Annotated in this window: 105 protein-coding genes and 3 pseudogenes; 70 read left to right on the forward strand and 38 right to left on the reverse strand. The window is 72.5% G+C overall.

Annotated features, from left to right (window positions below; all coding sequences use genetic code 11):
• Positions 1 to 281, forward strand: a pseudogene (locus HN013_RS32415) (hypothetical protein); the annotation flags it as partial.
• Positions 282 to 285: 4 nt separating this feature from the next.
• Here the strand turns inward: HN013_RS32415 and HN013_RS19550 are convergent.
• Positions 286 to 630: a ferredoxin gene (locus tag HN013_RS19550; protein WP_171167963.1), complete on the reverse strand. Its 345-nt coding sequence runs from the start codon at positions 628 to 630 to the stop codon at positions 286 to 288.
• Positions 631 to 871: 241 nt separating this feature from the next.
• Between HN013_RS19550 and arc the strand changes: the two genes are divergently transcribed.
• The 5 genes from arc (at position 872) to prcA (ending at position 6,611) form a co-directional block, all read left to right on the forward strand.
• Entirely contained in the window at positions 872 to 2,638 is a 1,767-nt protein-coding gene (arc, locus tag HN013_RS19555) for a proteasome ATPase (RefSeq protein WP_171167965.1), read from the forward strand.
• Between the two features lie 306 nt (positions 2,639 to 2,944).
• Complete coding sequence (dop, locus tag HN013_RS19560) at positions 2,945 to 4,456, forward strand: depupylase/deamidase Dop (RefSeq protein WP_171167967.1); 1,512 nt, start codon at positions 2,945 to 2,947, stop codon at positions 4,454 to 4,456.
• A gap of 165 nt (positions 4,457 to 4,621) precedes the next feature.
• Complete coding sequence (locus HN013_RS19565) at positions 4,622 to 4,840, forward strand: ubiquitin-like protein Pup (protein WP_171167968.1); 219 nt, start codon at positions 4,622 to 4,624, stop codon at positions 4,838 to 4,840.
• 106 nt (positions 4,841 to 4,946) lie between these two features.
• On the forward strand, positions 4,947 to 5,792 hold the full coding sequence (prcB, locus tag HN013_RS19570) for a proteasome subunit beta (protein ID WP_171167970.1): 846 nt from the start codon (positions 4,947 to 4,949) through the stop codon (positions 5,790 to 5,792).
• A gap of 63 nt (positions 5,793 to 5,855) precedes the next feature.
• Positions 5,856 to 6,611, forward strand: a complete 756-nt coding sequence (gene prcA / locus HN013_RS19575) for a proteasome subunit alpha (RefSeq protein WP_171167972.1) — start codon at positions 5,856 to 5,858, stop codon at positions 6,609 to 6,611.
• Between the two features lie 257 nt (positions 6,612 to 6,868).
• On the opposite strand, the gene HN013_RS19580 is transcribed toward prcA, so the two are convergent.
• The gene (locus tag HN013_RS19580; protein WP_398980351.1) at positions 6,869 to 7,852 is read right to left on the reverse strand and encodes a LacI family DNA-binding transcriptional regulator; all 984 of its coding nucleotides are present in this window, start codon (positions 7,850 to 7,852) and stop codon (positions 6,869 to 6,871) included.
• A 293-nt stretch (positions 7,853 to 8,145) separates the two neighbouring features.
• Between HN013_RS19580 and HN013_RS19585 the strand changes: the two genes are divergently transcribed.
• From HN013_RS19585 to HN013_RS19655, 15 genes are all read left to right on the forward strand, one after another.
• Positions 8,146 to 9,408 carry an MFS transporter gene (locus tag HN013_RS19585; protein ID WP_171167976.1) on the forward strand — a complete coding sequence of 421 codons (1,263 nt, stop codon included), beginning with the start codon at positions 8,146 to 8,148 and terminating at the stop codon, positions 9,406 to 9,408.
• A 9-nt stretch (positions 9,409 to 9,417) separates the two neighbouring features.
• Positions 9,418 to 10,779 (forward strand): Pup--protein ligase, encoded by a 1,362-nt coding sequence (gene pafA, locus HN013_RS19590; RefSeq protein ID WP_171167978.1) that lies wholly within the window; start codon positions 9,418 to 9,420, stop codon positions 10,777 to 10,779.
• A gap of 150 nt (positions 10,780 to 10,929) precedes the next feature.
• The gene (locus HN013_RS19595) at positions 10,930 to 12,009 is read left to right on the forward strand and encodes an FKBP-type peptidyl-prolyl cis-trans isomerase (protein WP_171167980.1); all 1,080 of its coding nucleotides are present in this window, start codon (positions 10,930 to 10,932) and stop codon (positions 12,007 to 12,009) included.
• 58 nt (positions 12,010 to 12,067) lie between these two features.
• Positions 12,068 to 12,442: an FKBP-type peptidyl-prolyl cis-trans isomerase gene (locus tag HN013_RS19600; protein ID WP_171167982.1), complete on the forward strand. Its 375-nt coding sequence runs from the start codon at positions 12,068 to 12,070 to the stop codon at positions 12,440 to 12,442.
• Positions 12,443 to 12,564: 122 nt separating this feature from the next.
• Positions 12,565 to 13,593, forward strand: coding sequence for a YafY family protein (locus HN013_RS19605; RefSeq protein WP_171167984.1), 1,029 nt, complete (start codon positions 12,565 to 12,567; stop codon positions 13,591 to 13,593).
• A 43-nt stretch (positions 13,594 to 13,636) separates the two neighbouring features.
• Entirely contained in the window at positions 13,637 to 14,599 is a 963-nt protein-coding gene (locus HN013_RS19610) for a YafY family protein (protein WP_171167986.1), read from the forward strand.
• Between the two features lie 38 nt (positions 14,600 to 14,637).
• Entirely contained in the window at positions 14,638 to 14,865 is a 228-nt protein-coding gene (locus tag HN013_RS19615) for a hypothetical protein (protein ID WP_171168134.1), read from the forward strand.
• Positions 14,866 to 14,913: 48 nt separating this feature from the next.
• Positions 14,914 to 15,129, forward strand: a complete 216-nt coding sequence (locus HN013_RS19620) for a hypothetical protein (RefSeq protein ID WP_171167988.1) — start codon at positions 14,914 to 14,916, stop codon at positions 15,127 to 15,129.
• 302 nt (positions 15,130 to 15,431) lie between these two features.
• A complete protein-coding gene (gene tatA, locus HN013_RS19625) occupies positions 15,432 to 15,722 on the forward strand; it encodes a Sec-independent protein translocase subunit TatA (protein ID WP_171168136.1) in 291 nt (96 codons plus the stop codon).
• Positions 15,723 to 15,790: 68 nt separating this feature from the next.
• Positions 15,791 to 16,756 carry a twin-arginine translocase subunit TatC gene (gene tatC / locus HN013_RS19630; protein ID WP_171167990.1) on the forward strand — a complete coding sequence of 322 codons (966 nt, stop codon included), beginning with the start codon at positions 15,791 to 15,793 and terminating at the stop codon, positions 16,754 to 16,756.
• Positions 16,757 to 16,852: 96 nt separating this feature from the next.
• Positions 16,853 to 17,755: a diacylglycerol kinase gene (locus HN013_RS19635; RefSeq protein ID WP_171167992.1), complete on the forward strand. Its 903-nt coding sequence runs from the start codon at positions 16,853 to 16,855 to the stop codon at positions 17,753 to 17,755.
• Positions 17,756 to 17,987: 232 nt separating this feature from the next.
• A complete protein-coding gene (locus tag HN013_RS19640; protein WP_171167994.1) occupies positions 17,988 to 20,807 on the forward strand; it encodes an RNA helicase in 2,820 nt (939 codons plus the stop codon).
• A gap of 172 nt (positions 20,808 to 20,979) precedes the next feature.
• Entirely contained in the window at positions 20,980 to 21,630 is a 651-nt protein-coding gene (locus tag HN013_RS19645; RefSeq protein ID WP_312018650.1) for a PadR family transcriptional regulator, read from the forward strand.
• Positions 21,631 to 21,801: 171 nt separating this feature from the next.
• A complete protein-coding gene (locus HN013_RS19650; RefSeq protein WP_171167995.1) occupies positions 21,802 to 22,806 on the forward strand; it encodes an ATP-binding cassette domain-containing protein in 1,005 nt (334 codons plus the stop codon).
• Positions 22,803 to 23,579: an ABC transporter permease gene (locus HN013_RS19655; RefSeq protein ID WP_171167997.1), complete on the forward strand. Its 777-nt coding sequence runs from the start codon at positions 22,803 to 22,805 to the stop codon at positions 23,577 to 23,579. The genes HN013_RS19650 and HN013_RS19655 overlap by 4 nt, the downstream gene beginning before the upstream one ends.
• A 78-nt stretch (positions 23,580 to 23,657) precedes the next feature.
• Here the strand turns inward: HN013_RS19655 and HN013_RS19660 are convergent, their stop codons facing one another.
• The 3 genes from HN013_RS19660 to HN013_RS19670 all read right to left on the reverse strand — a co-directional run bounded on the left by HN013_RS19660 (position 23,658) and on the right by HN013_RS19670 (position 26,568).
• Positions 23,658 to 24,689, reverse strand: coding sequence for a hypothetical protein (locus tag HN013_RS19660; RefSeq protein ID WP_171167999.1), 1,032 nt, complete (start codon positions 24,687 to 24,689; stop codon positions 23,658 to 23,660).
• A 39-nt stretch (positions 24,690 to 24,728) separates the two neighbouring features.
• Positions 24,729 to 25,586 carry a siderophore-interacting protein gene (locus tag HN013_RS19665; RefSeq protein WP_171168001.1) on the reverse strand — a complete coding sequence of 286 codons (858 nt, stop codon included), beginning with the start codon at positions 25,584 to 25,586 and terminating at the stop codon, positions 24,729 to 24,731.
• A gap of 76 nt (positions 25,587 to 25,662) precedes the next feature.
• Positions 25,663 to 26,568, reverse strand: coding sequence for a 5'-3' exonuclease (locus HN013_RS19670; protein ID WP_171168140.1), 906 nt, complete (start codon positions 26,566 to 26,568; stop codon positions 25,663 to 25,665).
• Positions 26,569 to 26,800: 232 nt separating this feature from the next.
• Here HN013_RS19670 and HN013_RS19675 point away from each other — a divergent pair, with 232 nt between their 5' ends.
• The 3 genes from HN013_RS19675 to HN013_RS19685 all read left to right on the forward strand — a co-directional run bounded on the left by HN013_RS19675 (position 26,801) and on the right by HN013_RS19685 (position 30,458).
• Positions 26,801 to 27,835, forward strand: a complete 1,035-nt coding sequence (locus tag HN013_RS19675) for a glycine betaine/L-proline ABC transporter ATP-binding protein (RefSeq protein ID WP_171168003.1) — start codon at positions 26,801 to 26,803, stop codon at positions 27,833 to 27,835.
• The gene (locus HN013_RS19680) at positions 27,828 to 29,633 is read left to right on the forward strand and encodes an ABC transporter permease/substrate binding protein (RefSeq protein WP_171168006.1); all 1,806 of its coding nucleotides are present in this window, start codon (positions 27,828 to 27,830) and stop codon (positions 29,631 to 29,633) included. Before HN013_RS19675 ends, HN013_RS19680 begins: the two co-directional genes overlap by 8 nt.
• An 84-nt stretch (positions 29,634 to 29,717) precedes the next feature.
• Positions 29,718 to 30,458 carry a helical backbone metal receptor gene (locus HN013_RS19685; RefSeq protein WP_171168008.1) on the forward strand — a complete coding sequence of 247 codons (741 nt, stop codon included), beginning with the start codon at positions 29,718 to 29,720 and terminating at the stop codon, positions 30,456 to 30,458.
• On the opposite strand, the gene HN013_RS19690 is transcribed toward HN013_RS19685, so the two are convergent.
• Entirely contained in the window at positions 30,385 to 31,542 is a 1,158-nt protein-coding gene (locus HN013_RS19690; RefSeq protein WP_171168010.1) for a TDT family transporter, read from the reverse strand. The two genes, HN013_RS19685 and HN013_RS19690, sit on opposite strands and share 74 nt — an antisense overlap.
• Positions 31,543 to 31,612: 70 nt before the next feature.
• On the opposite strand from HN013_RS19690, the gene HN013_RS19695 reads away from it, so the two are divergent.
• A complete protein-coding gene (locus HN013_RS19695) occupies positions 31,613 to 32,524 on the forward strand; it encodes a LysR family transcriptional regulator (RefSeq protein ID WP_171168011.1) in 912 nt (303 codons plus the stop codon).
• A gap of 99 nt (positions 32,525 to 32,623) precedes the next feature.
• Here HN013_RS19695 and HN013_RS19700 read toward each other — a convergent pair whose 3' ends face one another.
• Positions 32,624 to 33,361 (reverse strand): gamma-glutamyl-gamma-aminobutyrate hydrolase family protein, encoded by a 738-nt coding sequence (locus HN013_RS19700; protein WP_249375163.1) that lies wholly within the window; start codon positions 33,359 to 33,361, stop codon positions 32,624 to 32,626.
• Positions 33,362 to 33,530: 169 nt separating this feature from the next.
• Positions 33,531 to 34,262 carry a FadR/GntR family transcriptional regulator gene (locus tag HN013_RS19705; RefSeq protein WP_171168013.1) on the reverse strand — a complete coding sequence of 244 codons (732 nt, stop codon included), beginning with the start codon at positions 34,260 to 34,262 and terminating at the stop codon, positions 33,531 to 33,533.
• Between the two features lie 87 nt (positions 34,263 to 34,349).
• Here HN013_RS19705 and HN013_RS19710 point away from each other — a divergent pair, with 87 nt between their 5' ends.
• The 4 genes from HN013_RS19710 (at position 34,350) to HN013_RS19725 (ending at position 39,519) form a co-directional block, all read left to right on the forward strand.
• Positions 34,350 to 35,717 carry a glutamine synthetase family protein gene (locus HN013_RS19710; protein WP_171168015.1) on the forward strand — a complete coding sequence of 456 codons (1,368 nt, stop codon included), beginning with the start codon at positions 34,350 to 34,352 and terminating at the stop codon, positions 35,715 to 35,717.
• 11 nt (positions 35,718 to 35,728) lie between these two features.
• Positions 35,729 to 37,084, forward strand: a complete 1,356-nt coding sequence (locus HN013_RS19715) for an aldehyde dehydrogenase (RefSeq protein WP_171168016.1) — start codon at positions 35,729 to 35,731, stop codon at positions 37,082 to 37,084.
• 262 nt (positions 37,085 to 37,346) lie between these two features.
• Positions 37,347 to 38,132, forward strand: coding sequence for a 3-oxoacyl-ACP reductase (locus HN013_RS19720; protein ID WP_171168019.1), 786 nt, complete (start codon positions 37,347 to 37,349; stop codon positions 38,130 to 38,132).
• A 109-nt stretch (positions 38,133 to 38,241) separates the two neighbouring features.
• Positions 38,242 to 39,519 (forward strand): haloacid dehalogenase-like hydrolase, encoded by a 1,278-nt coding sequence (locus HN013_RS19725; protein WP_171168020.1) that lies wholly within the window; start codon positions 38,242 to 38,244, stop codon positions 39,517 to 39,519.
• A gap of 69 nt (positions 39,520 to 39,588) precedes the next feature.
• On the opposite strand, the gene HN013_RS19730 is transcribed toward HN013_RS19725, so the two are convergent.
• Both HN013_RS19730 and HN013_RS19735 read right to left on the reverse strand, forming a co-directional pair.
• Positions 39,589 to 40,104, reverse strand: coding sequence for an RICIN domain-containing protein (locus tag HN013_RS19730; protein ID WP_171168022.1), 516 nt, complete (start codon positions 40,102 to 40,104; stop codon positions 39,589 to 39,591).
• A gap of 310 nt (positions 40,105 to 40,414) precedes the next feature.
• A complete protein-coding gene (locus HN013_RS19735) occupies positions 40,415 to 41,632 on the reverse strand; it encodes an amino acid deaminase/aldolase (RefSeq protein WP_171168024.1) in 1,218 nt (405 codons plus the stop codon).
• Between the two features lie 234 nt (positions 41,633 to 41,866).
• On the opposite strand from HN013_RS19735, the gene HN013_RS19740 reads away from it, so the two are divergent.
• The 4 genes and pseudogenes from HN013_RS19740 to HN013_RS19755 form a co-directional block, all read left to right on the forward strand.
• On the forward strand, positions 41,867 to 42,715 hold the full coding sequence (locus HN013_RS19740) for a hypothetical protein (RefSeq protein ID WP_312018651.1): 849 nt from the start codon (positions 41,867 to 41,869) through the stop codon (positions 42,713 to 42,715).
• Positions 42,712 to 43,899, forward strand: coding sequence for a type VII secretion-associated serine protease mycosin (mycP, locus tag HN013_RS19745; protein ID WP_171168025.1), 1,188 nt, complete (start codon positions 42,712 to 42,714; stop codon positions 43,897 to 43,899). Before HN013_RS19740 ends, mycP begins: the two co-directional genes overlap by 4 nt.
• 71 nt (positions 43,900 to 43,970) lie before the next feature.
• The gene (locus HN013_RS19750) at positions 43,971 to 44,714 is read left to right on the forward strand and encodes an SseB family protein (RefSeq protein ID WP_171168027.1); all 744 of its coding nucleotides are present in this window, start codon (positions 43,971 to 43,973) and stop codon (positions 44,712 to 44,714) included.
• A gap of 120 nt (positions 44,715 to 44,834) precedes the next feature.
• Positions 44,835 to 45,506: pseudogene (locus HN013_RS19755) on the forward strand (MIP family channel protein); the annotation flags it as partial.
• 259 nt (positions 45,507 to 45,765) lie between these two features.
• Here HN013_RS19755 and HN013_RS19760 read toward each other — a convergent pair.
• Entirely contained in the window at positions 45,766 to 46,140 is a 375-nt protein-coding gene (locus HN013_RS19760) for a DUF1844 domain-containing protein (protein ID WP_171168029.1), read from the reverse strand.
• A 353-nt stretch (positions 46,141 to 46,493) separates the two neighbouring features.
• Between HN013_RS19760 and infC the strand changes: the two genes are divergently transcribed.
• The 10 genes from infC to HN013_RS19810 all read left to right on the forward strand — a co-directional run bounded on the left by infC (position 46,494) and on the right by HN013_RS19810 (position 57,281).
• Positions 46,494 to 47,132: a translation initiation factor IF-3 gene (infC, locus tag HN013_RS19765; RefSeq protein ID WP_078588007.1), complete on the forward strand. Its 639-nt coding sequence runs from the start codon at positions 46,494 to 46,496 to the stop codon at positions 47,130 to 47,132.
• A 133-nt stretch (positions 47,133 to 47,265) separates the two neighbouring features.
• Positions 47,266 to 47,460: a 50S ribosomal protein L35 gene (gene rpmI, locus HN013_RS19770; protein ID WP_004944288.1), complete on the forward strand. Its 195-nt coding sequence runs from the start codon at positions 47,266 to 47,268 to the stop codon at positions 47,458 to 47,460.
• Positions 47,461 to 47,564: 104 nt separating this feature from the next.
• The gene (gene rplT, locus HN013_RS19775; protein WP_004944290.1) at positions 47,565 to 47,951 is read left to right on the forward strand and encodes a 50S ribosomal protein L20; all 387 of its coding nucleotides are present in this window, start codon (positions 47,565 to 47,567) and stop codon (positions 47,949 to 47,951) included.
• 140 nt (positions 47,952 to 48,091) lie between these two features.
• Entirely contained in the window at positions 48,092 to 48,925 is an 834-nt protein-coding gene (locus HN013_RS19780; RefSeq protein WP_171168031.1) for an RNA methyltransferase, read from the forward strand.
• Positions 48,926 to 48,982: 57 nt separating this feature from the next.
• Entirely contained in the window at positions 48,983 to 50,086 is a 1,104-nt protein-coding gene (locus HN013_RS19785; protein ID WP_171168033.1) for an ATP-binding protein, read from the forward strand.
• 164 nt (positions 50,087 to 50,250) lie between these two features.
• Positions 50,251 to 51,369 (forward strand): phenylalanine--tRNA ligase subunit alpha, encoded by a 1,119-nt coding sequence (pheS, locus tag HN013_RS19790; protein WP_171168035.1) that lies wholly within the window; start codon positions 50,251 to 50,253, stop codon positions 51,367 to 51,369.
• The gene (gene pheT, locus HN013_RS19795; protein WP_171168037.1) at positions 51,369 to 53,876 is read left to right on the forward strand and encodes a phenylalanine--tRNA ligase subunit beta; all 2,508 of its coding nucleotides are present in this window, start codon (positions 51,369 to 51,371) and stop codon (positions 53,874 to 53,876) included. Before pheS ends, pheT begins: the two co-directional genes overlap by 1 nt.
• A 185-nt stretch (positions 53,877 to 54,061) precedes the next feature.
• A complete protein-coding gene (locus HN013_RS19800) occupies positions 54,062 to 55,261 on the forward strand; it encodes a PP2C family protein-serine/threonine phosphatase (protein WP_171168039.1) in 1,200 nt (399 codons plus the stop codon).
• 93 nt (positions 55,262 to 55,354) lie between these two features.
• Positions 55,355 to 56,692, forward strand: a complete 1,338-nt coding sequence (locus HN013_RS19805; RefSeq protein ID WP_171168042.1) for a lipopolysaccharide assembly protein LapB — start codon at positions 55,355 to 55,357, stop codon at positions 56,690 to 56,692.
• Positions 56,693 to 56,750: 58 nt separating this feature from the next.
• A complete protein-coding gene (locus tag HN013_RS19810; protein WP_171168044.1) occupies positions 56,751 to 57,281 on the forward strand; it encodes an NUDIX hydrolase in 531 nt (176 codons plus the stop codon).
• A gap of 30 nt (positions 57,282 to 57,311) precedes the next feature.
• On the opposite strand, the gene HN013_RS19815 is transcribed toward HN013_RS19810, so the two are convergent.
• A complete protein-coding gene (locus tag HN013_RS19815) occupies positions 57,312 to 57,563 on the reverse strand; it encodes a hypothetical protein (protein ID WP_212764579.1) in 252 nt (83 codons plus the stop codon).
• A gap of 159 nt (positions 57,564 to 57,722) precedes the next feature.
• Positions 57,723 to 58,178: an Lrp/AsnC family transcriptional regulator gene (locus tag HN013_RS19820; RefSeq protein WP_171168047.1), complete on the reverse strand. Its 456-nt coding sequence runs from the start codon at positions 58,176 to 58,178 to the stop codon at positions 57,723 to 57,725.
• A gap of 130 nt (positions 58,179 to 58,308) precedes the next feature.
• Here HN013_RS19820 and HN013_RS19825 point away from each other — a divergent pair, with 130 nt between their 5' ends.
• Positions 58,309 to 58,926, forward strand: coding sequence for a LysE family translocator (locus tag HN013_RS19825; RefSeq protein WP_171168050.1), 618 nt, complete (start codon positions 58,309 to 58,311; stop codon positions 58,924 to 58,926).
• Between the two features lie 71 nt (positions 58,927 to 58,997).
• On the opposite strand, the gene HN013_RS19830 is transcribed toward HN013_RS19825, so the two are convergent.
• Positions 58,998 to 59,858 carry a 3-hydroxybutyryl-CoA dehydrogenase gene (locus HN013_RS19830; protein WP_171168051.1) on the reverse strand — a complete coding sequence of 287 codons (861 nt, stop codon included), beginning with the start codon at positions 59,856 to 59,858 and terminating at the stop codon, positions 58,998 to 59,000.
• 164 nt (positions 59,859 to 60,022) lie between these two features.
• Here HN013_RS19830 and HN013_RS19835 point away from each other — a divergent pair, with 164 nt between their 5' ends.
• On the forward strand, positions 60,023 to 61,243 hold the full coding sequence (locus HN013_RS19835; RefSeq protein ID WP_171168145.1) for a family 10 glycosylhydrolase: 1,221 nt from the start codon (positions 60,023 to 60,025) through the stop codon (positions 61,241 to 61,243).
• 8 nt (positions 61,244 to 61,251) lie between these two features.
• Here HN013_RS19835 and HN013_RS19840 read toward each other — a convergent pair whose 3' ends face one another.
• A complete protein-coding gene (locus tag HN013_RS19840) occupies positions 61,252 to 61,452 on the reverse strand; it encodes a DUF1918 domain-containing protein (protein WP_171168053.1) in 201 nt (66 codons plus the stop codon).
• A gap of 343 nt (positions 61,453 to 61,795) precedes the next feature.
• Positions 61,796 to 62,782 carry an aldo/keto reductase gene (locus HN013_RS19845; RefSeq protein ID WP_171168055.1) on the reverse strand — a complete coding sequence of 329 codons (987 nt, stop codon included), beginning with the start codon at positions 62,780 to 62,782 and terminating at the stop codon, positions 61,796 to 61,798.
• A 106-nt stretch (positions 62,783 to 62,888) separates the two neighbouring features.
• Between HN013_RS19845 and HN013_RS33105 the strand changes: the two genes are divergently transcribed.
• Positions 62,889 to 63,389 carry an Lrp/AsnC family transcriptional regulator gene (locus HN013_RS33105; RefSeq protein WP_312018652.1) on the forward strand — a complete coding sequence of 167 codons (501 nt, stop codon included), beginning with the start codon at positions 62,889 to 62,891 and terminating at the stop codon, positions 63,387 to 63,389.
• Between the two features lie 57 nt (positions 63,390 to 63,446).
• On the opposite strand, the gene HN013_RS33110 is transcribed toward HN013_RS33105, so the two are convergent.
• Positions 63,447 to 64,334, reverse strand: coding sequence for a DMT family transporter (locus HN013_RS33110; RefSeq protein ID WP_171168057.1), 888 nt, complete (start codon positions 64,332 to 64,334; stop codon positions 63,447 to 63,449).
• On the opposite strand from HN013_RS33110, the gene HN013_RS19860 reads away from it, so the two are divergent.
• Both HN013_RS19860 and HN013_RS19865 read left to right on the forward strand, forming a co-directional pair.
• The gene (locus HN013_RS19860) at positions 64,333 to 65,769 is read left to right on the forward strand and encodes a PLP-dependent aminotransferase family protein (RefSeq protein WP_171168059.1); all 1,437 of its coding nucleotides are present in this window, start codon (positions 64,333 to 64,335) and stop codon (positions 65,767 to 65,769) included. The genes HN013_RS33110 and HN013_RS19860 overlap by 2 nt on opposite strands.
• A gap of 582 nt (positions 65,770 to 66,351) precedes the next feature.
• Positions 66,352 to 66,507, forward strand: a complete 156-nt coding sequence (locus tag HN013_RS19865; RefSeq protein ID WP_171168061.1) for a hypothetical protein — start codon at positions 66,352 to 66,354, stop codon at positions 66,505 to 66,507.
• A gap of 467 nt (positions 66,508 to 66,974) precedes the next feature.
• On the opposite strand, the gene HN013_RS34175 is transcribed toward HN013_RS19865, so the two are convergent.
• Both HN013_RS34175 and HN013_RS19875 read right to left on the reverse strand, forming a co-directional pair.
• A complete protein-coding gene (locus HN013_RS34175; RefSeq protein ID WP_171168063.1) occupies positions 66,975 to 67,460 on the reverse strand; it encodes a GntR family transcriptional regulator in 486 nt (161 codons plus the stop codon).
• Positions 67,461 to 67,748: 288 nt separating this feature from the next.
• Positions 67,749 to 68,390, reverse strand: coding sequence for a TetR/AcrR family transcriptional regulator (locus HN013_RS19875; RefSeq protein WP_171168065.1), 642 nt, complete (start codon positions 68,388 to 68,390; stop codon positions 67,749 to 67,751).
• A 50-nt stretch (positions 68,391 to 68,440) separates the two neighbouring features.
• Here HN013_RS19875 and HN013_RS19880 point away from each other — a divergent pair, with 50 nt between their 5' ends.
• The 3 genes from HN013_RS19880 to HN013_RS19890 all read left to right on the forward strand — a co-directional run bounded on the left by HN013_RS19880 (position 68,441) and on the right by HN013_RS19890 (position 71,971).
• A complete protein-coding gene (locus HN013_RS19880; protein ID WP_171168067.1) occupies positions 68,441 to 70,000 on the forward strand; it encodes an FAD-dependent monooxygenase in 1,560 nt (519 codons plus the stop codon).
• A gap of 32 nt (positions 70,001 to 70,032) precedes the next feature.
• On the forward strand, positions 70,033 to 70,614 hold the full coding sequence (locus tag HN013_RS19885; protein ID WP_171168069.1) for a TetR/AcrR family transcriptional regulator: 582 nt from the start codon (positions 70,033 to 70,035) through the stop codon (positions 70,612 to 70,614).
• Between the two features lie 112 nt (positions 70,615 to 70,726).
• Complete coding sequence (locus HN013_RS19890; RefSeq protein WP_212764568.1) at positions 70,727 to 71,971, forward strand: MFS transporter; 1,245 nt, start codon at positions 70,727 to 70,729, stop codon at positions 71,969 to 71,971.
• Here HN013_RS19890 and HN013_RS19895 read toward each other — a convergent pair.
• Positions 71,956 to 73,044, reverse strand: a complete 1,089-nt coding sequence (locus tag HN013_RS19895; RefSeq protein WP_171168072.1) for a TetR/AcrR family transcriptional regulator — start codon at positions 73,042 to 73,044, stop codon at positions 71,956 to 71,958. The genes HN013_RS19890 and HN013_RS19895 overlap by 16 nt on opposite strands.
• A gap of 142 nt (positions 73,045 to 73,186) precedes the next feature.
• Here HN013_RS19895 and HN013_RS19900 point away from each other — a divergent pair, with 142 nt between their 5' ends.
• From HN013_RS19900 to HN013_RS19910, 3 genes are read left to right on the forward strand one after another with little or no spacing between them, the layout of a single operon-like run.
• Positions 73,187 to 73,813: a transcriptional regulator gene (locus HN013_RS19900; protein WP_171168074.1), complete on the forward strand. Its 627-nt coding sequence runs from the start codon at positions 73,187 to 73,189 to the stop codon at positions 73,811 to 73,813.
• Complete coding sequence (locus HN013_RS19905) at positions 73,810 to 75,408, forward strand: pyruvate, phosphate dikinase (protein ID WP_171168076.1); 1,599 nt, start codon at positions 73,810 to 73,812, stop codon at positions 75,406 to 75,408. The genes HN013_RS19900 and HN013_RS19905 overlap by 4 nt, the downstream gene beginning before the upstream one ends.
• A gap of 42 nt (positions 75,409 to 75,450) precedes the next feature.
• Positions 75,451 to 76,038 carry a histidine phosphatase family protein gene (locus tag HN013_RS19910; protein WP_171168078.1) on the forward strand — a complete coding sequence of 196 codons (588 nt, stop codon included), beginning with the start codon at positions 75,451 to 75,453 and terminating at the stop codon, positions 76,036 to 76,038.
• Positions 76,039 to 76,295: 257 nt separating this feature from the next.
• Here the strand turns inward: HN013_RS19910 and HN013_RS19915 are convergent, their stop codons facing one another.
• A complete protein-coding gene (locus HN013_RS19915; RefSeq protein ID WP_171168080.1) occupies positions 76,296 to 76,820 on the reverse strand; it encodes a hypothetical protein in 525 nt (174 codons plus the stop codon).
• 546 nt (positions 76,821 to 77,366) lie between these two features.
• Here HN013_RS19915 and HN013_RS19920 point away from each other — a divergent pair.
• Positions 77,367 to 77,645, forward strand: a complete 279-nt coding sequence (locus tag HN013_RS19920) for a hypothetical protein (protein ID WP_171168082.1) — start codon at positions 77,367 to 77,369, stop codon at positions 77,643 to 77,645.
• 192 nt (positions 77,646 to 77,837) lie between these two features.
• Here the strand turns inward: HN013_RS19920 and HN013_RS33965 are convergent, their stop codons facing one another.
• Positions 77,838 to 79,361, reverse strand: a complete 1,524-nt coding sequence (locus HN013_RS33965; RefSeq protein ID WP_312018653.1) for a restriction endonuclease — start codon at positions 79,359 to 79,361, stop codon at positions 77,838 to 77,840.
• Between the two features lie 122 nt (positions 79,362 to 79,483).
• Positions 79,484 to 80,176, reverse strand: a complete 693-nt coding sequence (locus HN013_RS19930; RefSeq protein WP_171168084.1) for a TetR/AcrR family transcriptional regulator — start codon at positions 80,174 to 80,176, stop codon at positions 79,484 to 79,486.
• Positions 80,177 to 80,229: 53 nt separating this feature from the next.
• On the opposite strand from HN013_RS19930, the gene HN013_RS19935 reads away from it, so the two are divergent.
• On the forward strand, positions 80,230 to 81,348 hold the full coding sequence (locus tag HN013_RS19935; protein ID WP_171168086.1) for an NAD(P)/FAD-dependent oxidoreductase: 1,119 nt from the start codon (positions 80,230 to 80,232) through the stop codon (positions 81,346 to 81,348).
• A gap of 173 nt (positions 81,349 to 81,521) precedes the next feature.
• On the opposite strand, the gene HN013_RS19940 is transcribed toward HN013_RS19935, so the two are convergent.
• Complete coding sequence (locus HN013_RS19940; protein ID WP_171168088.1) at positions 81,522 to 81,764, reverse strand: hypothetical protein; 243 nt, start codon at positions 81,762 to 81,764, stop codon at positions 81,522 to 81,524.
• A gap of 157 nt (positions 81,765 to 81,921) precedes the next feature.
• Between HN013_RS19940 and HN013_RS19945 the strand changes: the two genes are divergently transcribed.
• The 3 genes from HN013_RS19945 to HN013_RS19955 all read left to right on the forward strand — a co-directional run bounded on the left by HN013_RS19945 (position 81,922) and on the right by HN013_RS19955 (position 84,859).
• Positions 81,922 to 83,262: a sensor histidine kinase gene (locus HN013_RS19945; protein ID WP_171168090.1), complete on the forward strand. Its 1,341-nt coding sequence runs from the start codon at positions 81,922 to 81,924 to the stop codon at positions 83,260 to 83,262.
• Between the two features lie 108 nt (positions 83,263 to 83,370).
• Entirely contained in the window at positions 83,371 to 83,967 is a 597-nt protein-coding gene (locus tag HN013_RS19950; RefSeq protein WP_249375170.1) for a response regulator transcription factor, read from the forward strand.
• Position 83,968: 1 nt separating this feature from the next.
• Complete coding sequence (locus tag HN013_RS19955) at positions 83,969 to 84,859, forward strand: ATP-grasp domain-containing protein (RefSeq protein WP_312018654.1); 891 nt, start codon at positions 83,969 to 83,971, stop codon at positions 84,857 to 84,859.
• Here HN013_RS19955 and HN013_RS19960 read toward each other — a convergent pair.
• Positions 84,838 to 85,908: an alkene reductase gene (locus tag HN013_RS19960; RefSeq protein WP_171168094.1), complete on the reverse strand. Its 1,071-nt coding sequence runs from the start codon at positions 85,906 to 85,908 to the stop codon at positions 84,838 to 84,840. The genes HN013_RS19955 and HN013_RS19960 overlap by 22 nt on opposite strands.
• Positions 85,909 to 86,152: 244 nt before the next feature.
• Between HN013_RS19960 and HN013_RS19965 the strand changes: the two genes are divergently transcribed.
• Positions 86,153 to 86,686: a MarR family winged helix-turn-helix transcriptional regulator gene (locus HN013_RS19965; protein WP_171168096.1), complete on the forward strand. Its 534-nt coding sequence runs from the start codon at positions 86,153 to 86,155 to the stop codon at positions 86,684 to 86,686.
• Positions 86,687 to 86,794: 108 nt separating this feature from the next.
• Here HN013_RS19965 and HN013_RS19970 read toward each other — a convergent pair whose 3' ends face one another.
• The 3 genes from HN013_RS19970 to HN013_RS19980 all read right to left on the reverse strand — a co-directional run bounded on the left by HN013_RS19970 (position 86,795) and on the right by HN013_RS19980 (position 89,266).
• Positions 86,795 to 87,370 carry a hypothetical protein gene (locus HN013_RS19970; protein ID WP_171168098.1) on the reverse strand — a complete coding sequence of 192 codons (576 nt, stop codon included), beginning with the start codon at positions 87,368 to 87,370 and terminating at the stop codon, positions 86,795 to 86,797.
• A gap of 91 nt (positions 87,371 to 87,461) precedes the next feature.
• Positions 87,462 to 88,964, reverse strand: a complete 1,503-nt coding sequence (locus HN013_RS19975) for an AarF/ABC1/UbiB kinase family protein (RefSeq protein ID WP_171168100.1) — start codon at positions 88,962 to 88,964, stop codon at positions 87,462 to 87,464.
• 14 nt (positions 88,965 to 88,978) lie between these two features.
• A complete protein-coding gene (locus HN013_RS19980) occupies positions 88,979 to 89,266 on the reverse strand; it encodes a hypothetical protein (RefSeq protein ID WP_171168102.1) in 288 nt (95 codons plus the stop codon).
• A gap of 203 nt (positions 89,267 to 89,469) precedes the next feature.
• Between HN013_RS19980 and HN013_RS19985 the strand changes: the two genes are divergently transcribed.
• Positions 89,470 to 90,732, forward strand: coding sequence for a polyprenyl synthetase family protein (locus HN013_RS19985; protein WP_171168104.1), 1,263 nt, complete (start codon positions 89,470 to 89,472; stop codon positions 90,730 to 90,732).
• A 123-nt stretch (positions 90,733 to 90,855) separates the two neighbouring features.
• Positions 90,856 to 91,335: a hypothetical protein gene (locus HN013_RS19990; protein WP_171168106.1), complete on the forward strand. Its 480-nt coding sequence runs from the start codon at positions 90,856 to 90,858 to the stop codon at positions 91,333 to 91,335.
• Between the two features lie 183 nt (positions 91,336 to 91,518).
• Here the strand turns inward: HN013_RS19990 and HN013_RS19995 are convergent, their stop codons facing one another.
• Positions 91,519 to 92,745, reverse strand: coding sequence for a beta-ketoacyl synthase (locus HN013_RS19995; RefSeq protein WP_171168108.1), 1,227 nt, complete (start codon positions 92,743 to 92,745; stop codon positions 91,519 to 91,521).
• A 325-nt stretch (positions 92,746 to 93,070) separates the two neighbouring features.
• On the opposite strand from HN013_RS19995, the gene HN013_RS20000 reads away from it, so the two are divergent.
• Positions 93,071 to 93,631 (forward strand): TetR/AcrR family transcriptional regulator, encoded by a 561-nt coding sequence (locus tag HN013_RS20000; RefSeq protein WP_171168110.1) that lies wholly within the window; start codon positions 93,071 to 93,073, stop codon positions 93,629 to 93,631.
• Positions 93,632 to 93,712: 81 nt separating this feature from the next.
• Here HN013_RS20000 and HN013_RS33970 read toward each other — a convergent pair whose 3' ends face one another.
• From HN013_RS33970 to HN013_RS20015, 3 genes are all read right to left on the reverse strand, one after another.
• Positions 93,713 to 94,138, reverse strand: a complete 426-nt coding sequence (locus HN013_RS33970) for an ester cyclase (RefSeq protein ID WP_171168112.1) — start codon at positions 94,136 to 94,138, stop codon at positions 93,713 to 93,715.
• 552 nt (positions 94,139 to 94,690) lie between these two features.
• On the reverse strand, positions 94,691 to 95,305 hold the full coding sequence (locus HN013_RS20010) for a LysE family translocator (RefSeq protein WP_171168113.1): 615 nt from the start codon (positions 95,303 to 95,305) through the stop codon (positions 94,691 to 94,693).
• Between the two features lie 138 nt (positions 95,306 to 95,443).
• Positions 95,444 to 96,055 (reverse strand): TetR/AcrR family transcriptional regulator, encoded by a 612-nt coding sequence (locus tag HN013_RS20015; RefSeq protein WP_171168115.1) that lies wholly within the window; start codon positions 96,053 to 96,055, stop codon positions 95,444 to 95,446.
• 72 nt (positions 96,056 to 96,127) lie between these two features.
• On the opposite strand from HN013_RS20015, the gene HN013_RS20020 reads away from it, so the two are divergent.
• On the forward strand, positions 96,128 to 96,949 hold the full coding sequence (locus HN013_RS20020; RefSeq protein ID WP_171168117.1) for a class I SAM-dependent methyltransferase: 822 nt from the start codon (positions 96,128 to 96,130) through the stop codon (positions 96,947 to 96,949).
• A gap of 61 nt (positions 96,950 to 97,010) precedes the next feature.
• Here HN013_RS20020 and HN013_RS20025 read toward each other — a convergent pair whose 3' ends face one another.
• Together HN013_RS20025 and HN013_RS20030 are read right to left on the reverse strand one after the other, a co-directional pair.
• Positions 97,011 to 97,499: a glutathione peroxidase gene (locus HN013_RS20025; protein ID WP_171168118.1), complete on the reverse strand. Its 489-nt coding sequence runs from the start codon at positions 97,497 to 97,499 to the stop codon at positions 97,011 to 97,013.
• 214 nt (positions 97,500 to 97,713) lie between these two features.
• A complete protein-coding gene (locus tag HN013_RS20030) occupies positions 97,714 to 98,568 on the reverse strand; it encodes an MBL fold metallo-hydrolase (RefSeq protein ID WP_171168120.1) in 855 nt (284 codons plus the stop codon).
• Positions 98,569 to 98,630: 62 nt separating this feature from the next.
• Here HN013_RS20030 and HN013_RS20035 point away from each other — a divergent pair, with 62 nt between their 5' ends.
• Positions 98,631 to 99,035 carry a helix-turn-helix domain-containing protein gene (locus tag HN013_RS20035; RefSeq protein WP_171168122.1) on the forward strand — a complete coding sequence of 135 codons (405 nt, stop codon included), beginning with the start codon at positions 98,631 to 98,633 and terminating at the stop codon, positions 99,033 to 99,035.
• On the opposite strand, the gene HN013_RS20040 is transcribed toward HN013_RS20035, so the two are convergent.
• Positions 99,036 to 99,440, reverse strand: coding sequence for a hypothetical protein (locus HN013_RS20040; RefSeq protein ID WP_171167961.1), 405 nt, complete (start codon positions 99,438 to 99,440; stop codon positions 99,036 to 99,038).
• Positions 99,441 to 99,483: 43 nt separating this feature from the next.
• On the opposite strand from HN013_RS20040, the gene HN013_RS20045 reads away from it, so the two are divergent.
• Positions 99,484 to 100,143, forward strand: a complete 660-nt coding sequence (locus HN013_RS20045; protein ID WP_171168124.1) for a pentapeptide repeat-containing protein — start codon at positions 99,484 to 99,486, stop codon at positions 100,141 to 100,143.
• Positions 100,144 to 100,219: 76 nt separating this feature from the next.
• On the opposite strand, the gene HN013_RS20050 is transcribed toward HN013_RS20045, so the two are convergent.
• Positions 100,220 to 101,209 (reverse strand): Lrp/AsnC family transcriptional regulator, encoded by a 990-nt coding sequence (locus HN013_RS20050; RefSeq protein WP_312018655.1) that lies wholly within the window; start codon positions 101,207 to 101,209, stop codon positions 100,220 to 100,222.
• A 129-nt stretch (positions 101,210 to 101,338) separates the two neighbouring features.
• Here HN013_RS20050 and HN013_RS20055 point away from each other — a divergent pair, with 129 nt between their 5' ends.
• Both HN013_RS20055 and HN013_RS20060 read left to right on the forward strand, forming a co-directional pair.
• A complete protein-coding gene (locus tag HN013_RS20055) occupies positions 101,339 to 102,958 on the forward strand; it encodes an MFS transporter (RefSeq protein WP_171168126.1) in 1,620 nt (539 codons plus the stop codon).
• 92 nt (positions 102,959 to 103,050) lie between these two features.
• The gene (locus HN013_RS20060) at positions 103,051 to 104,574 is read left to right on the forward strand and encodes an alpha/beta hydrolase (RefSeq protein WP_171168128.1); all 1,524 of its coding nucleotides are present in this window, start codon (positions 103,051 to 103,053) and stop codon (positions 104,572 to 104,574) included.
• A gap of 34 nt (positions 104,575 to 104,608) precedes the next feature.
• Here the strand turns inward: HN013_RS20060 and HN013_RS20065 are convergent, their stop codons facing one another.
• Entirely contained in the window at positions 104,609 to 105,841 is a 1,233-nt protein-coding gene (locus HN013_RS20065) for a HEAT repeat domain-containing protein (RefSeq protein WP_171168130.1), read from the reverse strand.
• Positions 105,842 to 106,487: 646 nt separating this feature from the next.
• Between HN013_RS20065 and gshB the strand changes: the two genes are divergently transcribed.
• Positions 106,488 to 107,444, forward strand: a complete 957-nt coding sequence (gene gshB / locus HN013_RS20070) for a glutathione synthase (protein ID WP_171168132.1) — start codon at positions 106,488 to 106,490, stop codon at positions 107,442 to 107,444.
• Positions 107,445 to 107,464: 20 nt separating this feature from the next.
• Here the strand turns inward: gshB and HN013_RS20075 are convergent, their stop codons facing one another.
• Positions 107,465 to 108,298, reverse strand: coding sequence for a hypothetical protein (locus HN013_RS20075; protein WP_312018656.1), 834 nt, complete (start codon positions 108,296 to 108,298; stop codon positions 107,465 to 107,467).
• A 92-nt stretch (positions 108,299 to 108,390) separates the two neighbouring features.
• Here HN013_RS20075 and HN013_RS20080 point away from each other — a divergent pair.
• Positions 108,391 to 108,714: pseudogene (locus tag HN013_RS20080) on the forward strand (N-acetyl-gamma-glutamyl-phosphate reductase); the annotation flags it as partial.

A 108,714-nucleotide genomic window follows, 5' to 3' on the forward strand; every position in this document is an offset into this window, starting at 1 on the left:
ATAGGGAACCAACGGGGCTCCTGTGCCGGTTGGTTGAGACTTCGAACACCTCACTCAACGGCACGGGAGCCTCGTGCGTTGCGGGCGCCGCAACCCTCACCCGATCAGTGGCCACGCTGAAAAAGCTCACGGTCTCGGGGGGAGCCGTTTCGGCCACTCTGCTCGGCTACTCCGCGCCGACGGTGCCGCGCTGCTGCCCGGACCTGCGCCGGCCGGTCGAATGGCGGTGGCGCGACGGCAAGTTCGCCGAGATGGCACGGCTCATCGCCACGCTTGTCTGACCGGTCACCCGGCGTCGGGACCGTAGACCTCGACCTTGTCCGAGATGCGCCGCACATGGATGCAGTCGCCGGGGCAGTCCTTGGCCGAGTCCCGGACATCGGCCAGCAGCGTCAGCGGGACGGGAGTGGTGGCACCCTGGTCCTGCAGCAGCTCGTCGTCGGCGCTCTTGACGTACGCCAGGCCGTCGATGTCGAGCTCGAAGACCTCCGGGGCGTACTGCGCGCAGATGCCGTCCCCGGTGCACAGGTCCTGGTCGATCCAGACCTCGAGGGCCTCGTCGGAGCCGTCGGCCGCCGGTGCCCCGGCCTCGTTCTCGACGATTGCGCGGTCTTCGTTCTGGACGGTCATCTCGCCTGCCGTTCCTGCTTACGTGAATCAATTGGAGCCAGCACTGACGGGTGTTGACCGACTCGACGATACAACCGCTCGCTTTCCGATGTTGATGGGTGGGTATTCCCCAGTCGTGAGGACGTGCGCAAGGGTGAAGATCGGACACACTCCGACCGGGTTTGTGATCTAGGGGTTTCAACCTGCACCGGCCCAGGTAGGGTCAGGAAGCGTCCAGCTCCCCTTGGAGGAGGTGAGGACCGTGGCAGCCCACGACGACGACATGAACCGCGGCATCCGGCCGGGACGGGGTTCTGACGACCCCGCCAGCCAGGTTGCCTACCTTGAGCAGGAGATCGCCGTCCTGCGCCGCAAGCTCGCCGACTCTCCGCGGCACACGAGGATTCTCGAAGAGCGGATCGTCGAGCTCCAGACCAACCTGGCCGGGGTGTCCGCCCAGAACGAGCGGCTCGCCAACACCCTCCGTGAGGCCCGCGACCAGATCGTGGCCCTCAAGGAAGAGGTCGACCGGCTCGCCCAGCCGCCGGCCGGCTTCGGCGTCTTTCTCCAGTCGAACGACGACGGCACGGTGGACATCTTCACCGGCGGCCGCAAGCTCCGGGTCAATGTGAGCCCGGGCGTCGACGCCGAGGAGATCCGGCCCGGCCAGGAGGTCATGCTCAACGAGGCGCTCAATGTGGTCGAGGCCATGGCGTTCGAGCGGGCCGGGGACATCGTCACCCTCAAGGAAATCCTGGAGGACGGCGAACGCGCCCTGGTCATCGGGCACACCGACGAGGAGCGGGTGGTGAGGCTCGCCGAGCCGCTGCTGGACGTCACCATCCGCCCCGGCGACGCCCTGTTGCTCGAATCGCGCTCCGGCTACGTCTACGAGGTCATCCCCAAGAGCGAGGTCGAGGAGCTCGTCCTCGAAGAGGTCCCGGACATCGACTACACGAAGATCGGCGGCCTGGGCAACCAGATCGAGCTGATCCGCGACGCGGTCGAGCTCCCCTATCTCTACCCCGACCTCTTCAAGGAGCACGAACTCCGGCCGCCGAAGGGCGTCCTGCTCTACGGGCCGCCCGGCTGCGGCAAGACGCTCATCGCCAAGGCGGTGGCCAACTCCCTTGCCAAGAAGGTCGCGGAGGTCACCGGAAAGCCCGCGGGGAAGAGCTTCTTCCTCAACATCAAGGGCCCCGAGCTGCTCAACAAGTACGTCGGCGAGACCGAGCGGCACATCCGGCTGATCTTCCAGCGCGCCCGGGAGAAGGCCAGCGAGGGCACGCCGGTGATCGTCTTCTTCGACGAGATGGACTCCCTCTTCCGCACCCGCGGCTCCGGTGTCAGCTCGGACGTGGAGAACACCATCGTCCCGCAGCTGCTCTCCGAGATCGACGGCGTGGAGGGCCTGGAGAACGTCATCGTCATCGGCGCCTCCAACCGCGAGGACATGATCGACCCCGCGATCCTGCGCCCCGGCCGGCTCGATGTGAAGATCAAGATCGAGCGCCCGGACGCCGAGGCCGCCAAGGACATCTTCTCCAAGTACCTGACCCGGACCCTGCCGCTCCACACGGACGACCTCACCGAGCACGGGGGAGACGCCCGGGCGACCGTCGACGGCATGATCCAGTCGGTCGTGGAGCAGATGTACGCCGAGTCCGAGGAGAACCGCTTCCTGGAGGTCACCTACGCCAACGGTGACAAGGAGGTCCTGTACTTCAAGGACTTCAACTCCGGAGCGATGATCCAGAACATCGTGGACCGCGCCAAGAAGATGGCGATCAAGGCGTTCCTCGACCACAACCAGAAGGGCCTCCGCGTCTCCCACCTGCTCGCCGCCTGCGTGGACGAGTTCAAGGAGAACGAGGACCTGCCCAACACCACCAACCCGGACGACTGGGCCCGCATCTCCGGCAAGAAGGGCGAGCGGATCGTCTTCATCCGCACCCTCGTCACCGGGAAGCAGGGCGCGGACACCGGCCGCTCCATCGACACGGTGGCCAATACCGGTCAGTACCTGTAACACCGCCGTCCGGCTGCGGATGACTGTTCCCCCCGGCTCCCGCCCCCCGGCGCAGGACCGGGCCGGAACGGTCCGTCCGCAGCCGGACGCGTTGTGCGGGCACCGCAGGCGGACGGCCCCGGCACGGCGGGGTCCCGGTACGGCACGAACCGGAGCAATGACTGGAATGATCTCCCCAGGGCCGCAAAGCCGTTCTAGGCTCTTCGGTACCACCGCGAAGCGCGTGGGGGATGCACATGGACCGGATGCGCAGCGGTACTTGAGCGGCGACCCCACCAGGGGGCGCCGCCGGGCAAGGAGGGCCGCATGACCGTACGGCGAGTAATGGGCATCGAGACGGAGTACGGGATCTCCGTCCCCGGTCACCCGAACGCCAATGCCATGCTCACCTCGTCCCAGATCGTCAACGCCTACGCGGCCGCGATGCACCGGGCACGCCGTGCCCGCTGGGACTTCGAGGAGGAGAATCCGCTGCGGGACGCCCGGGGCTTCGACCTCGCCCGTGAGGCCGCGGACGCCAGTCAGCTGACCGACGAGGACATCGGCCTGGCCAATGTCATCCTCACCAATGGCGCACGGCTGTACGTGGACCACGCCCACCCCGAGTACAGCTCCCCGGAGATCACCAATCCGCGCGACGCGGTCCTGTGGGACAAGGCCGGGGAACGGATCATGGCCGAGGCCGCCGAGCGGGCGGCCCAGATGCCCGGCGCCCAGCCGATCCATCTCTACAAGAACAACACGGACAACAAGGGCGCCTCCTACGGCACCCATGAGAACTACCTGATGAAGCGGGAGACGCCGTTCTCGGACATCGTCCGGCACCTGACCCCGTTCTTCGTCTCCCGCCAGGTGGTCACCGGGGCGGGCCGGGTGGGCATCGGCCAGGACGGCCGTGAGCACGGCTTCCAGATCAGCCAGCGCGCCGACTACTTCGAGGTCGAGGTCGGCCTGGAGACCACGCTCAAACGGCCCATCATCAACACCCGGGACGAGCCGCACGCGGACGCCGAGAAGTACCGCAGGCTGCACGTGATCATCGGCGACGCCAATCTCTCGGAGATCTCCACCTACCTCAAGCTGGGCACCACCTCGCTGGTGCTGTCCATGATCGAGGACGGCTTCATCTCCGCCGACTTCGCCGTCGACCAGCCGGTCCGCACCCTCCACCGGGTCAGCCACGACCCCTCGCTGCGACGTCTGATCACGCTCCGCAGCGGTCGCACACTGACCGCGGTCCAGCTCCAGATGGAGTACTTCGAGCTGGCCCGCAAACACGTGGAGGACCGCTACGGGGCCGACGCGGACGAGCAGACGAAGGACGTCCTGGCCCGCTGGGAGGACGTCCTGGGCCGGCTGGAGAGCGACCCGATGAGCCTGGCGGGCGAGCTGGACTGGGTGGCCAAGCGCGAACTGCTGGAGGGCTACCGCCGCCGCGACGGCCTGGACTGGGACGCGGCCCGGCTGCACCTGGTGGACCTCCAGTACGCGGACGTCCGGCCGGAAAAGGGGCTGTACAACCGCCTCGCGGCCCGCGGCAGGATCAAGCGGCTGCTGGACGAGAGCGAGGTCGAGCGGGCCCGCACGGCACCGCCCGAGGACACCCGGGCCTACTTCCGGGGCCGCTGTCTCGAACAGTACGCGGACGACGTGGCCGCCGCCTCGTGGGACTCGGTGATCTTCGACCTGCCGGGCCGTGACTCGCTCCAGCGGGTGCCCACACTGGAGCCGCTGCGCGGCACCCGCAACCACGTCAAGGAGCTCCTGGACCGCTGCCGCACGGCGGAGGAGCTGGTGCGGGTGCTGTCCGGGGGCTGACGGGTGCCGGGGTGGCCGGGGAGGGTCTGAGGAACGGCTGTCCCGGGAATCATTCCGGTGGTTCCCGGGCGTTCCCGCAAGTGGAGGGCCGATGTCGGACCCTGCTTGTAGGGTCAGAAACGTGTACGTCCGATCTTGTACGTCGAACCGAGCGGGGTGAGGGGTATGGCGACCAAGGACACCGGCGGCGGGCAGCAGAAGGCCACGCGCGCCACGGAGGAGACCGAGGAGCAGGCGCAGGAGGCGCAGGCTTCGGAAGACCTCAAGGAACGTCACGAGAAGCTGTCGGACGACGTGGACTCCGTCCTGGACGAGATCGACGACGTCCTGGAGGAGAACGCGGAGGACTTCGTCCGATCGTTCGTGCAAAAGGGCGGGCAGTAGCCGGGGTACCGTCCCGCACCCCGGTCCCGGGGTGCGGGACGGCCGGTCCCCGGCCCGGGTTGTATGGTCCGTGCAGTATTTTCATGATCTTGTTGGAAGGAAACCCGTGGAAGCCAATTTCCGCAGCACCGGGCGTCTACCAGCTGCCTTCCTGACTCCGGGCTCGTCCTCGTTCATGGACTTCCTCGGGAACCACGCCCCCGAGCTGCTGCCCGGCAGCCGTCAGCTCCCTCCCGTCATGGGTGCCGTCGAGGCGCCGCACGGCACGACCATCGTCGCGGCGACCTTCGCCGGCGGGGTGGTGCTGGCCGGTGACCGCCGGGCCACCATGGGCAACGTCATCGCGCAGCGCGACATCGAGAAGGTCTTCCCGGCCGACGAGTACTCGGCCGTGGGCATCGCGGGCACGGCAGGGCTCGCGGTGGAGATGGTCAAGCTCTTCCAGCTGGAGCTGGAGCACTTCGAGAAGGTCGAGGGTGCCCAGCTCTCCCTGGAGGGCAAGGCCAACCGGCTCTCCACGATGATCCGCAGCAACCTCGGCATGGCCATGCAGGGCCTGGCCGTGGTGCCGCTCTTCGCGGGCTGGGACGTGGACCGGGCGAAGGGCCGGATCTTCTCCTACGACGTGACCGGCGGCCGCTCGGAGGAGCACGGCTACGCGGCCACCGGCTCGGGCTCGCTGTTCGCGCGCGGTGCCCTCAAGAAGCTCTACCGGGACGACCTCTCCGAGGACCAGGCCACCACGCTGGTCGTCCAGGCGCTGTACGACGCGGCCGACGACGACTCGGCGACCGGCGGGCCCGACCTCGCCCGCCGCATCTACCCCGTTGTCACGGTCATCACCGACGAGGGCTACCGGAGGCTGACCGAGGACCTGCTCGCCGAGACCGTCCGGGCGATCCACGAGCGCCGGCTCGCGGAGCCCGACGGCCCCCGGGCCGCGCTGCTCTAGCACGCCGCCGGTCCCGACTCCTCCGTACGCACTCCCCACAGACCAGAAAGGGACGGATAACCGGTGTCGACGCCGTTCTACGTCTCTCCCCAGCAGGCCATGGCCGACCGCGCCGAGTACGCCCGCAAGGGCATCGCGCGCGGCCGCAGCGTCGTGGTCCTCCAGTACAACGATGGCGTGATCTTCGTTGCCGAGAACCCGTCCCGCGCGCTGCACAAGGTCAGTGAGATCTACGACCGCATCGCGTTCGCGGCCGTCGGCAAGTACAACGAATTCGAGACCCTGCGCATCGGCGGCGTCCGCTACGCCGACCTGCGCGGCTACACCTACGACCGCGGCGACGTCACCGCCCGGGGCCTCGCCAACGTCTACGCCCAGACCCTCGGCACCATCTTCTCCAGCGCGGGGGAGAAGCCGTACGAGGTCGAGCTGATCGTCGCCGAGGTCGGGGACGGCCCCGAGGACGACCAGATCTACCGCCTGCCGCACGACGGATCCATCGTCGACGAGCACGGCTCGGTCGCGGTCGGCGGGAACGCCGACCAGATCAGCAGCTATCTCGGGCAGCGGCACCGGGACGGGATGACGCTGGCGGAGGCGCTCAAGCTCGCCGTCGAGTCGCTCGCCCGGGACACCAATGGTGGGGAGCGGACCCTGACCGCGGAGCAGCTGGAGGTCGCGGTCCTGGATCGGAAGCGGCCGCAGCAGCGCAAGTTCAAGCGGTTGCTCGGGGGGCAGCTGACGCGGTTGCTGGAGGGGGGCGAGGCGGAGGCCTCCGAGGACGGCGAGAGCGCGGGTGGCGATACAGGTGCGTCCTGAACCGCCACCCGTTGGGGGCGCTGACGCGCTTGGGTGCCCCGGTCCCGCCCTTTCACCGTTTCCCGGGGAGGTCCCCCGGACCCCCTGAACCGCGCTCCGCGCGGTTGTCCTCAAACGCCGGACGGGCTGAAGTCAGCCCGTCCGGCGTTTGAGGACGCGCGCCGCAGGCGCGCTCGGGGGTGCGGGGGCTCGCCCCGCAAGAAACGGTGAAATGGGGGTGCCCCCTCTGGGGGAGGGCCCGGGGCACCCCACCGCCGTCAGGCGCCACGCACCGGCCCACTGGACCCCCGAGCCACCAGCTCCACCGGCAGCACGCCCACACCATCCGGCCTGTCGTCGAGCACAGCCATCAGCGCCCGCATACCCGCCTCACCCATGGCCTCCGCGGCCAGCCGCACGGTGGTCAGCTCCGGGTCGACGGCCGTCGCGAGCGCGAGGTCGGCGAGGCCGGTCACCGAGACGTCGTCCGGCACCCGCAGGCCGAGCCGCCGGGCGGCCTTGCAGGCGCCGGCCGCGAGTACGTCGTCGTCGCAGACGAGGGCGGTGGGGCGGGGGCCGGGGCCGGTGAGGGCTCGTTCGGCGGCGGCGCGGCCGGCGTCCACCTGGAGCGCGGCCCGCTCGGTGCGCACCACCCGGGCGTCGGGGACGTCCCGCAGGGCGTCGGCGAGGGCGCGGGCCCGGACCCGGAAGGTCCATGAGTCGACGTCGGCGGCCAGGTGGGCGAAGCGCCGGTGGCCGAGGGCGAGCAGGTGCTCGGTGACCTGGCGCATGCCGTCGGGCAGGTCGGGGTTGACGGTCGCGGCCGCGTCCTCGCTGTCCGGGTCGCTGTCGAGCATGACCAGCGGGAGCCCGCCCGCCCGCAGGGCGGCCAGTGAGTCCACCGCCATCGACGAGGCGATCACGCCGTCGAGCGCCGACCGGGCGGAGGCGAAGGGGTCCCGGGCCGGGCCGATGCCCTCGGGCGAGGGGTAGAGGAGCACTCCCACGCCCTGCTCGCCCGCCACCTTGGCCGCACCGGCGTAGACGCGGGCGAAGTACTCGTTGGTGAGGGCCGGGACCACGAGCAGCACGGTCCGGGCGCGGCCCAGGCGCAGGTCGCGGGCGGCGAGGTTGGGCCGGTAGCCCAGTTCCCTGGCGGCCGAGCGCACCGCCTCGGCGCGCCGCTCCGAGACGCGGCCGCGCCATTTGTCGCCCATGACCAGGGAGACCGTCGCCTGGGAGACCCCGGCCGCGCGGGCCACGTCCCGGCTCGTCGCCCGGGCGGGCGCCGCGTGGGCCCCGCGGACCGTGGGCCAGCGGTTCCGGTCGTCCCCCGCGTCGTCCGCGCGCTCGTCGTGCCCTCTGCGCTCGCCGTGCTCGCCATCGGTCACCGCGGTGACGCCCCTCTCCGCCGCCTCTTCACGGGTGGACCCGTGAGCTGTCGACATGATACGTATAACGCTCCAACGTTATACGTAAAACCACATGGACGGCCACGGACGATCGCGGGCGTCGGGACGGACACGGCCTCGGCCGGTCGAGTGAGAGGCAGAAGATGGCGGCGGCGGGCTACGGCGAGATGCTCAGGACGCGGTACGCGGCGCGATTGCTGACGGGCACCCTGGTGGGCCGATTGCCCACCGCCACCGCCGCGTTGGCGATTGTCCTCTTCGCCCGCGCCGAGGGCGGCAGCTACACCCTCGCCGGCGCGCTCTCGGCCGCCTACGGCGTGGCCAACGCCTTCGGCCAGCCGCTGCTGGGCCGCGCCGTCGACCTGTACGGCCAGCCGCGCGTGATGCTGCCCTCGGCCGTCCTGTCCGCGCTGGGCATGGTGCTCTTCGCCCTGGTCGGCCTGGAGCCGCTGCCCGTCGCCTACGCGGCGATGGTCGTCGCCGGCTTCTTCACCCCGCCGCTGGAGGGCGGCCTGCGGGCGCTGTGGCCGTCCGTCCTGAAGCGCGAGGACCGCATCCACGCCGCCTACGCGCTGGACGCCGTCGCCCAGGAGGTGATGTACGCGGTCGGCCCGCTGCTGGTGATGCTGCTCGTCCGCGAGTGGTCCGAGGCCGCCGCCCTGATGGTCATCAACGTCCTGGGCGTGCTCGGCGCCCTCGCGGTCGTCAGCTCCCCGCCCTCGCGGCAGTGGCGCAGCGAGCCGCGCGAGGCCCACTGGCTGGGCGCGCTGCGCTCGCGCGGGCTGCTGGTGGTCCTGGCCACCTTCTTCTTCGTCGGCTCGGCGCTGGGCTCCATAGCCGTCGCCTCCGTCGCCTACGCGGACGCGCACGGCGGCGGCATGATCTCCAGCTACCTGCTGTCCGCCCTGAGCGCCGGTGCCCTCGTCGGCGGCGTCGGCTACGGCGCCCGGCAGTGGGCCGGCCGGCCGGAGGCCCGGCTCCGGGTGATCATCCTCGCCCTCGCCGTCTGCTATGTGCCGCTGCTGCTCGTCCCGGGTGTCGCCCCGATGACGGCGCTGGCGGGTCTGGCCGGTGTCTTCCTGGCCCCCGCCCTCGCCTGTGCGTTCGTCGTGGTGGACCGGCACGCCCCGGCGGGCACGGCCACCGAGGCGTTCTCCTGGCTGGTCACGTCGTTCGGCGTCGGTGCCTCCATCGGCACGGCCATCGTGGGCCCGGCGGTGCAGTCGGGCGGCGCGCGGGCCGGGTTCGCGGTCGCGGCGGGTAGCGGGATCGCCGCCGCGCTGGTCCTGCTGGCGGCCCGGCGGGCGCTGACGGCCCCGGAGAAGGCGTCTCCGGTCGTCGCGCGCTCGGAAACTGATCGGAACGGTGCCGTCGAACCCGGTTTCAGCGCAGGGCATCAGGCGTAGTGTTCAGGCATGGACCGCCGCATTTTCGGGCTGGAGAACGAGTACGGCGTCACGTGCACGTTCAGGGGACAGCGCCGACTGTCGCCTGACGAAGTGGCGCGGTACCTCTTCCGCCGTGTCGTTTCCTGGGGCCGCAGCAGCAATGTCTTCCTGCGCAACGGCGCCCGCCTCTACCTCGATGTGGGCTCGCACCCGGAATACGCAACTCCCGAGTGCGACAACGTGACCGAGCTGGTCACCCACGACAAGGCGGGCGAGCGCATTCTCGAAGGTCTGCTCGTCGACGCCGAACGCCGCCTGCACGAGGAGGGGATCGCGGGCGACGTCTACCTCTTCAAGAACAACACCGATTCGGCGGGGAACTCCTACGGCTGCCACGAGAACTATCTCGTGGCCAGACACGGGGAGTTCTCCCGTCTCGCGGACATTCTCATCCCCTTCCTGGTGACCCGTCAGCTGATCTGCGGGGCCGGGAAGGTCCTCCAGACACCGCGCGGCGCGGTCTACTGCGTCAGCCAGCGCGCGGAGCACATCTGGGAGGGCGTCAGCTCGGCCACCACCCGCTCGCGCCCGATCATCAACACCCGGGACGAGCCGCACGCCGACGCCGAGCGCTACCGCAGGCTGCACGTCATCGTGGGCGACTCCAACATGTCGGAGACCACGATGCTGCTCAAGGTCGGCGCCACCGACCTCGTGCTGCGCATGATCGAGGCCGGCACGGTGATGCGCGACCTGACCCTGGAGAACCCCATCCGGGCCATCCGCGAGGTCAGCCACGACATCACCGGGCGGCGCAAGGTGCGGCTGGCCAGCGGCCGCGAGGCGTCCGCCCTGGAGGTGCAGCAGGAGTACTACGAGAAGGCCGTGGACTTCTGCGAGCGGCGCGGCATCCGCACCGGCACCGTCGAGCGGGTGCTGGAGCTGTGGGGCCGCGCCCTGGAGGCGGTCCGGGACGAGGACCTGGACCGGATCTCCACCGAGATCGACTGGGTGATGAAGTACCAGCTCATCGAGCAGTACCGGGCCAAGAACAACATCAGCATGTCCCACCCGAGGGTGGCGCAGATAGACCTGGCGTACCACGACATCCACCGCCGCAGGGGCCTGTACTACCTCCTGGAGCGGCGCGGCAAGGCCGCACGGGTGTGCAACGACCTGAAGATCTTCGAGGGCAAGTCGGTGCCCCCGCAGACCACCCGGGCCCGGCTCCGCGGCGATTTCATCCGCCGCGCACAGGAACAGCGCCGGGACTTCACCGTCGACTGGGTCCATCTGAAGCTCAATGACCAGGCACAGCGCACGGTGTTGTGCAAAGACCCTTTCCGGTCGGTCGACGACCGGGTGGAAAAGCTGATTGCCGGAATGTGAGCGGGCAACCGGTCTGAGAAAGAAAACCGAAAGCGGTGCGCCGGGTCCCACTGACCCGGCGCACCGTCGTGTCGCAGGGAGTTGCCGGGCGAGACACAGGCCGTAGAGTGGCGGGCACTGTTCAGCCACCCCCTAGCCCGAGTTGGACCGATGCTGCGATTCACCGCGGGACGATCCCCGCAATCCCGTCGCCTCGCGAGGACCGCGAGCGGCACCCGTCCCTCGCACCGCCTGGCAGCCGCGCTGGCCGTGCCCGTACTGTTCCTGACCGCCGCGGCCTGCGGCTCGGACGACGGAGGGGGCGGCGCGTCGAAGGCCACGGAGAGCGGTTCCCAGACCGAGAGCTCCTCGAAGATCACGGTGACGGGCGCCTTCGGCGAGCCGCCGAAGATCTCCGCCCCGAAGGACGTCAAGGCGCCGGACAAGGTCAAGGCCACCACCGTGACCGAGGGCAAGGGCGAGACGGTGGAGAAGGGCGCGTTCGTCCGCCTCGACTACGCCGTGCAGGCTCCCAAGGAAGGCCAGACCCAGGGCTCCTGGCAGGGAGCGAAGGGCAGCGGGCCGCGCCGGCAGATCGTGCAGCAGGTGGGGGTCAAGGGGGCAGGATCGATTCCGGCCCCGGTGGCGGACACCCTCGTCGGCCGCAAGGTCGGCACCCGGGTGTGGGTCGAGGGCACGGTCAAGTCGATGTACGGCGAGGCCGCCGCGCAGAACGGGATGAACCCGGACGACACCCTGGTGTGGGTCCTCGACGTCGTCAACACCGCCAAGGTCGACGTCAAGGGCGAGGCCAAGGGTGAGCAGGCGAAGACCGAGGCCGGGATGCCGGAGGTCAAGGTCGAGCCGCAGAAGGCCGCCGAGATCACCATCCCCAAGGGGGAGAAGCCGCCGAAGGAACTCAAGCAGCAGGTGCTGATCAAGGGCGACGGCCCCGAGGTCAAGGCCGGCGACGGTCTGATCGCCCAGTACACCGGTGTGCTCTGGGACGGCGGCAAGAAGTTCGACGCGTCCTGGGACCACAAGGACGCACCTGGTGCCACGGCCTTCCAGGTCGGTACCGCCTCGGTCGTCGCGGGCTGGGACAAGGGCCTCGTCGGCAAGCACGTCGGGGACCGGGTGCTGCTGGTGATCCCGCCGGAGGAGGGTTACGGCGACACCCCGCCCCCCGGCAGCGACATTCCGAAGGGCGCCACGCTGGTCTTCGTCGTGGACATCGTGGGCAAGGTCTGATCGTCCATCTGCGAAACTTGCACGGTTGTCCGCAGAATCCGTTCGTAGGAGCACTTACGTGAACATCGACAAGCCGGAGATCGACTTTCCGGAGGGCCCGGCGCCGACCGAGCTGAAGATCGTCGACCTCTGGGAGGGCGACGGCGCGGTGGCCAAGGCCGGCGACTTCGTCAAGGTCCACTACGTGGGCGTGTCCTACTCCACCGGCGAGGAGTTCGACGCCAGCTGGAACCGGGGCAACCCGCTGGAGTTCCAGCTGGGCGCCGGCCAGGTCATCCAGGGCTGGGACCAGGGCATCCAGGGCATGAAGGTCGGCGGCCGCCGCCGGCTGACCATCCCCGCCCACCTCGGCTACGGCGACCGCGGCGCCGGTGGCGGCCGTATCGCCCCGGGCGAGACGCTGATCTTCGTCTGCGACCTGATCGCCGTCTGACCGGACGCCGTCCTGCGCCGAGGGCCCGCGCGAACCGCGCGGGCCCTCGGCTTTTGCCGTGTGACGGGTGAACGGTACGGTCATCGGTTGAAAGAACATGAGAAGAGGGCGAGAGGGCGTCGATGGCGATTGCCAAGGCCGAGCGGCTGATGAACCTGGCGTTGTGTCTGCTGGGTACGCGTCGCCCGCTCAGCAAGCGGGAGTTGCGGGCGTCGATCGAGGCGTACATCGAAGCGTTCGGGTCAGTGAGCAGTGTGGCGTTCGGGCCGGGACCCGAGGGCGCTGACGCCGATGTTTCCCGCGCCGCCGCCAACGGCACCGAGGACGCCTTCAACCGCATGTTCGAGCGGGACAAGGAAGACCTCCGGGAGCTCGGTCTGATCATCGAGACCGTGGAGGGCGTCGACGGCGAGACCGGCTACCTCGCCCGCCGGGACAGCAACCGCCTCCCCCCGATCACCCTGGACGCCGAGGAGGCCGCGGCGCTGGGCCTCGCGGCGAAGGTCTGGCAGCAGGCGCGGCTCGCGTCCGCCGCGAGCGGCGCGCTGCAGAAGCTGCGCGCGGCCGGGATGCCGCTGGCCGAGGACGCGTACGAGGGCGGGGCCCTGGAGACGCGCATCCCGGTGCACGAGGCGGCCTTCGAGCCGCTGATGCTGGCGGCGCGCGACCGGCGGACCGTCGTCTTCGACTACCGCAAGGCGAACGCGGCCAGGCCCGGGCAGCGGCACGTCGAGCCGTGGACCCTGGAGTGCTGGCGCGGGCACTGGTACCTGGCGGGCTGGGACCGCGACCGGCAGGCCGAGCGCGTCTTCCGGCTCTCCCGGATCACGGGCCGGGTGCGCTCGCGCGCCCTGCCCTTCACGGCGCCGGTCCCCGACCACGTCACCGTCCGCGAGACCGTCGAGACCTGGGCGGGCGAGACGGCCACCGGCACCGCGCTGATCAAGGTCAGGGCCGGGCACGGCTACCCGCTGCGCGCCAGGGCCACCGCGCGCCGCGACCTCGGCGACGGCTGGGACGAGCTGGAGATCCCGTACGGGCACGGGCTGGACGCCTGGCTCGTCGAGTTCGGCCCGGACGTGGTGGTGCTGGAACCCGCGGACCTGCGGGCGGACGTCCTCGACCGGCTGCGTGCCGTGGCCAAGGGCTGACCGGACAGGACGACCTGGAAGAAAGGGCACGGTTCGACTTCCCATGGCCGGAAACGCCATTGACCAGACGCGACGCATGCTGTCGCTGGTCACCTATCTCCGCGAGCGCCCCGGCGCCCGCGTCGCCGACGTGGCCCGCGCCTTCGGCATCACCGAGGACGAGCTGATCGGCGACCTCGACGTGCTGCCGATGTGCGGCACCAGCTTCCGCGGCGGCGACCTGCTGGACATCGACACCGACGGCGACCGCATCTGGTGGCACAACCCGGACGCCTCGGGCACCAGCACGGGCGAGCCCCTGCGGCTCGCGGCCGACGAGGCCACCGCGCTGCTGGTGGCCGCCCGCGCGGTGGCCACGCTCCCCGGGCTGCGCGAGAGCGACCGGCAGGCGCTGGTGCGCGCCACCGCCAAGATCGAGGCCGCGGCCGGGGAGGCGGCGGGGGCGAGCTCCCGGCTGTCGGTGACCTTCGAGTCCGAGGGCGGCGTGTTCGCGGACGTCGACCGGGCCATCGCCGAGCGCCGCCGCCTGTGGGTGCGGTACTACTCGCCGGCCCGCGACGAGCTCACCGAGCGCGAGGTCGACCCCATCCGGCTGTTCGCCGTCGGCCACACCTATATGGAGGCGTGGTGCCGGCTGTCGGAGGCGCGGCGCACCTTCCGGCTGGACCGGGTGGCCGAGATCCGGCTGCTCGACGAGGTCTCCGACCCGCCGCCGGTCGAGCCGCGCGATCTGTCGGCCGGGCTGGTGCAGCCCGCGGCCGAGGACCCGGAGGTGGTCGTCGAGGTGGGCCCCGGCGGGCGCTGGGTGGCCGAGTACTACCCGCACGACAGCGCCGAGGAGCTGCCCGAGGGCGGTCTGCGGATCACCCTGCGCACTCCCGACCCGGCCTCGCTGCGCCGGCTGGCGCTGCGGCTGGGCCGCGACGGCCGGATCGTCTCGCCCCCGGAGCTGGCCACGAGCGCACGGGACGCGGCGCGCGACGCCCTCGCGGCGTACGGCGAGTGAGGGCGGGCGAGGCGGTGGCCGGGCACGTGCGGGACCGGATGACGGACGCCGCGGTCTTCAAGGCCGCCTGCCCCGACTGCCGGGGGAGCTTCGAGCTGGCCGCGGCCGCGCTGCGGCTGGCGATAGGCGGCAGCCGGCGCACCACCTTCTACTCCTTCACCTGCCCCGACTGCGGGGCCTCGGTCCGCAAGCCTGCGGGGGAGCGGATCATCCAGCTGCTCACCGGCGGCGGCGTCCGCACCCTGCGGCTGCACTCGACCGCCTGACACCGGCCCGTCCCTGTCCTCCCGTTCCGCCCCTAGTAGGTTCGTCCCATGCTCTTCCCCATGCTGGCCGTCGCCCTCTCCTTCTGCGGCATCGCCGTGCTCGGCGTCCTCGCCGCGCTCGTCCTGGTGCAGGTGCGCCGGCTGGCCCGGCAGGTGGAGGAGAGCTCCCGGCGGATCACCCGGGCGACCGAGGACCTGGAGCGGGCCGCCGTCCCGCTCGCGGCCGAGGCGGCACGGGTGGCGCACGGCGTACGCCCGGAGTGAGGATCCTCGGCCGAGGAGTGAGGAACCTCGGGCCGAGAAGTGAGGAACCTCCGGCGGAAGGGGGCCGACGGCCGTCTCCTGCACCGGAAGCCCTGACGGTACGCTGGTGCGGGTGACCCTGCCGACGAAGCGGAGGGTCGCACGCGGGAACAGCGGGGGAACGGGCGGGAAGTACGCGCGGGGATTGCCCGGCGTTCATCCTTGCGCGTTACGATCGCTGCCGTACGACTGCTGGACAAATGTCTTATCGGTCACCAGCTCCACACCCCTATACCGCTTCGGTGAGAAGGTAAACGCTTATGTTGTTCGGACGGATCGGGGCCCCCGAGATCATCCTGATTCTTGTCGTCGTCGTGCTCCTCTTCGGCGCCAAGAAGCTCCCCGACATGGCGCGTGCCCTCGGTAAGTCGGCCCGCATCCTCAAGAGCGAGGCCAAGGCGATGAAGTCCGAGGGGAAGGACGACGCCGCGGCGCCCTCCGGCCCCGCGCCCGACGCCCAGGCTGCGGCGCCGCGTACGATCAAGGCCGCTCCCGGTGACGTGACGTCGCGCCCGGTGCAGGAGCCGGCCGCCGACCGTACGACGCAGCGCTGACGACCGAGGACGACGTTTGAGGCGGCCGCCCCGGGGCGACCGCCTGCCGCACGAGATAGGGACGTGGGTTGCCCAAGTCTGCCCGCAAGAAGGAGAAGGACCCCGAGGGGCGGATGCCGCTCGCGGAACACCTCCGTGAGCTGCGCAACCGGTTGGCGAAGTCGGTTATCGCGATTGTGATCGTGGCGGTGGTCGCGGCCTTCTACTACATGGACATCATCGATGTCTTCAAGAAGCCGATCGACGACGCGGTCAGTTGTGACGTCCCCCTCTCCGAGCTGCTGAGGCACAGGGAGCTCAAACACAAGGAATGCGCCAACATCACGATGTCGGGTCTGGCCGGGCCCTTCACGTTGATGGTCAAGGTCTCCCTCGTCTCGGGTCTGGTTCTCTCCTGCCCGGTGTGGCTCTACCAGCTGTGGGCCTTCCTCGCCCCCGGTCTGCACCGGAACGAGAAGAAGTACGCGCTGAGCTTCGTGGCGGCGGGAGTCCCGCTCTTCGCGGCGGGTGGCTGGTTCGCCTACACGATCCTGCCGACGGCGACGAAGGTGCTTCTCGGCTTCACCCCGGAGGGCGTCGACAACCTCCTCCCCCTTGACGACCTCCTCGACCTCATCGTGCGCCTGGTCCTCGTCTTCGGCCTCTCCTTCGAGCTGCCGCTGCTGCTCGTGCTGCTCAACTTCGGCGGTATTCTCACCGGCCGCCGGATGCTGGGCTGGTGGCGCGGGATGATCATGGGTGTCACGGTCTTCGCGGCCGTGGCGACGCCGACCGTCGACCCGGTGTCGATGTTCGCCTTGGCCGGCCCGATCATCGGGCTCTACTTCATCGCCGTCGGCATCGCCATCCTCAACGACAAGCGCAGGGGCCGGGCCAACCCGGACCGTCTCCTCGACGACGACGAGGCGGCGCCCCTGGACCTCACCCCGGAGACGGTCGGCGACGTGGAGCCGCTGCCCGCTCTGGACCGGTCCGGTCGTGAGGGGCGCGGCGGTGAGCCGGTGCGGCGGAACGGGTACGACGACTTCACCTGATACGTGACGGCGGATCCAGTGCCTCCGGGGCGGCAGTCGGCATACGGCTGCCGCCCTGCGGCGTTCCGTGTCCGGTGCAGGCGGTAGGGTCCGCGCGTGACCAGCGACATCACGCTTTTCGTCAATCCCACGGCGGGCCGGGGACGCGGCGCCCGCGCGGCGCAGCCCGCGGCCCGGGTGCTGCGCGAGGCCGGGCACTCGGTCCGTACCGTCCTGGGCGAGGACGCCGCCGACGCGCTGCGCCGGGCCCGGGAGGCGGTGGCGGGCGGGACGGGGGCGCTGATCGCCGTGGGCGGCGACGGGATGGTCTCGCTCGCGCTTCAGGCGGTCGCCGGGACGCCGACCCCGCTCGGCGTCGTCGCCGTCGGTACGGGCAACGACTTCGCCCGCGCCAACGGGCTGCCCGTCCGTGACCCGGTGGCGGCGGCGCGAGGCGTCGCCGAGTCCCTCAAGGGGGACGGGGGTGTGCCCCGGGATCTGGGGCGGGTGGGGGGCCGCGGTACGTACTTCGGGACGGTGCTCGCCTCCGGCTTCGACTCCCGCGTCAACGACCGCGGCAACCGGATGCGCTTCCCCTCCGGGCGGCTCCGCTACGACCTCGCCCTGCTCGCCGAGCTGGCCGCTCTGCGGCCCATTCCCTACCGGCTGCGGCTCGACGACGGGCCCGAGCGGCACGTCGAGGCGACGCTCGTCGCCGTCGGCAATGGCAGTTCGTACGGCGGCGGGATGAGGATCTGCGCGGACGCGCGGCTCGATGACGGGCTCTTCGATGTGACGGTGGTGGGGCCGTGCAGTCGTCGGACGCTGCTTTCGGTGTTTCCCCGGGTGTATCGGGGGACGCATCTTTCGCATCCTCGGGTGCGGGTGTTTCGGGCGGCGCGGGTTTCGCTGGAGGCGGTGGGGGTTGCGGCGTATGCGGATGGGGAGCGGGTGGGGGAGTTGCCGGTGGTGGCGGAGGTGGTGCGGGGGGCTGTGCGGGTGCTTGGGGTTGGGGGGTGAGGGTGCCCCGGGCCCTCCCTTTCACCGTTTCTTGCGGGGGCAAGCCCCCGCGCCCCCGAAACCGCGCTCCGCGCGGTTGTCCTCAAACGCCGGACGGGCTATTCAGCCCGTCCGGCGTTTGAGGACGCGCGCCGCGGGCGCGCTCAGGGGGCCCGGGGCACAGCCGCCCGCAGGGCATCCCCCGTTAAAGATCGGGTGCCTGTCACAGCTCACCGGTAGGCTCGTAGACAAGATGACCGACGACATGTCCCCTGCTGAGCGCTATGCCCTGGCGAAGCGGCGCGCCGCGGAGCAGGCCACCGCACTGGCCCCCTTCCGCGAAATGTACGACTTCGAGCTGGACCCGTTCCAGATCGACGCCTGCAAGGCCCTGGAGGCCGGGAAGGGGGTGCTGGTCGCGGCGCCGACCGGCTCCGGCAAGACGATTGTGGGCGAATTCGCCGTCCACCTGGCCCTGGCGCAGGGCCGCAAGTGCTTCTACACCACCCCCATCAAGGCGCTGTCGAACCAGAAGTACAACGACCTGGTGAAGCGCTACGGCGCGGCCAAGGTCGGCCTGCTGACGGGTGACAACAGCGTCAACTCCGATGCCCCGGTGCTCGTGATGACCACCGAGGTGCTGCGCAATATGCTCTACGCCGGGTCGCAGGCGCTGAACGGGCTCGGTTATGTGGTCATGGACGAGGTGCACTACCTCTCGGACCGCTTCCGGGGTGCCGTCTGGGAGGAGGTGATCATCCACCTCCCGGAGTCGGTGACGCTGGTGTCCCTGTCGGCCACCGTCTCCAACGCCGAGGAGTTCGGCGACTGGCTGGACACGGTGCGGGGCGACACCGAGGTGATCGTCTCGGAGCACCGGCCCGTGCCGCTGTGGCAGCACGTGCTGGCCGGGCGGCGGATGTACGACCTGTTCGAGGAGAAGACGGGGCCGGACGGCACGCCCGTCACGGGCCGCCGGGAGGTCAACCCGGACCTGGTGCGTCTGGCGCGGATGGAGAACAGTCGGCCGCTCGGCCGGGACCGCCGCCGGGGCAAGATGCTGCGCGAGGCCGACCGGGAGCGGGAACGCCGTCAGCGGAGCCGGATCTGGACCCCCAGCAGGGTCGAGGTCATCGAACGGCTCGACGCCGAGGGCCTGTTGCCCGCCATCACGTTCATCTTCAGCCGGGCGGGCTGCGAGTCCGCCGTCCAGCAGTGCCTGTACGCGGGGCTGCGGCTCAACGACGACGAGGCGCGGCGCCGGGTGCGGTCGATCGTCGAGGAGCGGACGGAGGCCATCCCGGACGAGGACCTGCATGTCCTGGGCTACTTCGAGTGGCTGGAGGGGCTGGAGCGGGGCATCGCCGCGCACCACGCGGGCATGCTGCCGACCTTCAAGGAGGTCGTGGAGGAGCTCTTCGTCAAGGGGCTGGTCAAGGCGGTCTTCGCGACCGAGACGCTGGCGCTGGGCATCAACATGCCCGCGCGCTCGGTCGTGCTGGAGAAGCTCGTCAAGTGGAACGGCGAGCAGCACGCGGACATCACCCCGGGCGAGTACACCCAGTTGACCGGCCGGGCCGGCCGCCGGGGTATCGACGTCGAGGGGCACGCGGTCGTGCTCTGGCAGCGGGCCATGGACCCGGCCGCCCTCGCGGGCCTGGCCGGGACCCGGACGTACCCGCTGCGGTCGAGCTTCAAGCCGTCGTACAACATGGCGGTCAACCTGGTCTCCCAGTTCGGCCGGCACCGGTCGCGGGAGCTGCTGGAGACGTCGTTCGCCCAGTTCCAGGCGGACCGGTCGGTCGTCGGCATCTCGCGTCAGGTGCAGAAGAACGAGGAGGGCCTGGCGGGTTACCGCGAGGCGGTCACCTGTCACCTGGGCGACTTCGAGGAGTACGCGCGGCTGCGCCGCGACCTGAAGGAGCGGGAGACGGAGCTGGCCAAGCAGGGCGCTGCCCAGCGCCGGGCCGCCGCCGCTGCCGCGCTGGAGCGACTCAAGCCGGGCGATGTGATCCATGTGCCGACGGGCAAGTTCGCGGGGCTCGCGCTGGTGCTGGACCCGGGGCTGCCCGGCCGTGCCGACCGGTCCCGCGGCTACGACTACGAGGGGCCGCGGCCGTTGGTGCTCACCGCCGAACGGCAGGTGAAGCGGCTGGCGTCGATCGACTTCCCGGTGCCCGTCGAGCCGCTGGAGCGGATGCGCATCCCGCGCACCTTCAACCCGCGCAGCCCCCAGTCGCGGCGCGACCTGGCGTCCGCGCTGCGGACCAAGGCCGGGCACATCGTCCCCGAGCGGCACCGCAAGGCCCGTTCGGCGGCGACCGACGACACCGAGATCGCCCGGCTGCGCGCGGAGCTCCGGGCGCACCCGTGCCATGGCTGCTCGGACCGCGAGGACCACGCGCGCTGGGCCGAGCGTTACCACCGGCTGCTGCGGGACACCCGGCAGCTGGAGCGGCGGATCGAGGGCCGGACCAACACCATCGCCCGGACCTTCGACCGGATCTGCGCGCTCCTGACCGATCTGGACTACCTCCGGAACGACGAGGTGACCGAGCACGGCCGGCGGCTGGCGCGGCTCTACGGCGAGCTGGACCTGCTCGCCTCCGAGTGCCTGCGCGAGGGCGTCTGGGACGGGCTGGCCCCGGCGGAGCTGGCGGCGTGTGCGTCGGCGCTGGTCTACGAGTCGCGGATGAGCGATGACGCCGTGGCGCCCAAGCTGCCCTCCGGGGCGGCCAAGGCGGCGCTCGGCGAGATGGTCCGCATCTGGGGCCGGCTGGACGCCCTGGAGGAGGAGCACCGGATCCACCAGACGGAGGGCGTGGGCCAGCGCGAGCCCGACCTCGGCTTCGCCTGGGCCGCCTACCGCTGGGCGTCCGGGCACGGCCTGGACGAGGTGCTGCGGGAGGTCGAGATGCCGGCCGGTGACTTCGTGCGCTGGTCCAAGCAGCTGATCGACGTCCTCGGCCAGATCGCCGCCGCCGCGCCGCACGGCAGCCCGGTCGCGCGCAACGCCCGCAAGGCGGTCGACGGCCTGCTGCGCGGTGTCGTGGCGTACTCCTCGGTGGGCTGAGCCCGCTCGTCCCGTTCGGCCAACAGCCCGCTCCCGGATTCCGGGGGCGGGCTCTTCGTTTCGTGCGGTCCTGCCCCGCGCTACCCGAAGGACGCGATACATCGCCTTGCTTTGTCGGTGAGACGCGATATGCTCGTGCACGGATATACGACGACGAGCAGTTGGAGTCCGCGTGGCAGCGCGCCGCAAGCTGAGCAATCCCCTGGCACTGGCCGTCCTGGTCACCCTGGTGGAGCGGCCCATGCACCCGTACGAGATCGCCCGGGTGCTGCGGCTGCGCGGCAAGGACCAGAGCATCAAGATCAACTACGGCTCGCTCTACACCGTCGTCCAGAACCTGGAGAAGCACGGTTTCGTCGAGGAGGCCGGCACCGACCGCCGGGGCAACCGGCCCGAGCGCACGCTCTACGGGCTCACCCCGGGCGGCCGGCTGGAGATGCACGACTGGCTCGCCGACCTGGTGTCCGTCCCGGCCCGGGAGTACCCGCTGTTCGAGACGGCCCTGTCGCTGATCATGGCCTTGCCCTACGACGAGGCGTGCGAGCTGCTCGACGACCGGATCGCCGTCCGGGAGGGCGAGGTCGCCGGACACCGGGGGTCGCTCCGCGGCTTCGAGGGCGTCCTGCCCCGGCTGCTGCTCGTCGAGACGGAGTTCCGGCTGCACATGCTGGAGGCGGAACTGACCTGGCTGCGCGGCTTCCGCGCCGATCTCGGACGGGGCGCGGTCGGCGGGGTCGCCGAGTGGCGCGAGCTGAGCGAGACCGGCCGGATGCCGGAGACCCTGCGGGAACTGGAGGAACGCGCGGGCGAGAACACCGAATGAGTGAGGCCCCGGCGGGCGCTGCGCCAACAGCGCCCGCCGGGGCCCCCGATCCCCGAACGGGCCTGCGGGGCAGGCCGGCTGTCGAGGTGCGGCACACCCAGGATAGCCCGGCACCCCCGTGGACCGGTTCGTCATACACCGAACCGAACGACACACGGAGGCCGCTCAGTCATGAGCACATCCACGCCCGCCATCGAGGCGCGCGGCCTGACCAAGACCTACCCCGGCGGGGTGACCGCCCTCGACGGGCTCGACCTGACGGTCCGGGCCGGCACCGTCTTCGGACTGCTGGGCCCGAACGGCGCCGGGAAGTCCACCACCGTCAAGATCCTCACCACCCTGGCCCGGCCCGACGCGGGCACCGCCACCGTCGCCGGCCACGACGTCCTGCGGCGGCCCGGACGGGTGCGGCGCGCCATCGGCGTCGTCGCCCAGCGCTCCGGCGCCGACCCGACGGCCACCGGCCGCGAGAACCTGCTGCTCCAGGGCCGGCTCTACGGGCTGCGGGGCCCCCGCCTCACCGCCCGCGCCGACGAACTGCTGGCCCGCTTCGCCCTCGCGGACGCCGCGGACCGGGCGTCCCGGACGTACTCGGGCGGCATGCTGCGCCGGCTCGACGTCGCGATCGGACTGGTCCACCGGCCCGAGGTGCTCTTCCTCGACGAGCCGACGACCGGGCTCGACCCCGAGGCCAGGACGGCCATGTGGGAGGAGATCGGCCGGCTGGCCGGCGAGGAGGGGCTGAGCATCCTGCTCACCACGCACTACCTGGACGAGGCCGACCGGCTCGCCGAGCGGATCGCCATCGTCGACCGCGGACGCGTCGTCACCGTGGGCACGCCCGACGGCCTCAAGGGCGAACTCCGCGGCGACGCCGTCCACGTGGAACTGCGCGACCCGGTGCCCCCGCAGGCGGGCCCCTCCGTCACGGAGGCCCTCACCGCCTCCGCCGGTGTCCGCGAGGCCGTGCTCTCCGGGCGTCGGCTGAGCGCCCGCGCGGACGACGGCGCCGCCGCCGTCCCCCGCGTCCTGGCCGCCCTCGCCGGGGAGGGAGTCGGGGTGGCGTCCGTCACCGTGGCCCGGCCCTCCCTCGACGACGTCTACCTGCGGCACGCGGGGCGCCGGTTCGCCGACGCCGACGCCACCACCGCGGTCCCCGCCGGAGGTGCCCGATGAGCACGGCCGTCAGCCACACCTGGTACATGACGCAGCGTCACCTGACGGCGGTGCTCCGGCAGCCCGCCTTCCTGGTGATCACCCTGATCCAGCCGGTCATCTGGCTGTTCCTGTTCGGTGCGCTCTTCCGCAAGGTGGTCGAGCTGCCCGGCTTCGGCGGCGGCAGCTATCTGGACTACCTGGTGCCGGGGGTGGTCGTGATGAGCGCACTCTCCGGCTCGATGTGGGCGGGCATGTCCACGCTGGACGAGATCGAGCGCGGCACGCTGAACCGCTTCCTCACCACCCCGGTGCGCCGGGGGGCGCTGATCAACGCCAATGTCATGCAGCAGGCCGTCAGTACGGCCGCCCAGTCCGTGGTCATCGTCCTCCTCGGCCTGGTCGGCGGCGCGGACTACCCGGGCGGCGCCGGGGGACTGGCCCTGCTGGTGCTCGCCGCCGTCCTGCTGGCCGTGCTGATGGGCGCGGTGTCGAACACCATCGGCATGCTGGCCCGGCAGCGCGAGTCGATCATCGCGCTCAACACCTTCCTGCTGCTGCCGCTGACCTTTATGTCGTCGGCCTTTATGAAGCCCGCCCTGATGCCGGGCTGGATGCGGCACGCCGCCGATTTCAACCCGGTCAACTGGGCGCTGGTCATGGGCCGTTCGGCCCTCGCGGGCGACCCCGACTGGGGGATGGTGCTGGGCCGGGGCGGACTGCTGCTGGCGGCCGGGGTGCTCGCGGTGTGGATGTCGGGACGGACGTTCCGGGCCTACCAGCGGTCCGTGTAGGGGCGGGTGCCCGGGGTGAGGGGCGCCCTTCTCGGAAGCGCGCCCCTCACAGCGTGATCCCCCCGGAAGGGGCCCGCCTCACCAGGAGTCGCCGGCCTCCCGCGTGCGACGCCGCCGCCGGGCGACCAGGAAGTAGGTGACCGAGGCGGCGACCAGGGCGGCGGCGGAGGAGATACCGACGACCGTGCCCGTGCCGAGGCCGTCGTCGTCCCGGTCCGCGGACGCGCTCCCGCCGTCCCCGTCCTCGTCGGGGGCGGTCTCGCTGGTCCGGTCGACGATCTCCTTGTAGGCGTGCGGACCGGCGCAGAAGTCGCGGTTGGCCGGGTCCAGCCGCTCCGGCACGGTGAACTTCACCGAGTGGAGGGGGGAGTCGTCGTCCTCGCCGTCCGCCACGAGGTCCACGGCGTAGGTGCCGGGCTTGATGTCGCAGCGGACCATGCCCGCGAGGTCGGTCCAGCGGCCGGGGCCCTTGCCCTCCTTGAAGTTCTTCGTCAGGCGCTTGACGGGCGTCACGAAGGCGGGGGAGCGGAGGGTGAGGGCGTCGTGCTCGTCCAGGGTGGCCCGGTCGGTGGTGATGGTGAACACGGCCTCGTCGCCGCGCTGGGGCTCGCGCCCGCCCGTCCGCAGCTTCAGCGCGGGGGCGGCGGACGGCGGGGCCTTCCTCGGGTCGTTCCTGTCGTCCCCGTCGCTCCCGTCGTCCTCGGCGCAGGCGCCGGTCCGGGCGGACGTGACGGTCAGCCGCGTCGAGGCGGCGGGCTTCCCCTTGCCGTCCAGCCGGACGGTCACGGGGTGTTCGCCGGGCTCGGCGTCGCAGCGCACCCGGCCGCGCACCGTCATGGTGGTGTCGTCGGCCTTGTTGTGGCCGAAGTTCCTCTTCCCGACGGTGACCTTCGAGGTGAAGGCGGGCGACTCCACGACGACGGAACCGACGTGCTCGGCGGCGGAGTTCGTGATCGACACGACGAACTCGGCCTCACCGCCGAGCGGCGCGGGGTCCGCACGGGTGATCCGCGTGTCCTCGTCGGCGGGTGCGGCGGGGGCGGGGGCGGCTGCCGTCAGGGCGAGGGCCGCGGCGGCCGTGGCCAGGAGAGGTATCCGTGCGGAGCGCATGGCGCCGACCTTATCCCGAGGGCTGTGGCCCGCAGGCGGTCAGGCGGCGGCCCGGCTCTCCTGCTCGGCCTCCACCTGCTGGTTCCACTCGCGCTTGGACGCCTGCCAGCCGTCCTCGTCGTGGCCCCGGCGCCAGTACCCCGAGATCGACAGCCGCTCGCGGGGGACCTCCCGCTCCAGGCGCAGATGGCGGCGGAGCTCCTTGACGAAGCCGGCCTCGCCGTGGACGAAGGCGTGCACGTCGCCGGGCGGGAAGTCGAGCGAGCGGACCGCCTCCACCAGGGCCTCGCCCACGGGCGCGTCGCCCCGGTGCAGCCAGACGACCTCGATGCCGGGGGCGAGGTCCAGCTTCTGCTCCTCGTCCTCGTCGGCGATCTCGACGAACGCCCGGACCGTCGCGTCCGGCGTGGTCACCGAGAGCCGCTCCAGTGCGGCGGCGATGGCGGGCAGGGCGCTCTCGTCGCCCACGAGCAGGTGCCAGTCGGCGTCCGGGGCGGGCGCGTAGGCGCCGCCCGGGCCCAGGAAGAGCACCTCGGCGCCCGGTTCGACGCGGGCGGCCCAGGGGCCGGCCAGGCCTTCGTCGCCGTGGACGACGAAGTCGAGGACCAGCTCGCGGGCGAGGCGGTCGAAGGAGCGGACCGTGTACGTCCGGGTCCGCGGCCACTGGTCGCGCGGCAGGTCGCGGCGGACCGCCTCCATGTCGAAGGGCTCCGGGTAGGAGACGCCCTCGTAGGGGAAGAGCAGCTTGACGTAGTGGTCGGTGCACTCCCCGGCGGCGAACGCGTCCAGAGCCTCGCCGCCCACGACCACCCGCACCATGTGCGGCGTCAGGCGCTCGGTGCGCACCACGTGCGCCCGGTGGACCTGGCGATTCCTCGGGGCGGGGCGGTCTGTCATGACGTGTCTCCCTGACGCGCGGGCCGGCGAAGTCTCCGTGAGGACTGCCTAATAGTTAGGCCTGCCTAACCTAACACTACCCGGGAAGGGCGGAGAGCAGCCGCTGCAAGGATCCGCCCAGCCCCCAGCGCTCCGCCAGCACCTCCAGGGCCCGCGCGTCGCGCGGCCCGGCGGGCAACGTGGCGTCGAACGCCGGCAGCGGCACGTCGGAGGCCACCCGGACCACCTTCGGCGCCACGGCCAGGTACGGCCCGGCCTCGGCCAGCCGCCGGCGCTGCGCAGGGGTCAGCCGGGAGGCGGGGTCGTCCGCGGCCGCCAGGATGCCCGCCAGGTCGCCGTAGGAGGCCAGCAGCTTCGCCGCCGTCTTCTCGCCGATCCCCGGCACGCCCGGCAGGCCGTCGCTGGGGTCGCCGCGCAGCAGCGCCAGGTCGGCGTAGCCGGGGCCGTCCACCCCGTACTTCTCCCGCAGCGCCGCCTCGTCCACCACCTGGAGCGTGCCCACGCCCTTGACCGGGTAGAACACCCGCACCCCGCGCGCGTCGTCGACCAGCTGGTACAGGTCGCGGTCGCCGGTGACGACGTCCACCGGCCCGGCCGACCGCCCGGCGAGGGTGCCGATCACGTCGTCCGCCTCGTACCCCGCCGCGCCGACGCGGGCGATGCCGACGGCGTCCAGTACCTGCTCGATCACCGGGACCTGCGGGGAGAGGGTGTCGGGCACCTCCTCCTCGTCGGTGCCCTCCGGGACCTCCTCGGCGACCCGGTGGGCCTTGTACGAGGGGATGAGGTCCACCCGCCACTGCGGCCGCCAGTCCGCGTCCATGCAGGCCACCAGGTCGTCCGGGTGGTGGTCCTGGACCAGGCGGGCGATGAAGTCGAGCAGGCCGCGCACCGCGTTCACGGGCGTGCCGTCAGGGGCCCGCACCGACTCGGGGACGCCGAAGTAGGCGCGGAAGTAGAGGGAGGCGGTGTCGAGGAGCATCAGGCGTCGCGTCACGCCACGATCATGCCGTACGCCACCGGCACACCCCCCGCATCGTGTGAAGTGGATCACTCTTCCGTTTGCTCCCCGTAAACGGGGGCAGGCGCGGCCGCGGAGCGGACCCCACCCTGCCCGAACGGCGAAGGAGGGACGCGGGCCGGATGCCCTGCTGCTCCACGGCCGCCCGCCGGGGGGGAGGCGGGCGTCACCAGGTTCAACCCGTGAGGTGTATGTGTCCAGGCTGAAAGCCGAGCATTTGTACAAAGTGTTCGGCAAACGACCCGAAGCCGCCGTCAAGCGGCTCGAAGGCGGCGCGAGCCGCGACGAGCTGCGTGCGGACGGCACCACGGCAGCCGTGATCGACGCCTCGTTCGAGGTCGAGGCCGGCGAGATCTTCGTCGTGATGGGTCTCTCGGGCTCCGGCAAGTCCACTCTGCTCCGGATGCTCAACGGCCTCCTGGACCCCACCTCCGGCCGGGTCTCCTACGACGGGCGCGACCTGACCGCCCTCACCCCCGCCGAGCTGCGCGAGGTCCGCTCGCGCAACATCAGCATGGTCTTCCAGCACTTCGCGCTCTTCCCGCACCGCAGCGTGCTGGAGAACGCCGGCTACGGCCTGGAGGTGCGCGGCCTGCCGCGCGCCGAGCGCGAGCAGCGGGCCGCCGAGGCCCTGGAGCTCGCCGGGCTCGGCGGCTGGGAGCGCTCCTGGCCGGACGAGCTCTCCGGCGGTATGCAGCAGCGCGTGGGCCTCGCCCGCGCCCTGGCCACCGACGCCGACCTGCTGCTGATGGACGAGTCCTTCAGCGCCCTCGACCCCCTGATCCGCCGCGATATGCAGGACCAGCTGCTGGACCTGCAGAAGCGGCTGAAGAAGACCATCGTGTTCATCACCCACGACCTCAACGAGGCCATGCGCCTCGGCGACCGCATCGCCGTCATGCGCGACGGCCGGATCGTCCAGAACGGCACCGCCGAGGACATCCTCGTCCGGCCCGCCAACGACTACGTCGCCTCCTTCATCCAGGACGTCGACCGTTCCCGGGTGCTCACCGCCGGCTCGATCATGGAGAAGTGCGGTGCCGTCCCGGACGCCGTCGCCACCGTGGCCGCGGACACGCCCCTGGTCGACCTGTTCGCCCCGCTCGCGCTCGGCACCGTCCCGGTCGCCGTCACCGGCGCCGACGGCGCCCCGGTGGGAGTGGTCACCCGGGACCGGCTGCTGGCCGCGCTCGGCGAGCAGCCGGCGGAGGTGACCGCCGGTGCCTAGGATCAAGCTCGGCTCCTGGGCGCAGTCCGCGGTGGACTGGCTCCAGACCCACCTCTCCTGGCTCTTCGACGCCATCAGCACCGTCCTGACCGGTCTCTACGACGGCGTCCACGCGGTGCTCGGCGCCCCCGACGCCCTGCTGATGGCGGGCATCCTGGCCGTCGTCGCCTGGTGGCTGCGCGGGCTCCTCGCCGGCGTCCTCGCCTTCGCGGGCCTCGCCCTGATCGACTCCTTCGGCCTCTGGGACGAGGCCACCTCGACGCTGTCCCTCGTCCTCGTCGCCAGCCTGATCACGCTCCTGCTCGCCGTGCCGCTGGGCATCTGGGCCGCCCGTGACCAGCGCGTCAGCCGGGCGCTGCGGCCGGTGCTGGACCTCATGCAGACGATGCCCGCCTTCGTCTACCTGATCCCCGGCGTGATGTTCTTCTCGATCGGTCCCATCCCGGGGCTGTTCGCCACGATCATCTTCTCGATGCCGCCCGGCGTCCGGATGACCGAACTGGGCATCCGGCAGGTGGACGGCGAACTCGTCGAGGCCGCCCGTGCCTTCGGCACCACCCCGCGCCACACCCTCACCCGGGTCCAGCTCCCGCTGGCGCTGCCCACCATCATGGCGGGCGTCAACCAGGTGATCATGCTGGCGCTCTCCATGGTCGTCATCGCGGGCATGGCCGGCGCCGGCGGTCTGGGCGAGACCGTCTACGCGGCCGTCACCCAGGTCGACATCGGCGGCGGTGTGGAGAGCGGCCTCGCGGTCGTCGTCCTCGCCATGTACCTGGACCGGATGACCGGCGCGCTCGGCAAGCGGGTGTCCCCGCTCGGCCGCCGCGCGGCCGCCAAGTCCCCGGCGGGCGCCCGGCCCTCGGCCGTGCTGAACTACCGGCCCGGCACCGCCGTCGCCACCGTGGGCGTCGTCGTCCTCGCCCTCGTCGCGGGCGGGATGCACCTGGCCGGCGACGGGGACCGGGAGAGCGTGGCCGCCGGCGAGAACATCGGCCGGGGCCAGAAGGTGAAGATCGGCTACTTCCCCTGGGACGAGGCCGTCGCCACCACCTACCTCTGGCAGAACGTCCTGGAGGCCCGCGGCTACAAGCCCGAGGTCAAGCAGCTCGACCCCGGCCCGCTGTACACCGCGCTGGCCCAGGGGCAGATGGACGTCCAGTTCGACTCCTGGCTGCCCACCACCCACAAGCAGTACATGGACCGGTACGGCGACAAGCTCAGCGACCTGGGCTCCTGGTACGGCCCCACCTCCCTGGAGCTGACCGTCCCCTCGTACGTCAAGGACGTGAACTCCCTGGCGGACCTCAAGGGCAAGGCCGGGCAGTTCGGCGGGAAGGTCGTCGGCATCGAGGCCAGCGCCGGCATGATGGGCAAGCTCAACGGCAACGTCCTCAAGGACTACGGCCTGGACGGCGAGTACAAGGTCGTCTCGTCCTCCACCTCCACGATGCTCGCCGAGCTCGACCGGGCCATCAAGAACAAGGAGCCCGTCGTCACCACCCTGTGGTCGCCGCACTGGGCGTACGGCACCTACGACCTCAAGAAGCTCAAGGACCCCAAGGGCGCCTGGGGCAAGGGCGAGGAGCTGCACGTCGTGGGCAAGAAGAACTTCGCCCAGGACTTCCCGCGCATCGCGGAGTGGGTGAAGGACTTCAAGATGTCCGAGAAGGACCTCTCCTCCCTGGAGGCCGAGATCCAGAAGGGCGGCAAGGGCAAGGAGAAGGCCTCCGCCGCGCGCTGGCTGGACGCCCACCCGGGGCTGCTGGACAAGCTGGCGCCGGTGAAGACGTCCTGACCGGCCGCCCCTTGTGACGAACGCGCCGCTCTCCCCCTGGTGGGAGGGCGGCGCGTCGTATGTGCCCCGGCGTACGGTGGGACGGTGACCAGCCGCCGTACCGTACGCCGCGTCGTCTCGCTCGTCCCGTCCCTGACGGAGGCCGTCGCCGCCGGCGCGCCGGACCTGCTCGTCGGGGCCACCGACTGGTGCGAGCACCCGCCCGGGCTCGACGTCGTCCGCGTCGGCGGCACCAAGAACCCGGACGTGGCACGCGTCGTGGCGCTCGCCCCCGACCTCGTCGTCGCCAACGAGGAGGAGAACCGCGCCCCCGACCTCGCCGCCCTGCGCGCGGCGGGCCTTGAGGTGCTGGTGACCGAAGTCCGTACGCTGGAGCAGGCGTTCACCGAGCTGGAACGTGTGCTGGTGGCCGGCTGCGGGCTGGCCCCGCCCGGCTGGCTGGACGAGGCGCGGGACGCCTGGCGGGACGTGGGCGCGGGGGAGCCCGTGCTGCGGGCGGTGGTTCCGGTGTGGCGCAGGCCGTGGATGGTCCTCGGCCGGGACACCTTCGCGGGGGACGTCCTGGCGCGGCTCGGGGTGGCCCATGTGTACGCCGGTCACGCCGAGCGCTATCCGCGGATTCCCCTGGAGGAGTTACGGGCGAGCGGCGCCGACCTGGTCGTCCTGCCCGACGAGCCGTACCGCTTCACGCGCGACGACGGGCCCGAGGCGTTCCCCGGGCTCCCCGCCGCGCTGGTCAGCGGACGTCATCTCACCTGGTACGGGCCGTCGTTGACGCGGGCGCCGCAGGTGCTGGGGCGGGCGCTGCGAGCAGCCGTCCGCTGACCAGCCCGGCCAGAGTCCGCGCGGCCGCGACCGCCCAGGCCGCCACCAGCACGGCGTACAGGGCGACCGCCAGCCAGGTGAGGGCGTGCAGCCCGGTGTGGCGCGCCAGCCCGGCCGCGCCCGTGACGCAGGTGCCGATCGGGAAGGTGAACGCCCACCAGGTCATCGCGAAGCCCATGCCGGAGCGGGCCGCCCGGACGGTCATGGCGGTGGCGAACGCCAGCCACAGCAGGGCGAAGCCCATGACCGGCACCCCGTAGAGCACCGCGAAGGCCGTCATCGCCGCCGGGTACGGACCGCCGATCGCGCCGGGGGCGGCGTCGGCGAGGTTGTTCACCGCCGTCGTGGACTGGCCCAGCGGTCCCAGGACGAGGAACAGCGTCGGGGTGAGCGCGAGCGGCAGCGGGCCGTGGTGGACCAGGCGGGAGAACACCACCGGCAGGATCACCAGCGTCATCAGCAGGCTCAGACCGAACAGCGCGTAACAGGCGAGCAGCATGCCCTCCCGCGCCTGCCCGGCCGGCAGGTGCGCGATCAGGGCCGGGCCGAGCGCGGCCGACACCATGGGCGCCACGACCGGCAGCAGCCACACGGGCGAGGCCGTGCCGACCGCCACCCGGTGCCGCGTCACCATCAGGTACGGGATGCCCGCGGCGGCCACCAGGCCGGTGACCGTGCCCGCCGTCCACAGCACGGCGTCCGCGGCCACCGCCGCCCGCTCCCCGACGACACCCGCGCCCACGGAGAGCGTCGCGCCGCCGACCGCGAGCAGGGCCATCGCGAGACAGCCGTAGAACGGCGCCACCGCCGGGTCGGCGAGGTGCCGCGCCGCCTGGTCCCGGTGGCGCGCCCAGTGCCCGGCCCGGGCCGCGAGGAGGGCGACGAGGGCCACCGCGGCCAGCGCCCACACGGCCTCCAGCGCCGTACGCGGCAGGGCCCGGCCGGGGAGCGCGGCACCGGCGCTCGCCACGATGGCGGTGCCCATGACCGTGGCGTACCAGTTCGGGCCGAGGTGGCGCAGGCGGGGGACGCCGGACGGGGCTGCCGCGAGGCGGGGGGCGGGGAGGGAACTGACCGTGCTCATGCATCCACCGTCGCCTCCCCGGCCCGCCCTCACCAGGGACCAGCTCCCTATGACCACATAACCTGGACTTATGAGCAAGCCGATCGCGGACCGCGTCCCCGACCTCGCGGCCCTGGAGCTGCTGCTCGCCGTGGCCCGGCTGGGCAGCCTCGGCCGGGCCGCGCGCGAGCTGGGCATCACCCAGCCCGCCGCGAGCGGACGGCTGCGGAGCATGGAGCGGATGCTGGGCGTCGCCCTCGTCGAACGGTCGCCGCGCGGCTCCCGGCTCACCTCGGCGGGTGTCCTGGTGACGGACTGGGCGCGCCGGATCGTCGAGGCGGCCGAGGCGTTCGACGCCGGCGCCCAGGCGCTGCGCTCCCGCCGGGACTCGCGGCTGCGGGTGGCGGCCAGCATGACCATCGCCGAGTACCTGCTGCCCGGCTGGCTGATCGCGCTGCGCACGGACCGGCCGGGGACGGCCGTCTCCCTCTTCGCCGGCAACTCGGCGGCCGTGGCGGCCCGCCTCCTCGCGGGCCGGGCGGACCTCGGCTTCGTCGAGGGCCTGGAGGTGCCGGCCGGCCTGGACGGCGCCGTCATCGGCCACGACCGGCTCGTCCTGGTCACCGCCCCCGCCCACCCCTGGGCCCGGCGCCGGTCCCCCCTCACCCGCGCCGAACTCGCCGCGACCCCCCTGATCCTGCGTGAGAGCGGCTCCGGCACCCGCCAGGTCCTCGACGCGGCCCTCGCCGCCGAGGACGGTCCGGCCGCGCCGCTGCTGGAGCTCGCCTCGACCACCGCGGTCAAGGCGGCCGTGGTGAGCGGCGCGGGCCCGTCCGTCCTGAGCGAACTGGCGGTGAACGACGAACTCGCCGCCCGCCGGCTCGTCGAGGTCCCCGTCGCCGGCCTCTCCCTGCGGCGCGACCTGCGGGCGGTGTGGCCCCTGGGGCAGCGGCCGGTGGGGCCGGCGTGGGATCTGCTGGGGCTGACGCGGGGCGGGGGGTAGTGCGTCGTCGGTCCTGTTGCGCCGCGGGCGCCGTGAGCGTCAGCCCCGCTTTCCCGCGGCCGCCGTGAGCGTCAGCCGTGTCGCGCCGCGGCCGTGAGGTCAGCCTCTTTTCCCCGCGGCCGCCGTGACCAGCCCCCGCACCAGCCGCAGGTCGTCGCGGACCTCCGGGTGCCACTGCACGCCGAGGACGAACCGGTCGTCATCGCCGGGGAGTTCGACCGCCTCGATGGTGCCGTCCTCCGCGTGGGCGGAGGCGACGAGGCCCTTGCCCAGCTGGGCCACGCCCTGGTGGTGGTGGGTGGCGACGTCGACGGGGATCGGCATCAGGCGGGCGGTCAGGGTGCCGGGGACCATCTCCACGAGGTGGTCGGTGAAGGTGCCGAAGCGGGGGTTGTGGCCCTTGTGGCCGACGGTCTCCGGGAGGTGCTGGTTGAGGGTGCCGCCCGCGTGGATGTTCATCAGCTGCATACCGCGGCAGATGCCCAGCACCGGGATGCCGCGCCGCAGGGCGGCGTCCAGCAGGGCGAGTTCCCACAGGTCGCGCTCGGGGACCGGGCGGCCCGTGCGCGGGTGCGGCTCCTCGCCGTAGAGGGCGGGGTCCACGTCCTCGCCGCCCGCGAGGATCAGGCCGTCGAGGCGTCCGGTCACGGCGGGCGCGGCGGCCGGGTTGTCGGGCGGCAGCATCACGGCCAGGCCGCCGGCCCGTTGTACGTACTCCGGGTAGGCGCCCGGCAGCAGGGCGGCGCGCTGGTCCCAGGCGACTCCCCAGCGGGCGCGGGTGAAGTAGGTGGTGATCCCGATCAGCGGCTGGCCGGTCTGGTTGGTCCGGCTGGTCAACGGCCTCGTCCTCTCCGGTCGATGTCCGGGGCCGGGGGGACGTCCGTGCGCACCCGGGCCTCGCAATGGTTGCCATGCGTACCATTGCTGTTCGACCGGTCCTGGCGCAACCCCCGCACTCCGTACGCCCTTTGCGCGCGCCCCCGGCCGCCGTCGGCGCCCCGGCGGTTCAGCCCAGGAACCCCCGCAGCAGCGCCGCCGTGCCCGCGCAGTGCTCCCGCATCACCTCGCGCGCCCCGTCCGCGTCCCCGTCGAGCACGGCCTCGACCAGGGCGGCGTGCTGCCGCTGGGAGTGCTCCAGGTTCCGGACGAGCAGCGGGATGCAGTCCAGGAGTTCGTTGACGCCCGCCCGGACGGCGGTGTACTGCGCGGCCAGGGTGGGCGAACCGGACAGCTCGGCCAGGGTGAGGTGGAACAGCGTGTCGTGGCGGCGGTAGTCGTCCGGAGGGGCGTCGCGGGTGGCGGCGAGCGCCGCGCGCAGGCGGGCCGCGCCGTCCGGGGGCAGCGGCCGGGCGGCGCACAGTTCGGCCGCGCCCAGTTCCAGGACCTCGCGGAAGCGCAGGGTGTCCTCCACATCCACGTCCGCGACCCGGCGGCGCAGTTCGGCGGCGTCGGCCGGCGGGGCCGGGGCCGGGCGCGCGTGGACGAACGTGCCGCCGTAGCGGCCGCGCCGGCTCTCGACCAGGCCCTGCTCGTGGAGCACCTTCAGCACCTCGCGGAGCGTCACCCGGCTGATCCGCAGCCGCTCGGCCAACTCCCGTTCCGAGGGCAGGCGTTCGCCGTCGGCCACCAGGCCGAGCCGTATGATCCGCAGTATCCGCTCCAGGGCCTCCTCGAATCCGTTGCCCGCGTGGACCGGCCGCAGGACCGACGACAGCCGGTCGGCCGCGCTCCCGTTCATCGGACCCCTTCCCAACTATTGGTCTTCCGGCATACCTTAAGACCTCCGGTCGCACCGCACGGACCGCACCGACAGGGAGGCTCACCCGTGGCAGACCGCACGCCCCCGCTCAGCGTCGACGAACTGCGCCGGCTCGTCGACTCCGGGGAGATCGACACCGTCGTCCTCGCCTTCACCGATATGCAGGGGCGGCTCCAGGGGAAACGCTTCGCTGCCCGTTTCTTCCTCGACGACGTGCTGGAGAACGGCACCGAGGGCTGCAACTACCTGCTGGCCGTGGACGCCGACATGAACACCGTCGACGGCTACGCCATGGCCTCCTGGGAACGCGGCTACGGCGACTTCGCCATGCGCCCCGACCTGTCCACCCTGCGCCGCACCCCCTGGAACCCGGGCTCCGCCCTGGTCACGGCGGACCTCACCTGGCACGACGGCTCCCCGGTGCTCGCCTCGCCCCGCCAGATACTCCGCCGCCAGCTCGACCGGCTGGCCGAGCGCGGCTGGACGGCCCACGTGGGCACCGAGCTGGAGTTCATGGTCTTCAAGGACACCTACGAGCAGGCATGGAACGGCGGCTACCGGGGCCTCACCCCCGTCAACCAGTACAACGTCGACTACTCCGTCCTCGGCACCGGCCGCGTCGAACCCCTGCTGCGCCGCGTCCGCAACGAGATGGGCGCCGCCGGGCTCGTCGTCGAGAGCGCGAAGGGCGAGTGCAACCTCGGCCAGCACGAGATCGCCTTCCGCTACGACGAGGCGCTCGTCACCTGCGACCAGCACTCGGTCTACAAGACCGGCGCCAAGGAGATAGCCGCCCAGGAGGGCATGGCCCTGACCTTCATGGCCAAGTACGACGAGCGCGAGGGCAACTCCTGCCACATCCACCTCTCGCTGCGCGACGAGGCCGGACGGCCGGTGCTCGCCGACGACGACGGCCCGTACGGCATGTCGCGCACCATGCGGCACTTCCTCGCCGGACAGCTCGCCGCCCTCCGTGAGTTCACCCTCCTCTACGCGCCCAATATCAACTCCTACAAGCGCTTCCGCGCCGGCTCGTTCGCCCCCACGGCCGTCGCCTGGGGTCCCGACAACCGCACCTGCGCCCTGCGCGTCGTCGGCCACGGCCGCTCGCACCGCTTCGAGAACCGCCTCCCCGGCGGGGACGTCAACCCGTACCTCGCCGTCGCCGGCATGGTCGCGGCGGGCCTGTACGGCGTCGAGAACGAACTGGAACTGCCCGAGGTGTGCACCGGCAACGCCTATGCCGGTGACGCCCGGCACGTTCCCGCGACACTCCGCGAGGCGGCGGAGCTGTGGTCGGGCAGCGCCCTGGCGCGGGCCGCGTTCGGGGACGAGGTGGTCGAGCACTACCTCACCATGGCGCGGGTGGAACAGGAGGCGTACGACGCCGCCGTGACGGACTGGGAGCGCTACCGCTCCTTCGAGCGCATGTGAGGAACGGACCCGTGGAACTGGAGATCCTTAATCCGGCGACCGAAGAGCTCGTCGCCACCGTCACCGCCGCCACCACCGAGGACGTCGACGCGGCCGTACGCCGCGCCGCCGCCGCGCAGCGCGGCTGGGCCGCCCTCGCCCCCGGCGACCGCGCCCGGCTGCTGCGCCGCTTCGCCTCCGTCGTGGACGGGCACCTGGAGGAACTGGCCCTGCTGGAGGTCCGCGAGGCCGGACACCCGGTGGGCAGCGCCCGCTGGGAGGCCGGCAACGTCCGCGACCTGCTCGACTACGCCGCCGGGGGAGTCGAACGGCTCACCGGCCGGCAGATCCCCGTCGCCGGCGGCCTGGACGTCACCTTCCACGAACCGCTCGGCGTCGTCGCCGTCATCGTCCCGTGGAACTTCCCCATGCCCGTCGCCGCCTGGGGCTTCGCCCCCGCCCTCGCCGCGGGCAACGCCGTCCTCCTCAAACCGGCCGAGACCACACCGCTCACCGCCCTGCGACTGGCCGAACTCGCCCTGGACGCCGGGCTCCCCGAGGGGCTGCTCCAGGTCCTGCCCGGCACCGGTCCCGTCGCCGGGAACGCGCTCGTCGAGCACCCGGACGTCGCCAAGGTCGTCTTCACCGGCTCCACCGCCGTCGGCAAGCAGATCATGGCGAAGTGCGCCGCGCGGGTGAAGCGGGTGACCCTCGAACTCGGCGGCAAGAGCGCCAACATCGTCTTCGCCGACGCGGACATCGAGCGCGCCGCCGCCACCGCCCCCGGCTCCTTCCTCGACAACACCGGCCAGGACTGCTGCGCCCGCAGCCGCATCCTCGTCCAGCGCAGCGTCTACGACCGGTTCATGGAGCTGTTGGAACCGGCCGTCCGCGGTGTCACCACCGGCGATCCCACCGACCCCGCGACGGGGATGGGCCCGCTGATCTCCGCCGCCCAGCGGGAGCGCGTCCGGTCGTACGTCCCGGAGTCCGCGCCTGCCGCGATCCGGGGCGACGCCCCGTCCGGGAAGGGGTTCTGGTATCCCGCCACGGTGCTGGAGGGCACCGCCGACGACCGGGTCGCCCGCGAGGAGATCTTCGGGCCCGTCGCCGTCGTCATCCCCTTCGACGACGAGGACGAGGCGGTGCGCATCGCGAACGCGACGGACTACGGGCTGGCCGGGTCGATCTGGACGCGGGACGTGTCGCGGGCGCTGCGGCTTTCGCGGGCCGTCGCGGCGGGGAATCTGTCCGTCAACTCTCACAGTTCCGTGCGGTATTGGACGCCGTTCGGGGGGTTCAAGCAGTCGGGGCTGGGGCGGGAGTTGGGGCCGGATGCGGTGGCCGCGTTCGCGGAGGTGAAGAACGTGTTTGTTGCGGTGGAGTGAGGGTGCCCCGGGCCCGCCCCTTCGCCGATTCCTGGGGGCAAGCCCCCAGACCCCCTGAAACCGCGCTCCGCGCGGTTGTCCTCAATCGCCGGACGGGCTGGTTGTCGCGCCCGGGCGCGCACTTCAGCCTGTCCGGCGTTTGAGGACAGTGCGCGAAGCGCGCTCTGGGGGCGCGGGGCACCCCCCGCAGAAACGGTGAAAGGGCGGGACCGGGGCACCCCACCGACAGCCGTCACCCACAACCCACAGAAAGGGAACCCCTTTGACCGACAACACCCCCACCTGCCACCGCCTCCCCGGCCGAACGGCCGTCATCACCGGAGCCGGCGGCGGCATCGGCCTCGCCACCGCCCGCCGCCTCGCCTCCGAAGGCGCCAACGTCGTCTGCGCCGACATCGACGAGAAGGCGGGCAGGGCGGCGGCCGACGAGGTAGGCGGACTGTTCGTCCGTACCGACGTCACGGACGCCGACCAGGTCGAGGCACTGTTCAAGGCGGCCCACGACACATACGGCTCGGTGGACATCGCGTTCAACAACGCGGGCATCTCCCCGGCCGACGACGACTCCATCCTCACCACGGGGATGGACGCCTGGAGGCGCGTCCAGGAGGTCAACCTCACCTCCGTCTACCTCTGCTGCAAGGCGGCGCTGCCCTATATGCGGCAGCAGGGCAAGGGCTCCATCATCAACACCGCCTCGTTCGTGGCGGTGCTCGGCTCGGCCACCTCGCAGATCAGCTACACGGCGTCCAAGGGCGGCGTGCTGGCGATGTCCCGGGAGCTGGGCGTGCAGTTCGCGCGGGACGGTATCCGGGTGAACGCGCTCTGCCCGGGGCCGGTCAACACGCCGCTGCTCAGGGAGCTGTTCGCCAAGGACCCGGAGCGCGCGGCGCGGCGGCTGGTGCATGTGCCGGTGGGCCGGTTCGCGGAGGCGGAGGAGATCGCGGCGGCGGTCGCCTTCCTGGCGAGCGATGACGCGTCGTTCGTGAACGCCGCCGAATTCCTGGTGGACGGTGGTATCTCCGGGGCCTATGTGACCCCCCTGTAACACCGGATGCTCCGCCTGTAAGGTCCATGACCAGACGCCGGAGCCGGACGTTCCTGTTCGGCTCCGCGTCGGTCCTGCCCTTTCAGCACCCGAGCACCGAAGAGAACGAATGCGCACGAAGTACGCCATCGCCGCCGGCTTCATGGTCGCCGCAGCCCTCGCCACCTCGGTCCCCACCGCGACCGCGGCCCCCGCGCCGGGCCGCGGCTCCCGGGCGGCCCTCTGTCCCCAGCTGGACCGGAACATCCCGTGGGCCGGCACCAACCGGACCAAGCTCCAGCGGATGATCGACGAGCGTGGCACCTGCTCGGGGCGGACGGGCGCCCGTCCCGTCGCCGCCTTCGACTGGGACAACACGGTCGTCAAGAACGACATCACCGACGCCACGCTGGCCTGGTCCCTCAAGCACGACAAGATCCTCCGGCCCAAGAGCTGGAAGGACACCAGCAAGTGGCTGACCCCGGCCGCCGACCGGGCCCTCACCCGCGCCTGCGGCACCTCGGTGCCCGTCGGCAAGCCGCTGCCGACCTCGAAGAACGCCCGCTGCGCGGACGAGATATTCGAGATACGCGAGAAGTCGCGGACGATGGGCGGCAAGCCCGCGTTCGCGGGGGAGTGGAACCACCGCCGCACCGTGCCCGCGTACGCCTGGATCCCCCAGCTCTTCTCCGGCCACACCCCGGCACAGCTGTCCTCCTTCGCCCGCAAGGCCCGCGCCGAGCAGCTCGCCGCGCCGGTGGGCACCAAGCAGACCGTCGGCACCCACACCATCGCCGGCTACGTCCGCTACTACGACCAGCAGAAGGACCTGATCCGCACGCTCAAGGCGGCCGGCTTCGACGTCTACATCGTCTCCGCCTCCTCCGAGCCGATCGCCGAGGCCTGGTCCGACGGCGTCGGCCTCGACCGTGCCCACACCATCGGCATCCGCAGCATCGTCAGGAACGGCCGCCTCACCCCCGGCATCAAGGGCTGCGGCGACGTCAAGGACGGCATGGGCGAGGCCCTGCCGTACATGGACGGCAAGCGCTGCATGATCAACGAGCACATCTTCAACATCAAGGGCGCCAAGGCCTGGAAGCAGCAGGACTTCGCCCACCGCATCGCCCTCGGCGCCGGCGACGCCGACACGGACGTCACCTTCGTCGGCGACGCCACCGGCGCCCACCTGGCCATCAACCGCAACAAGGCCGAGCTGATGTGCCGCGCCTACGACAACGAGGACGGCCGCTGGGTGGCCAACCCGATGTTCATCGACCCGATGCCGCGCAAGTCGGGCGCCTACCCGTGCTCCACGGCGGGCTACACGCGCCCGGACGGCACGATGGCGCCGGTGCGCCGTTCGGACGGCTCGGTCATTCCGGACCAGGCCGACTTGGCGGCCTGAGACACCGTTCCCGGGCCGGGGCAGCCGGCCCGGGAACAGGCGGCGGTGCGCCGCGGGCCGGCTTCGGGGTCACCCGTTCCATATCTGCTGGAGTGCGTGCCACGAAAGGTCCCACTGCTGGACGCGGGCGCCGTTGGCGTGGCTTCCGTTGGAAACCTCCAGCGCCATCTTGCTGTTCCGGTTGATCCACATCACCCCCCGGCCCGTGATTATCTGCTCCCAGAGCTGGGTGTCGGAATCGGCGTTGCAATCCCACTGTTGGACACGAGCGCCGTTTTTCTTGCTGGAGTTCTCGACCTCCAGACATTTGTCGCTCGCTTCGTTTTTGAGTTGGTAGGCACTGCCCCGCTGAATGATGCGCCAGAGGGCTCCCATCTGTCGCCCACAGTCCCACTGCTGGGCGCGTGCGCCGTTGGCCCTGCTGGAGTTCTCAATCTCCAGGCACTTCTCGCTCTTCTGGTTGACGATCCCTCGTGCAGTGCCGCCGGAAGGTGTGGCCGCCTGTCCCGTGCCCGGTGCGGCCAGCACCGCGGCCAGGGCGACCGGCGCGGTCGCCAGGGCAAGGAGCTTGGGTAGTTTCTTCATTGCGGAGTCCTCATTTCATGGCCCATGGGTCCATTTCATGTCGTCCATCGACCCGGAAGTCCCTCGGCCCGAAAATGAGAACAGTGGATTCCGAATCCACTGTTCCGATTGCCGGCAATTCCCCGGTGGTGGCGGCCCGTTGGTGACGGCGGACAGTTCACAGCGCGTTCTGCGAAACGTCAACAACCATTCCTGTTACAACGGTTCCGAAAGCGGCAAAGCGGTGCGTGCCGGGCTGCGACGTGTGCGCAGGGTTGTTCGCTCTCCACGGAGAATGACGAATATTCGGCAGGCCCGGACGCCGGGTATTTCAGAGGAATGTCTTGCCCTCGCCCCGATATGTCGGCACCGTCCCCACCACCCGGTCCCCGTCGATCAGCTGCAACTCCGCGAACCGTTCGCACAGTTCGCCCGCCTTCGCGTGCCGGAACCACACCTTGTCGCCGACGAGCAGGTCGTCGGCGGGACTGCCGATCAGCGGGGTCTGGACCTCGCCCGCGCCCTCCTGGCGGGCGAGGCGGAGGCCCGGGGGCAGGTGGGGGACGGGGAGGCGGTCGGGGCCGGACGGGCCGGAGGCGGGGTAGCCGCCGCCGAGGACGGTGATGACGCCGAGGGCGGGGCGGCGGACGACGGGGAGGGCGAAGAGGGCGGCGGGGCGGCCGGCGAAGCCGGTGTAGTGGTCGAAGAGGCGGGGCTGGTAGAGGCCGGAGCCCGCCGCGACCTCCGTGACGGCGGCCTCGGCGGCGGTGTGGTGGACGCTGCCCGTACCGCCGCCGTTGACGAACTCCAGGTCGGCGACGGAACGGACGGCCCGGACGGCCTCGGCCCGGCGGGCGGCCAGTTCGCGGCGGGAGACGGACTGGAGCAGCCGGATCGCGCCGGATCGCAGAGGGTGGCCCGCCACCGCGTCGCCCACACCCGCCACGTGCGCCTCGTACGCCATCACGCCCACCAGCCGGAAGCCGGGGCGCCGGTCGACGGCGCGGGCGAGCGCGGCCAGCCGGGCCGGGTCGTGCAGGGGGGAGCGCAGGGCTCCGACGCGGACGCGGCCGGCGAGCAGCCGGAGGGAGGTGTCCAGTTCCAGGCACACCCGTATCTCCTCGCGCCCGGCCCGGGCCGCGTCGATGAGTGCCAGCTGGGACGGGTCGTCCACCGTCACCGTGACCGCGCGGGCGAGCCGGGCGTCGGACGTCAGCTCGGCGAACGCGGCGCGGTCGGCGGAGGGATAGGCGAGCAGCACGTCGTCGACGCCCGAGCGGGCCAGCCACAGCGACTCGGCCAGGGTGTGGCTCATGACCCCGGAGAAGCCGTCGTGCTCCAGGACCCGCCTCAACAGGGCCCGGCAGCGCACCGACTTGGTGGCCACCCGGACCGGCTTGCCCCGGGCCCGCCGCGCCAGGTCCGCGGCATTGGCGTCGAACGCCGGCAGGTCGACCACGGCGAGGGGCGCGTCGAGGTGGGCGGTGGCCCGGTCGTAGCGGGCCCGGTCGGCGAAGGAGCCGGTGGCGTGGGCGAAGGCGGGCGTCATGGCGGGCAGCTTGCCAGAGGCGATTACCGCGGGGTAAGGGTGCGGTCCCCACAGGAAGTGGGGGATTCCGGAGCGGAAATGGCCTCCGGCGCGCGGCTCCCCGTAGAGTGACGCGCGCGCCGTGGATCACCACGGCCGCGCGCACCGCGGGAGGCCCTGAACACCCACGGAACGGGCCTGTTCCGCACGGCAGTCGAGGGGCCGGCAGCAGTCGTCCGGGCGGGAGTACGCAGGGTGGGCACCGAAGCGGAACAGCTGTGGGTGCCCCCGCGCCCCGCCCACCCCCCGTTCCCTCCCCCGTCGGCCGTCTCCCGACCAGCCCCCCGCCGGACCGGCCGCAGGGCCGCGGCCGCCGTCTGCGCCGTCCTCGGCGCGGGACTCATCGGCGGCGCCGCGGCGGGCGGTTGGCTCGCGGGGCAGCCGTCCGGACGGACGGCGGCGGAGGCCGTGTACGAGCGCGGCACGACGCTCTGGGAGACCGAGCCCGTCGACCGCCTCTTCCCGCCCTCGGTGCACGACGCCACCGCCGGGCCCGGCGGTGCGAGCCGCGACTGGACGCGCCTCGGCGTGGCGCCGGACGGCGACTGCGCCGACGCCTTCGACCCGTTGCTCGCCGTCGCCCTCCGGCCGGCCGGCTGCAAGCGGCTGTTGCGCGCCACCTACGCCGACGCCACGTCCACCCGCGTCACCACCGTCGGCGTGCTCGTCACCGAGGCCGACGCGGACGGCATGCGCGCCCTGCGCAAGCGGTTCGCCGCCGAGCGGATCGGCGAACGGACGGATCTGCTGCCCCGCCCGTACGCCCCCAGCGGCACCCTCGCCGAACGCTTCGGCGACGCGCAGCGCGCCAGCTGGCGGATCGCCGTGGCGACCGACCTGCCGCTCGTCGTCTACGCGGTGACCGCCTTCGCCGACGGCCGCCCCGGCACCCCGCCGGAACCCGCCGCCCGCGCGGTCGTTCCCGGCGCCACGACGGTCCCGGCCCAGGCCGGCCTCGGCCATGACGCGACGGCCCTCGCCGGCCACGTCGAACGGATCTTCCGCGCGGCGGCCCGCAAGGGAGTGGGGGAGGGGGACCGGTGAGGCGCCTCGGCCCCCGTGGTGCCTGGTCAACAGCCGTCGCCCTCACCGCCGTCACCGCCCTCTCCGGGGTGTCCGGCACCGCCCCCGCGCACGCCGACGGGATCCGGGCCCAGGAGTGGGCCGTCCACACCCTGCGCCTCCAGGAGGCCTGGCGGACCACGCGCGGCGCCGGCGTGACCGTCGCCGTGCTCGACACCGGGGTCGACGCGGGCCACCCGGACCTGCGCGGCCGGGTGCTCCCCGGCAAGGACCTCGTCGGCTTCGGCGCCGGGCGCGGGGACCGCTCCTGGGCGCGCCACGGCACCGCCATGGCCGGGATCGTCGCCGGCCGCGGCCATGGGCCCGGCGACGGGGACGGCGTCGTGGGGGTCGCCCCCGAGGCGAGGATCCTCCCGGTGCGCGTGATCCTGGAGGAGGGCGATCCCGCCCGCTCCGGGGCGCGCGGCGGGCGCGGCGGCGCCCTCGCCGACGGCATCCGCTGGGCCGCCGACCACGGCGCCGACGTCATCAACCTCTCCCTCGGCGACGACAGCGCGACCGCCCATCCCGACCCCGTCGAGGACGCCGCCGTGCGTTACGCGCTCGCCAAGGGCGCCGTCGTCGTCGCCTCGGCCGGCAACGGGGGCCGGGACGGCGACCACGTCTCCTACCCCGCCGCCTACCCGGGCGTGATCGCGGTGACCGCCGTCGACCGGTTCGGCGGCCGCGCCCCCTTCTCCACCCGCCACTGGTACGCGGCCCTCAGCGCACCCGGCGTCGACGTCGTCATAGCCGACCCCGACCGGCGCTACTACGAGGGCTGGGGCACGAGCGCGGCCGCCGCGTTCGTCTCCGGTGCGGCCGCCCTCCTCCGGTCCGCCCACCCCAAACTGGCCCCTGCCGAGGTGCGGCGGCTACTCGTGGAGACGGCACGGGACGCGCCGCGCGGCGGCCGCAGCGACGAGCTCGGGGCCGGCGTGGTGGACCCGGCCGCTGCCCTCGCCCGGGCGGCGGACCGCACCGCTCCCCAGCTCCGCGCGGACGGACCCGCCCCCCGCTACTTCGGCGCCGGGCCGCACACGGAACCGCCGGTACGGCGGTCCGACCGGCCGGGGGCGCTGGCCCTGGGCGCCGGGGCGGGCGGGGCGGTCCTGCTGGCCACGGCGTGGGGGCTGGCGACGGGTGGCCGGCGGAGGGCCGGATGACGGGGGTGCCCCTGCCCCGCGGTGCCGCACCCCCGCCCGGCCCGCCCCCCACCCCCCGATACCCTCGACCCGTGGCCCTCAAGAACATTCCGGACCCCGGATTCTCCGACGACGACGGCTCCGCCGACCCCGCGCTCGCCGAGGCGCTCGCCGCCTGGGCGGCCGACCGCGCGGCCGAGGGGCGGGTGCTGGCCGCCCTCAAGGGGGCGCGCCTGCTGGTGCCGGTGGTGGCGGTGCTCGGGGAGGTGGAGACCGGGCCGGACGGGCTGAAGCGGGAGAAGACGAGCGATATGGCCGTCCCCACGCTCCAGGCGCCGGACGGGCGTCGGGCGCTGCCCGCGTTCACGTCGATGGAGACGCTGGCGCGCTGGCGGGCGGACGCGCGGCCCGTGGCCGTGCCCCTGCACCAGGCGCTCCAGGCGGCGGCGCACGAGAAGGCGGACACGATCGTCGTCGACCTGGCCGGTCCCGTGACCTACCCGCTGACGGGCCCGGCCCTGCTGGCCCTCGCGGAGGGCCGCACCAGCGCCGACCCGCTGGCCGACCCCTCCGTCACGGGCGCCCTGCGCGGCCTGCTGGCGGCCGAGGACGGCGTGCTCCGCGCCCACCTCGTGTCCGCCGGGGAAGCCGGGGACGCCGACGGCACCCTGGCGCTCGCGCTGGCCGACGGCGCCGCGCCCGCAGAGGTGGCGCGGCGGATCGCCGGGGCGATGGCGGCCGACGAGGTGCTGCGCGCCCGGCTGGTGCGCGGCCTGGACCTGGCGCTGCTCCCGGTGGGGGCCGAGGTGCCGGGGGAGCCGCTGTTCAGCCGCTGAGGCGGCCGCGGATCTCCGACAGGCGCCCGGGAGTGGACCGTCCGACAATGCGAGGACAGTCCACGAGATCCCCGGGAGGACGTCATGGACGCGAAGCTGGACCCCTTGAAGCTGGACCCCGTGGAGACACGGACGGTCGCGGCCGAGTTCCTCGGCACCCTGCTGCTGGTCTTCTTCGCCGTGGGATCCGCGGTCCTCGCGGCGGACTACATCGGTGCCCTCGGCATCGCCCTGGCGTTCGGGTTCACTCTTATGGCCCTCGCCTACGCGCTGGGCCCGGTCTCCGGGTCCCACCTCAACCCGGCGGTGACCCTCGGCATGCTGCTGGACGGCCGGATCGCGCTGCGGACGGCCATCGAGTACTGGATCGCGCAGCTGGTCGGGGCCATCGTGGGCGCCGCGCTGCTGCTCCTGCTCGCCAAGCAGGTGCCGGGGCTGAACATCGACGGTGCCTTCGGCACCAACGGGTTCGGCGACCGGTCGGCCGTGCACATCAACACCGGCGGCGCGTTCCTCGCCGAGGTCGTCCTGACCTTCCTGCTGGTCTTCGTCTGGCTCGCGGTGACCCACAAGGTCGCCGTGGTGGGTTTCGGACCGCTGGCCCTGGGCTTCGCGCTGGCGCTGATCCATCTGATCGGCGTCCCGCTGACCGGTGCCTCCGTGAACCCGGCCCGGAGCCTCGGCCCGGCGCTCTTCGCGGGAGGCGGCGCGCTGTCCCAGCTGTGGCTGTTCCTCGTGGCGCCGCTCATCGGCGGCGCGCTCGCGGCCTTCGCCCACCAGATCACGCAGCCGCGCGGGGCACCCGTGCTCATCGCGGACGAGCGGGCCATCGGCGGCCACCGGGCGTACGAGCTGCCGCCCGAGGCCGCGGAGCTCGCGGCGGAGCGGCACGAGGGGCCCGCGGGACCCCGGGGACGCGGGGGAGCGGCGGGACGGCATCGGCCCCCCGAGCCCCCGCCGGCCCCCGGAGGGCCCGAGGGCCCCGGCGGCGGCCCCACTCCTCCGGCAGGCCCCTGAGGAGGGGGGCCGGCAGGCCCGGCCCCGGGGGCGATCAGCCGAAGACCGGCCCGGTGTACTTCTCGCCCGGCCCTTGCCCCGGCTCGTCCGGCACCACGGACGCCTCGCGGAACGCCAGCTGGAGCGACTTCAGACCGTCGCGCAGCGGTCCCGCGTGGAAGTTGCTGATCTCCGTGGCGCTCGCGGTGACCAGACCGGCGAGTGCGGTGATCAGCTTCCGGGCCTCGTCCAGGTCCTTGTGCCGGTCGCCCTCCTCGGCCAGGCCGAGGTTGACGGCGGCCGAGCTCATCAGGTGCACCGCCACGGTGGTGATCACCTCGACCGCCGGGACGTCGGCGATGTCGCGGGTCATGCTGTCGAAGTCGGGACCGGCCCCGGGGGCGGCGGAGGAGGGGGTAGCGTCGCTCATGGCGGACACGATACGTCCCGGGGGAACAGGGGTTCGCGGCGGGTTTTGCCCCGGGTTCGCACCCCTGGGCCCCTGCTGGTAGAGTGGTGGATCGACCGGTCGGACATTTGCGTGCCCGACCCACAAGTGGAGGCTCCGCACTCCCACCTCGCCGGCCCATGGTCAGCAGGTCTCCGGTCAGACGGTCCCCATCGTTCCGTACGGACGATGGAGCCGTCCGATAGCCCCACGGGTGCACCGTGGCGGTGTTCCGGTTGTCATGGAGCCCCGCCTGTGTCCCGTCCGGGGCATTTTTTGATGCACCGGCGCGGTTGGTCTTACGAAAACGTTACGCGGCAGCCCGCCAGGCGGCCGTGTGGTGCTACCGAGGAGGATCCATCAGCGCCGAGCCCCGCATCAACGACCGGATTCGCGTTCCCGAGGTGCGACTTGTCGGTCCCAGCGGCGAGCAGGTCGGCATTGTGCCGCTTGCCAAGGCCCTGGAGCTTGCGCAGGAGTACGACCTCGACCTGGTCGAGGTGGCGGCCAACGCACGCCCGCCGGTCTGCAAGCTCATGGACTACGGGAAGTTCAAGTACGAGTCGGCCATGAAGGCCCGTGAGGCGCGCAAGAACCAGGCGCACACGGTCATCAAGGAGATGAAGCTCCGGCCGAAGATCGACCCGCACGACTACGACACCAAGAAGGGTCACGTCGTACGGTTCCTCAAGCAGGGCGACAAGGTCAAGATCACGATCATGTTCCGTGGTCGCGAGCAGTCCCGGCCCGAGCTGGGCTACCGACTGCTGCAGCGGCTCGCGGAGGACGTCCAGGAGCTGGGCTTCGTCGAGTCCAACCCCAAGCAGGACGGCCGGAACATGATCATGGTTCTCGGTCCGCACAAGAAGAAGACCGAGGCCATGGCCGAAGCCCGCGAGGCCCAGGCCGCCCGCAAGGCCGAGCGTCAGGGCGGTTCCGGCGCGGACGCCGCCGAGGAGCCCGCCGAGGCGTGATCCCAGGGGCTGGATCCATCAGCCCCGGCTCACCCCGGGGCCGGCCGGCCCCGGACAGCAAACGAACAGAGCTGACGCTCCCCTGCGCCCGCGGTGCGGGCGGGGAGCGCCACCGACGAGGAGATACGGCGCGATGCCGAAGAACAAGACGCACAGCGGTGCCAGCAAGCGCTTCAAGGTCACTGGTTCCGGCAAGGTCCTGCGCGAGCGTGCCGGCAAGCGCCACCTGCTCGAGCACAAGTCGTCCCGTCTGACGCGTCGCCTCACCGGCAACGCCGAGATGGCCCCGGGCGACGCCAAGAAGATCAAGAAGCTTCTCGGCAAGTGACGCCCCGCGCCCCGCCCCCGGGCAGGGCGCGCGTCGAGACCGGGACCCAATCGTTTCCGGGCCGCGTGAGAGTCACCCGCGGCCCCGCTACAAGGAGTTAACAAGTGGCACGCGTCAAGCGCGCAGTCAACGCGCACAAGAAGCGCCGGGCGATCCTGGAGCAGGCCAGCGGCTACCGCGGTCAGCGTTCGCGCCTGTACCGCAAGGCCAAGGAGCAGGTCACCCACTCCCTGGTCTACAACTACAACGACCGCAAGAAGCGCAAGGGCGACTTCCGTCAGCTGTGGATCCAGCGCATCAACGCCGCTGCCCGCCAGAACGGCATGACGTACAACCGCCTCATCCAGGGTCTGAAGGCCGCCAACATCGAGGTGGACCGCAAGATCCTGGCCGAGCTCGCGGTCAACGACATGAACGCGTTCGCCGCGCTCGTCGAGGTCGCCCAGAAGGCGCTCCCGGCCGACGTCAACGCGCCGAAGGCTGCCGCCTGACCGATGCCGTGAGGCATCTCTGGCATGGTCCGGACCCGCAGGCCCCTCCCCGGGCCCGCGGGTCCGGTCGCGTCCGGCGCCGGAAAGCCGGCCCGCCCGTAACAGCCCCCCGTCACAGCACAGCAATCGAAAGTGAGCCCATGGCGGCCCCCGAGCTGACCTCCCTGCGATCGCCCCGTGTCGTCGCGGCCCGCCGTCTCGCCAAGCGCAGCTTCCGCGGCAAGGAGCGCCGCTTCCTGGCCGAGGGCCCGCAGTCCGTCCGCGAGGCCGTCGAGCACCTCGTCGAGCTCTATGTGACCCCGGACGCCGCCGGGCGCCACGCCGACATCGTCGCCGCCGTGCACGCCGCCGGGGTGCCCGTCCTCACCGCGACCGACGAAGTGATCGCGGAGATGTCCGAGACGGTCACGCCGCAGGGCCTGGTGGGCCTGTGCCGCTTCCTGGACACGCCCTTCGAGGAGATCCTCGCCGGCCGGCCCCGGCTGGTCGCCGTCCTCGCCCACGTCCGCGACCCCGGCAACGCCGGTACGGTGCTGCGCTGCGCGGACGCCGCCGGTGCCGACGCCGTGGTGCTCACCGACGCCTCGGTCGACCTCTACAACCCCAAGTCCGTCCGGGCCTCCGTGGGCAGCATCTTCCACCTGCCCGTCGCCGTGGGCGTCCCCGTCGAGGAGGCCGTGCGCGGCCTGCGGGGCGCGGGCGTGCGGATCCTCGCCGCCGACGGTGCGGGCGACCGCGACCTGGACGCCGAGCTGGACCGGGGCACCATGGGCGACCCCACAGCGTGGATCTTCGGCAACGAGGCCTGGGGCCTGCCGGAGGAGACCCGCGCGCTGGCGGACGCCGTGGTGCGCGTCCCCATCCACGGGAAGGCCGAGAGCCTCAACCTCGCCACCGCCGCCGCCGTGTGCCTCTACGCCTCCGCCCGTGCGCAGCGCGCGTCCGGAGGGTGCCGCTCTGTGACCTCCAGCTAGTAGGGTGACGCACCTGGGGCTCGGGAGGGGGCGTCGGGTGTGAGTGGGGAAACTGCCGTGGGCGGTTCCGCGTACGGGGCCGCCGTCATCGATGACGTCGCCGGATGCGCGCTGCACCCGGACGACCTGCCGGACGGCCTGGTCGTCGCCGACGCCGCCGGCCGCGTCGTCGGCTTCAACGCCGCGGCGGCCCGGATCACCGCGCTGCGCCCGGCCGACGCGCTCGGCCGGCCGCTGGAGAGCGCCCTGCCGCTGGAGGACCTGGACGGCCGCCGCTGGTGGACGCTGACCGACCCGTACGGCGGGCTCGCCACCCGGACCGGACAGCCCGAGCGCAACCTGCTGCTGCCGGGCGGCCGCGAGGTGCTGGTCTCCGCCCGCTATGTGCGGGAACGGCCGCTCGGCCCCGTCGTCCGGCTCGTCGTCCAGCTGCGCGGCACCGAGGCCCGGCGGCGCACCGAACGCAGCCACGCCGAGCTGATCGCCACCGTCGCCCATGAACTGCGCTCCCCGCTGACCTCCGTCAAGGGCTTCACGGCGACCCTGCTCGCCAAGTGGGAGCGGTTCACCGACGACCAGAAGCGGCTGATGCTGGAGACCGTGGACGCGGACGCCGACCGCGTCACCCGGCTCATCGCCGAACTGCTCGACATCTCCCGGATCGACTCCGGCCGGCTGGAGCTGCGCCGTCAGCCCGTCGACATGGCCGCCGCGGTCCGCCGGCACGTCGCGGCGCACACCGCCCGCGGCCAGAGCGCCGACCGCTTCGTGGTCCGGGTCGTCGAGCCGCTGCCCCCGCTCTGGGCCGATCCCGACAAGATCGACCAGGTGCTCGGCAACCTCCTGGAAAACGCGGTGCGCCACGGCGGCGGAACGGTCACCATAGAGGTGGCACCGGCCTGGACGAACACCCGCACGGAGGGGACGGCGGTCACCGTGAGCGATGAGGGCCCCGGCATCCCGGAGGGGGCGATGACCCGCGTCTTCACCCGCTTCTGGCGGGGCAGCAAGCGCGGCGGCACCGGTCTCGGCCTGTACATCGTCAAGGGCATCGTCGAGGCGCACGGCGGCACGATCACCGTGGGGCGCTCGGCCCACGGCGGCGCCCGGTTCCGATTTACCCTGCCCGTGGGCGCCCCCGCGTTCCTCACCCAGGGCTGAGCTTTTCGTTCGCCCGGGGCCGACGCAGCGGGCCCGCGGGCTCATCCGGACCCCCATGCCCCTTAGACTCGACCTTTGGCACGTTTCTGGGGCCACTTTGGCCAATACAGTCGGGCGAAGCCGCGCAGCCAGCGGAGCCAGCCACTTCGGAAGTACGGGAAGAGATGTCGGCACCCAATAAGTCGTACGACCCTGTCCAGGTCGAGGCACTGAAACCGGAAGAGATCGAGCGCATGCGGGACGAGGCGCTCGCCGCCTTCGCCGCGGCCGCCGACCTCGACGCCCTGCGGGAGGCGAAGACCGCCCACACCGGTGACCGTTCCCCCCTGGCCCTCGCCAACCGTGAGATCGGCGCCCTGCCCCCGCAGGCCAAGGCCGAGGCCGGCAAGCGCGTCGGCATGGCCCGCGGCGCCGTGAACAAGGCGCTGGCCGCCCGCCAGACCGAGCTGGAGGCCGAGCGCGACGCCCGGGTGCTGGTCGAGGAGGCGGTGGACGTCACGCTGCCGTACGACCGCGTCCCGGCCGGTGCCCGCCACCCGCTGACCACGTTCATGGAGCGCGTCGAGGACGTCTTCGTGGCCATGGGCTACGAGGTCGCCGAGGGCCCCGAGGTCGAGGCGGAGTGGTTCAACTTCGACGCCCTCAACTTCGAGCCGGACCACCCGGCCCGTGCCATGCAGGACACCTTCTTCGTCTCGGGCCCCACCAAGGACGAGTCCGGCGTCGTGCTGCGCACCCACACCTCCCCGGTGCAGGTCCGCTCGATGCTCGACCGCGAGCCCCCCGTCTACGTGGTCTGCCCGGGCCGCGTCTACCGGACCGACGAGCTGGACGCCACGCACAGCCCCGTCTTCCACCAGATCGAGCTGCTCGCCATCGACGAGGGCCTGACCATGGCGGACCTCAAGGGCACGCTCGCGCACATGGTGCGCGCGCTGTTCGGCGAGGGTCTGTCGACCCGGCTGCGTCCCGCCTACTTCCCGTTCACCGAGCCGTCCGCCGAGCTGGACATGCAGTGCTTCGTCTGCCGCGGCGAGTCCGCGGGCGACCCGGAGCGCCCCTGCCGCACCTGCTCCAGCGAGGGCTGGATCGAGCTGGGCGGCTGCGGCATGGTCAACCCGCGCGTGCTGGTGGCCGCGGGCATCGACCCGGAGAAGTACAGCGGGTTCGCCTTCGGGTTCGGCATCGAACGGATGCTGATGTTCCGCCACAACGTCGAGGACATGCGAGACATGGCCGAGGGTGACGTGCGCTTCACCCGGCCCTTCGGGATGGAGATCTGATGCGCGCCCCGCTTTCCTGGCTGCGGGAATACGTCGACCTGCCGGCCGGCACCACCGGCCGCGACGTGCAGGCCAAGCTCATCGCCGCCGGCCTGGAGGTCGAGCGCGTCGAACGGCTGGGCTCCGGCCTCACGGGCCCGCTGGTCGTCGGCAAGGTCCTCACCATCGAGGAGCTGGAGGGCTTCCGCAAGCCGATCCGCTTCTGCACCGTCGACGTCGGCACCGCCAACGGCACCGGCGAGCCGCAGGAGATCGTCTGCGGCGCCCGGAACTTCACCGTCGGCGACAAGGTCGTCGTCGTGCTGCCCGGCGCCGTGCTCCCCGGTGACTTCGCCATCGCCGCCCGCAAGACCTACGGCAAGGTCTCGCACGGCATGATCTGCTCCGGCGACGAGCTCGGCATGGGCGACGACGGCAGCGGCGGCATCATCGTGCTGCCGCAGGAGTACGAGCCCGGCACCGACGCGATCGAGCTGCTGGAGCTCCGCGACGAGGTCCTCGACATCGCCGTCACCCCGGACCGCGGCTACTGCCTGTCGATGCGCGGCATCGCCCGCGAGACGGCCACCGCCTACGGTCTGCCGCTGCGCGACCCGGCCCTGCTGGACGTGCCCGCGCCCAACTCCTACGGCCACCCGGTCCGGGTCGCCGACCCGGCCGGCTGCGACCGCTTCACCGCCCGTACGGTCACCGGCCTCGACCCCGAGGCCCGGTCCCCGATCTGGCTCCAGCGCCGGCTGCAGAAGGCCGGCATGCGCCCGGTCTCGCTCACCGTCGACATCACCAACTACGTGATGCTGGAGCTGGGCCAGCCGCTGCACGCCTACGACCGCTCCCGGATCGCCGGGACGATCGGCGTCCGCCGCGCCGAGCCCGGTGAGAAGCTGACCACCCTCGACGGCACCAAGCGCGTCCTGGACGCCGAGGACCTGGTCATCACCGACGACAACGGCCCCATCGGCCTCGCCGGTGTCATGGGCGGCGCCGGCACCGAGATCGCGGGTGCGGCCGAGGGCGGCTCCACCGAGGTCGTCATCGAGGCCGCGCACTTCGACGCGGTCTCCATCGCCCGCACCTCGCGCCGCCACAAGCTGTCCTCCGAGGCCGCCAGGCGCTTCGAGCGCGGCGTCGACCCGCAGGCGGCCTCGGCCGCCGCGCAGCGGACCGTCGACCTGCTGGTGCTGCTCGCCGGCGGCACCCCGGAGGCCGGGGTCACCGAGTTCGCCACCCCCAGCGCCCCCCGGACCATCGCGCTGCACGCCGACCACCCGGACAAGGTGGCGGGCGTGGAGTACGGCCGGGAGACCGTCGTCCGCCGCCTCCAGGAGGTCGGCTGCGACGCCTACGGGCAGGACGAGCTGATCGTCACCGTGCCCAGCTGGCGGCCCGACCTCACCGACCCCAACGACCTCGCCGAGGAGGTCATCCGGCTGGAGGGCTACGAGAACCTGCCCACCACCCTGCCCAGGCCGCCCGCCGGCCGCGGTCTGACCGCCCGCCAGCGCCTGCACCGCCGCGTCGGCCGGGCCCTGGCCGGTGCCGGGTACGTCGAGGCGCCCAGCTACCCGTTCCTCGGCGACTGGGCCCTGGACCACCTCGGCCTGGAGGCCGACGACGCGCGCCGGCTGACCGTGCGCCTGGCCAACCCGCTCTCCGAGGCGGAGCCCGCGCTGCGCACCACCCTGCTTCCGGGGCTGTTCGCCGCGCTGCGCCGCAACGACAGCCGGGGCGAGCACGACCTGGCGCTCTTCGAGACCGGCCTGGTCTTCCGGCCGACCGGCGAGGAGCTGCCGGCCCACCGGCTCCCGGTGGACCGCCGGCCCACCGACGAGGAGATCGCCGCACTCGACGCCACGCTGCCCCGGCAGCCGCGCCGGGCCGCCGTCGTCCTCGCCGGGGCCCGCGAGCGCACCGGCTGGTGGGGCCAGGGCCGTCCGTCCGGCTGGGCGGACGCCGTCGAGGCGGGCCGCACGGTGGCCCGTGAGGCGGGCGTCGAACTGATCGTCCGCCAGGACCAGGTGGCGCCGTTCCACCCCGGCCGCTGCGCCGCGCTGCTCGCCGTGATCGACGGCGAGGAGGTGCTGGTCGGCAACGCCGGCGAGCTCCACCCGCGGGTCACCAAGGCGTTCGGCCTGCCGGAGCGCACCTGCGCGATGGAGATCGAGCTGGACCGCCTGGAGCAGGCCGGTGCCGGCCCGGTCGAGCCCCCGCGCGTCTCCTCCTTCCCGGTGGCCACGCAGGACGTCGCGCTCGTCGTGGACGACCGGGTGCCGGCCGGCGAGGTCGAGGCCGCGCTCCGGTCCGGGGCCGGTGAACTGCTGGAGTCGCTCCGGCTGTTCGACGTCTTCACCGGTGAGCAGCTGGGCGAGGGACGGAAGTCGCTCGCCTACGCGCTGCGCTTCCGCGCGGGCGACCGCACGCTGACCGCCGACGAGGCGTCCGCCGCCCGTGACGCGGCCGTCCGCTCGGCCGTCGAGCGCACCGGCGCGGTGCTGCGCGGCGCGTAGCCGCGGGACACCCACGGACAAGGGGCGCTCCGGTTCACCGGGGCGCCCCTTGCGCACCTCCCGCATCGTCAGCCCGACAGCCACCGCCCTTCACCCGATGGGGTGGAAAACGGGTCGCAGGTCGTTACTTTCGCGCCGCCGCTCGAAAGAATCGAGCGCGTCATTGCGCAAGGGGGGCCGACGGCATGATCCGTACCAGGGCTGCGCGTTGCCGACGGGGTGCGGCGCTCGCGCTGCCCGGCCTGTGGGTCGCCGGGGTGGTGGTCTGGGAGCTGCTGAGCCCCCTCGGCCCGCAGTTCGTCCATCTGCTCGCCGCCGCACCCGCCATCGCCTGGGCCGGCAGCGGACGCCGGCAGTGCGTCGTGCTCGGCGGCGCCTGCGCGCTGTTCGCGCTCCTGCCCCTCGGCCCCACCGCCCCGGCCGTCCGCCTGGCCGGCTGCTGCGCCATCCTCGCCGTCGTGGGCGCGGTCTGGCTCGCCGCCCGCCGCGGCCACCGGCTGGCCCACGAGGTCGAACGCCTCCGGGAGATCGCCGCCACCGTCCAGCAGGCCGTCCTGCGCCCCCTGCCGCCCCGCCTCGACGGGCTCACCCTCGCCGGCGGCCACCGCTCCGCCAGCGAGGGCGCGTTGCTCGGCGGCGATCTGTACGAGGTGCTCGCCACCCGGCACGGCGTCCGCATCGTCATCGGGGACGTCCGCGGCCACGGCCTGCCCGCCCTCGGCACCGTCGCCGCCCTCCTCGGCAGCTTCCGGGAGGCCGCCCACGACGAGGACGGACTCCCCGGCGTCCTGCGCCGCCTGGAGCGCGCCCTCCAGCGCCACCTCGACGGCACCCGGTCGGGACAGTCGCCCCCGGCCGAGGGGGACCGCGCGGCCGGCGAGGACTTCGCGACCGTCCTCCTGCTGGAGATCCGCCCCGGGGGCGAGGTGCTGGCCCTCAACTGTGGCCACCCGTGGCCGCACCGGCTCACCGCCGACGAGGACGGCCCCTTCGCCGGCCGGGCCCCCGGCGTCCGCGCCGACGTCCTCTCCTCCGGCGACCCGCTGCCCCCACTGGGGATGTTCCCGCTCCCTCCCGAACCGCCCGTCCGCCGGCTGACCCGGCTGCTGCCCGGCGAGGCCCTGGTGCTGCATACCGACGGCGTCGAGGACGCCCGGGACGCCGCCGGGCGGTTCTTCCCCCTGACCCGCGCGCTGACCGAGGCGGCCGGCGGCGGGGCCGTCGTCCCCGCGGCCGTCGTCGACCGCGTCCGCGCCGCCGTCCTGCGCCACACCGGCGGCGTCCTCACCGACGACTTCGCCCTGCTCGCCCTGCGCAACGACCGCCACCCCGTCCCGGACCTGACCCCGCACGGGCCGCTGGCCCGCAGCTGCCCGCACGGCTGACGGCCCGTACTCCCCTTCCCCCGGGGCCCGTTCACACCCCGTGCGAATCCGCTTCCGTTACGCTGGGTCGACCGAGCGCACACGGAGGGCGGCATGGAGCCCAACACTCTGCTCGACGCCATTCTCGACGAGGCGGGGATATCCCACGCCGGCCTGGCCGCCCACGTCAACGCGGCGGGCCGGACCCGAGGACTGGCGTTGCGCTACGAACACACCGCCGTGGCCCGCTGGTTGAAGGGCCAGCGCCCGCGCGGGCAGGTGCCCGACCTCCTCTGCGAGGTGCTGGGCGAACGGCTGCACCGGCCCCTGACCCTCGACGACATCGGCCTGGGCACCCCCGGCACCCCCCGCGTCCCCGGCACCCCGCTGTCCGGCTTCGTCGAGCGGGCCACCGCCCTGTGGCGCTCCGACGAGCAGCAGCGCGAACACGTCGTCACCGCACCCGCCGTCACCGGCACCCACGCCGTCATCCCCGTCTGGGAGTGGGAGAACCCGCCCGAGGACGCCGATGTCTCCCGGCGTGGCCTCACCCGCGTCTCCATGGAAGACATCGCCATGCTGCGCGCCGCCCGCGAGCACTACGAGCAGATGTACCGGAAGGCCGGCGGCGTCGCCACCCGCGCCCGGATCGTCGGCTTCCTCAACGCCGAGGCCGCCCCGCTGCTGCGCGGCAGCTACTCCGACGCCACCGGCCGCCAACTGCACCGCGCCACCGGGGGACTGGTCGCCGTCGCCGGTATCTGCGCCTACGACTCCGACACCCACGGACTGGCCCAGCGCTACTTCCACCAGGCGCTGCGGCTGGCCAAGGCCAGCGGGGACCGGGGTCTGGGCGCCTATGTGATAGCGCTGCTGGTCAACCAGTCGCTGTTCCTGGGGGAGTACCGCCAGGCCGTCGCCTTCGCCGAGTCGGCGCTGCGCTCCGGCGGTCCGCATCTGACCCCCGCCCTCACCGCCGACCTCTACGCCATGCAGGCCAAGGCGTACGCGCGGCTCGGCGACGGCGCCGGGGCGCTCTCCTGCATCCGCCGCGCGGAGTCCGCGGCCGAGCGCATCCACCGCGGGCAGGAGCCCGCCGAGACCGGCTACGTCCAGCCGGGACTGGTCAACGTCCAGGTCGCCGAGGCCCTGCTCAGCCTCGGGGAACTCGGACCCGCCCGTGAGCACGCCGACCGGGCCGTCGACACCCCCGCCCACGACCGGGGCCGTGTCCACCGGCTCGCCATGCTCACGCACATCGAACTGCGTCAAGGAGACGCGGACAAGGCGGTGGCCACCGCTCAGGAGATGACCGAGCAGGCGAGGGGCATGGAATCGCAGCGCTTACGGGACCGGCTCCGGGCGGTGCGCGAGCACCTGGTCGAAAGCGGGTGCGCGGCCACCGCCGAGGCCGCCGAAATGATCGAAGGGGCGCTGCGCGTGCCCTTGTGACGACCCTTGTGCGGGCGACGCCCGGGTAGGTGGCCACCTCGGCGGAAGGTGGCAACACGTGCGTTGGAAGAATCTCGATGAGCGGACCGTCTACGAGAACCGGTGGTTCCAAGTCAATCTCGCGGACGTCGAACTCCCCGACGGCCGGCACCTCGACCACTTCCTCATCCGGCTGCGGCCCGTCGCCGTCGCCACGGTCGTCAATGAGGCCAACGAGGTCCTGCTGCTCTGGCGGCACCGGTTCATCACCGACACCTGGGGATGGGAACTGGCCGCGGGCGTCGTCGAGGACGGCGAGGAGATCGCCCGGGCCGCGGCCCGGGAAATGGAGGAGGAGACCGGGTGGCGGCCCGGCCCGCTGCGGCACCTGATGTCCGTCGAGCCGTCCAACGGGCTCACCGACGCCCGGCACCATGTCTACTGGACGGACGAGGCCGAGTACATCGGTGAGCCGGAGGACGGCTTCGAGTCGGACCGCCGTGAATGGGTCCCGCTCAAGCTGGTGCCGGACATGATCGCCCGGGGTGAGGTGCCGGCCGCCAACATGGCCGCCGCGCTGCTCCTCCTGCACCACCTCCGGCTCGGCTGACCGTCGCCGGGCAGCGGGGGACCCCCGCGCTCACCGGCCGATCACCTGCCAGACGGCCAGGCCCAGGCCGGCCAGGCCGGTGAGCGCGGCGAGGGAGGACACGGGCCACCTGCCGCTCTCCAGTGCCTTGACGCGCTCCTCCACTTCGGTGATCTCGCGTTGCGTCTGGTCGCTGCGCTGGGTGAGCAGGGCGAGGCGCCCATCGATGTGGACGACGCCCACATCGAGTCTGCGCCGGAGCTCCGCGAGCTCAGCCGTCTTCGCGGCGTGCTCGGGATGCATGGTCACGGTCCGTACTCCTTCCGGAAGGCCCCCACGGTTCCGTCCGTGGTGAATGCGCTGTACGACAAGGAAAGCGCGTCCCGGGCCGGGGCGGGAGCGTGTGCGGAGGGTGAGTACGGGTCACCGTCGCACACCCCGTGTGAACGCCCGTGCGGCGCTTCAGCGTTCGGGGAGCGGGCGTTCCTCGACCACGCGTTTCATCACCAGGGTGGAGTCCAGCCGCTGCACCCCCGGCAGCGTGGCCAGGTGCTCGTCGTAGAGCCGCTGGTAGGCGTCGAGGTCGGCGGTCACGACGCGCAGCATGTAGTCGGGGTCGCCGAACAGCCGCTCGGCCCGGACCACCTGGGGCACGTCGGCCACGGCCCGCTCGAACTCCCGGACCGTCTCCCGGTCCTCCTGGCGCATGGTGATGAATACCAGGGCCTCGAAGGTCATCCCCAGGGCGCCCGGGTCCACCACGGCCCGGTAGCCGCGTATCGCGCCGGAGCGCTCCAGTTCGCGCACGCGGCGGTGGCAGGGCGAGACGCTGATCCGTACGCGCGCGGCCAGTTCCGTGAGGGTGAGCCGGCCGTCCTTCTGGAGCTCGGCAAGGATTTTCCGGTCGAGGCTGTCCATGGGGAAGATTCTCCCTCCTGGACGCCCATTCCGGGGAAATCTCGGAAACACTTCCCGCCCATATCCGCATAACCTTCCCTGCCGCACGGTGAATTCACCGCGGAAAGCACCACAGGAAAGGGGTCCGCGCATGGCCGTCGATTCCATGACCGCGTTTCTCGGAGTCTCCGTTCTGCTGCTCCTCGTCCCGGGCGCGGACTGGGCCTACACGATCGCGGCGGGGCTGCGGGACCGGTCCGTCATACCGGCGGTCGGCGGTCTCATGCTCGGCTACGTGGGGCTCACGGTCGTCGTGGTGGCGGGTCTGGCGGCGGTCGTCGCCGGAACGCCCAGCCTGCTGACGGCCCTCACGGTCTTCGGCGCCGGCTACCTGGTGTGGCTCGGTGCGACGACCCTCCTCCGGCCGCCCGTGCCGAGCGCGACGGCCGCCCCGGCCGCCGGCCTCCCGCCGGTCCGCGTCCTCCTCCAGGGGGCGGGGACCAGCGGGCTGAACCCCAAGGGCCTGCTGCTGTACGTCTCGCTGCTGCCCCAGTTCGTGGACCGGCACGGCGACTGGCCGGTGGCCGTCCAGACCGGCACGCTCGGCGCGCTGCACGTGGTGGCCTGCGGGGTGGTCTACCTCGGGGTCGGGACCACGGCCCGGAGGGTGCTGCGGGCGCGGCCCGCGGTGGCGCTCACGGTGAGCAGGGTGTCGGGGGTGGTGATGGTGGGCATCGGCGGGTGGCTGCTGGAGCGGCTGGCGGGCTGACCTCCCGCGACGGCCGGACGGGCCGGCGAACCGGCCCGTCCGGGGGCGTGACCAGGAGGGACGACGGCTGCTCAGCCGTAGCTGTAGAACCCGGCCCCCGACTTCCGCCCCAGCCGCCCCGCGTCCACCATCCGCTGCAGCAGCGGAGGTGCCGCGTACAGCGGCTCCTTGTACTCGGCGTACATGCTGTCGGCCACCGACGCGACGGTGTCGAGACCGATCAGATCCGACAGTTTGAGGGGACCCATCGGGTGGGCGCACCCCATTTCCATGCCGTTGTCGATGTCCTCGCGGCTGGCGATGCCGGACTCGAACATCCGGATGGCGGACAGCAGATACGGGATCAGCAGCGCGTTGACGATAAAGCCGGAGCGGTCCTGGGCCCGGATCGGGTGCTTGTCCAGCACCCCGGCGACCAGGGCCTCGGCGCGCTTGATGGTCTCCTCGCCGGTGGTGAGCGCCGGGATGATCTCGACCAGCTTCTGCACCGGGGCGGGGTTGAAGAAGTGGATGCCGATGACCTGGTCGGGGCGCGAGGTGGCCACGGCGAGCTTGACCAGGGGGATGGAGGAGGTGTTGGAGGCGAGGATCGCGTCCTGGCGGGTGACCACTTGGTCCAGTACCTGGAAGATCTCCGTCTTGACCTGCTCGTTCTCGACGACGGCCTCAATCACCAGGTCACGGTCGGCGAACTCGCCCAGGTCGGTGGTGAAGCTCAGCCGGGCCAGCGCCTCGTCCCGCTCCGCCTCGGTGATCTTGCCGCGTTCGGCGGCCTTGCCGAGGGAGTTGATGAGCCGGGTGCGGCCCAGCTCCAGGGCCTCGCCCGTGGTCTCGGCCACCTTGACGTCCAGACCCGCCCGGGCACACACCTCCGCGATGCCCGCGCCCATCTGGCCGCAGCCGACCACTCCGACGCGCTCGATGTCGCTCACAAGCTGCCTTTCCGCTGAACCTCACCGACCGGCGGACGCTGGGGGTCGCTCCCGCCTCGATCAGACGTTACTCCGAGCGGTCCGATGACGGGGAGTCCGGGGAGGGCATGCTGAATGCGCACGGTGTGACACATCCGACAAGGAGTGAGCAACATATGGTGCGTATGACGCGAAGACGGTTCACGGCGGTCACCGCGGGTGCGGTGACGGCGGCGCTGGCCCCGGCCGGAGCCCTGGCGGCCCCCGCCGAGCGGACGGCAACCCAGTTCCGGGGCATGTGGACCGCGACCGTGGCCAACATCGACTGGCCGTCCCGCCCCGGACTCCCCGCCGACCACCAGCGCGACGAACTGCTCCACCTCTTCGACACCGCCGTCGCCCGGCGGCTCAATGTGGTGATCCTCCAGCTCCGCCCGACCGCCGACGCGTTCTGGCCGTCGCGGTACGAGCCCTGGTCCGAGTTCCTGACGGGCACTCAGGGCAAGGACCCGGGCTGGGACCCCCTGGCCTTCGCCGTCCGCGAGGCACACCGCCGCGGGCTGCACCTGCACGGCTGGTTCAACCCGTACCGCATCGCCAACCACACCGACCTCGGACGCCTCGTGCGCTCCCACCCGGCACGGAAGCACCGGGACTGGGCGGTGCCCTACGGCGGGAAGCTCTACTACAACCCCGGGCTGCCGGAGGTCCGCCGCTTCGTCCAGGACGCGATGCTGGACGCGGTGTTCCGCTACGACCTGGACGGGGTGCACTTCGACGACTACTTCTACCCGTACCCGGTGGCGGGGAAGGAGTTCGACGACGCGGCGGCGTACCGCCGGTACGGAAAGGGCTTCCCGAGCCGGGCCGCCTGGCGGCGCGACAACATCGACCGGCTGGTGCGGGAGACCGCCGAACGGATCAAGGACCGCAAGGAGCAGGTGAAGTTCGGCATCAGCCCGTTCGCCGTGTGGCGCAACAGGACCACGGACTCCCGGGGTTCGGACACCCGGGCCGGGGTGCAGACGTACGACGACCTCTACGCGGACACCCGCCGCTGGGTGCGCGAGGGCTGGATCGACTACATCGTGCCCCAGGTGTACTGGCACATCGGCAACGCCGCCGCCGACTACGCCGTGCTCGTGCCCTGGTGGGCCCGGACGGTGCGCGGAACCGGCGTCGACCTGTACATCGGCGAGGCGCTGTACCGGCAGGGCGACCCCGCCCAGCCCGCGCCGTGGCAGGATCCGGCGGAGCTCTCGCGCCACCTCACGCTCTGCCGGCGCCACCCGGAGGTGCGCGGGAACGTGTACTTCTCCGCCGCCCAGGTGGTGAGGGACCCGATCGGGGCGATGGCGCGCGTCGTCGGGGACCACTACCCCCGCCGCGCGCGCCCGCCGCGCTGAGCCGCCGGCTACTCCTGGCCGGTCGCCTTGCGGTGGTCCACCACCGAGTCCGGCCCCGGCGTCATGATCGTCTCGTGGCCGTTGTCGGCCCTGACCCGGAACGGCGGCGTGCCGTCGGGGCCCAGCACCTCCACGATCTCCACGACCCGGTCCTGCTGCCCGACGACTCTGCCGTGCACGACCAACCGGTCGCCCTTGCTCGCATGCATCGGCGGTGCCCCTTCCGTCAAGGTGTTCCCGAGCTCGTCGTGGATCCGTGCGCCGGCGCGGTCCGTACCCCGCGCCTCCGCCCGTGCACCGACTCGGTCCGCGCGCGCCGGAGGACCGGCGCGCCGACCGGGGTACGTCCCAGTCTAGGGTCGCGGACCCCGGGGGGCCCGGTCTACGGGCCGATCGGGTCGGGCGGTCGCGCGGGGGGTGCCGCTCGCGCCCCCGGCCGGGCGCGGGGGGACGGCGTGGGGGGCGGGTGGGATGGCACGGGCGGGCCACCGGTCCGGGCCCGTCACGGCCGGACCGGACCAGTGGCCCGGCCGCCCGCCCATCCGTCGTGTCTCAGCCGCCGTGTCCCAGTACCGGGTGCGGCCGGTAAGGCGCCTCCAGCCTGGCGACCTCCTCCTCGCTCAGGGTCAGGTCCACGGCGGCGACGGCGTCGGCCACGTGGACGTCCCGGGTCGCGCCCACGATCGGTGCCGCGACCCCCGGCTTGCCCAGCAGCCAGGCCAGGGCGATCCGGGCGGGCGGCAGCCCCCGTTCGGCCGCGATGGCGCGGACCACGTCCACGACGTCGAAGTCGTCCTCGTCGTAGAGCCGCCGGGCCAGCGCGTCGCTGCCCGCCCGCGCGGTCCGTTCCGCGCCGCCGCGCTCCCGGTTGCCGGCGAGCAGCCCGCGGGCCAGCGGGCTCCAGGGGACGCAGCCCACGCCCTGGTCGAGGCAGAGCGGGATCATCTCCCGCTCCTCCTCCCGGTAGACCAGGTTGTAGTGGTTCTGCATCGACACGAAGGGCGTCCACCCGGCCGCCCGCGCCGTGTACTGGGCCTTGGCGAACTGCCAGGCGTACATGCTGGAGGCGCCGAGATAGCGGGCCCGGCCCGATCGGACCACCTCGTGCAGGGCCTCCATCGTCTCCTCGACGGGCGTCTCGTCGTCCCAGCGGTGGATCTGGTAGAGGTCGACGTGGTCCGTGCCCAGCCGGCGCAGCGAGGCGTCGATGCCGGCCAGGATGTGCTTGCGGGACAGACCGCGGTCGTTGGGTCCGGAGCCCATGGGGAAGTAGACCTTCGTCGCCAGGACGTAGTCGTCGCGGCGCGGGAACAGCCGGGCGAGCAGCCGGCCCGTGATCTCCTCGCTCCGCCCGTCGGAGTACATGTCGGCGGTGTCGAAGAACGTCACGCCCGCCTCCACCGCCCGCCGGACGAGCGGTTCGGCGGCCTGCTCGTCCAGGAACCACTTCCGGTGCCCGTCGCCCCCTCCGTAACTCATCATGCCCAGGCCGATCCGTGACACCTTCAGCCCGGACGATCCCAGCCGTATGTAACGCATATGACTCCTGCTTCTGCCCGGGCTCCGCCGACGGAACCGCCGCACCGGGAATCCTGCGGTTCCTGAGGGCGGTTGAGAAGGGGAGTTCCCACGTCGGAGGTGCCAAGTGCCTGGAAATTCACGGCCGAAGAGGGCGAACGCCTGGAGCGGTGGCCCGGAGCGCACGCGGCTGCTGGACGACGTCAACGCCCGGCTGCTGGCGGAGCTGCACGGGGACCCGCGCGTGTCCATGTCCGAACTGGCCCGGCGGGTGGGTATGTCGGCGCCGGCGGTGACCGAGCGGGTGCAGCGTCTGGAACGGGCGGGGGTCATCAGCGGCTTCCATATGAACGTCGATCCCGCGGCCCTCGGCCTGCCGGTCACGGCGCTCGTCCGCGTCCGGCCTGGCCCCGGGCAGCTGCCGGGGCTGATCGAGGCGGCGCGCGGCACTCCGCAGGTGGTCGAGTGCTACCGGACCACCGGGGAGGACTGTCTCCTCCTCAAGGTCCACGCGGCGTCGGTCGAGGGGCTGGAGGAGGTGCTCGACGCCTTCCTCCTCTTCGGGCAGACGACGACCTCCATCGTGGTCGCGACGCCGATACCGCTCCGTCCGCTTCCGGTCCGGTGAGCCGGGCCGGGCCGGGCGTCCGGGGAATGGGGCGGTCGGGGTGCCGGGGAGCCGGGGTCAGGTGCGCTGGGTGACCGCGATGCAGACGAGCACGGCGACGGCGGCGAGCGGCGCGGCGGGCGACAGGTGCTCGCCGAGCAGCGCCACCGACCAGACCAGGGTGAGCAGGGGCTGCGCGAGCTGGAGCTGTCCCGCTCTGGCCACTCCGGTCATCGCCATCGCGCGGTACCAGAGCCACATGCTCACAAACTGGGAGAACACCAGCCACAGCAGGCCCGCCGTCGCCTTGCCCGTGACGTGGACGGGCTCGACGGCCAGCGCGACCGCCGTCCCGACCGCGGCGGGCGGCAGGCAGAGGACGAGGGCCCAGGCGATCACCTGCGAGCCCGGTATCTCCCGCGCCAGCCGGCCGCCCTCGGCGTAGCCGGAGGCGCACACCAGCAGGGCGGCGAACAGGTACAGGTCGCCGATGCCCGGCCGGCCGCCGCTCTGCTGCACCGCGAAGGCGATCACCACCGCGGCACCGGCCACGGCCGCGGTCCAGAAGGCGCGGGAGTGCCGAGTCCCGGTCCGCACCGTGGCGTACACGGCGGTGGTCACCGGCAGGAGGCCCACGACCACCGCGGCGTGCGAGGTCGTCGAGGATTCGAGGGCGAGTGTGGTCAGCAGGGGGAAGCCGACGATGCAGCCGGCCGCGACGGCGAACAGCCCGCTCCAGTGCCGGCGGTCCGGCAGGGGGACCCGTCCGGCGAGCAGGAAGCCGATCGCGATCAGGGCGGCGAGGGACGCGCGGCAGGCGACCACCGACCAGGGGCCGAGCCCGTCCAGGGCCCAGACCGTCGCCGGGAACGTCAGCGAGAACATCCCCACGGCGAGCAGGGCGAGGAGTGTGCCTCCATTCACTGCTATCGAGAAGGGGCGAGTAGCGCTATCCTGTGCTGTCATGCAAGAGCGTAGCAGCGTCGCTGAACTGGCTGGACTTCTTCGAGGGGAAGTCAACCGCTACTCACCCGGTGAGAAGCTGCCGTCCAGCCGGGCCCTGATCGACCGCTTCCGGGTCAGCCCCGTCACCGTCTCCCGGGCCCTCGCCGTCCTCGCCGCGGAGGGCCTGGTCGTCACCCGGCCGGGGGCGGGGGCGTTCCGTGCGGAGGCGCGCACCGCCCGCGCGCCGCTGGGGGACACCTCCTGGCAGCAGGTCGCGCTCAGCGCGGAGCCGGGCGACCGCACCGTGCCGCGCTCCGTGGAGGCCGGCCGGATGTGCGCCGGGCTGAGCCCCCAGCCGCCCGGCGTCATCGACCTCGCCGGCGGCTACCTCCACCCCGCGCTGCAGCCCGAACACGCCCTCGCCGCGGCCCTCGGCCGGGCGGGCCGCCGCCCCGGCGCCTGGAGCCGTCCCCCGCTCGAAGGCGTCGACGCGCTCCGCGCCTGGTTCGCCCGCACGATCGGCGGGCCGGATGGCACCGTCGCCGCCTCCGACGTCCTCGTCACCGCCGGTGGACAGAGCGCCCTCACCACCGCCCTGCGCGCCCTCGCGCCCCCGGGCGCCCCCGTGCTCGTCGAGTCGCCCACCTACCCCGGCGTGCTCGCCGCCGCCCACGCCTCCGGCCTGCGGCCCGTGCCCGTCCCCGTGGACGCCGACGGCGTGCGCACCGACCTGCTCGCCGAGGCGTTCCGGGCCACCGGCGCCCGGGTGTTCTTCTGCCAGCCCCTCTACCAGAACCCGACCGGCGCCGTCCTCTCCGCCGAGCGCCGCCGCGCGGTCCTGCGCATCGCCCGGGCCACCGGCGCGTTCGTCGTCGAGGACGACTTCGCCCGCAGCCTCGCCCACGCCGACGCGCCCCCGCAGCCCCCCACCCTGGCCTCCGAGGACCCCGACGGCGTCGTCGTGCACATCGCCTCGCTGACCAAGTTCGCCTCGCCCAGCCTGCGCGTCGGCGCCCTCGCCGCCCGCGGGCCCGTCTTCGAGCGGCTCCGCGCCGTCCAGGTCATCGACAGCTTCTTCGTGCCCCGTCCCCTCCAGGAAGCCGCCCTCGAACTCGTCGGCTCCCCCGCCTGGTCCCGGCACGCCCGCACGATCGCCGCCGAACTGAGCACCCGGCGCCGGGTGTTCCTCGCCTGCGTGCGCCGAGAGCTGCCCTCCGTGACCGTCGACCATGTGCCCCCCGGCGGCTTCCACCTCTGGGTCCGGCTTCCCGACGGCACCGACGAGTCCGCCGTGACCGCCGCCGCTCTTCGCGCGGGCGTCGCCGTCGCCCCGGGTCGGCTCTATTACGCGGCGGAGCCGCCGGCGGCGCATCTGCGGTTGTGCATGGGGGCGGCGGCGGGGGAGGGGGAACTGGTGGAGGGGTTGGCGCGGTTGGGGGCGGCGCTGGCGGGGTGAGGGGGTGCGCCTGCGGCGGGCGGTGCCCCGGTCCCGCCCCTTTCCCGAAGCTCCAGACAGGTAGTTCTGGATCGATCACGGATGGCGGCATCGTCGCAGGCCATAGCTCCTGAGAATTCGTCGACCCCCACAGAGGATTGACGGCTCTCAACCCCCTCACGAACACCGTGTTCACAGAGACCCTGCGCGGCGTCCAGTGAGGCCACTCCGGGCCTCCCGGTAGTGGAAGCGCTACGGAGAGGAGTGATCACCTATGCCTCATGCGCGGAAGACGCAACAGTCGTACCGCCGTGGAGCCCATGTATGGGATACCGGCACGAGTTGGGTGGGCGAGGTGATGGGCCACGAGGGTCCGGATCCCTCAACTTCGCCCATTTAGAGGCGAGGTTGGAGTGGGATGGTGACCCGGCCGCGCTGCGCCTTGCTTTCCCGGACGAGGTATACCGATTGTAGCCGTTCGTGCTGCTGCCCCACTGGGCCGGACCCCGGTCTGACCGGTTGGTGCCCGCACCGGCGGAACCCCCCGGGGCGCCACCCGCCCCGTACATCCCGCCGTGGACGCCGACTACGCCGTCCGCTCCGATGCCGACGCCCGTACCCGGGTGCCGGGGGTGCGCGGCGCGGCAACGCGTCATCACCCTCGCCAAAGCAGTCGACGAGCCCGACGCGATCGCCGCCGCGCGGCTGCTCCTGGCCCTGCACCTGAACGAGGTGCACGGACAGAACTGGGACGTGTGAACGTCCCTCTCAGGCTCCCGTCTGCCCCGCCGATGTTCCCGACCGTGTTCCCCCAAGGCCTGTCCGGCGCGACAGGCGAGGCACCACGCCCCGACCGACCGGCCGGGAGCGGACAACCACCCCATGGGGTGGGAGCCTCACAGAAGGGAACTTCGATGGGAACGACGACGTGTATGACCTGTAACGGATCTGGGTTGTGACCGACTCCAACGGTCTGACGAGCGCATGCTCGACCTGTAACGGGTCCGGGCAGGTGGAACACAGCTGAGGAAAGGAGTGGCGGTGTGCAGCGAGTGCAACAACGTGGGCTACGTCGAACAGGATCTGGGAAACGGCACAGGGCTGAAGTACGCGTGCCCGTCCTGTAACAGGGCCGAGGACAGCCGGAACCGGGAGCCGCGCAGGCAACCCGCCTGGCTCACTCGTCTCTCCGGCGCAGACAAGCCCCCCACCACGTAGGCAGGGGATCAGAAGAGGCCCCGTCCGGTATGCCGGGCGGGTTCGCTCTGTCGGCTCGGGCCTGACCACCGACCACCAGCATGGGGCACCTGCACCCGTGGCGCTGGTAGCCGCAGACCGGAGCCGACCCGATCCTGGCGTCGCCCGTCGTCCCCGTCGGCGGACGCGCCCCGGTCCGCGACGAACGTCCCGCGCTGCGGGACCACGAACAGCCATCCCGCTTCCATCAGGGCGGCAATCGCGCGCCGAACGGTCGGACGCGACAGTCCATACTCCTCACACAGACGGGTCTCCGACAGGATCGGCCGGCGAGGTGCCCAATCCCCGCGCTGGATGCGGGCCCGCAGAACTCGGCAAGCTGCTGAAACGGGGGCTCCGGAGCGTCCCGGATGATCTCTGCGTGGAATGGCGGCGGGCAGCGGCGTTCGCAGCCATCGGCGTGGACTACCCGTGAGGTACCCGGGTGACCACTTCGAACAGAACGCCCGCCGCATGGGGATGAGCGCATGAGCCTCGCCGAGCGGATCTCCCTCACGGCGCCTGCCGTCCGCCCTGCCGTCCCGTACTGCGAGTGCGGACGATCCACGCTCGCCCCGGTGCCCGTCCGCTGCATCGAACGAACCAGCGGCCCCGGGACGACGCTGTACGCCTGCCCCGTCCAGCCACGTGCCGGACGGGCTGAGTCAGCCCGTCCGGCGTTTGAGGACGCGCGCCGCAGGCGCGCTCGGGGTGCGGGGGCTTGCCCCCGCAAGAAACGGTGAAAGGGCGGGACCGGGGCACCCCTACCCACCCAGCGGAAGAACCCGCTCCAACTCCCCGAACACCCGCTCCACCAACGCCCGGTGCGCAAGCACCACCTCCTCGGCCGGCTCCCCCGCAAAGGCGCGCCGCAACGACGCCGCACAAGCCGCCCGGTACGCCGCGACGGCAAGAGCGGCGGTCATCCGCGGCTGCGGGTCGGGAGCCGATCCGCCCGGACACGCGGCGATGGCCGCCGTGAGGGCAGCCTCCAACTCCTCGGCCCCCTCCCGCACCCGCGCCCGCAACGCGGGCGACCCGTACACGATCCGCCAGAACGGCGCGTACCCGACCGCCGCCAGCGGATGCCCCTCGTCGACGAGCCGGAGCGCGAGGCACCGCAGGGCGGCGACCGGGGACTCGGCGGGGTCGCGGTCCCGGACGGCGGCGGTGGCCAGGGCGATGCCCTCGGGGATCCGGTCGAGGAAGAGGTCCTCCTTGCGCGGGAAGTGGTTGAAGACGGTCATCGCCGAGACCTCGGCGGCCTCGGCCACCTCGGCCACGGTCACCTCGTCGAAGCCGCGCTCGAAGAACAGCCGGGTGGCCACGTCCGAGATGCGCTGCCGGGTGAGGAGCTTCTTCCGCTGCCGGAGCGGCAGCTGCTCGGATGCGTTCCGTTCGCTCATGTGACCAAGACTATATCGACCACAAAATTGTAGTGGCTACAGTGAAACTCATGGAAGACTCCACGAACCACCCCACCACAGGCCCCGACGTCGTGGTGGCGGGGGGCGGCCCCGTCGGCCTCACCCTCGCCTGTGAACTCGCCCTGGGCGGCACCCGCGTGCTGGTCCTCGAACGCCTCACAGAGGTGGACCGGACCATCAAGGCGGGAGCCATCAACTCGCCGAGCGCGGAGGCGTTCCACCGCCGCGGCCTGCTGCCGGCCCTGGCCGAGGTTCAGAAGGAGGTGCTGGGCCGCTTCGGCTCGTTCGTCGCGAGGACCCACGCCGCCGGCGCGCCCGCGCTCAAGCAGCCGCCCCGGTTCGCCGGGCACTTCGCGGCGCTCCCGCTCGACGCCGCGCTCTTCGACGCCTCCGACCCCGCGTTCGGCGACACCGGCCCGGCGGCGGATGTCGGCCTCGTCCCCCAGGAGTCCCTGGAACGGCTGCTCGCCGGGCGGGCGGTGGAGCTCGGCGTGGAGATCCGCCGCGGGGTGGTGCTCACCGGCTTCGACGCCGACGACTCCGGGGTGACCGTGCACACGGACGCGGGCCCGGTGCGCACCGGCTGGCTCGTCGGCTGTGACGGCGGCCGGAGCACCGTCCGCAAGCTGGCCGGATTCGCGTTCCCCGGCACCGCCCCCGAGATCACCGGCCGCCAGGCGCTCGTCGAACTGGAGGGCGCCGAGGCCCTGGGCGTCGGCTGGCAGACCACGGACACGGGCCACTACGTCCACGGCCCGATGCCCGGCCGCATCCTCACGGTGGAGTTCGACGGGCCGCCCGCCGACCGCGAAGCGCCCGTCACCGCGGCCGAGTTGGAGGCGAGCCTGCGCCGGGTCGCCGGCGTGGACGTCAAGGTGACCGCCGTACGCACGGCCACCCGCTTCACCGACAACGCGCGCCAGGCGTCCACCTACCGCGAGGGCCGGGTGCTGCTCGCGGGGGACGCCGCCCACGTCCACTCGCCCTTCGGCGGCCAGGGCCTCAACCTCGGCATCGGGGACGCGATGAACCTCGGCTGGAAGCTTGCCGCCACTGTCCGCGGCTGGGCGCCCGAGGGCCTGCTGGACACGTACACCGCCGAGCGGCACCCCATCGGCGCCTGGGTGCTGGACTGGACGCGCGCCCAGATCGCCGTGATGCGCCCCGACCCGCACGCCCGGGCCCTGCGGACGGTGGTGGCCGACCTGCTGGGGACCGTCGAGGGAACCACCTACTTCGTCGAGAAGATCTCCGGCGTATGGCACCACTACGACATGCCCGGAGGTCATCCGCTCGTCGGCCGCAGCGCCCCCGACCTCGTCCTCGACGACGGCTCCCGGCTGGGCGACCACCTCCACCACGGCCGCGCCGTGCTCTTCGACCTCGCCGGCCACCCGGCGGTGCGGGCGGCCGCAGACGGCTACGGGGGGCGCGTGGACGTCGTCACCGCGCGGTGCCCCGGGCGGCCGGACCTGGCGGCGCTCCTGGTGCGCCCGGACGGGTTCACCGCCTGGGCGGCGGATGCCGGTGGTGCGGCGGAGGGAGCGGCCGCCGCACTCCGACGGTGGTGCGGCGACCCGGTTTCTTGAACGATCGGTTCGATTCGTATAGCGTTCTCGGTATGGGCAGGAACAAGGAGTTCGATCCGGACGCCGCGCTGCGGTCCGCGCTGGAGCTGTTCTGGCGCAAGGGGTACGAGGCCACATCGATGCAGGACCTGGTCGACCACCTCGGCGTCAACCGGGGGAGCCTCTACGCGACCTTCGGCAGCAAGCACGCCCTCTACCTCCGTGCGCTCGACCGGTATTGCGAGCTCAAGGGCGAGGTGAGCCTGGGGCTGCTGAGCCGCCCGGGAGCCGCCCTGCCCGCCGTGCGGGAGCTGGTGCTGCTCTACGCGGCGGAGTCGCTGGACGACCCGGACCGCAAGGGATGCCTGGTCACCAACACCGCCGTCGAGGTCCTGCCGGAGGACGAACAGGCCGAGCGGCGGGTCGCGTCGGCGCTGGACGAGCTGGAGACGGCGATCGCCGGGGCGCTCCTCCGCGCCCGGGCCCAGGGGGAGCTGCGGCCGGACGCCGATCCGCGCGCCCTCGCCCGCTTCCTCGTCACCTTCCTCCAGGGCCTGCGGGTGATCGGCAAGACGGCCGACGGCCGCCGTCGGCTGGAGGACGCCGTGGAGCAGGCGCTGGGTCTGCTGCACTGAGCGGCCCGCCCCGGGCGCGGAACCCCTGGAACCCCCTGGGATCCCCTGGAGCCCCAGGGGTTTTCCTTTGCCCTTTTATTGGAACGATCGGTTTGGAAAAGGTGTTGTCGTCATGAGCCGTTCCCTCGTGCCCCGTCCCGTCTATGTGCTCTCCCTGGGCATCTTCGCCATGGTCACCAGTGAGTTCGTGGTCGCCGGACTGATGCCGCAGCTCGCGGACGGGCTGAACGCCACCGTCCCCGAGGTCGGATACCTCATCACGGCCTACGCGGCCGCCATGGCCCTGGGGGGACCGTTCCTCACCGTGGCCCTGCTGAGGATGCGTCAGAAGCAGGCGCTGTACCTGCTGTTCGCCGTCTTCCTGGCGGGCAACGTCCTGGCCGCCACCGCCTCCGACTACGGAGTGATGATGGCCGCCCGCGTCGTCACCGGTGTCGCGTCCCAGGCGTTCTTCGGTATCGCGGTGTCCCTCGCGGCCCAGCTGACGCCTCCCGAGGCCCGCGGCCGGGCCCTGGGCGTGGCCATGAACGGGCTGATGCTCGGGACGCTGCTGGGGCTGCCGCTCTCCACGCTCATCGGTGAACACCTGGGCTGGCGGGCCGCGTTCTGGGCCATCACACTGCTGACGGCGGTCGCCGCGCTGTGCACCGCCGCCGGCGTTCCCCGGCTGGGCCGTCCCGAGGGCGGCGAGGGGTTCCGGCGCGAACTGGACACCTTCCGGAATCCCCGGCTCTGGCTGGTGCTGTCGACCAGCACCCTCATCATCGGCGCCACGTTCGCCGCCTTCAGCTACCTCAACCCGCTCCTCACCGAGATCACCGGCTTCGGTACGGGCACGGTGCCGCTGCTGCTGATCGCCTACGGCGCCGCCACCGTGGCCGGCAACTCCGTCGTCGCCCGGCTCGCCGACCGCCACACCCTCGCCGTCCTGCTCGGCGGCCTGACGCTGAACCTGCTCTTCCTCACCGGCCTCGCCCTGCTGGCCCACCTCGCCGTCCCGGCGGTGATCTGCATGATGGGCATCGGGCTGTCCGGCGTGACCATGAACCCGGCGATGATCACGCGCGTGCACCGCACCGCCAACGCCCGTCCCCTGGTCAACACCGTCCACTCGTCCTTCATCACGCTCGGTGTGATCGTCGGCTCCTCGGTGGGCGGTCTGGCCGTCTCCGGCTTCGGCCTGCGCGGCCCCCTCTGGCTCGGCGCCGGCCTCGCCGTGCTCGGCCTGCTCACCCTCGTCCCCGACCTGGCCCGCGCCGGTCTGCGGGGCACCCGCCGACCGCGGCCCGGTATGGATCCGGCGCCCGGTACAACGTCCGGGGTCAGTCGCGAAAGTGCTGGTCAAGCCATGTGCTGAGGGCTGTGACGGCAGGCCACCGCATGGCCCGCCCCCCGTCCGTCCGCGCGCGCCACGATCAGGCCGTCGCGCGTCCGGACCGCGACCTCGGTGGAGTCGTCGACCGCGTCCCGGCCGACGGCCGCGGCGACCGCGCCGGTGTCGTCGAGGACGACGCGCGGCCGTGGCAGTTCCCCGGGCGCGAACACCCGGCGCAGACAGGCGACGATATCGACGATCCGGAGCCGGGCCAGGCGCCCGGTCTCGGCGGGGTCGCCGGTCACGACGACGAACGTCAGCTCGTCGCCCGGCCGTGCCGAGCGCATCGCCTCCTCGGCCGCGGACAGGCGTCCCGCGCCCAGCACGACCACCACGCCGTCGTCGTCGAGGCCGAACCGGCGGCCGGTGATCTCGTCGTGGAGCCCGCGCGGGGCCGTCCAGGCGTCGCGTGTCACCGACGCCGGGGACACGAAGGGCAGATGGGGCGGGTCGGCGTCGTCGGGGACGGGGAGGACGGCCAAGTGCTCGGCGGCGCGGGCCAGGTCGAAGAGGTCGCCGGCTCCGGGGGCGATCTCGGCGAGGCCCGCCGCGCCGTGGAGCAGGGTCAGGGCCAGCTCGGCCCGCCGTACCGTCCCGGTGTGCGGCGGGGCGTGCGGTTCGAGGGCCAGGGCGAGCAACAGGGCTTCGAACCGGACGAGTTCGGCCAGCGCCGCCCGGGCTGGTGCGGTGTCGAGGACTCCGGACAGCGAGCGCAGCCGGAGATGGCCCCTGCCCGGTGTGTCGGCGGCGAGGGGCAGTCGTTCGAGCCAGATCCGGGCGAAGGCGCCCAGTGCCTGCCCGGCGGTGGCAGGTGATTCCCGAGGGGGTTCGGCGGCGGCCCGGGCCTGTTCGGCGGCGTCGGCGAGCACCGCGAGGTAGAGCGCGCGCTTGCCGGTGAAGTTGGAGTAGACCGCGCCCCTGGTCAGTTCGGCGCGCTCGGCGATCCGGTCGACCTTGGCCCCGGCGTATCCGTGCTCGGCGAACTCCTGACGGGCCGCGACCAGCACGGCCGCGCGGGTCCGCTCCTGCTGCTGTGCCCGGGTCAATCGCGCCATTCGTGCCCCTTCCGCTTCCGCCGCCATGATGATACAGATGGCATTCCGATGACGTCGACATCTGGATGTTGTGAACATTCAAAAATGGCCGCGCGTTGGCCTTCCCGTGCCCCGAACCCCGCCTGAACCAGAGGGACAAGACGTGAACCGGCCCAAAACCCCCACCACGGACCCCGGCTTGCTGGTGCTGCACGCCCTGCGCTGCGCGGGCGCCACCGGCCTCGCCCGCCTCCACCTGGTCACGGGCCTCGACGAGTCCGACGTCGAGTCCGAGCTCATCGACCTCGGCGCCGCCGGCCTCGTCACCTGGGTGCCCGGCGCCCTGTCCGGCTGGAGCCTCACGGACGCCGGGCGCGCCGCCGACGCCGAGCGGATCACCGCCGAGCTGGAGTCGGCCGGTGCCCGTACGGCCGTGGAGGCGGCGTACGGCCGGTTCCTGGTGCTCAACCCGGAGCTGCTCGACCTCTGCACCGCATGGCAGCTCCGCGGCATCGACGACGTCCTGAGCGTCAACGACCACAGCGACCCCGCCTACGACGCCCAGGTCCTCGACCGGTTCGCCGACCTCGACCGGCGCGTGACCCCCGTGGCCGCCGAACTGGCAGCCGCACTGCCCCGGTTCGGCCGGTACCGCGTCCGCCTCGCCGACGCCCTCGGCCACGCCGCCGCCGGGCGGCTGGAGTACGTGACCGACAGCACCGCGTCGTACCACACCGTGTGGGCGGAGCTGCACGAAGACCTGCTCACCACCCTCGGGACGCAACGATGAGATGGATCCGCACGCTCTCCGCCCGGGCCGACGGGACGGCGGAGACGCTGGGCGGCAAGGCGCACGGCCTCGTCCTCCTGCACCGCCTCGGGCTGCGGGTGCCGGCCGGGTTCGTCATCACCACCGAGGCGTGCCGCGCCTTCCTCCGGGACGGACGTCGTCCCGACGGGCTCGACGACGAACTCGCGGCGGCCGTCGCGGGCCTGGAACGCTCCACCGGGCGCGTCTTCGGCGGGCCGCACAGGCCGCTAGCGGTGTCGGTGCGCTCGGGGGCCGGTGTGTCGATGCCCGGCATGATGAACACCATCCTCAACCTCGGCCTCACCACCGGGGCCACCGAGGGCCTGGCCGCCGAGACGGGCGACCGGCCGTTCGCCCTGGACTCGCGGCTGCGCTTCCTGACGGGCTTCGCCTCGGCGGTCACGCACGCGGACGTGGACGGCGCGGCGGCCGTCCACGGAGGAGACACCACCGCCGCGATGAGGGCGGTCGGGAGCGTGGTACGGGAACGCTGCGGCCGGCCGGTTCCCGACGACGCGGCCCGCCAGTTGGAGTGGGCGGTGGAGGCCGTGTTCTCGTCGTGGGACATGCCCCGCGCACGGACGTACCGCACGCTGAACGCCATCCCGCACGATCTCGGCACAGCGGTGGTCGTCCAGAGAATGGTGTTCGGGAACCGCGACGCCCGCAGCGGCACCGGAGTCGCGTTCAGCCGCGATCCCAACACCGGCCGGAACGTCCCCTACGGCGAGGTCCTGTTCGGCCACCAGGGAGAGGACGTCGTCTCCGGCAGGTCGGCGACCCGGCCGCTGGGCGAACTCGCCGGGCGGGAGCCGGGCGTGTGGGCGGAACTGCTCGACGCCCTGCGCCGGATCGAGGGGCACTACCGCGACGCCTGCTACGTCGAGTTCACCTTCGAGGCCGGCGAGCTGTGGATCCTCCAGGTCCGGCCGGGCCGGTTCGTCGGTGCCGCCGCCGTCCGCCTGGCCACCGAACTCGTCGACGAGCAGGCCATCGAACGTCACGAAGCACTGCTCCGGGTCTCGCCGCGGCACCTCCGGCACGTCCGCACACCGCGCATCGCACCGTCCGGGGAGACGGACGTGCTCGCCCGGGGACTCGGCGCCTGCCCCGGTGTCGCGGTCGGCCGGGTGGCGACCACGACGGACCGGGCCGTGCGCTTGGCCCGGGACGCCCCGGTCGTCCTGGTACGGCCGGAGACCTCCCCGAACGACATGCGCGGCCTCGCCGCCGCCACCGGGATCGTCACCGCGCGGGGCGGCCCGGCCGGCCACGCCGCCGTCGTCGCGCGCGCCATGGGCAAGCCCGCGGTCGTGGGCGTCACCGGCCTCACCGTCGACGTCGACTCCGGCTCCGTGACGGTCGGCGGCCGCATTGTCGGCGACGGCACCCTGATCACCATCGACGGGACCGGTGGCGAGGTCGCCCTCGGCACCCCCCGCGTCGTCACCGACGCGGCCGACGACCACCTCCGCCGGCTGCTCGCCTGGGCCGACGACGTCTCGGGCGACCACACCGCACGCGACGAGGCCCGGCGCCTCGACGCGGCCCACGCCGCACTGCGCCACCGCTGACCCCTTCCTCACCCGCACCCGAAACCTGCAAGGAGACCGGAAATGCCAACCCGGCACGTGTACTTGGTACGGCACGGAGCGGCGGACCCGTTCGGGGAACTGACCGACGTCGGACAGCGGCAGTCGGAACTGACCGGGCAGCGCCTGTCCGCCCTGCCGATCGACACGGTGTGGCACTCACCCCTGCCCAGAGCCGTGCGCTCCGCGGAGATCATCGGCACCCACCTGCCGAACGCCGCCGTACGGGAAGCGCCCGAACTGATCGACCACGTACCGCACGTACCGGAGCAGGCACCCCCGGACTGGGCCCCGTTCTTCGACGGCTACAGCACCGAGGACGCCACCGAGGCCGCCCGCCGCTCCTCCGCCCTGACCGCCCGATTCGCCCGCCCCGCCGACACCGAGACGCACGAGGTCCTGGTCACCCACGCCTATCCGGTGGCCTGGCTGCTCCGGCACGCCCTCGACGCGCCTCCGCTGCGCTGGCTCGGCCTGAACTGCGGGAACACGGCGCTGACAGTGATCGAGTACCGCGACGGTCCGGCGCCGACGGTACTGCTGTACAACGACATGGGACACCTGCCGGCCGAACTGCGATGGACGGGATTCGGCGCCGGCGTGCGACCGTGAGGCGTGAGGCGTGAGGCGTGAAAGCAGCCTGGAGGAGCTCGGCTCGTTCAAGGCCGCCCGTAAATGGCTGATCGGATGGGCCGTTGACGGACACCTGGGAACGGACCCTCATAGCCGTCCCGGCAACGGCGGGCGCCGATGACGACATTGACCGGGACCGTTGTGCACTCCACCGTAGTCCGAGCCCACCAGCACGCCGACCGGTCCGCGCAGCGGGCCGCCCTCCGGTCGGCGCCGCCCCTGCGTGCGCGGAGAGGTCACCCCGCCTTGAGCCACCAGGATTCGATGTCGTTGTCGATGGGTTCGGCCCAGGGGACACCATTGATCGGTTTGTCCATGGTGCTGTTGTCCCAGGTACGGCTTCGGCCTCCGTATCGGCCGTCGACGTACCCTGTCACCGCGCTGCACGTCCCGTAACTCCTGAAGGACGAGACCTTGTTCGCGAGCTCTCCCAGGTCAGGAATGCCGTATCCGGCGGCGTCGCATCCGCCGTCGCGGCCGTAGAACTCGTCGCTGTCTCCTCCATAGCGCGAAAGGTCCCAGTGCTTGAGGAGGAGGGCGCGCGCCAGAGGGACTTGGGAGCGAAGGTCGGCTTCGCTCTCACCCTGGTCGGTGCAGCGGTGTTCGATCACGCGTGATTCGCGCTCGCCCGGCTTGAGCTTGTCGAGCACCGTGATGCAGTGCCGCTGTGCGGGTGGTTCCACAGCAACCGCGTTCGGACCGATGCTCAGGCTGGCGCAAGCCGTTACGGCCAGCGAGAGAAGGATCTTCTTTGCGCGCACTTGTCGCCTCTCTGTCGCTTGTTGTCGTAACGCGGAAGCACCCCTCGACTTGGTCGCCGGGTGCAAGGAACGGTTCGACTTCCGGAACAGGTGAGAATGGCCAATAGCTCGCAAAACTAGCCTAAAATCCGTAAGTAGCGACATCCCTCATTTGGGGGGTTAGTCGAATGTTTGCCGGGTTGTTCACCGATTTGGGTGTTAAAGGTGTTTGTGCTCTTCCTGGTGTGTTGCCTCAGGGGGCGCCCGGTGCCCCGCACGTCGCCGGCAGGTGTGCGGTGAGGCGCCGAGCCGCTTCGCCGAGCGCTCTACCTCATGCTGGCCCATTGAAGCGGCAGTTAAAGGGTTCCCGGGAACGGCGGAAGCCCGGCGTCTTGCCGATTGAGTGCAACTCCCCAGCAACGGCTAGGATTTGGTCGTTCTTGGGAAGGGGCACTGATGGGCACCAGATTTATTGAGGTAGACGAATCGCGGCAAGATGAGCCGGGTGTGCGGAAGGGAGGCAGGACATTGACGGTAGGAGATCAGTCCGTCACCCAGGAGACATGGGTGAAGGTTGAAGCCTACGACGACCTCGATCCGACCGTGACGGGGGATGTCCATCTGCACACGTTCGCAGTCCCGGGGATGGAAGTACGGGTGGGGGCCGCGAAGGATGACGAGGACGGAAGCGGCGAATTCGAAACCAGGCTGATCCCGTCTGTTCAGTATTACCAGATAGAGCTTGGGCCCGACTCGCTGAACAGACTTCATGATGCGCTCAAGCCCTTCATCGCCGCCGCGAAGGAATGTGAGCCGCCAAAGGGCCGCAAGGTCCGCGCCAAGTAGTCAGCGTTCAGGGAAATTTCAAAGGGTCGCACAATGCACACGGCCGGCGCCGTCGCCGTGCCTTTGCTGACCGGCGCTCGGGTCGCGCCGTCCCCCGAAGGCTCCCCGTCTCCGTGACGGGGGGCCTCGCCATGTGCGGGGATCTTCCCGTGCAGGGCGACTGCCCGCCGGGATGGGCCAGCTCTCCTCGCGTCACGTGAGGTCTCGCGCCTCCCAGCCGGGCGGCACCTTCGGCAGCCCGATCAGCGCGTCGATGCCGAGGTGTTCGAGAAGCAGGGCCTTGAGGCCGCGGCCGTCGATCAGTTCCATGCGGCCGGTGCGGTGGGCGAAGTCCTGGCTGGTCTTTCCGAACCAGCCGGTGGTGACGAGGATGCCTTTGGCCGCGGCCTTGTCGTGCATGACGCCGGCCAGTGCGCGTACCGCTTCGGCGGGAACGGCATTCTTGGTCCGCTTCGCCTGGATGATGCACAGGCCGCCGATGATCGGGTCCTCGTTGGTGGCGACCGCGTCCACACCGTCGTCGCGGGAGGCTTGTGTCACCCATGCTTTGAGGCCGATCTCCTCGAACAGGCGCCTGATCAGGTGCTCGAATTCGATGGGGTTGATGGTCACGAGGTCGGGGCGACTGTCCAGGCCCGCGACGACGTCGACCTCCGGGGCGAGTTTGTATTTGCCAAGGTCGAAGGTGACCACAGGACGCACGGGTTCGAGGTCGTAGGGGTGCTGGGAGACGATGGCGTTCAGGTGGTGCAGACAGGCGACCGGATCCAGTTCGGGCTCGTCCAGAACCAAATCGTCGAAGGCCTCACGCGTGCTCCGAAGGCTGACGAGGCAGGGACGGATCGGCTTCCCCGTGGCCTTGTCCTTGCTGCGTACGTGGCCGTTGAAGACGACGACGTCCACGAGGGCGGGAGGTGCGACGGCGAAGGTTTCGTCGATGGCGCGCAGGGCCATCCGCGCCACGAGCGCCTGGTACAAGGCCTTTGTTTCTGCTTGCTTGCGGGGCTGGGGCACAACCGTTCCCGGAGCGGGCGATGCCCGGTAGCGGTAGCCGGCGGCAGTGGGCACGACGTCCTGGCCCGGGAAGTCACGTTCCAGGCGTAGTTCGCGGGTCTCCGGGATGAACGCGAGACGGAACTCGCCGCCATGGAGTCCTTCGGGGTAATCCACCTGGGCGAGAGCCCGGTCCAGGACGGCCAACAAGCCGTCGGACCCATCGTCGGCAAACGCGGCTTCGGCGGGAAGGCGGTACGTGTGAAGGCCGGTTGCACGCCGGTGGAGGATCGTCTCCAACTGCTCCAGGCGGTCCAGGGCGTGACGGGTTCGCTGCTCGGCATCCAGCCGCAGAGCCTCCACGGCCCGGGCCCTGGCCGCCTTCTCGGTCTCTCTCGCCGCTCGTTCCTCGGCCTTCAGACGCCGAGCGGCCGCCCTCTCCCGCTCGGCCTGCCGGCGCTCCAGGTCCCGCACGACCTGTTCCGCCTTGCGGGCACGGTCCGCCTGCTCCTTCTCGGCGGCCTTGCGCGCCTGCTCCCAGGCCCGGGCCTGCTCTCCGGCCGCCCGCGCTTCGGCGCGCTCCCGCCGCTGCCGGTCCTGTTCCGCCGCCCGCGCCCGCCGTAACTCCTCCTGCTGCTGCCGCTTCTGCTCGGCTTCCTTCGCCTTCTGGCGCTGCTGGTACGCGGACAGCAGTTGACCCGCCAGAGACTTCCTGCGCGCCACGTCCCCTCCCACAGGCCGATTCCGCCGTACAACGCTGCCCATCGGCAGGGAGCTGTAACCATGGGCCGTGGGCCGGCCACGTCAGGCCGGCTGTTCCTTCCGCCACAAGCAGGGGCTGGGCGTCACGCCGGTGGCCGGGTGAGTTTGGCGGCCACGGCGTCGAGGACCCAGTCCAGGCCGGTCGCGAAGGATGCCTCGGCGTCCACGTCCGTGCCGTCGTGCACGACCCTGGCCAGCGCCGGGAAGCGGCCGGTGGCCAGCATTCTCGTCACATGCGGGCCGGAGGCCCGCTGCCAGTCGTGCTTGGACAGGCCGGTGGCGCGCTCGGCCCGCAGGTTCGTGATCTCACGCCTGATCGCGCCGATGAAGTAGGCGCTGACGGTCTCCACGGCGCGCATGACGGTGTCGACATCGGCGAGGCCGTCGAATGCGGCCAGCGTGGTCTCGGTCACGACAAGGCCGTTCGGGCCCAGGGCCGGGCGACCGCCGAGGAGGTCGGCCAGCCATTCGTGACGGAGGGCGGCCTGCCTGGTGCGCCGGGCGAGGGCGCGCAACGCCTCCCGCCAGTCGCCGGGCTGCTCCTCGGGGCGGATCTCGGCGTGGACCTCGTCCACCATGAGGTCGAACAGCTCCTCCTTGGTGGAGATGTATCGGTACAACCGCATCGGGCCGACGTCCAGGCGCGCGGCGACCTTGCGCATGGAAACCGCCTCCAGCCCGCCCTCGTCGGCCAGCGCGATGGCGGCGGTGACGATCCGCTCCCGGTCGAGCGGCACGGGTTGAGTCGGCGGCTCCGGCCGGTCCCACACAGTCATGGTCATACCGTACCGTTGCGATACAGCGTAATGAGGCAATACAGTGTATCGACATGAGACACCGCATCGCAGTGGTCGGGAGCGGTCCTGCCGGCCTTACCTTCGCCCGGGTCCTGCACCGCCATGATCACCCCGTCACCGTCCTCGAACGCGATCCCGCCCCCGACGCCCGCCCCCCGGGCGGCACGCTGGACCTGCACGAGGGGCTGGGCCAGCTCGCAGTGGACAAGGCGGGGCTGCTGGCGGAGTTCAAGGCGCTGTCCCGGCCCGAGGGGCAGGCCATGCGCATCCTGGACGCGGACGGGACCGTCCTGCGCGACTGGCGACCCCGTCCGGGTGACCGGGCCAATCCCGAGATCGACCGGGGGCAACTCCGTGACCTGCTGCTCGGCCCGGTCGACATCCAGTGGGGGCGGGGCGTGACGCAGGTGGTGCCGGGAACCCGGGATGGCGTCCTGGTCCATTTCGCGGACGGACGGCAGGAGGCGTTCGACCTCGTGGTCGGCGCGGACGGCGCCTGGTCCCGGACCCGCCCGGCGGTCTCATCGGTGACGCCGCACTACACCGGCGTCACCTTGGTCGAGACCTCCCTGGACGACGTCGACGCCCGCCACCCCGACCTCGCCCGGTTGATCGGCGACGGTTCCGTCGCGGTGTACGGCGTGAACCGAGCTGTCGTCGCCCAGCGCAACAGCGGCGGCCACGTCAAGGTGTACGCCCAGTTCCGCGCGCCGCTGGACTGGCACACAAACCTGGATCCGGCCGACGCCGAGGCCGTGCGGTCGAGTCTGCTGGCCCTGTTCGACGGCTGGGCCGCTCCCGTCCTCGACCTCCTCCGCCACGGCACCGCTTTCGCCCACCGCCCCCTCTACGCCCTGCCCGCGTCCCACACCTGGACCCACGTCCCCGGGGTGACGCTACTGGGCGACGCCGCCCATCTGATGCCCCCATTGGGGGCGGGCGCGAACCTCGCGATGCTGGAGGGCGCCGAACTCGCCGAGTCCATCGCCGCCGGCCCCGGAGATCTGGACGAGGCTGTCCGCGCCTTCGAGGAACAGATGTGGGCACGGGCCGGCAGGTGGGCGGAGATCACGATGACCGGTCTGGAACGCCTTGTGAGCCCGGACCCCGCCGAAGCCCTCGCCCTCTTCGACCAAGTCCAGTCGTCCTGACTGCACTTGGCAGGCGCGAGAGCTCCAGCACCAACAGCTCGCCATGGCCTCACGGGGCGGTACGGCACCGGGCAGCGGTCCCTTCCGGCCTTCCGGGCGAGTCGAGGATGACGTCGGCCGAACCGGTCCCGCGACCGACAGCCCGTCAGTCACCCGCCGGCGTCGACAGATCCTCAGCGCCGGCATTCGTTCCGATGTCCCTCGACCCCCGCGCCCCGGCGCCCCAAGGACTGGCCCAGCAGGCCCAGGGCGATTCCCAGCACCACGAACACGATGTTCGCGTAGACCTCGTACCCGTCGGGCGCGAGGTACCGCAGGAAGCCGAAGAGGCGGAACCCGCCGACCCAGTCGTGCAGCAGACCGGCCAGCCCGCCCACTGTCAGGACGAAGCTCACAAAACCCAGCACACTCTTCATACGACGATGCTGGGCGCCGGAGGCCGGGCCGGGGATCCGTCCTCGGGAGGCGCCGGGCCGACCGAAGGACGTTTCCCGCGGGCCGGGTGTCGTCCGAAGGTATCGGCCCGCCGCGGGCCCCTCGCTCCGGGCTTCCGTGAACGCATACATTCCGGTCATGACCCGCCTTCGCCCCGCCACCCGCGACCGGCTCGCCGACCTCGGCTGCTTCCTGGCGGCCGCCGCCTTCTCGGTGCTCACCGCCGAGGACGCGCTGGCCGGCCGGCAGTTGTCCGACGAGGCGCTGTTCGCCGACCAGCTGGCGGGCGGCCTCGCGTGCGCGGCGCTGTTCGTGAGGCGGCGGTGGCCGGTCCAGCTCGCGGTCGCGCTGGTGGTGACCGGGGCGTTCTCGCACTTCGCCGCCGGACCGATCATGGTCGCCCTGTTCACCGTCGCCGCCCACTGCCCGCCGCGCGTCACCCGGTGGGTCGCCGCGTTCACGGCCCTGCCCCTGCCCGTCTTCCTGCTCGGCCGGCCGGAGGCGGGCGACCCCGAAACCGGTTCCGCGCTCACCTACTTCGCCCTGGTCGCCGGCTCCTTCGGGTGGGGCCTGTACGTCGCCTCGCGACGCCGGCTCGTCGCCGGGCTGCGCGAACGCGTCGAACGGGCGGGGGAGGAGGCGCGGCGGCAGGTGCGCGAGGACATCGCGCGGGAGATGCACGACGTGCTCGCGCACCGGCTCTCGCTGCTCAGCGTGCACGCGGGTGCCCTGGAGTTCCGCCCGGACGCACCGCCCGAGGACGTCCGGCGGGCCTCCGGGGTGATCCGGGACGCCGCGTACCAGGCCCTGGAGGACCTCCGCGAGATCATCGGCGTCCTGCGGCTCCCGGCCGGCGACGCCCCGGACCGGCCGCAGCCGACCCTCGACGACCTCCCCCGGCTGGTCGACGAGTCCCGCGCGGCGGGGGCGCGGGTCGCGTTGGACCTCCGGACGGGCACCGGGGCACCGGTCGCCGCCGCCACCGGACGCACCGTCTACCGGATCGTCCAGGAAGGGCTCACCAACGCCCGCAAGCACGCGCCCGGCGCGGAGGTCGTCGTCACCGTCGGCGGCGACCCCGGCGCGGGGCTGACCGTGGAGGTGCGCAACGCGCTGTCCGCGGCGGCCACTCCCGTCCCAGCCACTCCCATACCGGCCGCCCCTGTCCCGGCCACCGTCATCCCTGGCGCCGGGCAGGGCCTCGTCGGCCTCGCCGAGCGGGCCCGGCTCGCGGGCGGCCGGCTCGAACACGGCCGGGTCGGCGGGGACTTCCGGCTGGACGCGTGGCTGCCCTGGACCGGGCGGCGCGAACCGGACGGCGGGAGTGGCACGGAGCTCCGGAGGGACGGCAACGGCGGGGACTGCCGGGGCTACAGCGACAGCGGCGACAGCGGGGACGGGCCCGGGTCGCCCGTCCCCGCAACCGTCGCCGTCCCGATCCCCATCCCTTCCCCGGCACCCGACACGACCGGCCGATAGAGTGGGGCACCACCACCCGACCTGCGAGGAAGCCCGGTGACCGAGTCCCCGACCGTCCGTGTCCTCCTGGTCGACGACGACCCGCTGGTCCGGTCGGGGCTGCGGCTGATGCTGGGCGGCGCGGCCGGCATCGAGATCGTCGCCGAGGCGGCGGACGGCGGCGAGGTGGAGCCGCTCGTCGACGCGCACGCCCCCGACGTCGTCCTGATGGACATCCGGATGCCCACGGTCGACGGACTCGCGGCCACCGAGGCCCTGCGGAGCCGCCCGCGGCCGCCCGAGGTCATCGTGCTGACCACGTTCAACTCCGACGACCACGTCCTGCGCGCCCTGCGGGCCGGCGCCGCCGGCTTTGTGCTCAAGCACACGCCGCCGGGGCAGATCGTGGAGGCCGTCCGGCGGGTGGCCGCCGGCGAGCCGGTGCTCTCCCCGGCCGTCACCCGGCAGCTCATCGACCGGGTGGCGGACGGCACCGGCCGCGACGACCGGGCGGCGCGGGCCGGGCAGCGGCTCGCGCTGCTCGGCGAGCGGGAGCGCGAGGTGGCCGTCGCCGTGGGCCGGGGCAAGTCGAACGCGGAGATCGCCGCCGGGCTGTACATGAGCGTGCCCACGGTCAAGACCCACGTCTCCCGCATCCTCGCCAAACTCGGCCTGAACAACCGGGTGCAGATCGCCCTCCTCGTCAACGACGCCGGGGAGCTGTGAGGTGACGGCCGCAAAGGGGAGCGGCTTCCTGGCGCTCGCCCCGCAGTACACGTCGACCCGGGAGCTGCTGGCGCACGCCGCGCGCCGCCGGGGCATGGACGTCGTGACGCTCCCCGCCCGGCCCGGCGCGGACGAGCCCGGCCCCGGGCCGGGCGGCCACTACTACGGCGGCCCCCGCTACGCGGCCCGGTTCGGAGCCGGTCTGGGGGTGGCCCTCCTGGAGCCGGACGACGACTGGCTGCCCGGGCTCCCCTTCGCGTACCGCCGCCGGAAGACGGTCCTGACCACCCTGGACGCGGCCCGCGGCCTGGACCGGCCCGCCTTCGTGAAGCCGCCGTCCGACAAGAGCTTCCGGGCCGCCGTCCACCCCGACGGCAGCGGACTGCCCACCGGCGCGGACCTGCCCCCCGAGACGCCGGTGCAGATCGCCGAAGTGGTGGACTGGGACGTCGAGTTCCGGCTGTTCGTCCTGGACGGTGAGGTGCGCACCGGCAGTCAGTACGCGGTCCACGGTCGGCTCGAAGCCGCCCCGCTCGACGGGCACCGGCACCGGAGCGCCGTCCTCGCCTTCGCCCGCCGCCTCCTCGGCGCCTGCGGCGACTCGCTGCCCAGCGCGGTCGTCGTCGACGTCGGGCTGCTGCGCACGGACCGCGCCCCGGACGCCGAGTGGGCGGTGGTCGAGGCCAACATGGCCTGGTTCAGCAACTGTTACGCCGCGGACCCGGACCGCGCGCTCGACGTCGTCCTGCGTGCGGCCGGCCCCCGGGCGGGGCTGGCCGCCCGGGACCGCAGGTTCTGCCGCGGTGTCCCGCGCGACACCCTCGGTCGAGACACCGCCGTTCACGACACCCCCGGTCGCGACACCCCCGGTCAGGCGGGCAGGGCGGGGTAGTCGGTGTAGCCGGTGTCGTCCCCGCCGTAGAAGGTGGCCCGGTCCGGGGTGTTGAAGGGGCCACCGGCCGCGAGGCGGCGGGGCAGGTCCGGGTTGGCCAGGAACAGCGCGCCGAAGGCGATCATGTCCGCGGTGCCGTCCTCGACGAGGGCGAGGCTGTCCGGGCCGGTGAACTCCGGGTGGGTGAACGGGTTCAGGATGAAGGTGCCCGGCCAGTTCTTGCGCAGCCGCAGGGTCAGGTCCCGGTCCGGCCCCTCCATCAGGTGCAGGTAGGCGAGGCCCAGCGGGGCGAGCCGCTCCAGCAGCGCGCCGTAGGTCTCCTCCAGGCCGTCCTCGGCGATGTCGTTGTACGGGTTGCCGGGGGAGATCCGGAAGGCGGTCCTGTCGGCGCCGATCGCCTCGGCGACGGCCTCGGCGAGCTCGACGCCGAAGCGGACGCGGCCCTCGACGGAGCCGCCCCAGGCGTCGGTGCGCCGGTTGGCGTTGGGGGCGAGGAACTGGTGGATCAGGTAGCCGTTCGCCCCGTGCAGCTCCACCCCGTCGAAGCCCGCGGCGATCGCGTTGCGGGCCGCGGAGGCGAAGTCGGCGATCGTGCCGCGGATCTCGTCCTCGGTGAGCTCCTTGGGGGTGACGAAGTCCTGCGGCCCCGCGTGGGTGTACACCTGGCCTACGGGGGCGACGGCCGAGGGGGCGACCGGGTGCATGCCCTCGGGCAGCAGGCTGGGGTGGCTGACGCGGCCGGTGTGCATCAGCTGGGCGAAGATCGTGCCGCCCCGGCGGTGGACGGCGTCGGTCACCGTCCGCCAGGCCGCCACCTGCTCCTCGGAGTGCAGGCCCGGGGTGTCGGTGTAGCCCTGGCCGATCACCGACGGCTGCGTGCCCTCGGTGACGATCAGGCCGGCGTCCGCCCGTTGCGCGTAGTAGGCCGCCATCGACGGCGTCGGGGTGGCGCCGGGCCCGAAGGCGCGGCTGCGGGTCATCGGGGCCATCACGATGCGGTTGGCCAGACGCTTGCCGGCCAGCTCGATCGGTTCGAATGCGGTGGTCATGGCTGTTCTTCCTCCGACAGGGGCGGGTCGCGGGCTCCCGGGTCCGGGAGTCGCGGGCTCGGGACATGAAGTTACCTGTCCGAACAACTAAAGGCTACCTCGTCATTCCCGGGCCTTCGGTTCCCCTGAGATGCCCAGCTCATCGCGGTGATCTGCGCTCGTTGGGGCCTCCCGTTGTAGGGTGAGTGCATCCCAGTAGGGGTTGGTACTTGTTCAGTCAGTTCAACAGGAGGCGGGTGCCGTCATGAGCCGGTCGACGAGCGGAGACGCCGGGGACTGCCCGGTCACCGGGGCGGTGGAGGGGGTGACGGACGGGGTGACGGTGCCCATCCCCGCCTCCGCCCAGGCGGGGCCGGTCAGCCACGCGATCTTCCGCGTCGCCCGTCTCCACCGCATGATCGGCGGACAGCTCCTGCGCCGCGTCGGCCTCCATCTCGGCCAGGAGCTGGTGATGATGCAACTGTGGGAGCTCGGCCCCCAGCGCCAGACCGACCTCGTCCGTCTGCTCGACTCCGACGCCGCCACCATGACCCGGACGATCCAGCGGCTCGAACACGCCGGCTTCGTCCGCCGCTGCCCCTGCGCGACCGACAAGCGCGCCGTCATCATCGAGCCCACCGCGGCCAGCCTCGCCCTGCGCCGCGACGTCGAGCGCATCTGGTCCGAGCTGGAGGACGCCGCCACCGGCGACCTCACCGCCGACGAGCGGGACATGGCCCTGCACATCCTGCGACGCCTGGAGGACAACCTCGCCCGCTCCGCGACCGCGACGTCCTGATCCCGACGTCCTGATTCTGGGCTCTGATCCCGGCGATCGAAGGCGGGTTCAGTGGCCGCGCGGGAACGCGGGCCGAGCCCGGCCCCGCGGGGAGCCGCCACCGGATCATCAGCCGATCGGCCCTGCCTTGCAGGCGGCGTCGGTGACCGCTTTGCCGGAGGAGGCGACGGTCTTGGCGGCGGTATCGGCAGTCCTCCCCGCGGTGTCCGCGGTCCGTCCCGCCGCGTCGGCGGCCGTGCTCGTGGCGGCCGTGCTCGCGGCAGCCGCCGCCTTGCCCGCGGTGGCGGCCGCCGTCTCCGCCGCACCGGAGGCCGCCTCGCCCGACGCCTTCTCCGCGGCCCCTGCTGCCCCCGCCCCCGCCGCCGGTGCCGCCCCCGCCGCGGTGGCCAGCAGCGGCTGAAGCCGCTGAAGGGTGACGACGAGCAGGCCCGTGACCTCGTTGAGCTCCCGCAGTACCTCCGACAGCCCGGCCAGGCCGCCGAGGGCACCCGACTGCGGGGTCCTCCCCGCCCCCGGGCCGTCCCCGGAGCCGAACAGGGCGGAAAGCAGCGCCCATTGCTCCCGCCGGCCGACCCGCTCACCGCTTTCCCGGTCCCGGTCCCGGTCCAGGAACTCGTCGAACGCTTTCTTGGAATCGTTCGCCAGCGCCGCGATGAGTTCTTTCAGCACCTCGGTGCTCGCCATGGACTCGGTCCCTTCGCATCGATGGGAAATTCCGCGGGAAATTCCGCACGCTCCCGTAATGCCCGAATCCCCGTGAATCCCGCGATGTTCTTCACCGCCCCCGGCGCGCATGCCGGTGGAATCCCCAGAGGGCCAGCGCGCCCGCCGCGAGCAGCGCGTGCTGCTGCCGGCCGGCGGTACGACGGGACGAGGACGGCGGCCCGTCGTACTCCGGAAGCAGGCCTCCGCGCAGCCGCTCCCCGGCCTCGCTGTAGGCCAGCAGCGCCTCCAGCGCCCGGCGGGCCGTCTGCTGCGGGGAGATGATCTCCCGGAGGACGTGCAGGACGATGCCGTGCACCTCGGACTCGAACAGATCGGGGAACGTCAGGTGCGGGGCCAGCAGCCGCACGCTGCTCTCCAGGTTGACCAGGGACTTCCCGATCAGGGACACGGTCGGGGCCGAGGCGATGCCGCGGCGGGCCGCCCTCTCCAGGACGGAGCCGAACGCGACACCGAAGTTCATCTCCGCCATCGAGGAGGAGGCCAGCTTGGGCACCAGGGCGGCCATGTCGGTGGTGAAACCGGGGATGTTCGACCACGGAGTGGTGCGCCCCAGCTCGGTCCACACCCGTGCCAGGCCGTGGCCGTCGTTCTGGCCGACGGCCATCAGCAGGAGCAGCATGCGCATGCTCGTGCGCTGGTCGAGGCGGCCCACCATGCCCCAGTCCAGCAGCGTCGCCGGGGCGTCCGGGCTGACGAAGACGTTCCCGGGGTGCGGGTCCGCATGGTAGAAGCGGTCGACGAAGTAGCCGCGGCCCATGAACGCCGTCAGCTCGCGGGCGATGGCCTCACGCCGCTGCTCGTCCAGCTCCGCCCGGTCGACCCGGGCCACCGAGCCGCCGGGGGCGAGCGACTGCACCAGGACGCTGGGGGCGGCCGCGACGACGCGCGGGATGTCCAGTTGGGGGAACCGGCCGACCGAGGCGCGGGCCCGTTCCATGTTGGCGGCCTCCTTGGTGAAGTCCAGCTCCGCCTCCATCGCGTCGAAGACGTTGGTGAGGATGGACTCCACGTCGACCACCGCGTTGAAGCGCGGCGCGCCGCGCGCCGTGAGCCAGGCGGCACGGCGCAGCAACGCCATGTCGGCGTGGCTGGTCCGCCGGACACCGGGCCGCTGGAGCTTGATGACGCCGGGGGCGCCGCCGCGGAGGGTGACCCGGTGCACCTGCGCGAGCGAGGCGGCGCCGAGCGGACGGTCGGTGTCCACGTCGTCGAACATCCGCCGCCAGTCCGGGCCGAGGTTCTCCGTGAGTACGGGCGTGAAGGCGGCGAAGGGCTGGGCGGGAACCTGGTCGTTGAGCTTCTGGAACTCGGCGCGCAGGTGCGCCGGTACCAGGTCCGGCCGGGTGGCGAGGACCTGGCCCAGCTTCACGTACAGGGGCCCCAGCCGCTCCAGCGCCCGCCGTGCGGCCCGGGCCCGGCGGGCGGCGCGCCCGGGCGCGAGGGCGTCGTCCGGCGCGTGGCCGGATCGTGTCCGCGGCAATCCCTCGTCCTGGCCGACCAGTTCTCCCAGCACCCTGGCCACGGCGAACAGCCGGCCGCCGACCGCACCCATCGCGCCCGCCGCCGCTACGCCCGCCTGCCGGGCGCGTCCGGCCCGGTGGCCCTGCTGTCGGCCCCGCCGACGGCCGCGAGAAGCGGTTCGACGGTTCTCAGTTCCTCGGCCAGTCTGCCCAGCAGTTCGCCGACGGCGCTCAACTGCCGCGGAAGACCGGCCAGGGCCGCGACGGCGAGGAGCCTGCCCGCGGCACCGGTGAGGTCATCCCCGGCATCGTGGCCCAGGAGGTCGTCGAACGCCTTCTTGTAATCGTCCGCCACATTGCCCATGAATTCCTCGACAACGTTGCGCGTTCCCATCAGGAGGCGTTCCTTCCCCGGTGCCGGTCAGGGGCCAGAACCTATCGGCACGGGCCGGGACACACAAACCGTGCAGTTAATGGGATGAGCAGCAAATCTCTTGTCTCGGCGACAGGTGGGCGTGCGCCCAATTCCCCTCGTCGCCGGGGCGTCATTCGCTAGGTTTGCCGACGCCAATTCCCTGTTACGGAGGGATTGATCTCATGACCGACGACATGCCCCAGCTGTCCGTCCCCCGGGCGCCCGCGGCCGCGACGGGAGGACCCGCGCGGCTGCCCCTGCCCCTGCCGCCGACCCGGAACGCACGGCCCGTGGGCCGGGAGGTGCCGGGCCCCGGGATCACCCCTCGCGCGCAGGGCGACGCCCGGGTCGCCCGGACGGCGTCGGCGCTGCACGAGGGGATCACCCGGCTCTGCCCCGCCGCGCCCGGAGCGGTCCTCAGCGCGGAACTGATGGGGCGGGAGGGGCTCCCCGCGCTCGACCCGGCCGGCTCCGCGGACCGCGACCGGCGGCTCCACGCCGCCCTGGTGGCCCCGGTGCGCCATCTGCTCGACGCCGGCGGCAAGCGCTGGCGCGGCCATCTGATGGCCCGGATCCTGGAGTTGTTCGGCGCCGGCGGCCACCATTACGCCGAGCTCGTCGCCGCGTGCGAGGTCGGGCACGCCGGCTCGCTGATGGTGGACGACGTCGAGGACGCGTCATCCCTGCGGCGCGGCAGCCCGGCGGCGCACACCGTCTTCGGCGAGGCCACGGCCATCAACGCGGGTACCGCCGCCTACTTCAGCCTCGACCGCGCCATCCGGCACACCCTCCCCGAGGACGCGGAGCTCCGGCTGGCGGTGTACGAGACCTACCTGGCCGGTCTGCGCGCCACCCACGCGGGCCAGGCCCTGGACATCCAGGGTCACCAGGAGGAACTGGAGCTGGCGCTGACCACGTCGGACAGCCGGCCGCTGCTGCGGATGCTGGCGCTCACCCACCGGCTGAAGACCGGCGTCCAAGTCCGGGTGGTGTGCGAGATCGGGGCCCTCGCCGGGCGCGCGACGCCCGAACAACGAACAGCCCTGGGGGAGTTCGGTGAGGCGCTCGGGCTCGCCTACCAGATCACCGACGACATCGGCGATCTGAGGGGGGTCACGCACCGCGACCGGGCCACCAAGCACGCGGCCGAGGACCTCCGCAACACCAAGGTCACCTTCCCCCTGGCGTACGCCGTCGCGTTGCTCCCCCGGGCCGAGGCGACCGCCCTGTGGCGCTCCCTGCGCGCGGGGCCCGACGAACGGGCCGTGGCGCGGGCCGTACGGACGATCGAGGACTGCGGGGCCGTGGCCGCCTGCGAGAAGGAAGCGGCCCGCCTGCTGGACGACGCGTGGGCGGCGGTGCGCCCCTGCCTCCCCGACTCCCCGCACACCGCCGCCCTCGCCGACATGGCCGCGGCCGTCGTCCGGCGGACGTGGACCACGTGAACCGGACCACCCCGTCCCCGGCTTCCTCCGCACGCGGCGCACGGCCGCCCCCGCGCCGAGGCCGCGCCCGCGCCCCGAACGCTCCCCGCCCCCGATCTTCGTAGACGCAAGGAGAACCCCCCGATGACGGACACCTTCCGCACCCTGCTGGGCAACATCGCCGACGATGCGAAGAAGGCCCTGGACGACATCCTCGACCGGCCCCCGGCCGGCGCCCAGGGCACGGACCTGCTCACCCGGCACCTGCGCCTCCAGGCCGTCGCCAATCTCCCCGCCGACGCGCTCCAGACGCTCGGCAAGCTCGCCGCGCTGGAGAGTCTGGGCGAGGAGAGCGCCCGTAACCTCCTGCGCGGTGACACGGCGCTGAACACCCTCTCCGGGCTGGCCGGGGCGCCCGTCGCGGGCCTGACGGATCCGCTGGCCGCGGTCAGCGGTGCGGCGGGCGGCGCCGCGGACGTCGCGACGGCCCTGGCCTCCCTCCCCGGCCAGGTGGCCCGGCTCCAGGAGAACATCGCCCAGCTCACCAAGGCCCTGGAGGCCCTGCAGAACCTGGGCGGGGCCCTCGGCCAGGCGACCGGAGCAGGCGGCAAGAAGTCCGCTTGATCCATCGCTCCCCGACCCCGTCGTCCCATCGGTCCACCCCAGGGCCCCTTCCGTCCGCCGTCCGCCGTCCGGCCGGCATCCGCGGGCCACCAGGCTCACCCGGGGCCGCCACCGGTGACGTCGTCCTCCGGACCCATCCGGGTCCGCCGCGCGCGGCGGAGTGGCGTTCGGCGGCGGCGGGCGTCAGGGCGCGGGGGTGAACACCAGCGAGGCGTTGTGGCCGCCGAAGCCGAACGAGTTCGCGAGACCGGCCGTCAGCGGGCCGCGCCGGGGCGCGCCGGCGACGACGTCGAGCGGCACCTCCGGGTCCTGCGCGTCGAGGTTCCGGGTGGCCGGGACCACCTGGTCGCGCAGGGAAAGGACGGTGGCGACGGCGCCCAGCGCCCCCGCGGCCCCGAAGAGATGACCGGTCATCGACTTGGTGGCGGTCACGGCCGGGTGGGTGCCGACGGCCTCGGCGACGGAACGGGCCTCGGTGAGGTCGCCCTGCGGTGTGGAGGTCGCATGGGCGTGGACGAGCGCGATGTCACGCGGCGACAGCCCGGCGTCGGCCAGCGCCCGGCGCATGGCCCGGACCTGGCCCTCCGGGTGGGCGGCGGTGATGTGGTGGGCGTCGGAGGTGACGCCCGCGCCGGCGAGCGCCGCGTGGGCGCGGGCGTTCCGGGCGGCCGCGAACCCGGCACGCTCCAGGACGACCACGGCCGCCCCCTCGCCGATGACGAACCCGTCGCGGTCGACGTCGAACGGCCGCGACGCGCGGCCGGGTTCGTCGTTGCGGGTCGAGTGGGCCCTGGCCTGCGCGAACCCGGCCAGCGGCAGCGCGCAGACGCAGGCCTCGGTGCCGCCCGCCACGACCACGTCGGCCCGGCCGAGCCGGATCAGGTCCAGGCCCTGCGCGATGGCCTCCGCCCCGGAGGCGCAGGCGCTGACCGGAGTGTGGGCGCCGCCCCGGGCGCCCAGTTCGATGCTGACCCAGGCGGCCGGGCCGTTGGCCATGAGCATGGGCACGGTGTGCGGGGAGACCCGCCGTACCCCGGAGGTCTCCAGGACGTCGTCCTGGCCGAGCAGGGTCAGGGCGCCGCCGGTGCCCGTGCCGATGACGACGGCCAGCCGCTCGGGGTCGGCCTCGGGCCGGCCCGCGTCGGCCCACGCCTCGCGGGCGGCTATCAGGGCGATCTGCTCGCAGCGGTCCATCCGGCGGGCCTGGACCCGGTCCATCACCCCGGCGGGATCCACCTTGAGCCGCCCCGCGATCCGGACGGGCAGCCCGGCCGCCCACTCCTCCTCGATCGGCCCGATCCCCGACTCCCCGGCCAGCATCGCGGACCAGGTCGACGCGGCGTTCCCGCCCAGCGGCGTCGTCGCCCCGAGCCCCGTGACCAGCACGGCGTTGGTGTCCCCAGCACTCACTGGACGAACCCCCTCTTGTTATAGCCCTTTGTGGTGGCAGCACAGGCGAACGGCGCCCTGCGCTGCGCGCGGAACCCGGCAGGCCCCGGCTCACGACCCCACCCTGTCAAGGAGGTTCGCGTTCCGCGCATGCCGTGATCAACGCATTCCGGCATCGACGATATGTGGGGTCCCTACAAGGTGTTCCCGGGAGGTGACGCCCGTCGGCCCCTTCGCCCGTCATTAGTGAAACAGTCGTACCATAAACTCGTCCTGAAGCGACGAGCGAGCGGTGAGCGTGCGGCTGGCGCGCGCTGGGAGAACGACGACGAGAGGACGGTGCCGCGTGGCACGACCCCCGGACCCCGCCCGGCGGGAGCGCACCCTGGCGCGGGCGGCCGACCACGTCCTGGCGCACGGCCTGGCCGGTATGAGCCTGCGTCCGCTGGCCGCCGCCCTCGGCACCAGTCCGCGCATGCTGCTCTACGACTTCGGCAGCAAGCAGGAACTGGTCTCGGCGGTCCTCGCCGAGGCCCGCCGCCGCGGCGCGGCGCGGGTGGCCGGGGAGCTCGTCCCGGAGACGGCCACCCCCGAGGAGCGTCTGCGCGCCCTCTGGGCCTGGATCAGCGCGCCCGAACGGGTGCCGTTCGTCCGCCTGTTCTTCGAGGTGCACGCCGACGCCGTGGCCCATCCCGAGCACTACCCGGACCTGGCCACCGTGGTCACCGACTGGTTCGGCACCCTGGGCGCCGCCTTCCGCGACGTCACGACCGACCCCGACGACACCGTGACCCCGACCGTGGTCATGGCGTTCGTCCGCGGGTTGCTGCTCGACCTCGCGGTCACCGGCGACCGCGACCGCGCGGACCGCGCGGTGGACCGCTTCGCGGGGCTGCTGCGGCCGTGACGGGCTGTGTGTGCGCGGTGGCTGTGCCTCGGGGCCCTATGTCTCGGGGTTCTGTGCCTCGGGGTTCTTCGTCTCGGGGTTCTACGTCTCGGGGGTCGGGAGGACCCCCAACTGCTGCAGAAATGCCAGCAGATCCTTGTCCGACCACTTCTCGGCGAGCCGGCCGTTTTCAATGCGGTGGATCACGGTCGCGGTCATCTTGACCGTGCGGCCGGTGGCCGGAATGCCCGGCAGGTCCCCGCTCTGCACCCCCTCGGCCAGCAGCCGGGTCACGACCTTGTCGCCCTCGGCGATCTGGTCCTCGATCCGGTGGGTGCCCGGCGTGCTCTCCCAGAACATCCGGAAGGCCTGCTTGAGCCCTTCGCGGCCCGGGGCGAACCCGGGGAACGGCGGCGGCGAGTGGTCGAGGTAGTCCTCGGCCACGAGCTCGTCCATGGCGTCGAGGTTCCCCCTGTCGATCTCCTCGTAGAACCGGCGAACCAGCCTCTTGTTCTCCTCCGGGGACACGGGACCGCCTTCCGCGCTCGGCGCACACCGCCGGGACCGGCGGCGCGTGTTCCCGGCAGCCTCGCCTCTGAGGGCGGCCGGGCGGTACGGCACGCCGCGCGGCCGCCCGCGTTCACCCGGATCGCCGCGGCCCGGCCGGTGGTTCCCCGGCGGGGGAGTGGTCCCGCCCACTGCCACGCAGCGGAAGGGCTTGATGGCCGCCGTGCAGGCGACGCCGAGCAGCCCGCTCGGCTTCGTCGGCAAGGCGGCTTCTGCGGGTACGCCGACCCGACGATCCGTGACTGGTCCCGCCGCGACGACGCCGTCGCGCAGCGCCTCCGGCGCGTCGGCAACCGACGCGTGGACTACCTGCGCTCGCTGTTCGGCTCGCTCTGCCCCGACGGGGACGACGTCGAGGTCCGCCGCCTGCTCGCGTTCTCACTGCGCGTCGGCGACCACTTCATCGCCGCCGGTCACGGGGACGCCGGCCGGGCGGAGGTCCCGAAGCCGGCCAGGAGGCGGCTGTTGGGCCTCACGGCCCGTTCCGGCCGCTCTCCGCCGGGGCGGGGCCGGTCACGCCTCGGCCGCGACCCGCAGGCCGAAGCCGATGAGCACGACGCCGGTCACACGGTCCAGCGCACGGCGGACACGCGGCCGCTCGAACACCGACCGGGCGCGCGAGACGACGTACACGTAGGCGCCGAGCCAGGACAGCGTCAACGCCGCGTGCAGCAGGACGAGCAGGCCCATGCCCTCCGCCGTGGAGAGGCCGTCCGGCGCCAGGGTCGGGAGCACCCCGGTGTAGAACACGGCGATCTTCGGGTTGAGCATGTTCGCCACCAGGCCGCTCACGAACGCCCCTCCGGACCCCCGGGCCTCCGCCACGGCAGGCTCGGGCGCCGCGCGCCGGCTCTGCCACAGCGCCTGCGCACCGAGGAAGGCCAGGTAGCCCGCCCCGAGGAGCTTGACGACGAGGTACGCCTCCGCCGACGCCGCGAGGACCGCCGCCAGTCCGACCACCGTGAACACGCCCCACGCCAGCAGCCCGGCGGTGATGCCGGCGGCCGTGCGCAGGGCCTCCGTCCGCCCCGAGGCGATCGCGCGCTTGGTGACGACGGCCATGTCGGGCCCCGGCACGATGGTCAGCAGAGCGAGTACTCCGGTGGCCGTCGCCAGTTGTGTCCACATACGTTCCGGTCCCCCCGTCCGACGCCGGGTCGGCGGAGGCGCCTCGCCGTCGTTGTCGCTGTTCCGTGCGCGGGCGGAAGCAGGAGCCCGCCCCGTGCCGATCTTACGCAGGGACCCGACGGGCCCGGTTCGGACCGCTCAGGACAGCGGTTCCCGTACGACGCCCCCGACGACCGAGTCCACGATCCGGAGGACGGCTTCGCGCTCCGGCGGTGCGCCGTCCCGGCCGGCGAAGAGCAGGTGCCCGGTACCGATCAGGGTGAGGGCGAGCGTGTCCACGTCGGCGTCCTCGGTGACGCGGCCCCGTTCCTGTTCGGCGGCGAGGTAGGAGGCGAGCATGGCGGTGGCCTCCGCCAGAACCGGGACGCCGCCCGGCCCGCCCGTCCCGCCCGTCCGGCGCAGGCGGGCGCGCAGGGTGTCGCGGGCGGTGATGAGGCCGACGATCGCCACGGCCAGCGATCCGAACAGGTCCGTCAGCGCGTCGGTGAGGTGGCCGGCGACGGTACCGGTCCCGGCGGACTCGCGCAGGGCGGTGGCCTGTTCGTCGAGCCGGGCGACGCGGTCCAGGACCAGCTCGGCGAGGAAGGCGTCGAAGTCGGCGAAGCGCCGGTGCAGCACGCCCTTGGCGCAGCCGGCCTCCGTGGTGACCGCGCGGCTGGTCAGCGCGTTCGGCCCGTCCCGGAGCAGGACGCGCTCGGCAGCGTCGAACAACTGCTCACGCGCGTCGCGGAGGGCGATTCCTGTCGGCACCGTGCGTCTCCCTTGATATTGGCGGGCCCTGACCGATTGACGAGTGGGCGCGCGCCCACTATTAGTGGGCACATGCCCACTCTACCTCCCGAGCCCGCCCGTCCCTCCGGGAACGAGCCTCATCAACTCCAGGAAACCGCGGCGTCGTTCGGCGCCGAAGCCGAGCGCTACGACCGGACCAGGCCCCGCTACCCCGACGCCCTGGTGGACCGCGTCGTCGCCGGCAGTCCCGGCCCCGACCTCCTCGACGTCGGCGTCGGCACCGGCATCGCCGCCCGGCAGTTCCGGGCGGCCGGCTGCCGGGTCCTCGGGGTCGACGTCGACGCGCGGATGGCCGGCCTGGCACGGCGCGACGGCATCGACGTCGAGGTGGCGGCCTTCGAGACCTGGGACCCCGCCGGTCGCGCCTTCGACACGGTCGTCGCCGGCCAGACCTGGCACTGGGTCGACCCGGCCGCCGGCCCGGAGAGGGCGGCCCGTGTACTGCGGCCCGGCGGCCGGCTGGCGGTCTTCTGGAACGTCTTCCAGCCCCCGTCCGGCCTGGGGGAAGCCTTCTCCGCGGTCTACCGCCGCGTGCTGCCCGACGTCCCGGTGCCCAACCCCGTACCCGGCCTCGACGGCTACGCCCCGATCCTCGCCGGAGCCGCCGACGGGATGCGGCGGACGGGCGCGTTCGACGCCCCGGAGCAGTGGCGATTCGACTGGGAGCGGCCGTTCACCCGCGACGAATGGCTGGACCAGGTACCGACGTTCGGTGGCCACAGCCGGCTCCCGGCGAACGCCCTGGACGAACTGCTGGCGGGCCTCGGCGCCGCCGTCGACGCGGTCGGCGGCCGCTTCACCATGCGCTACACCACCGTCGCGGTAACCGCGAAGCGCGTGGCCGCCGCCTGACCTGTCCGCGCCCCGCCCACGCCGGGTGGGCCCCCGGCGGGGCCCACCGGTACGTCGCGTATCAGGCCGGCAGGACCCCCTCCAGAGCGGCGACGACCTCGGGCGCGTCGGGCTCCGTCTGCGGCGCGAAACGGGCGGCGACCGTGCCGTCCGGGGCGACCAGGAACTTCTCGAAGTTCCAGCGGATGTCCCCGGTGTACCCCTCGGCGTCCGGGACCGTCACCAGCCCGGCGTACAACGGGTGCCGGCCCTCGCCGTTGACATCCGTCTTCTCGGTCAGTGGGAACGTGACCCCATACGTGGCCGAGCAGAACGTCGCGATCTCCTCCGCCGTGCCGGGCTCCTGGCCCATGAACTGGTTGCACGGCACACCCAGCACGGTGAAGCCGCGCCCGGCGTAGGCCGCGTGGAGCTTCTCAAGTGCCGCGTACTGCGGGGTCAGACCGCACTTGGAAGCGACGTTGACGACCAGGACGGCCTTGCCGCGGTACTGCGCGAGGTCCGCCGGGCCGCCGGTGAGGGCGCCGATCTGCACGTCGTGGAGGGACATGGTGCTCCTTCGTCGTCGATGTCGTCGTCGATGTCATGTCGATGACCGGGTGTCGCCCGGCGATCAGGTCAAGTGTGCCCGGGGGCGCGCGGAGGCCCGTGCCCGGGCGCGGGATTCGGGGCCGGTCCGTATCGCCTCCGTATCGCCTCCGTATCGCCGTGATCCGGCCTCGGCTCCGGTATGAGGTCCGATATGAGGCCCAAGCCGGTGGTTCTCAGCCCTTGAGGGCGGCGAGGCGGGCGAACTCCCACGGGTCGTGTGCGCTGAAGACCGTGACCTCGTCCGCGTGGTCGCGGTGCAGGACGCGCAGCCGGTCGCGGGTCACGAGGCGAGCCGCCTCATCGGTCTGTGCTCCGTGCTGGACCGGTTCGAGGGCGGGGTGGGAAAGGGGCGGGGTCCGTTCGAGCTCGCCGTGGAACATGTACGCGTCGCCCGCGTGCAACAGCCACCGTCCCCCGTCGTCGCGCACGGCGACGCCCGCGTGCCCCGCCGAGTGGCCGGGCAGCGGCACCAGCAGCAGCTCGCCCGCCACCCCCTGCGGCCGCGCCGCGTCCGGGAAGCCGAACCACTCGGTGCGCTCCTCCACGAGTGCGGGTGTCAGCCGTGGGCCGTGCGCCCGGTGTGCCGGCATGAAGCGGTCGAGGCTGTGCCGGTGGTGTGGTGCCGTCGGGTCGGTGACGGCCCGGTACTCGTCGGGGTGCAGGTGCACCCGCGCGTGAGGGAAGTCCGGCAGGCCTCCCGTGTGATCGCGGTGCAGGTGGGTGAGCACGATGTGCCGCACGTCCCGTGCCTCGTACCCGAGGCGGACGATCTGGCGCAGCGCGCTCTCCCCGAGGTCCAGCGCGGGCTGGGCGTAGGCGACCCAGTCCGCTCCCAGCGACCGGTCGGGATGCCGCAGATCGGCGGTGCCGATGCCGGTGTCGACCAGGATCAGTCCGTCCGAGTCCGTCTCGATGAGCAGGCAATGGCAGACGGCGGCCAGTTCGCGGTTCATGGCGCCTGCCCTGGAATGTCCGTCGAGGGGCGGAATCTTCCGCAGGGAGCCGCAGTTGAGGTGGTGGATACGCATAAGGTCCCCTGGGGCAGGCGAAGCGGGCGGGTTGTCCGCGACAGAAGTTAGGAGGGGCCTTCGTGACTCACCAAACGGTTGGACACGCACCGGCGGATGACCAGGACGGCCCTCTGGCGCACTGTCCGGACAGCGCCCTCGTCCCGCCGGGCAGCGAACCGCGATGCCCTGTCGACATCACCCTCGCCACGCTGGGCGGCCGATGGACGCCGCTGGTACTCCGCGAGTTCCTGCGGCGCGGTGAGGCGACGTACTCCGAGCTGTCCGCCGCCCTGCCCACCCTGTCGGACAAGGTCCTCTCGGACCGGCTGGCCCAGTTGACCGGCGCGGGCGTCATCGAGCGCCACCGGACTCCCGGCTGGCCTCCCCGAGTCCACTACACCCTGACCGGCCGGGGCCGGGCGCTGGAGCCCGTGGTCCGCAGCATGTGGGAATGGGGCACGGCGCGACGGGACGCCCTCGGCTGATCACCGACGTCTCCGGTGCCTTGCCGGTCCGGCCCGGCCGGGGACGAAGACGGCGCCGGGCCCGCGGACGTGCATGACCGCGCCCCGAACGGCCCGGTCGGTGGGGCACGGACCGCCCGAACGGCCCGGTGGGTGGCGCACGATCCGCCCGAACTGCCCGGTACCGCCCCGACCCCCGCGTTCACGCCCCGCCCGTACCGCGTCCACCACCGTCTCCCCGGCCCGGGGGCGGGCGTAGAGGACCCGGCGTCCCGCGCGGTGGGCGGTGACCAGGCCGGCGCGCGGCCGGACGAACGCGGAAGGCACCAGCAGCGGGCCGCGCCCGTCGAGCCGGCGCGGACCGCGGACGAAGCGGTTCTCCGGACCCGCGCCGATTGGGCGGAACCCCACCCACGTCGGCAGCATGGAGCCCCCTCCCACCACACGGCCGTCCCGGAAGGAACCCCTCATGCGAGCCCGCGCCCCCCGAGACCTGGCCGCACTGCCGTACGCACACCGCCTCCAGCCCTTCATCGGCGAGATCGAGCAGGCGGGCACCTACGAGTGCCTCCACTTCGACGGCACCGTCCTCCAGGACACGGAGGGCGGCAGTTCCCTCTTCAGCGAGTCCGCCTTCTCCTCGGCCGCCTTCGAACGCGGCCGCTACCGGCGCTCGCGCTTCGACGACGTATGGCTCCACACCGTCCGTATGGTCGGCACCAACCTGGCGGAGACCACCTGGCTGGACACCGAGTGCACCGCCGGCGTCTTCGCCGGCACGGAGATCCACGGCACCGAGATGCGCCGCGTCATCTTCCGCCAGTGCAAATTCGACTCGGTCAATCTGCGTGCCGCCACGCTCAGGGACGTCGTGTTCGTCGACTGCCTCCTCCGTGACGTGGACTTCGGCGGCGCCACTCTGACCGACCTCCGCTTCCCCGGCTCCACCCTGGACCGGGCCCGCTTCGACAAGGCCACCCTGACCAGGGTCGACCTGCGCGAGGCCACCGCCCTGGGCATCGCCTCCGGGACCGGGTCCCTGAAGGGCGCGACGATCAGTACGGCCCAGCTGTTCGACCTGGCCCCCGTCCTGGCCCAACACGTCGGCCTCACCGTGAAGGACGACTGACGGGACCGTCAGGACGGCAACGGTGGCCGTGACGAGGAATGACGAGGAATGGCGCCGTCGAGCCCCACCGCGGAGTTCAGGCAAGGGCGGGGGCGAGGCGTTTGACCTCGCGCAGCGTGGGGGTGGTCTCGACGCCCCGGACGCCCGGCAGTGGGCCGAGGCGCCGGTCGATGTAGTCGTACAGGTCGGCCGGCGTGCGGAAGATGCCGCTGGCGACGAGGTTGCAGGTGCCGGTGACGGCGGCGGCGAAGGCGATCTCGGGGTGGGTGGCGAGGGCTTCCCCGACGGTGCGCAGATGAGCGGGGGCCACGTTGAGCCACAGCTTGGTGCTCATGTCGTAGCCGAGGAGCCGGGGGTCGAAGTCGACCGAGAGGCCGAGGACGCCTTCGCCGCGGAGGCGGTCGAGATGGCGCTGGACGCTGGAGGGTGAACGGCCGACCGCGGCGCCGAGTTCGGGGAGGGTGGCACGGCCGTCCCGGGCGAGTTCGGCGAACAGGACGCGGTCGGTGGCGTCCAGGCGCCGTGGGGCGGAGGCCCCGCCGGAAGCGTCCTCGGGGGCGTCGGCGGAGGCTTCGGCGAGGGCGGGCGTGTGGCGGAAGCGGGTGGCGTGCCAGGTGCTGGTGTCCCCGACGAAGATCCGCAGCATGCAGTGCGCGTCGACGGAGAGCACCTGCGGGGTGCGGGGGAGTTTCCGCAGCAGCAGGGCGTCGCGTTCGTCGGCGGTGCGGGTGTCGAGCGCGCAGGAGAGCTCGGTGCCGCCGGAGGCGAGGGCGATCCAACTGGTGTCGGGGCGCCGGGCGAGGGCGTCGGCGACGGTGCCGGCCGCGTCGGGGGTGCAGCGCAGCCGCAGCAGCCAGCGGACCAGGCCCAGGCGCGCCGGGACGGGGTGGCCGACGATGCGCAGGCCCCGTGTGCACAGCCGCTGGTAGCGGCGGGCGACGGTGTGCTCGGAGACGCCCAGGTCCCGGGCGAGCCGGCTGAAGGGGGCCCGGCCGTCGAGCTGCAGGCCCAGCAGCAGGCGCTGTTCGAGGTCGCCCAGGTTGTTGGACAGGTTGTCGGAAGCCACCGCCGTACCCCCTTCACATGCCGGATCCTTGCGCCGGTCAGCGTACGGCTTGGGCGGTCGGAGGGCGGACGTGGAGGGTGACCGGCGTCCTGTCCACCTGCTTCACACCTGCTTCAAGGAGTCTCTTCGATGCGCACCTGGGGGCCGTTGACGGCCATCTGCCTGGGCACGTTCATGCTGCTCGTCGACGTCACGATCGTGCTGGTGGCGCTGCCGTCCATGTCCGGGTCGCTGAACGCGTCGCTGTCGCAGCTGCAATGGGTGGCCGACGGCTACGCGCTGGCGGTGGCCGCCGCCCTGCTCGGCGCGGGCATGCTCGCGGACCTGCACGGCCGGCGGCGGATGTACGCGGCGGGGCTGGTGGTCTTCGCCCTCGCCTCCGTCGCGTGCGCCCTGGCGCCGGGCATGGGCTGGCTGATCGCCGCCCGGCTGGTACAGGGCCTGGGGGCGGCGGCGATGTTCACCACCACCCTGTCGCTGATCAGCACGCTGTACACGGGACGGCGCCTGGGCCTGGCCTTCGGCGTCTGGGCGGCGGTGGCCTCCAGCGCCTCCGCACTGGGCCCGGTCCTGGGCGGCCTGCTCACCCAGGCGCTCGACTGGCGGTGGATCTTCTACGTCAACGTGCCGGTCACCGCCCTCGCCCTGGCGATGACCTTCCGCTACATCCCCCGCTCCACCCCCGCCCGGGACGCGGCCCGGCGCCTGGACGTGCCCGGCGTCGTGCTCTTCGCCCTCGGCGCGGGCGGCTTCGTCCACGCCCTGACCACCTCCCACACCCACGGCTGGACGGCGGCCCAGACGCTCGTACCGCTCGGGGCGGCACTGGTGGCGTTCGCGGCGTTCGTGGCCGTACAGCGGCGCGGCGCCCATCCGTTGCTCGACCTCTCGCTCTTCCGCCGCCCGGCGTTCACCGCGGCGATGATCACGATCGCCGTCGGGGAGGGCGCCGTGTACGGGGTCCTGCCCTACACCTCGGTGTGGCTGCAGTCCGTCCAGCACCTCTCCCCGATGGGCGCCGGCCTGGTCGTGCTCCCGCACGCGCTGGCCGCGGCGCTGGTGGCGGTCGTGTGCGGACGGTGGATGCCCAAGCCCTCCCCGCGCGTGGGTGCCACGCTGGGCCTGTTCCTCGCGGGCCTCGGCCTGGGGGTGGAAGGCTTCCTCGGCCCCGACTCCGGCTGGCCCGTCCTGGTCGGCGGCCTGGCCCTGAGCGGCATCGGCATGGGGCTGGTCTTCCAGGTCGCCGCCGCCCTCGCCCTGGGCTCGGTGCCCGCCGAGCGCGCCGGCATGGCAGGCGGCGTCTACAGCACCTTCGAACAACTCGGCTACGCCGTCGGCGTCGCCGTCTTCGGCACCCTGGCCGTCGCCGGCATGGGCCGCTCGCTGGACGGCCGGGTCACCGACCCGCACGGCACCGCCCGCACCCTGTCCGGCGGCGGGGCGGACGCCCTGCTCTCCGCCGTCCCCGCCGGGGATCGTGCCTCCTTCGAGCACACGCTGCACGCGGTGTTCGCCACCGGCCACAACACCCTCGTCCAGATCGCCGGCGCCCTCGCGACGGCCGGCGCGGTACTCGTCCTGGTCCTCACCAGGCGCACCACGTCAAAGCCGCCCGCCTCGTCGGGTGGACGGGCGGAGGAGCTTCCCCCGTCGCGCCCGCGCCCGCACTCGCAGCCGGAGCCGGAGCCGGAGCCGGAGCCGGAGCCGGAGCCGCAGCCGCAGCCGGAGCTCCGGGCCGCGGGCGACTGATCCCCCGGCGGCGGGCTACGGGGGTTGTCCACAGCCCGAACCGGGGCCTCACCCCATGGAGTTGAGATCACCCTCTCTCTAGCGTGAGAGGCATGAATCGTGCAGCGGCCCTCGCCGCTCTCACCCTGTCCCTGACCACGGTCGCCGCCGCGACCGGCTTGACCCCGGGCGCGGCGGCGAAGACACCGGCATCCGCCACCGACGTCCTCGACCGGTTCCGCCACCAGCCGCTCCACTGGACCGCCTGCAAGGACGACGACCTGACCCGCAAGGGCACCGAGTGCGCGACCCTCAAGGTCCCGCTGGACTACAGCGAGCCCGGCGGCCGCACCCTGGACCTCGCGATCTCCCGGATCAGGTCCGCCGACCCGGCGAAACGGCGCGGCATCCTCCAGACCAACCCCGGCGGCCCCGGCGACCGCGGCCTCGGGACCCCCGCCGACCTCCGGGCGAGGATGACACCGGACGTCGCCGCGGCCTACGACATCATCGGCATGGACACCCGGGGCCTCGGCGCGAGCAGCCCGCTGGACTGCGGCCTGACGCGGTCGACGTGGCTGTGGTCGGTGGGCAGGGACCGGGCGGGCTTCGAAGAGAGCCTGCGGCTCGCGAAGAACGACGCCGACGCCTGCTGGAAGAAGTACCCCGATGTCCTCCCGCACATCTCCACCCGCAACATCGCCCGTGACATGGACCTGGTCCGCAGCGTCCTCGGGCAGCGGACGACCTCCTTCTTCGGGGAGTCGTACGGGACGGTCCTCGGCGCCACCTACGCGCAGATGTTCCCGGCCCGCGTCGACCGACTGGTCCTGGACAGCGCACCCGACCCCGCCAAGTACTGGATGCGGATGCAGCAGGACATGGGCCCGGCCAACGAGCGCGCCCTCGACGACTTCGCCGCCTGGGCCGCGCGGCACCACGGCACGTACCACCTGGGCGCCACACCCTCGGCCGTCCGCGCCGCCGTCGAGGGCCTGATCCGGCGGGCGGAGGCGGAGCCGATCCGGATCGCGGGCTTCCGGCTGGACGACCGCATGCTGCCGACCATCTTCTACGTGTTCGGCACGGACGAGGCCGACAACGACAAGTACGCCGTCGCCGTACGGCAGTTGCTCGACGCGGCCGACGGCAAACCCGTCGAGGCGTCCGACGAGCTCCGCCAGGTACTGACCGCGATGCTCCGGCCCCAAGGCACCGGCACCCACGTCGATCTGGGCGGCACCCTGGCCATCATCTGCGGCGACGTCACCACACCCCGCGACCCGCGGTGGTACAGGAACGCCGTCGAACGCGCCCGGCCCACCCAGCCGGTCTTCGGCCCGATGCTCAACGGCCCGATGCCCTGCGCCTTCTGGAAGGCGAACCCCCGCGAGAAGTGGACAGAGATCAGCAACAACGTCCCCGCCCTCCAGCTCCAGAACACCGGCGACACCCGCACCACCTACGAGGAGGGCCTGGCCATGCACCACAGGATGCGCGGCTCCCGCCTCGTGACCGTCCCCGTCCGCAACCACCTCGTGTACGACTCCTCGTACAGCCCCTGCGCGAAGAAGGCGGTCAACGACTACCTGCTGGACGGCACCCTGCCGCGGAAGGACGTGACCTGCGCGCGGTGAGCGGAGCGGCCTCTTGGGCCGGACGAGCGGGCGTTCAGCCGTCCCGCCCCTGTGCCCGGCGATGACGCCGCAGGGAATCGAGGTGCCAGTAGTAAGGCGAGTCCTGGCCGACGTCGCCGAGGGCGCGCAACACCTCGTCCCCGCGGGGGTCGTCCCGCAGCCCCAGACGGGTCGCCGCCACGACCCGCACGGCCTCGTCCTCGTCGCCCAGACAGGCGGCGAGGGCGTCCGAGGCCGGAGAACCCGCGGGTGCTTCGCCCAGCGCCCAGCAGGCGCTCTCGCGCACCTCCGCGTCCACGTCCCCGGTGCACGCCAGGACGGCGGCCAGGGCCTCGGTGTCCCCGTCCGAAACCGGCCCGTACAGGCCCTTCACGGCCCATCGCCTGACCCCCGCGTCGTGGTTTCGCGCCAGAGCCGGCAGCGGCCGCCGGGCCCGGGGATCGGAGGCGTTGCCCAGGGCGAGGGTCAGGGTCCGCAGCACCAGCGGGTCCTCCTCCCGCGCCACCCAGGGCAGGAGGATGTCGACGATCGGTTCGTCGAAGGACTCGTCCTCCCCGTCGTCATGGACGACGATCAAGCAGAGCACCTCCGCGCCGAAGTACCGCGCCAGCGGGTTCGCGCTGTCCCGCAGGGCGCCCGCCGCATCCCAGTCCGCCCGGTCATGACGCTCCCGGACCGCGTCCGCCGTGGTCAGCCACACCTCGTGCTCGGTGTCCCGCTCGGCCGACGCGCGGTCCAGCAGCTCGGCGAACGGTGTCACGATCCCGTAGCGACGCTCCAGCTCGGTGAGGATCGCGGTGTGCCCGTCCCGGACCGTCAGCCCGCCGAGAGACAGCTCCGCGCACACGGTCCCGGATTCGTGCACAACCCTCCTCCGCCGGATCGGCTCCGACGTACCCGCCCTCCGTCGCAGCTCCGCCTCGACGCCCGCCGAGTGCCAGTACCTGGCCAGCTCCAGGGCGTCGCGCCCCTCGGCGTCCTTGCGGCGCGGATCTGCCCCGTGATGCATGAGCGTGGTGACGATGCCGAGCGCACCCTGCTCGACCGCCCGCAGCAGGGGCGTACGGCCGTCCGGAGCCGGCCGGTCCACCTGGGCCCGCCACACCAACTGCTCGACGATCGCCTCGTCGAGGGCGTCCACCGCCAGACACAGCACGGGCGTCCCACCCCCGTCGACAGCCTCGGGGTCGGCCCCCTCGCTCAACAGCGCCTCGACGCCCCGACCGTCCCCGGCGCGCACGGCGGCGATGAGTGGATGCTCGGCCATGCCCCAATCCCTCTCCCGTACGGTTGCCAAACGGCCGACACTAGAGGGGATGTCCAGACACCGCACGCCGATTACGGGGTGCGCCATATGACCAACGGCGTCCCTGCCTGTCCTGAGTGCAGCCGGCCCATGAAGCCTGGCGGCTTCGTGCTCTCCGATCGGGAGGATGATGGCCGGCGGATTTGCCGGTCACTTTGGAGGTGCGCCGGTCGGCATCTCTGGTGGGGCTGGGCGGACCGGCCGGACGAGCCGTTGGAGGCTTGTCCGGTGCCGGAGCTGTTCCGCTGAGGGTATAGGCCACTTCACGGCATGGCCGAACCTCGTAGGAGCCGAAAGCCTCTCTGCCTCCTTGGGAGGGATCAATTCCACTGGGCGCTGGGAGTACCATCCGCATCCAGGCCGTACGGCTCGAGATCCCTGCTTCCAGCCGCGACTGCGCGAGCCCCACTAGCACGTCGGAGTCCCCGGCCTCCGCAATCCGCTGGTCCAGCGCCTCGGCCGCTGAAAGGTCCCCGGCCTCCCTTCCGTCGCTTCGCCAGAAACAAGTTTGGCCTGTTCGCCAGGTGAGGGGGTGGACGTCCGTCCGCCTCCGAGACGACACTCACGGCGATCGCCCGCGAGTCGGGCCTGGCGAACGGAGGAGCGCATGTTCGTGTTCGTCATGGACCAGCTCGGCGACGGACGGGAGCACAGCGCGACCGTGGCCATGATGCGCGCTGCTGCCGAGCGTGAGCACAGCATCTGGCATTGCCTGGTGAGGGACCTGTCTTTGATCCACGGCCGTGTCCGTGCGGCTGCCCGCCCGGTCATCTTCGACGGCGGCCGGCCGGTACTCGGCGCGCGGGCCGAGCTGGACCTGCACCGGGCCACGGGGGTGCTGGTGCGCGTCGACCCGCCGTACGACATTCTGACCACCACGCTCGTGCTGGAGCATCTGCGTGGTGACAGCGTGCTGATAAACGACCCCAGGGGCCTGCGCGAGGCCAACGAGAAGCTCTACGCCTGCCGGTTCCCCGACCTGATGCCGGCCACCGTGGTGTCCGCAGACCCGGAACGGCTCCTCGCCTTCGCCGCCGAACAGCCGCACGGCGCGGTCCTGAAGCCGCTGTGTGACTTCAAGGGCCGGGGAATCCTGGCCGTGAATTCCGGGGATCCCAATGCCCGGTCGATAGCGGAGATCACGACCGCCCAGGGCAGCCGCCTGGCGATGGCCCAGGCCTTCCTCCCCGAGGTGGCGGAGGGAGACAAACGGATCCTCCTCCTCGACGGACAGCCGCTCGGCGGCTTCCTGCGCCGTCCGGCCGACGGCGACTTCCGCGCCAACATGGCCGTCGGCGGCACCGTTCACGCCACCGACCTCGACGAGCGCGACCTGCTGATCGTGAACCGGATCGCCCCGAGTCTGCGCGCCGACGGCCTGCACCTTGTCGGCATCGACGTCATCGGAGGCCGGCTCACCGAGGTCAACGTCACCAGCATGGCGGGCCTGCCTCAGCTCAACGAGCTCACCGGGGGCCGACATGATCTGCGGATCATCCAGTGGCTGGAGGACAGGAGCGAGCAGCTCGCGGGGGCGGCTCAGCGTTTGAGCCGGCAGGGCTGAGCGTTTCCGTCGGCGGTGCCTCAGGATCGGAGCGGGAGCACAGGCCGGGTGGAGAAGTCCTCGTAGAGGTCTTCACCGTCAGGGCCGTGTACGAACTCGGCCATGGCGGGGTTGCGGTTGGCGGTGGCCAGGGGGAGCCATGCCAGCAGGGGGCCGTAGCCGCCGCACACCGACTCGCCGCCGTCACCGCCGTGCACCGCGGTGGTGACGTTCGTCAGCTCCGTGCGGTAGGTGTCGTAGGTGATGCGCAGTCCAAAGGCGCTCAGCTGGTTCTGCGGGCCGGTGCGGTCGCCGTAGGGGATGCGGTCGAGGGGGCAGTCGTTTCCCCACCGGAACAGGGTGTCCGCTCCGGCTCCACAGGCGTGCTCCCACTCGTCGGAGCTGGGCATCCGCAGGCCCCGGGCCGCGAGTACGGCCGGCATGTCGGCAGGCGGCGCGGTCAGATTCCCGTCCTCGACGGCCATGAGAACCGTGGCCAAGGTGGCCTTCCGGAGCGGACTGAGCATCTGCGCGAGGTGGGCGCGCAGGTCGGGGCCGCAGCCGAAGCCCTGGTCGAGGCTCTCGGCGTAGTCGGCGGCCTGCTCGGGCGTCGGCTGCCAGGCGTCGAGATCGAATCCGAGGGTCACCGCGCCGCCGGGTAGCAGAGCGAATTCTTGGGCATTCCGCTCGATGCGGACCCGGTGCAGCGGAGCGCCGAGGTGCTCAAGGGTTTCGACAGCGGCCACGCGGCCCTCCACCAGGTCCGCCACCTCCTGAGCCACGCGACGGGCGGTGGGCAGGTCGACGGACCGCCACTGGTCGAGGCTGAGATCAGCGAGGGACGTGGGCAGCAGTCTGGCACGCAGGTCTGACACAGCCTTCCGCGCTGTCGCGGAACGGGAAACGGACTGGCTATTGCATAAATCTTCTCTTGTTCGTATATTCATGCCATCACCGAGGAGGACCGATGGCCATACGAGCGGCAGTAGCCGGAGCGAGCGGATACGCGGGCGGGGAAGTGCTCCGTCTGCTGCTCGGGCACCCCGAGGTCCGGATCGGGGCGCTGACCGGGCATTCCAGCGCCGGGCAGGCGCTCGGGACGCTGCAACCGCACCTTCCCGCGCTGGCGGACCGCGTTCTTGAGCCGACCTCCGCCGATGTCCTGGCCGGGCATGACGTTGTGTTTCTGGCGTTGCCGCATGGGCAGTCCGCTGCTGTTGCGGCGGGGCTGGGCGAGGACGTGCTGGTTATTGACTGTGGTGCGGATTTTCGGTTGCGGGATGCGGGGGAG

The sequence above is a fragment of the Streptomyces sp. I05A-00742 genome (assembly GCF_013055795.1).
Classification (GTDB): Bacteria; Actinomycetota; Actinomycetes; order Streptomycetales; family Streptomycetaceae; genus Streptomyces.

Bases quoted from the DNA above. Each gene is read 5' to 3' on its own strand.
- pafA (WP_171167978.1), top strand. From the start codon at position 9,418: ATGGACCGCCGCATTTTCGGGCTGGAGAACGAGTACGGCGTCACGTGC.
- HN013_RS19965 (WP_171168096.1), top strand. From the start codon at position 86,153: ATGAGCCGGTCGACGAGCGGAGACGCCGGGGACTGCCCGGTCACCGGG.
- HN013_RS19690 (WP_171168010.1), bottom strand. From the start codon at position 31,542: ATGAGCACGGTCAGTTCCCTCCCCGCCCCCCGCCTCGCGGCAGCCCCG.
- HN013_RS20055 (WP_171168126.1), top strand. From the start codon at position 101,339: ATGCGCACCTGGGGGCCGTTGACGGCCATCTGCCTGGGCACGTTCATG.
- HN013_RS20040 (WP_171167961.1), bottom strand. From the start codon at position 99,440: ATGCTGCCGACGTGGGTGGGGTTCCGCCCAATCGGCGCGGGTCCGGAG.
- HN013_RS19825 (WP_171168050.1), top strand. From the start codon at position 58,309: ATGGCCGTCGATTCCATGACCGCGTTTCTCGGAGTCTCCGTTCTGCTG.
- HN013_RS19665 (WP_171168001.1), bottom strand. From the start codon at position 25,586: ATGACAGACCGCCCCGCCCCGAGGAATCGCCAGGTCCACCGGGCGCAC.
- dop (WP_171167967.1), top strand. From the start codon at position 2,945: ATGACCGTACGGCGAGTAATGGGCATCGAGACGGAGTACGGGATCTCC.
- HN013_RS19980 (WP_171168102.1), bottom strand. From the start codon at position 89,266: ATGGGAACGCGCAACGTTGTCGAGGAATTCATGGGCAATGTGGCGGAC.
- HN013_RS19800 (WP_171168039.1), top strand. From the start codon at position 54,062: ATGATCCGTACCAGGGCTGCGCGTTGCCGACGGGGTGCGGCGCTCGCG.
- HN013_RS19970 (WP_171168098.1), bottom strand. From the start codon at position 87,370: ATGGCGAGCACCGAGGTGCTGAAAGAACTCATCGCGGCGCTGGCGAAC.
- HN013_RS19820 (WP_171168047.1), bottom strand. From the start codon at position 58,178: ATGGACAGCCTCGACCGGAAAATCCTTGCCGAGCTCCAGAAGGACGGC.
- HN013_RS19975 (WP_171168100.1), bottom strand. From the start codon at position 88,964: ATGGGTGCGGTCGGCGGCCGGCTGTTCGCCGTGGCCAGGGTGCTGGGA.
- HN013_RS19990 (WP_171168106.1), top strand. From the start codon at position 90,856: ATGACGGACACCTTCCGCACCCTGCTGGGCAACATCGCCGACGATGCG.
- HN013_RS19945 (WP_171168090.1), top strand. From the start codon at position 81,922: ATGACCCGCCTTCGCCCCGCCACCCGCGACCGGCTCGCCGACCTCGGC.
- HN013_RS19725 (WP_171168020.1), top strand. From the start codon at position 38,242: ATGCGCACGAAGTACGCCATCGCCGCCGGCTTCATGGTCGCCGCAGCC.
- HN013_RS19650 (WP_171167995.1), top strand. From the start codon at position 21,802: ATGAGCACATCCACGCCCGCCATCGAGGCGCGCGGCCTGACCAAGACC.
- HN013_RS19985 (WP_171168104.1), top strand. From the start codon at position 89,470: ATGACCGACGACATGCCCCAGCTGTCCGTCCCCCGGGCGCCCGCGGCC.
- HN013_RS19890 (WP_212764568.1), top strand. From the start codon at position 70,727: ATGAGCCGTTCCCTCGTGCCCCGTCCCGTCTATGTGCTCTCCCTGGGC.
- HN013_RS19935 (WP_171168086.1), top strand. From the start codon at position 80,230: ATGAGACACCGCATCGCAGTGGTCGGGAGCGGTCCTGCCGGCCTTACC.
- HN013_RS19835 (WP_171168145.1), top strand. From the start codon at position 60,023: ATGACGCGAAGACGGTTCACGGCGGTCACCGCGGGTGCGGTGACGGCG.
- HN013_RS19840 (WP_171168053.1), bottom strand. From the start codon at position 61,452: ATGCATGCGAGCAAGGGCGACCGGTTGGTCGTGCACGGCAGAGTCGTC.
- HN013_RS19930 (WP_171168084.1), bottom strand. From the start codon at position 80,176: ATGACTGTGTGGGACCGGCCGGAGCCGCCGACTCAACCCGTGCCGCTC.
- HN013_RS19565 (WP_171167968.1), top strand. From the start codon at position 4,622: ATGGCGACCAAGGACACCGGCGGCGGGCAGCAGAAGGCCACGCGCGCC.
- HN013_RS19735 (WP_171168024.1), bottom strand. From the start codon at position 41,632: ATGACGCCCGCCTTCGCCCACGCCACCGGCTCCTTCGCCGACCGGGCC.
- HN013_RS19730 (WP_171168022.1), bottom strand. From the start codon at position 40,104: ATGAAGAAACTACCCAAGCTCCTTGCCCTGGCGACCGCGCCGGTCGCC.
- HN013_RS19895 (WP_171168072.1), bottom strand. From the start codon at position 73,044: ATGGCGCGATTGACCCGGGCACAGCAGCAGGAGCGGACCCGCGCGGCC.
- HN013_RS19670 (WP_171168140.1), bottom strand. From the start codon at position 26,568: ATGCTCCTCGACACCGCCTCCCTCTACTTCCGCGCCTACTTCGGCGTC.
- HN013_RS19905 (WP_171168076.1), top strand. From the start codon at position 73,810: ATGAGATGGATCCGCACGCTCTCCGCCCGGGCCGACGGGACGGCGGAG.
- HN013_RS19960 (WP_171168094.1), bottom strand. From the start codon at position 85,908: ATGACCACCGCATTCGAACCGATCGAGCTGGCCGGCAAGCGTCTGGCC.
- HN013_RS19940 (WP_171168088.1), bottom strand. From the start codon at position 81,764: ATGAAGAGTGTGCTGGGTTTTGTGAGCTTCGTCCTGACAGTGGGCGGG.
- HN013_RS19695 (WP_171168011.1), top strand. From the start codon at position 31,613: ATGAGCAAGCCGATCGCGGACCGCGTCCCCGACCTCGCGGCCCTGGAG.
- HN013_RS19615 (WP_171168134.1), top strand. From the start codon at position 14,638: ATGACGGACGCCGCGGTCTTCAAGGCCGCCTGCCCCGACTGCCGGGGG.
- HN013_RS19885 (WP_171168069.1), top strand. From the start codon at position 70,033: ATGGGCAGGAACAAGGAGTTCGATCCGGACGCCGCGCTGCGGTCCGCG.
- HN013_RS19705 (WP_171168013.1), bottom strand. From the start codon at position 34,262: ATGAACGGGAGCGCGGCCGACCGGCTGTCGTCGGTCCTGCGGCCGGTC.
- HN013_RS19640 (WP_171167994.1), top strand. From the start codon at position 17,988: ATGACCGACGACATGTCCCCTGCTGAGCGCTATGCCCTGGCGAAGCGG.
- HN013_RS19880 (WP_171168067.1), top strand. From the start codon at position 68,441: ATGGAAGACTCCACGAACCACCCCACCACAGGCCCCGACGTCGTGGTG.
- HN013_RS19910 (WP_171168078.1), top strand. From the start codon at position 75,451: ATGCCAACCCGGCACGTGTACTTGGTACGGCACGGAGCGGCGGACCCG.
- HN013_RS19605 (WP_171167984.1), top strand. From the start codon at position 12,565: ATGGCGATTGCCAAGGCCGAGCGGCTGATGAACCTGGCGTTGTGTCTG.
- HN013_RS20060 (WP_171168128.1), top strand. From the start codon at position 103,051: ATGAATCGTGCAGCGGCCCTCGCCGCTCTCACCCTGTCCCTGACCACG.
- HN013_RS20030 (WP_171168120.1), bottom strand. From the start codon at position 98,568: ATGCGTATCCACCACCTCAACTGCGGCTCCCTGCGGAAGATTCCGCCC.
- HN013_RS34175 (WP_171168063.1), bottom strand. From the start codon at position 67,460: ATGCGGCGGGCGTTCTGTTCGAAGTGGTCACCCGGGTACCTCACGGGT.
- gshB (WP_171168132.1), top strand. From the start codon at position 106,488: ATGTTCGTGTTCGTCATGGACCAGCTCGGCGACGGACGGGAGCACAGC.
- HN013_RS19585 (WP_171167976.1), top strand. From the start codon at position 8,146: ATGGCGGCGGCGGGCTACGGCGAGATGCTCAGGACGCGGTACGCGGCG.
- HN013_RS19660 (WP_171167999.1), bottom strand. From the start codon at position 24,689: ATGCGCTCCGCACGGATACCTCTCCTGGCCACGGCCGCCGCGGCCCTC.
- HN013_RS20025 (WP_171168118.1), bottom strand. From the start codon at position 97,499: ATGTCCCTCCACGACGTGCAGATCGGCGCCCTCACCGGCGGCCCGGCG.
- HN013_RS19550 (WP_171167963.1), bottom strand. From the start codon at position 630: ATGACCGTCCAGAACGAAGACCGCGCAATCGTCGAGAACGAGGCCGGG.
- HN013_RS19780 (WP_171168031.1), top strand. From the start codon at position 48,092: ATGGCGGCCCCCGAGCTGACCTCCCTGCGATCGCCCCGTGTCGTCGCG.
- HN013_RS19655 (WP_171167997.1), top strand. From the start codon at position 22,803: ATGAGCACGGCCGTCAGCCACACCTGGTACATGACGCAGCGTCACCTG.
- HN013_RS19845 (WP_171168055.1), bottom strand. From the start codon at position 62,782: ATGCGTTACATACGGCTGGGATCGTCCGGGCTGAAGGTGTCACGGATC.
- pheS (WP_171168035.1), top strand. From the start codon at position 50,251: ATGTCGGCACCCAATAAGTCGTACGACCCTGTCCAGGTCGAGGCACTG.
- HN013_RS19760 (WP_171168029.1), bottom strand. From the start codon at position 46,140: ATGAGCGACGCTACCCCCTCCTCCGCCGCCCCCGGGGCCGGTCCCGAC.
- HN013_RS20020 (WP_171168117.1), top strand. From the start codon at position 96,128: ATGCCCACTCTACCTCCCGAGCCCGCCCGTCCCTCCGGGAACGAGCCT.
- HN013_RS20065 (WP_171168130.1), bottom strand. From the start codon at position 105,841: ATGGCCGAGCATCCACTCATCGCCGCCGTGCGCGCCGGGGACGGTCGG.
- rpmI (WP_004944288.1), top strand. From the start codon at position 47,266: ATGCCGAAGAACAAGACGCACAGCGGTGCCAGCAAGCGCTTCAAGGTC.
- HN013_RS19860 (WP_171168059.1), top strand. From the start codon at position 64,333: ATGCAAGAGCGTAGCAGCGTCGCTGAACTGGCTGGACTTCTTCGAGGG.
- HN013_RS20045 (WP_171168124.1), top strand. From the start codon at position 99,484: ATGCGAGCCCGCGCCCCCCGAGACCTGGCCGCACTGCCGTACGCACAC.
- pheT (WP_171168037.1), top strand. From the start codon at position 51,369: ATGCGCGCCCCGCTTTCCTGGCTGCGGGAATACGTCGACCTGCCGGCC.
- HN013_RS19865 (WP_171168061.1), top strand. From the start codon at position 66,352: ATGCCGACGCCCGTACCCGGGTGCCGGGGGTGCGCGGCGCGGCAACGC.
- HN013_RS19805 (WP_171168042.1), top strand. From the start codon at position 55,355: ATGGAGCCCAACACTCTGCTCGACGCCATTCTCGACGAGGCGGGGATA.
- HN013_RS19815 (WP_212764579.1), bottom strand. From the start codon at position 57,563: ATGCATCCCGAGCACGCCGCGAAGACGGCTGAGCTCGCGGAGCTCCGG.
- HN013_RS19610 (WP_171167986.1), top strand. From the start codon at position 13,637: ATGGCCGGAAACGCCATTGACCAGACGCGACGCATGCTGTCGCTGGTC.
- HN013_RS19620 (WP_171167988.1), top strand. From the start codon at position 14,914: ATGCTCTTCCCCATGCTGGCCGTCGCCCTCTCCTTCTGCGGCATCGCC.
- HN013_RS19950 (WP_249375170.1), top strand. From the start codon at position 83,371: ATGCTGGGCGGCGCGGCCGGCATCGAGATCGTCGCCGAGGCGGCGGAC.
- HN013_RS33110 (WP_171168057.1), bottom strand. From the start codon at position 64,334: ATGACAGCACAGGATAGCGCTACTCGCCCCTTCTCGATAGCAGTGAAT.
- HN013_RS19875 (WP_171168065.1), bottom strand. From the start codon at position 68,390: ATGAGCGAACGGAACGCATCCGAGCAGCTGCCGCTCCGGCAGCGGAAG.
- HN013_RS20010 (WP_171168113.1), bottom strand. From the start codon at position 95,305: ATGTGGACACAACTGGCGACGGCCACCGGAGTACTCGCTCTGCTGACC.
- HN013_RS19595 (WP_171167980.1), top strand. From the start codon at position 10,930: ATGCTGCGATTCACCGCGGGACGATCCCCGCAATCCCGTCGCCTCGCG.